This window comes from Klebsiella quasipneumoniae subsp. quasipneumoniae (assembly GCF_020525925.1).
GTDB classification, from domain to species: domain Bacteria; phylum Pseudomonadota; class Gammaproteobacteria; order Enterobacterales; family Enterobacteriaceae; genus Klebsiella; species Klebsiella quasipneumoniae.
In genome coordinates, this window is the sequence record NZ_CP084876.1 from 2264677 (window position 1) to 2374582 (window position 109906).

Below are 109906 nucleotides of genomic sequence, written 5' to 3' on the forward strand. Positions count from 1 at the left end.
ACCAGAGCGCGGTGATGGACAACGGGATCTACCCGGTATGGCTGGTGGATCATGACGGTAACATTCTCTACGCCAGCGCGCATGCCGAACGCTACCTGCGCGCCAACGCCCGCCTCTCCTGGTACAGCGGGGGCGATACGCTGTGCCTTGATACCGACAGCAAAAAACTGAAACGGGCTATCGAGCAGGCCACCCGAACGGCAGAGCCGCCAAGGGCAGGGCTGTGCTATACCGCCGGGCGCCAGCCGAAACCGATCCTGGTGATCCCGGCGGCCCGCCTTGCCGGGGTGGCCTGCGTGATTATTCCCGAGCCGTTTCTCACCGGCAGCGCCGTGATGGAGCTGTTTAACGTCAAGCCTGCCGAGAATGCAGTGGCGGAGCTGCTGGTGCGGGGCATGACGCCGGATGAGTGCGCCTTACATCTGGGCGTATCTATCGCCACCATCAGAACCCACCTCAGCGCCCTGTACCGGAAAACCCACACCCGTAATCAGGCAGAACTATTGCTGATCATCCGCGCGATCCACGGCTGACAGCTTGCTCAGGAATGATGGTCGCGCAGGAAAACGGTCAGCACCTCTTTCGGCGGCACGCCGCCGCATTCGCCAATCATCCAGCCTACCGCGCCGCGGTGATAGGCGCCGTGAAAGAGCATGTGGTTGAGCATCTCCATCGCGGTCATATTGCCGTCGCCGCCGTCGACAAATTTGAAGGCGATACGTTCGTGGAAATCGGCGGGCGTCATGGCGCTGACGTACTGAATGTATTCGTCCGTACAGGCGGTCATGCCCGTTTCCAGCTCATCAACGGTTGGCGTCCCGGGGGTATTCAGCGCGGTGTAACCGTGCGTCTTGCCGCGCAGATTCGCCCGGAAAATCATGTCAACGACATGGATATGGTTCATTAGCCTGAGGGTCAGGTGACGCTTTTCGCCATGTACTGTACCGTCTATCGCGCGGATCGCCTGCAAGGTGGCAAGGTCAATCCAGCGCTTGTATTTCAACAGCGTCATTACGGTGTCTTTGTCCATTGTCGGTCCCGGGTTGGTTGAGCCATTATCTTAGCGATGATGCCTGCGAGTTGTCACTCTCCCGCGCCAGGAACAAAAAAGCCTCGCCGGGGCGAGGCTTTTTAATCAGCAGGTGATTTAGTCAAACACACCGTTAATCACGGCGGTAACGATGGCGGTGCTCAGGGCGACCAGCACCAGGTCATCGCCGACCGCGCGCCATTCATAGCCCGGATAATAGGGCAGGTCGTTAATCATAGAAGCGGGCAGGGTCTTTTTCGCGATACCCGGAGGTAACGGTTTGCCGCGGGCGACATTTTTGGCGATACCCGGAGGCAGCGCCTGATAGCCGACCAGACCGTAGTTCACGGCAAGGGAGCGCGCCCGCGAGAAGCTAATATCGCTGTCGACGTGGTCGGGCTTGCCGTAGTTTTTGCGGTTGCCATGATCGTCATTGGACTGACCTTTATTTTGTCCTTTATTGCCATGGTCGCCGCTGTTACCGCTGTTACCATGATTGCCGCTATTGCCATGGTTACCACTGTTCCCGTGATTACCACCGCCGCCATTGCCATTGCCGTTACCCGGGTTGGCATAGGCCGGAGCCGCCATGACGGCGAGAGAAATAACCGCCGCAAGTGCTGTTTTAATAGTGCGACGCTTAAGCATGATCTTGATTCCTTAATGTGGAGTACACGCATAAAAAATAAGATAAAGCTATGCCCCAGGCAATCTCATATAGTCTTATTTTTTGCCGGGTTTTCACGGGAAGGTCACAAAAGGATAGCGGGGCGCGGACGAGCAGTTCCATTGCTGCGTTTTGACAGACGGGCGACCGCGCCCCGCTAAATGTGTCGCCGGCAGGATCGCTCCCGGGCGTGTCGCAAAAAATGCCCGAAGCCATCGGGCAAAAATGAATAAAAATATTACGCTTCATTCATAACGCGTCTCACAAGACGGAGCGGATAGTAAATCCTGGCGCCGCTGCGCACAATCGGCCGCTTGTTTAGAAATAAATAACCACGCCGACCGCGCTCAGGACGCGATCCAATGGCAGGCGACCCGATGGCCAGGGGCCACCTCGCGCAGCGCCGGCGCTTCTCTGCGGCACCGCTCGCCGACCTGCGGGCAACGGGATGAAAAACGGCAGCCGGCGGGAGGATTGACCGGATCCGGGATCTCGCCTTGCACCAGCTCCTGCGGTTCGCTGTGCGGGTCGAGGGTCGGCACCGCGGCCAGAAGCGCGCGGGTGTAGGGGTGGAGGGGGCGGCTGAACAGCGCATCGCGGCTGGCGCTTTCCACCAGTTGCCCGAGATACATCACCGCCACATCGTCACATAGATGCTCCACCACCCCGAGGTCGTGGGAGATAAACAGAAACGTGACGCCGCGGTCGTCGCGCAGGTCGGAAAACAAATTGATGATCTGCGCCTGAATGGACACATCGAGGGCCGAGATGGGCTCATCGGCGACGATAAAATCCGGGTTGAGGATCAACGCCCGGGCAATACCGATCCGCTGGCGCTGGCCGCCGGAAAACTGATGCGGGAAGCGGGCGTAGTGTTCCGGCGCCAGGCCGCAGATCTTCATCACGTCGATCACCCGGTCATACAGCTCATCGCGGGCGCAAAGCTTGTGCTGCAGCATAGCTTCGCCTATCGCCTCGCCAATGCGCAGCCGCGGGTTCAGCGAGCTGTAGGGATCCTGAAATACCAGCTGCATCCTCGGCCGAATAGCGCGCAGGGCAGGCGCGGTCAGGTCGGCCAGCTCCTGACCGTGAAATTTCACGCTGCCGGCGCTCTTCTCGTACAGGCCAAGCAGGGTTCGGCCGACGGTGGTTTTCCCGCTGCCGGACTCGCCCACCAGGCCAAAAATGGTGCCCGGACGGATGTTAAAGCTGACGCCGTCCACCGCGCGAAGCTCGCCGGTCTGTTGGCCAAACAGGCCGTCGCGCAGCGGAAAATATTTTTTCAATCCATCCACTTCAATAACATAGCGTTCGCTCATGCTGTCGCCTCCGCAAATTCACTGTAAAAGCAGGCGGCCCGCTGGCGCTCGCCGAGCAGCGGTGGAATCGCCTCCCGGCAGCGCGCCGTCGCCCGCTCGCAGCGCCCGGCAAAGGCGCAGCCCGTCGGCAGGGCGGCCAGATCCGGCACCTGCCCGGGAATCGAGTACAGCCGCCGACGCCGCTCGCCCGGCACCGGGCGGGAGGCGATGAGCCCACGCGTATAAGGGTGCTGCGGATGGCGTAATACCTCCGCGGTGGCGCCTTGTTCCACAATCCGTCCGGCATACATCACCACTACCTGTTCGGCCATCTGCGCGATCACCCCCAGGTCGTGGGTAATCAGCATCATCGCCATCTGGCTGGCCCGCGCCCGGTCCCGCAGCAGGCGCAGGATCTGCGCCTGCACGGTCACGTCAAGCGCGGTGGTGGGTTCGTCGGCGATCAGCAGTTTGGGCTGACAGCTCAGCGCCATGGCGATCATCACCCGCTGCAGCATGCCGCCGGAAAGCTGGTGGGGATAGCTGACCATCAGGCTGTCGCCGCGCGCCAGGCCGACCTCGTTGAGCAGCCGGGTAGCCTGCTGCCAGGCGGCTTTCGGCGTGGCGCCGAGGTGGCGGATCGGTGGTTCGCACAGCTGCTCTCCGATGGTCAACACCGGGTTCAGGGCCGACATCGGTTCCTGAAAGATCATTGCCAGCTGGTGGCCGCGCAGGTCGGCCATCTGTCTGGGTTTTAGCCGCAGCAGATCGCGGTCCGCGAAACGGATCTCGCCGCCGTCGATGCGCGCGGTCTGCGGCGGCAGGAGGCCCATCAGCGCCATCGCGGTGACGCTTTTGCCGCAGCCGGACTCGCCCACCACGCCAACGGTTTGCCCGGCCTGAATCGTGAAAGAGACGTCCTGCACCGCGCGCACGCGATGGCGTTCGCCAGCGAAAGAGACGGAGAGATGATTAAAGGAGACTAACGGTATGCTCATTTCAGCCTCGGTTTCATATTGGGATCCATGGCGTCGCGCAGGCCATCGCCCAGCACGTTAATGGCGATCACGGTGATAAAGATGGCGATCCCTGGCGGCATCCACAGCCAGGGACGGCGCTGGAAATCGATCAGGCTATTGGCGGCGTCCATCATATTGCCCCACGACGGCGTCGGCGGCACCACGCCGAGGCCGAGATAGCTCAGCGCGGATTCGCTGAGGATGGCGTTGGCGACAGCCATGGTCGCCATCACCACCAGAATCGGAATGGTATTCGGCAGCAGGTGGCCAAACAGCCGGCGACGCGCCGACAGGCCTAGCACCTGGGTGGCCAGCATAAAATCGCGTTCGCGCAGGGAGAGACATTGTCCGCGCACCAGCCGCGCCAGTCGGGGCCACTCCAGCAGGCTGAGCATCACCACCACCATATAGATGCGCGAGTCCGGAGAAAAATCGAGCTCGGAAAGCATCGCCCCGGCGACGATCAACAGCGGCAATCCGGGGATGGTCATCACCAGGTCGGCCACGCGCATGATCACTCTGTCGGTTAACCCGCCGACATACCCCGAGAGGGCGCCGAGCAGATAGCCCAGGAATACCGACATCACCATGGTCAGCAGGCCGATAATCAGCGAGATGCGCCCGGCCAGCAGCAGGCGGGTGTAAACATCACGGCCGAGGAAATCGGTCCCCAGCCAGTGTTCGGCACCGGGCGGTTGGTTGATGCTCAGGGCGTCGGTGGTATCCTCTTTCCACGGCGACCAGACGGGCCCCAGCGCGCACCACAACGCCATGACCGCCAGCAGGATCAGGCAGAACATGGCCAGCCGGTTACGACGCAGCTGTCGCCACCCCTGGCGCCAGGGAGAGGGGGTAATGTGCGCCAGCGCCGGGATAGCCGCCTGCCGCTGGCGACGACGGGAAGCAAAGTAAGACAGGATCATCATGACCTCACCCGAATACGCGGATCGGCCCAGGCGTACAGCACGTCGGCGAGCAAATTACCGACGATCGTCAGCACCGCCAGAAACAGGGTGAACCCCATCAGCACCGGATAGTCGCGGGCGGCCAGCGAGTCGATATGGATGTGGCCCGCCCCCGGCCAGTTGAATACCTTTTCGGTAATGATCGCCCCGGAGAACAGCCCCGGCAGCTCGAAGCCCAGCAGGGTGATGATCGGCAGCAGGGCGTTGCGCAGCGCATGTTTGAGGATCACCGTGCGCTCCTGCAACCCCTTGGCGCGGGCGGTACGGATAAAATCCATTTTCACCACGTCGAGCATACTGGCGCGCACATAGCGCGTCAGGCTGCCCGCCTGCAGCATCACCAGCGCCAGCACCGGCAGCGCCAGGTGGGCCGCCACCTGCAGCACATACTGCCAGCCGCTCTCGTCGCTGCCGGTATTGGTCATCCCGCCTACCGGCAGCCAGTGGAGATCGACGGCAAACCATTTAATCAACAGCAGGCAGAGGAAAAAGGTGGGGAACGACATGGCGGCAAACACCGCGACGCTCACCAGATGATCAAACCAGGAGCCGGGTCGCAGGGCTGACACCACGCCGACCGCCAGGCCAATGCCCCAGTAAAAGACCAGCGCGACGCTGGCCAGCAGAAAAGAGTTCCAGATGTACTGGTTGAGCAGCTGGCTGACCGGGATCTGATACTGCAGCGAAAAGCCTAAATCGCCGCGCAGCAGCTGTCCCAGCCAGTGGAGATAGCGGGTGAACAGCGGCTGGTCGAGGCCATAGATCGCCTTGAGCTCCGCGGCGCGGGCGGCGGTCAGGGTGATATTGCCATCGATAAAGTCGCCGGGGGTTTTGGCAAACAGCATAAAAATAATGAACGAGGCCAGCAGCAGCATCGGCAGCGTTTGCAGCAGGCGCCTCAGGATGAAATTTTTCATGACGATCTCGCATCAGCCGCCGGTTAACCCGGCGGCCAGGGGATTTACTTGACGATTTTCACATCCGGCAGGCTGCCGGTCAGGCCGTTGTAGATATCCGGTTTAAAGCCGGTGACGCGGGCGCTGCTGGCGGAAAGAATGTTGCGATAGCCGAGCAGGATCACCGGCGGATCGTCGGCCAGCACTTTGTACAGCTGGTGATAGATCGGCTTGCGCTGTTCGATGTCGAGCACCGCGTTGCCGGCGTTAATCAGCTTATCGACCTCCGCGTTGTGGTAGCCGGACGCTTTCGCTTCGCTGCTGTAGAAATCCCATACCCCATCGTGCGGGTCGTTGAGGGTGCTGGTGCTGAACGAAGCCAGATCGTAATTTCCGGCTTTGCGCTGCGCCATCAGGGCGTTGAAATCCACCACCTGCGGCTTAAGCAGCACGCCGATCTGCCGCCAGTTCTCTTTGGCGATGGGGATCAACGCATCGTTGAGCACCTTCTTGCTCACCAGCAGGGTCAGCTCCAGACGCTGGCCCTCTTTGACGCGGATACCGTCGGCGCCAGCTTTCCAGCCGGCCTCATCCAGCAGCTTTTTCGCCTGCGCCGGATCGTAAGGGTAAGGATTGACGCCTTCTGCGTTAAAGGCCCAGGAGATAGGGGCGATCGGCTCGATGGCGACTTTGCCGTACCCCTGATAGACCACGTCGATCAGCTTTTGCCGGTCCAGGCCGTAAATCAGCGCCTGGCGCACCCGCTTATCCTGCAGCGCCGGGCGATGAACGTTGAATTCCACCTGGCTGTAGTCGCTGGAGCCGTAAAGGTTAATGTTGGCGAAGCCGAGCATCTTCAGCTGTTCGATATCGTCAGGACGTGAGGTAAAGGCGTCGTAGTCGGTCTCCCCGGTCTGGAACAGCTGGAAGTTGGTCGACGGATTGGTTACGCGATAGATAAAACGCGGCGTTGGCGGCGTCCCACGGTAAAAGTGGCTATTGGCATGGAAGCGAATTTCCTGACCGGGAATATAGGTATCGTACACGTAAGGGCCGTTGCCCAGCGGCTTGCCGTGCAGTGAGCGCAGATAGTCGAGATTTCCCCGCTGATATCCTTTGCCGTACCAGGCTTTCGACAACACCGGCCCGCCAATTTTGGCCAGCGTGGTGGCGCCTGGCTGGGTGGTGGTCACCTGCAGGGTGAGCGGGTCGATGACCTTCAGACCGCTGACGCGGTCAGCCTTGCCGGCTTTGTATTCTGCGCCGCCGGCGATATTGGCCAGAGTGATGTCGGTATCGCCATCATATTTGGGGTCGAGCAGGACCGTCAGGGTAAAGGCGACATCTTCCGCCGTCAGCGGTGAACCGTCGCTGAAGGTCAGGCCAGGGCGCAATTTGATGGTATAAACTTTACTGTCCGGGCTGACCGTCCAGCTCTCCGCCAGCCCCGGGACCAGCTTGCCCTGGCTGTCCCAGTCGATCAGGCGTGAAAAAATGACGTTAGTGACGTTTTCATCCCAGCCGTTGACGAAAAAGTAGGGGTTGAAGATCCCCTGCGGCTCGGAGATCCCGGCCACTACCGTGTCTTTGCGCAGCTTAGCGCTGGCCGGGATCTGACTGGCGTCGGCGGCCGGGGTGATGCCTTCTTTCAGGAGACCCTCAGCAAAGACGGCAGAAGAAAATGCTACCACGCCGCCGAGCAGGGCCACTTTTAGCGCCAGGGCAAAGCGGGTTTTTCTGGTTTTTAATCCTTGTTGTAATCTGGACAAAAGTGCTACCTCATCAAGTGATTGCGTGGTGATTTACAATTCATGACGAAAGATAAGAGGCGCACTTCGCCCTGTCTAACACTGAAACGCTATGATTTATAACCAATTATCCTTAGCAAAGGTTCGGCAATATAATCCCATTCTCTGGCTATGAAGCAGTGGTTTCCGCTGCCCGATGAGAGTGGGCCAGCATGCTATCCGCGACCCAGCCTTTCCATCGCGAGGTTCTGAACAGGCGTCACACCTGCGCGGTATTCGCCGGATGGGCGAGAACGATGAGAGTGGACCCGTACCGACCGCCGTGTACGGCGTAAGGCACCGTGACGGTCGGTTCCGGGCAGACGTTAACGCTCCTTCGCCGCAGGGGGAAGCAGTGAGGGGGCGGTTGCGGCTAACGGCTGCCAGAGCCGCTCGGGGTCGCGAAACCCCTCTTCGATGAGGGCATAAAAGCGGCTGGCGTGGAGACCGTCGACGAAGGCATGGTTAAATCGCCCGGCCACCGGGATCATGCCGTTCTGCAGCTTCCCCCAGGTGAGCGCCGGAACCGCGGCGCCCACCGCGTATTCCGCATGGGTCATCGAGGTGAAGTGGAGCCACGGCAGACAGCTGGCGCAGATAAAATGTTCGCCATCGACGATGAGCGGCGCAGGCGATGTCTCTCTTGCCGCGACGATCTTTGGCGTTGCCGCGGCGCTGAAGGTGGTGAACTCGGGAGCGTTGTCGCACCATACCTGGCGGAAGCCCTCCTCGACGGTCATCACCGGCGTCATGACCGCCAGACTGTCATATTCAATCACCTCGCCATTGCGCATGCGCTGTCGGAGCTGCGGTACCCCGTTAGCCGCGCGCAGCAGGGCATAGAGCGCGAGCTGAAAAAACGAGACCCGACGGTCCTTCGCACATTCGTACAGGCGCTGCGCCTCTATCGGAACGCAGAGATTAAAGCTGGGGTTGGCAAATTGTCGGTAAAAGGTGAAATGGTCCCGGCGGGGCCAGGCCGCGGTGTCGATGATCCGGTAATGTGCCATGGATGCCTCCTTATGGCTGGCGGTCTGCTGACTATGCGACGATTTCAATCAGGTTGCCATCGGGATCGGCGATCACCGCCTCATAATAGCCGTCGCCGGTGGTGCGCGGCGGTGAAACCAGTATTCCCGCCGCGCCGGCGCGCTGGGCAAGGGCATCGACCTGTTCTGCGCCGCCCACCGAGAGGGCCAGGTGCGCCCAGCCGGTATGGTTATTATCGGCGCTGGCCTGCTGCAGGCCAGGCTTGGTCATCAGCTCGATCACCACCTCGTCGTCGATGGTGACAAAATAGGAGGCAAAGCCGGGATTGGTCTGGCTGAGGTATTTTTCATTGATGCTTGCGGCAAAGAACTCGACCCAGAACCGGGCCTGAGCCTCAAGCCGTTGGGTCCACAGGGCGAAATGGGCAATTTTCATGGTAAACCTCCGGGCAGGAACATTGACAATCACGGCAGGGCAGACGATCATGCTTGCTGTTGCTCGTTTATGATGATTTAAGGAGTTTCTTTGCTCGATTATGCTGCTTTTCCTCAACAGCGACAAGCGCTGATTTGCCAGATCCTGCAGGAAAACGGCAGGGTGGTGTGTGCGGAGCTGGCGGCGCGTCTTCAGGTGTCTGAGCACACCATCCGCCGCGATCTGCATGAGCTTAGCCGCGAAGGCGTCTGTAAAAAAGTCTACGGCGGGGCGGTGTTGAGCCTGCCGGAAGCGGGAGATTACAGTGAACGGAAAGATAAAAACCGAGCAACAAAACTCAGGATCGCGCAGCAGTGCGCCCGGCTGGTGAAACCCGGCGGCATCCTTTTCATTGATACCGGCACCACCAATCTGGCGATGGCCGAGGCGCTGCCCGCCGAGCTGGCGCTGACGGTGGTAACGAACTCTCCGGAGATCGCCGCGGTACTGGTGAAAAAGCCGCTCTACGAGGTGGTGATGCTCGGCGGCCAGGTGCAGCGGGCGAGCGGGGGCTGCGTTGGGGCCGCGGCGGTGGCTCAGGTGCAGGGGATGTTATTCGACCAGGGGTTTATCGGCGGCTGCGCCATGGCGCCAGAGTCGGGCCTGACCGGCTTTGACTATGCCGACTGCGAGTTTAAGAAAGCGGTGATTAAGCAGTGCAGCGAAATTATCATCGGCCTGACCTCGGATAAAATTCCGGCGGTGGCGCGATTCGTGGTGGCCGCGAGCAGCGATATCGATGTGCTGGTGGTGGAGGAGAACATCAGTCGCGAATATCGCGTTGCCTTTCAGCAACACGATATTCGCATCCATACCGTGTAGCCGCTAGCGGGTGAGGGAGGTGGCGATAAGCCGTAGTCCCAGCGCCCCCAGCACCGTCGCGGTGGCGATATCGATTCGCCGCTTCAGCCGCAGGTAGACCCGACGCGGACGATCAGCGGAGAGTACCAGCGCCACCAGCGAATACCAGCTGACGTCGATCAGGAAACTCATCAGCGGCACGATGTAATAGAAGGCGGTGGGGATCTGCGCCGGCAGCACGGCGGTAAAAATCGAGGCAAACACCAGCGCGGTTTTGGGATTGCTCAACTGAGTATACAGCCCGTCGCGGAAAGTCTTCAGCAACGAACGGTTGCCGGCCATGCCGCTGGCGGAAAAATCCATCGGCTGCGCCGAACCGCGGAAAATCTTATAGCCCAACCATAGCAGGTAGAGCCCGCCCGCTACTTTCAAGCCAATAAACAGCTCCGGCACCGCGGTGAGCACCTTCTGCAGGCCCAGCATCGCCATAATAGAAAAAATGGCGGCGCCGGCGCCGGTGCCCAGGGCGGTCACCAGACCGTGCAGACGCGAGCGGGCGACCGCATTGCGCGCGACAAAAATAAAGCTCGGGCCGGGACTGATCACCCCCATGATCAGCACCGCGGCAAGGGCCATCAGGCTGGATAAGAACATAGCAACTCCTGGTATGTCCGCCGCCGGCAGGCGGTCGGCAACGTGGGGACGGTACGAGCAAACAGAGTAACAAACTGGCTCAGGAAAGCACGTGAAAACCCTGTGGAAAAGGCGAGGCTGAACGGGCATCCGCGGCGCGCGTTTTCTGCGCAACTGTTTGAATAACGATTCCCATTCCTGTCAGCGATGGTAAACTGAATAACTGTGATCTTTGTCATACCGTAATAACTACAGAGAAGAGACACTGCTATGCAACATATCATTGAGGGCTTCCTCAACTTCCAGAAAGAGATCTTCCCCCAGCGTAAAGAGCTCTTCCGCAGCCTGGCCTCCAGCCAGAATCCCAAAGCGCTTTTCATCTCCTGCTCTGACAGCCGTCTGGTGCCGGAACTGGTTACCCAGCAGGAGCCGGGACAGCTCTTTGTTATTCGTAATGCCGGGAATATCGTGCCGTCTTTCGGGCCGGAGCCGGGCGGTGTATCTGCGACCATTGAGTATGCCGTGGTTGCGCTGGGCGTGACGGATATCGTAATCTGCGGCCACTCTAACTGCGGGGCGATGAAAGCGATCGCCACCTGCCAGTGCCTGGAGCCGATGCCGGCGGTGTCTCACTGGCTGCGCTACGCTGATGCTGCGAAAGCGGTGGTGGAAAAGAAAACCTGGGCCAGCGAAACCGATAAGGTCAACGGCATGGTGCAGGAAAACGTCATCGCTCAGCTGAACAACATCAAAACCCATCCGTCGGTGGCGGTCGGTCTTCGCGACCAGACCCTGCGCCTGCACGGCTGGTTCTATGACATTGAAAGCGGCGAGATTCAGGCGCTGGATAAAAACACCAAATCCTTTGTTTCGCTGTCAGAAAATCCGGACGTCTTTTTCGAATAAAGCCGTTCCCAGGGCATGGAGGCCCTGTTCATCTCATCTCCTCACCACTACCACTCAACGCAAATTTTGCCGAAATGGGCGCCGCTTTGCAGATAGCGGAAGGCGTCTGGTAAGGCCGCAAAATCAAACACTTTATCGATGACCGGCCGCGACGCCTGCAGGTTCAGCGCGTTGACGTAGTCCTGTTGTTGCCGGCGATGACCCACCACCAGCCCCTGCAGTCGGGCCTGTTTACTCATCAGCAGATGGGTGGGCACATGACCTTCGAAGCCAGTCAGGACGCCGATCAGCGCGATGTGTCCGCCAACACTGACGGCCTCGAACGACTGGCCCAGGGTGCCCGGTCCGCCGAGCTCCAGGATAATATCGGCCCCGCGATGACCGGTGATGTCCTGCACCGTAGCGCCCCAGGCCGGGGTGGTGCGGTAATTGATGAGATGGTCAGCCCCCAGGGCGCGCGCGCGGGCGAGCTTTTCATCGGATGAGGAGGTGACGATGACCTGCGCGCCCATGCTTTTCGCCAGCTGCAGGGCGGTTATCGACACGCCGCCGGTGCCGAGCGTCAGCACCGTATCGCCCGCTTTTAGCCGCCCCTCCACCACCAGCGCGCGCCAGGCGGTGAGGCCGGAGGTGGTGATCGTCGCCGCCTCCCTGAAGCTCCATCCGTCAGGCGCATGGGTAAAATGACTGGCCGGTCTGACTACATACTGGCAGGCGAACCCCTCGGCGCCGTCGCCCGGCGTCTGGCTGAAGTCCTTCACCTGCGGGCCCGGACGGCCATCCAGCCACTGCGGGAAAAAGCCAGCGACCACCCGGTCGCCTGGCTGAAACTCGCTGACCCCGGCGCCAACCGCTTCGACCACCCCCGCGCCGTCAGCCATCAGGATCCGCCGATCGGCAGTGGGAATCACCCCCGTCGCTACCAGCAAATCGTGATAGTTCAGGGAGGTGGCGTGTAGCACTACGCGGATCTCGCCTGCCGCCGGCGCGCCGGGGTCGGCAAGATCGACAAGCTGCAGATTGTCCAGCGAACCGGGTTTGTTGACGATCCAGGCTTTCATCATGGGGCTCTCTTTTCCAGGGGATGCGCTAAGTATTGGCCCGTCATCGGCTGAACGCCACAGCGCGTCGGTCAGGAAATCACTGCCCGGAGAAAGAGGCGAAAAAAAAGCGCCGTTTTTGACGGCGCTTTGTTAATCGCGAAAGAGTGAAGAGATTATTTGCTCAGCTCAGCCGTCATATGAACGCGATTATTAAACTGGGCGCTGGTGATTTTATAGGACGCACCCTGCTCAGCGGCCTGGGCGGCGATTTTGGCTTCTGCACGGTCCAGGGTGGAGGCGGTGGCGCTGACGCTCTGGGCGAAGCTGACGGAAGAGAACAGCGACAGTGCAGCAACAGCAACGAAAGTTTTGATGGATTTCATGGTCGTATTCCTTAATCTGGTGTCTGATATAGGGCTTGTCGCCCTGATGTGATAAAGAATACGCGCAACGCCGGGCGGTTAAAATCAAAACAATTTGCGAAACTCATTCAAATAATATGAATGATTTTCGGCCGGTCGCGATGCAGCACGTCGTTGCCGGGCTGGCCGTAGCCCTGGTCTATAGCAACTCAGATCGGCGCAGAGGCGGCTAAACGTGGCCTCCGCGGTCATAAAATGATGAAAATGGGTATGGCTGACGAGGCGAAAATTACTTTTGATCCGCTCCAGTCCGTTGTAAACCCGCTTGCGATTGACGCCCAGCGTGTCTGCCATCTGATTAATCGACTGGCCGCCGACCACGCCACGGATCATCTGCATCTCCAGGTCATTGAGTGGGGCTCGCAGACGGGAGGAGCGACTCTGACGCTGATGGCGCGGCGCGAAAGGGCGGCTGCGATCTGCCAGACGGAGCAGAAGGCGGCGGATCTCCTGAACGCTTTCCCGCTGGCTGACCCACAGGAGGGTATCCGCGTAAAAGGCACGTCCGCGTTTGACGTTGTTGGCGGAGGTAAATCCGACCACCAGGCCGGGATAGCGCTGGGCTAATTCAGCAGCGGCCTGATAATCGTGATAGTTTTCCAGCGCTAAAATAATCACATCCAGCCCGGCCGGATCGGGCAGATGGCTGAGCGGCAGTGAATGAATAATGTTCAGACCGGGCAAGGTTTCCTGAATATCTCTGAAACACTGGGCGAGGCCGATATTAAAATAAATATTATTGCTGTGAATTAAAATATTCAAAGAATAAACCCTGTTACAAGCGATCTAAACGGCGCGGGAAGGAGATTAGCTGCGAACCAGAAGTTTATTCATATCAGCAGGCGAGGTGTTTATATAATTCATCATGCCCGGCGGTTTGAAGGAATAAATTTCGGCTACACAAGCAGGATTAATATAATACCCTGCGCACTTAACGCGGATAATTAACACGCTTTCGACCCCCGCCTGGTTTAAGCGAGATTTTAAGGTCTGAATGACCTGCCATAATCGCTGCGCGGACGGACGGAGATTATTTTTCTCCCAGACGTTAATCATTAACTCTTCATCACTGACCAGACGTTCTCTGCCATGCGCCAGCAAATATTCCAGTAAACACGCCATGGTGCTGCGCAGCTGAACTTGCGTTCGCGTCCCACGTAACGCGATAATTTCCCGATGATGCAGGCAGTAGAAAATATTATCCGCTAACTTATAGCCAAGTAGTTTATAGCCTGTAGTCATCCATCACTCCCTGACAAATCCCCGTATTGCCGGTGCAGAGTACCCGCCTGCGGCGGTCTGACCAAGTGAATTTTATGAGCTAGAATAATCAAAACAATTAGCCACATTCGCATACATAACTAGAATAAAAATCTGATAAAATCGCTCACTTCTGTTGGATTATGTGGTATAGGAAAAGTCTTAATCAAGCGGTGCGCGAAGTTAAACGGTTGAAAATATAGGTGGTGGAAACAAAAAATTGCATTTACCTTGATCTAGATCAATTTTATGCCTTTCAGGTGGCAATCACCATTTACATAGCAAAACAAAGATTGAAATAACAACGTTTAAGTGATGATAAGCTGATTCTGAACTTATGGAATTACCCAGGGAACTGTTCATTACTTTTCAGGAGCGTTTTATGGTCATTGCAACTCGTAAGCCTCTGTGCAACAAACGCTGGGCCGCCAGCCCGGCCTCTCAGGATCTTCAGTTGACCCAGCTGCGTCACCCCTGGGTCGCCACCACAGCCAGCTGCAAAAGTAAAAAAGGCTGGAAGCGCCGCGGTTAACGGCTAATCCACTTCCCCAGACACCACGCCCCGGTCGCGTTAATGCCACGACCGGGGTTTTGCTGCGATCGGTGTTCTGCGCGAAGGTCACACCGGGCGCAGGCAGTAGCCTGAGGCGGTATTCTCCACGCTGGCGAATCCCGGCAGGCCAAGGTGCATACCGGCGACGAGCCACCGCTCGCTGGCGGCCTGGCGCAGGAGACTTTCCCGTGTACGCCGCGCCTGGTCAGGATCGACGTCAAAGGCCACCGATGCCTCTGGCCGGGCGCTCTGGATCGAGGGAAAGTGGACGATATCCCCCCAGATCAGCAGCGACGTTCCGCCCGCCTCGAGGCGATATCCGGTATGCCCCGGCGTATGGCCGGGCAGGGGACATGGTCGGATCCCGGCGATCCGCTCTGCTTCATCTATAGCACGAATTTGCGTCGCGCAGATCGCCATTACGCGCCGGACGAGCAGCACGTTGCGTTGTCCACGCTCGCTGGCGTTGTCCAGTGTCGACGGCGCCAGCCAGTAAGCGCTTTCCCGCGAGGGCAGGAACACCCTGGCGTTGGGATAAGCCGGTGTACCGGCGGCGGTCAGCAGGCCGCCGATATGGTCCGGGTGCGCGTGGGTGAGGAGGATGGTGTCAATGTCCTCAGGGCGCACGCCGAGCAGCGCCAGATTGGCGATAAGCGCGCCGCCGACGCCGTTGGCCCCGCCGGTGCCGGTATCCACCAGCACAGTGTGCCCGCGTCCGCGGATCAGGTAAGCGCCGATCTCAATGATCTCCGGCGAGATTAACCCGGCCTGGCGCTGCAGACGCGCCGCCTCTTCAGGGGCAATCCCCGCCAGTAACGTCAGCGGCGCCGCCATCTGGCCATCACTGATGGCGCTTATCGTCAGGTCGCCTGCTGTCAGGGAATAAAAGGGAGCTGGTGTCATGTTGACCTCACGCTTGCTCCGCCGGGTGACGCAACCGGGCGGTAATGGGCTGATAGACAAAGACGGCGGCCGTGGCGGCGTGGTGATGCAGGTCGTCACGCGGGACGATGGCGGCATAGCGGGTATGCCGGGTGGCCAGACCGCCGGGCTGCAGGACGACCGGCGCAGCGACGGGCAGGGCTTCCGCGGTATCGCTCAGCAGCAGCACCTCGTCCGGAGCAACCTCCCGCAGCGCGTTAGTTGTGAGATAGAGATGGCGATGCCAGTCGGCGATCGCCGATTGCCAGCGGGCAAAATGACCGCCGCCGTTGCGGCGATAGGCGTCGCTGTCGATGACGGCGGCATCGCGGATATCGTGTAGCGCCAGGTAGCGAGGGCAGCCCTCGCTGAGCGCGCAGAAGCGCTGGGAGGCATGAAAACCGGGCACTGAGACCAGCGCCGGTAATTTTTCCAGATTGTAAAAGGTATTCCACGCCGCTTCGCTTTGCGGGTCGGTGTAGGCGCATTCGACGACATAGAGCATAGTGACCTCGAGAGATAGATGATTGAGCGCATAAGGCGCTTCAGTGAATTTACTTCATCCTATCTGGCGAAAATGGCGCTGAAAAACGATGTTTATTCAAGACTCAGTGATATTCTGTCACTGACTTTCAGTCAGCCCGCACAAGGAGCATTGGCTATGCGTCGTAAAATTCCCAGCAGCGCTGCGCTACTGGCCTTTGAGGCCGCCGCCCGCCACGGCAACTTTGCCCGCGCGGCGGCGGAGCTCGCGTTAACGGAAGGGGCCATCAGCCGGCAGATCGCCCGTCTGGAAGCGCTCCTCGACAGCAAACTATTCGACAGAATCGGGAGCCGGGTACGGCTCAATCCGGCCGGCGCCCGCTATGCCAGACAGGTCCGCGAGATCCTCAGCAGGCTGGAGCGGGAAACCCTCGACGTCAGCGGGATGCCGGCCGATGGCCGCAGTCTGGAGATCGCCGTGCTCCCCACCTTCGCCAGCCGCTGGCTCATCCCCCGCCTCGGGCAGTTCACGGCGCAGCATCCGCATATCGTGGTCAATATCGCCGCTCGCAGCGACCCCTTCATTCTGCCGGGCAGCGGATTTGATGCGGCTATCCATTTTGATCACCCGGCGTGGACCGGAATGGATGTGACGTTTTTGTTTGCGGAGTATCTGCTGCCGGTCTGTCATGCTGCGCTGCTGACGGATAACGATCTCCCGGGGCTGCTGAACCGGCTGCCGCGCATTCATCGGCGGCAAAATCCGGATGCCTGGCTGCACTATGCCCGGGAGTGTGGTCTGGCGCTGGATAACCCGGCGCAGGGGCCGCGCTATGATCTGCATGAGATGGCGATCGCTGCGGTACTCAGCCAGCAGGGCGTGGCCCTGGTGCCGAAGATGTATGTGGAGAGCGAGCTGCGTAACGGGACGCTGGTCGCCCCTTGGCCGGGTTCCACGACGCTGGCCAAGCGCTTCTGCCTGATCAAACCCGGCGGCGGCGAGGGGGAGCCTGCGCTGCAGGCGTTTGAGCGCTGGCTGCAGACGACGATTGCGGCAGGTTAGCTTAAGGCGGGCCCGGGCGTACGCTGCGCCGCCCGCTGGCGGGCATATTTGCCCGGCGATGTCCCGGCATAGCGGGTAAAAGCCACGCTGAACGCGCTGGCCGAGCCATAGCCGAGGCGCTCGGCGATATCCGCCATGCTGATGCCCGGCTCTCCCAGCCACCGCATCGCCAGGGTCATGCGCCAGCTCAACAGATAGCCCATCGGGGTCATTCCGGTCAGGCCGGTAAAGCGTTCAAACAACGTCGAGCGAGACAGCGCGCAGTCGGCGGCCAGGGCGTTGACGGTCCAGCGTCTGGCGGGGGCCTCATGCAGCAGACGGATTGCCTGGGCGATCCGCGGGTCGCTCAGGCCGCGCACCAGGCCTGGGGTGGCGAGTGTTTCGCAGGAGCGGATGGCCTCGATAAACAGCAGCTCAACCATCCGCGCCAGAACGAAAGATTTACCTGCGCGATCCGCCTGGGCTTCCTCTTTCAGCAGTCCGACAAAGGTGGCCAGCCGCGGCTGGTCGCGAACCACCACCAGGGCGGGCAGCAGCGAGGTCAGCAGGCTGGCGTTATCCGAATCGGCAGCGCAGTGGCCAATCAGCGCCAGCATCTCCGCCGGCTGGTCGAGGGCTCCCAGGCGAAAGTATTCCTCCGCCAGTTTCACCGGAGTGGTCTCCAGCGCCGGTGAAGGCGGTGGGGTCAGGCTGGTAAGCGCGAAGCGGTACGCCGCCGGGATCAACATAAAATCTCCGGCGCGCAGGGTCTGCGGCGGATGCTGGTCTATTTCCAGCCGACAGCCTCCTTCCAGCACCACGCCATAGAACGACATGCCCTGGTCCGAGCGAATGACGCGCCATTCTCCCGCCCCCTCAATGGTTTTGGTCAGCACCGCTCTGAGATTTAGCATCGCAATGATTTCCGCCAGCGGGTCGCTCATTTCCGGACTCCTGCTAAAGAATGATGGATTATTGACCCTATATCGTCCGGAGCGGGCTGTCTATGATGAAAAGGAAGAAGCCAATCGGAGACAGAGAGATGCAAACGATTATGATCACCGGCTGTTCATCGGGTTTTGGCCTGGAGACGGCGCGTTATTTTCTTGAACAGGGCTGGAAGGTTATCGCCACGATGCGGGTTCTGCGAGAGGATCTGTTGCCAGCCAGCGACCGTCTGCGGCTGGTGCGCCTTGACGTCACCTCAGCGCAGAGTATCGCCGAGGCGATTGCCGAGGCCGGAGAGATTGATGTTCTGGTCAATAACGCCGGAGTGGGGATGCTCAACGCCCTGGAGGGGGCGTCGCGCGAGGCGATAGCGAACCTGTTTGCCACCAATACTCTTGGGACTATCGCCATGACCCAGGGGGTACTTCCCCGGTTCAGAGCGCGCCGTAGCGGGACGATCGTGAATATCACCTCGGCGGTCACCCTACAGCCGATGCCCCTGCTGGCGGTCTATACCGCGAGTAAGGCGGCGGTGAACGCCTTCACGGCGTCCCTGGCGCTGGAGCTGCGGCCCTTCAATATTCGCGTCGGGGTGATCCTGCCGGGACGCGATCCCCAGACCCGCTTCGGGGAAAACGCGCGTCGAACGATGGGCCACCTCCCGGAGAGCTATGCGGCGCTTGGCCAGCAGATCCTCGACAGCATCCAGGAAAACGCCAGCGTGACGCGGGCTGTCGATGTGGCTCAGGCCGTCTGGCGAATAGTGAACGATCCTGATGCCCCTTCGCGGCTGCCGGCAGGGGAAGATGCCCTGGCGATGGCGCAGGCCAGTCGGAGTCGCGAATAATCGGCTTTAGCTTTGTCGTTGGCAGGGTTCGATAACGTTCAGGCGGGAAGCGCAGAAGGCGTGCGTTTTCCGGTCAAGATGCTGCAGGGTAATGTTGAGAGGGAATGATAAGAAACAAGATTGGTGCGTCTGAATGGACTCGAACCATCGACCCCCACCATGTCAAGGTGGTGCTCTAACCAACTGAGCTACAGACGCATTATGGTGCGTTTAATTGGACTCGAACCAACGACCCCCACCATGTCAAGGTGGTGCTCTAACCAACTGAGCTATAAACGCATAATGGTGCGTTCGATTGGACTCGAACCAACGACCCCCACCATGTCAAGGTGGTGCTCTAACCAACTGAGCTACGAACGCAATGTTGTGGTGACAACGGGGACGCATATTAGCGGCAGGCAGGGGATGTGGCAAGAGGTAAACGTCACTTTTCTTGTACATTGCTTGCGATTGCGGATCTTTTACCCATTCCGGCGATATTTTACTGAACCACAAGGATATTTCTTCGCCAGCAGGCGCCTCGCCTCTCTTTTCTCCGCGGGTCTCAACCTGCGCACAAAGGTTGCCGTTGTGTTAAATTATCGCCCACCAGAAGAGAGGAGTAATAACGAAGATGAAATCGATAGGTATTTTCTGCGGTTCTTCAGCTGGCGAACATCCGCTGTATCTCGACACTGCCCGACGGGTTGGCCACACGCTGGCGCAGAAGGGACTGGCTGTTGTCTATGGCGGCGGCAAAGTTGGCTTGATGGGGGCGGTTGCCGATGCGGCGCTTGAGGCCGGGGGCGTGGTGATTGGCGTGATGCCGCGCGGCCTGGTGGAACGGGAAATTGCCCACCGCGGGTTGACGGAGCTGCATGTGGTTGAGGATATGCACGAACGGAAAACCAAAATGGCGGCGCTGGCCGACGGCTTTATTGCTCTGCCGGGCGGAGCGGGGACGCTGGAAGAAATTTTCGAACAGTGGACCTGGGCGCAGCTGGGCATCCATGAAAAGCCGTGCGCATTTCTGAATATTAAAGGGTATTACGATCCGCTGCAGGCGATGGTCAATAACATGGTGCGGGAAGGGTTTATGCACCCGCGCTACGCGGAGATGCTGCCGTTTGCTGCCTCGGCAGAGGAGATTATCGCCGGTTTTCGCGACTATACGCCGCCGGCGCGTAAATGGGTTCAGCAGCCCGCTATTTAAACATCAAGCGAAGGGTAAACAGCGCGCAGACGATGAGCAGAACCAACAGCAATTCGAAGCGATAACGTTGCAGCATGATGTCCTCCTGAAAAAAAACCGGCGCTATTCAGCGCCGGTTTATCACCTTAACGCTCTGACCGTTATGCCGCCGGTTGTACCGCCGGTTTGGCTGCGTGGTGCGCCGCTTTGTGGTGCTTCTTCGCCGCCTGGGCTTTCTGCGCTACAGCCGGTTTCGCTGCGGCTTTGTGGTGCTTCTTCGCCGCCTGGGCTTTCTGCGCTACAGCCGGTTTCGCTGCGGCTTTATGGTGCTTCTTCGCCGCCTGGGCTTTCTGCGCTACAGCCGGTTTCGCTGCGGCTTTATGGTGTTTCTTCGCTGCCTGGGCTTTCTGTTCGGCTGCCGGTTTCGCCGCCGCTTTATGATGTTTCTTGTGATGAACGGTGGTGTGGCTGGCTGCGGCAGCCGGGGTGGTGGTCGCGGCATCGGCGGCGAAAGCAACAGATGACAGACCCATAGCAGCGGCAACAACCAGAGCTAATACTTTTTTCATGCTGAAATCCTCGAATTGGTTTCCTGAGTAACCCCACTGCGGGGCTGTTGGCCACACTATATGCATCTCCGGGGCGCTCATCAGTGAGTCTTTGGTGTCGGGGAGTAACGGAATGTACAACGCCGGAACAAAACTGAAGAAAGAAAAAGCCCGCCGGGGTGGCGGGCTTTGGCAGGATTAGCGCGCGGCGCGCTGTAAGATAGTGCTGGAGGGCTGGCGCTGCAGAAAACGCATCCGCAGCATCATCATAATGGCGGCGGAGGTCAGGCCGATGATAAATCCGCACCAGAAGCCGGCGGGCCCCATGCGGGGGACAATCACGTCGGTCAGCGCCAGCAGGTAGCCGCTGGGCAAACCCAGCACCCAGTACGCGGTAAAGGTGATAAAAAAGATAGACCGCGTATCTTTATAGCCACGCAGGATACCGCTGCCGATCACCTGAATGGAGTCGGAGATCTGGTAGACCGCCGCCAGCAGCATCAGATGCGAGGCCAGCATCACCACCTCAGGGTTATCGTTATACAGCAGGGCAATCTGCTTACGCATCAGCACGGTAAAGATAGCGGTAAACACCGCCAGACAGACGCCCACGCCCACGCCCGTGCGGGCGGAAACCTGGGCATCGATCGTTGAGCCCTGGCCGAGGCGGAAGCCGACGCGAATGGTGACCGCGGCCGCCAGCGACAGCGGCAGAACGAACATCAGCGAGCTGAAGTTCAGCGCAATCTGGTGGCCGGCGACGTCAATGATCCCGAGCGGAGAGACCAGCAGCGCGACGACGGCAAACAGGGTCACTTCGAAGAACAGCGCCAGGGCGATGGGCAGCCCCAGCTGCACCAACCGCAGCAGAACGGCGAAATCGGGGCCGCTGAAGCCCTCGGCGCAGCGGATATCGCGCATCGAACGCGCCCGGCGCACCCACCACAGCATGCTGGCGAACATCACCCAATAAACGGAGGCCGTCGCCACGCCGCAGCCGACGCCGCCCAGCTCCGGCATGCCAAAATGGCCATAGATAAAGATGTAGTTCACCGGAATGTTGACCAGTAAACCGATAAAGCCCATGACCATCCCGGGCTTGGTTTTCGCCAGCCCTTCACACTGGTTACGGGCGACCTGGAAGAACAGGTAGCCCGGCGCTCCCCACAGCAGCGCGCGAAGATAGCCAACCGCTTTTTCCGCCAGCAGCGGATCGATGTTGTGCATGGAGCTGATGATATACCCGGCATTCCACAGCACAATCATGATCAGCACCGAGACCAGCCCCGCCAGCCAGAAGCCCTGACGCACCTGCGGCGCGATACGCTCCCGCCGCCCGGAGCCATTGAGCTGCGCCACTACCGGGGTCAGCGCCAGCAGCAGCCCGTGGCCGAAGAGAATGGCCGGTAGCCAGATGGAGGTCCCGATGGCCACCGCGGCCATATCGGTGGCGCTGTAGCCGCCCGCCATCACGGTATCGACAAAACCCATCGCCGTCTGCGCCACTTGCGCAAGAATGACGGGTATAGCCAGAGCTAATAACTGACGCGCTTCAATGAAATACTTCTGCACGTGAACACCTTTGTATTGTTGTTTTTTTGAGACTAAAAAAGCCGCCGTAACTGGCAGCAAGGGGATAAAAATGAGGAAATTCCAGTCTATTGTAGCGAGGATTAGCCATTAAGCCAGTGAAAAAAGAGTCGAGGCACGAAGCGCGCTGGCAACCGCTCAGCCCTCCTGTTATTGTTCCCGATAGCGAAAACGGTAATGATACCGTCATGATTTTCAACAGGAGCCAAACATGTTTACTGGTATTGTTCAGGGAACCGCGAAAGTGGTCTCCATTGATGATAAACCCAATTTTCGCACCCACGTGGTGGAGCTGCCGGCGCATATGCTGGAGGGGCTCGAAACCGGGGCATCGGTAGCCAACAACGGCTGCTGCCTGACGGTGACCGACATCAACGGCGCGCGCATCAGCTTCGATCTGATGAAAGAGACGCTGCGGATTACCAACCTCGGCGATATTCAGGTCGGGGATGAAGTCAATGTCGAGCGGGCGGCGAAATTCAGTGATGAAATCGGCGGGCATTTGATGTCCGGCCATATTATGACCACGGCGGAAATCGTGAAGATCCTCACTTCCGAAAATAACCGTCAGATCTGGTTTAAAGTACAGGATCCGACGCTGATGAAATATATCCTTTATAAAGGATTCATCGGTATCGATGGCATCAGCCTGACGGTAGGTGAGGTGACGGCAACCCGATTCTGCGTGCATCTTATTCCGGAGACGCTGCAGCGGACCACGCTGGGGGCGAAGAAGCTGGGCGACCGCGTCAATATCGAGATCGACCCGCAAACCCAGGCGGTTGTCGATACGGTTGAACGCGTGCTGGCGGCGAAAGAGGTCGCGGCTAAGGTCAGTGAAGCCTGACAAAAAATCCCCCGCCGGTGAGCGGGGGAGTGTTTTTTAACGGGCGACGCGCAGTCCGTGTTCAATCCCGCGCGAGAACACCACCTGCCAGAGCTGAATGTCGCGGGCGCGGAAGGCGCCGGCGCAGGCGTTCAGGTAATAACTGAACATGCGTTTGAAACGCTCAGAATAGTTATCGGCAATTTCCGGCCAGCTGGCGAGGAAACGCTCATACCAGGCCATCAGGGTGGTGTCATAATCGGCGCCGAAGTTGTGCCAGTCTTCCATCACAAAGTGCTTCTCGCTGGCATCGGCGATCTGCCGTACCGAGGGCAGGCAGCCGTTGGGGAAGATATATTTATTGATCCACGGGTCAACGTTATGGTCGGTGACTTTGGAACCGATGGTGTGCAGTAAGAAGCGGCCGTTGGGTTTCAAATTACGATCGGCGACCTCAAAGTAGGTGGCGTAATTTTTGGGACCCACGTGTTCGAACATGCCGACGGAGACGATGCGGTCGAAGCTGTCGTGCAGATCGCGATAATCCTGAAGACGAATATCCACGTCAAGGCCATCGCAGCGCGCCTGGGCCATCTTTTGCTGTTCGGCGGAGATGGTCACGCCGACAACGCTCACCTGGTAATTCCGCGCCATATATTCGGCAAGACCGCCCCAGCCGCAGCCGATATCCAGCACTCGCATGCCTGGCTCGAGCTCCAGCTTACGGCAGATGAGATCCAGCTTATCCTGCTGCGCGGCTTCGAGGGTCTGCGCCTCTTTCCAGTACCCGCAGGAATATTGCATGTAGGGATCCAGCATCCGGCTGAAAAGATCGTTGCCGAGGTCATAGTGTTCTTTGCCGACGATCCAGGCGCGTTTTTTACTTTGCAGGTTAAACAGGCGAGCGCCTGCGATGCGGAGTGTGTCTTTGAAATGGTGAGGGAGTTGTTTTTCCAGCCCGGCGCGGAGCACTTTATGGAAGAATATATCCAGACGCTCGCAGTCCCACCAGCCGTCCATATAGCTTTCGCCTAAACCCAGCGACCCCTCCTGCAATACGCGTTTAAAAAAAAGAGGGTTTTTAATCCGCAGGTCTGACGGCGCGGAGCCATTGATTTCAATTCCCGCACGGCCCAACAATTCAGCTGCAATCCGGTACCAGTCATCATTTGGTACACTTACTTCTTCTATACACGATGAACTCATAGCTTCTCCATCACGCCCAAGTGATCAGAACCTTAAAACAGCGTAGACGCTTTTTTGGCTTTGTGAGAAATCTCACGGATAATCCGTGAAGTCGCTATCCGACGTAGAACAGAGGAAGGGAGATAACCCTTGCCGAAAGGCCTTCCATGGTGAAACGGAGGCATCCTGCATCCGTTAATCTGTTAAATATTCTTTATTTATGTGAACCCGGATCCAGTATAGGACGCTAAGTACTGGCTTTCAATAAAAATATCTTAGCGTGCTAACCACTGGTCCGGGCACTGGCGACGGGCGTCAGGCGTGGGAAGAGTGGGCCGCCAGCGCTGGCGTCTGCTGCAGGCGATAACCCACTCCGGCTAACAAAATAGAGACCAGCATCACGCTGGTGGTGGTCAGCAGCGGCGTGGCGATCAGCGCGGAGACTAGCAGGCTGGTCAGGAAGCACAGGCCAAGCTGGAGGGTGTTCTGCAGCGCCGCCGCGCGGCCGGTTGCCTGCGGGAAAGGCTTCAGCGCCTGAGCGACCACGATGGGGTATATCCCGCCGTTGACCACCGCCATCAGGCAGAACGGGATCATCAACGCCACCAGCGAGGCATGCGTTTGCAGACCCACCAGCCAGGTGGCGGCGACGCTGACGGCGAAGACCACCAGCAGCCACGGGAGCATCTGTTGCCCGGACCATTTTTGCAGCAGCGCGCGACAGCCATAGCCGCCCACCAGAAAAGCGATGGTCTGCGGGATATAGCTCAGGCCGATGGCGGTCGGGCCGTAGCCCATCTCATGAAGGATAAACGGCGAACCGGTAAGCCAGGCGAAGAAGCTGGCGGAGCAGGCGGCGTAGATCAGGACGTTGCCGCTGTATTCCCGGGAGCGCAGCAGCGCCAGAAAAGTGATTTTCTTTTCAGCCACAGTGGCCGACTTAGCGGCGGCCTTCAGGCGCAGGGCAGGCAGCATCAGCAGCAGAGTGATGGCAAACAAGGTGGCGAAGATGGCTTGCCACTCGAAGTGCACCAGCAGCCAGCTGCCCAGCAGCGGGGCCAGCGCAGGGGACAGTCCTACCAGCGGCATAATAGTGGCGAAGATGCGGTTGGTGCGCTGGGCGGGATAGTAATCGGTCACCATCGCCTGCCAGGTAACCGCCGCGGCGCAGACGCCAATCGCCTGCAGAAAACGCAGCGCCAGCATAAGCGTGGCGTTCTGCACCCACAGCATCCCCAGGCAGCCGACCGCGAAAATCGCCAGGCCGCTCAGCAGCACCGGTTTGCGCCCGTAGCGGTCTGACAGCGGCCCCCAGAAGAGCTGGCCCAGCGCGAAGCCGGCGAGGAACAGGCTCAGGCTGGCGCTAATGGATGCGGCGGAGGTGTCGAGATCCTGCTGCATGGCGGCAAATGCCGGCAGGTACATATCGGTGGCCAGAAAGCCCAGCACGCTCAGGCCGGCCAGCCAGACTAAAAATCCTTTCCCAGGTTGTGACATAACGTTCTCATTTTTGGAGTACAGGTACGATGCCGCAGAGTGTAGGGAGTGCATTGTGGCTTGTGAAACGCTAATATTTGTCACATGCATTCAAAAATTTTGCAGGCAGAAAATGTGGTCTGAATACTCTCTGGAAGTGGTTGATGCCGTCGCCCGTAACGGCAGCTTTAGCGCGGCGGCGCAGGAGCTCCATCGGGTGCCTTCCGCCGTCAGCTATACCGTGCGTCAGCTCGAAGAGTGGCTGGCCGTCCCGTTGTTTGAGCGCCGTCATCGTGATGTGGAGCTGACCCCCGCCGGGGTCTGGTTTTTACAGGAAGGGCGCTCTGTTATCAAAAAAATGCAGATCACCCGCCAGCAGTGCCAGCAAATTGCCAACGGCTGGCGCGGGCAGTTGTCGATCGCGGTGGACGATATCGTGAAACCCGCGCGGATGCGCCAGATGATCGTGGATTTCTATCGCCATTTTCCCGACGTCGAGCTGATCGTTTTTCAGGAAGTGTTCAATGGCGTATGGGATGCGCTGGCCGACGGCCGCGTGGAGCTGGCGATTGGCGCAACGCGCTCTATTCCGGTTGGGGGCCGCTATGCGTTCCGCGATATGGGGATGCTGAGCTGGGACTGCGTGGTGGCGAGCGATCACCCGCTGGCGAAGATGGCGGGGCCGCTGAGCGACGATGTCCTGCGCAACTGGCCGTCGCTGGTGCGGGAAGATACCTCGCGTTCGTTGCCCAAACGGACAACGTGGCTGCTGGATAACCAGAAGAGGGTGGTGGTCCCCGACTGGGAATCGTCGGCTACCTGTCTGTCGGCAGGGCTCTGCGTCGGCATGGTGCCAAGCCATTTCGCCCGGCCATGGGTGGATCGCGGCGAGTGGACCGCGCTGGCGCTGGAAAATCCGTTTCCGGATGCGGCCTGCTGTCTGACCTGGCAGCAGAATGATGCTTCGCCGGCGTTAAACTGGATGCTGGACTACCTGGGGGACAGCGACACGCTGAATCGGGAGTGGCTGCGGGCGCCGGAGTGATCCGCGCCCGCCAGTGCTTTAGCGACGATAGTCGACAAACGGGCCATCCGCCACCGAGCGGCGTTCGACCAGCCGAGGGTGCACTTCAATAGACTGCGACTCTTCGCGCTTGTTGACGATACGATCCAACAGCATATTGAACGCGGCTTCACCCAGCGAATCTTTCGGCTGATGAATGGTGGTTAACGCCGGGCTGAAATAGCGGGCGTTGCGCACATTATCATAACCGATCAGCGAAATGTCCTGCGGCACGCGCAGCCCCATTTCATCCGCGGCGCAGATAGCGCCCATCGCCATAATGTCGCCGCCGCAGAAGACCGCCGTTGGACGGTGTTGTTGGCTCAGGATCTGCTGCATGGCGCGGTAGCCGGACTCCGGCTCGAAGTCGCCCTGTACAATCCAGTTTTCCGGCACGCTGATATGCGCCTCTTTCATCGCCTGCATGAAGCCGGCCAGTCGCCCCGCGCCGGTGTTGCGCTCCAGCGGGCCCGGGATCACGCCGATTTCGCGGTGACCGCGTTCAATCAGGTAACGTCCGGCGATATACCCGCCCTGGAAGGCGTTATCGATTACCGCATCGGTAAAGTCGGCTTTTGCTTCGCCCCAGTCCATCACCACCATCGGAATATGGCGATACTCTTCCAGCATGCTCAGGACGGAGTCCGGGTATTCGGAACACATCACCAGCAGACCGTCGACGCGTTTTTGCGCCATCATCGACAGATAGGCCCGCTGTTTTTCCGGGTCGTTCCAGGCGTTGCCGAGGATCAGGGTATAGCCCTTCTGGAAGCAGCTCTTTTCAACGGACTCAATGATTTCAGCGAAATAGGCGGCTTCGCTACTGGTCGCCAGCAGGCCAATCGATTTTGTATGATTGACTTTCAGGCTGCGGGCCACGGCGCTCGGCGAGTAGTGCAGCTCTTTAATCGCCGCCCATACCGCATTGCGCGTCTCTTCGGCAACGAAACGGGTTTTGTTAATTACATGTGATACAGTTGTAGTGGAAACGTTTGCGCGCTTCGCTACATCTTTAATAGTTGCCATTACATCTCACTCCATGCCTTGACCTGATCGCCTGATCATCGATACGTAAACGTTTGCCTACACACACCCTGAATACAATTTTCAACATTGCATCACGTCGGGAAAACGACACAGAACGACAGGAAGGGGTCAATGGCCGATACGCTTTTAAATTAGCGTGGGATTTTGTCCGATCTTGGGGCAAAGTGGAAGAGCAAAAATGTGCATCGCCCTAAATCCCGGAAGATTTTTGCGATTTTTTGTGCAAAAATGAGCAAGCTCACTTTTGGTGTGGGGATAACAAGAGGGAAAAATGATGGATACCAATTTAAAGTTTTCGCTGATCACCACGATTATTGCCCTCGGCGTGATCGTCGCATTCAGCCTGACCGCCATACTGCACTAATGTTCCGATGAGGGAGGAGCGCGGCCTCCTCCCCGTATCCCGCCATTATTATCAATTCTGCAAAAATCTTTTGTCATTTCGTTCACTTTTGTTTTTTTGTGATTGATGTCATGCTTTTGACTTCTGATGTTATGCCGTCCTCCCTGACGGTCTGATGGAGTCATTGAATGAAAATCAACTTTCCTTTACTCGCGCTGGCGATCGGCGCCTTTGGCATCGGGACCACCGAGTTCTCCCCGATGGGATTGCTGCCGGTGATTGCCAAGGGCGTGGACGTCTCGATACCGGTAGCGGGAATGCTGATCAGTGCGTATGCCATCGGCGTCATGGTCGGCGCGCCGCTGATGACCCTGCTGCTGTCCCATCGCGCCCGACGCAATGCGCTGATTTTTCTGATGGGGATCTTCACCGTCGGCAACCTGCTGTCATCCATTGCGCCGGATTACACCACGCTGCTGCTGTCGCGCATTATTACCAGCCTCAATCACGGCGCCTTTTTTGGCCTGGGGTCGGTGGTGGCGGCCAGCGTGGTGCCCAAGCACAAGCAGGCCAGCGCGGTGGCCACCATGTTTATGGGCCTCACCATCGCTAATATCGGCGGCGTGCCTGCCGCGACCTGGCTTGGAGAAACCATCGGCTGGCGGATGTCCTTCCTCGCCACCGCGGGGTTAGGCCTGCTGGCGATGGTGAGCCTGTGGTTCTCCCTGCCGAAGGGCAGCGCGGGCGAGCGGCCGGATGTCAAACAAGAGCTTTCGGTCCTGTTACGGCCGCAGGTGCTTTCTGCCTTACTGACCACCGTGCTGGGCGCCGGGGCGATGTTTACGCTGTATACCTACATTTCGCCGGTACTGAATACGCTGACCCATGCTTCATCGCTGTTTATCACCGCGATGCTGGTGCTGATTGGTGTTGGTTTTTCGCTGGGCAACTATCTGGGCGGCAAATTCGCCGACCGGTCGGTCTCCCGCACGCTGAAAGGCTTTCTACTGCTGCTGATGGCGATCATGCTGGCGATACCGCTGCTGGCGCAATCCCAGGCGGGTGCGGCTATCAGTATGATCGTCTGGGGCGCAGCCACCTTTGCGGTAGTGCCGCCGCTGCAGATGCGAGTGATGCGCGTGGCGCATGAGGCGCCGGGTCTCTCTTCTTCGGTGAATATCGGGGCGTTCAACCTGGGCAACGCGCTGGGCGCCGCCGCCGGCGGAGCGGTGATCTCCGGCGGACTGGGATATGCGTTTGTGCCGGTGATGGGCGCGATTATTGCCGGTCTGGCGCTGCTGCTGGTCTGGTTTAGCGGACGAGCGCAGCCGGAGGAGGCCTTTGCCAGCCAGTCATAAACGGTGGGGAAGGGTGTAAAAAAAACCGCAGCAGGGGTCACTCTGCTGCGGTTTGTCGTTTATGCGGCCAGGTTAGCGGCAACAAACTTCCAGTTAACCAGCGCCCAGAAGTGGTCCAGATAGCTTGGACGGGCGTTGCGGTAGTCGATGTAGTAAGCATGTTCCCAGACGTCAACGGTCAGCAGCGGCTTCGCGTCGGTGGTCAGCGGGGTACCCGCGTTGCTGGTGGAGACGATAGCCAGGCTGCCGTCGGCATTTTTAACCAGCCAGGTCCAGCCAGCGCCAAAGTTTTTCGCCGCGGCGTCGGTAAATTTGGCCTTAAACTCTGCGAAGCTGCCGAAGGATTTGGCAATCGCGGCCGCCAGCTCGCCTTCCGGTTCGCCGCCGGCGTTCGGCGCCAGGCAGTTCCAGTAGAAGGTGTGGTTCCAGACCTGCGCCGCGTTGTTGAAAACGCCGCCTTCAGAGGTGCGCACGATCTCTTCGAGCGATTGACCTTCGAACGCGGTGCCTTTGATCAGGTTGTTGAGGTTAGTGACATACGCCTGGTGGTGTTTACCGTAGTGGTATTCCAGGGTTTCTGCGGAAATGTGCGGCGCCAGGGCGTCTTTTGCATATGGTAATGCAGGTAATTCAAACGACATTGCTACTCTCCTTATAACTTTTTTGTTTTATCTCACATTGACAAGATGAGGTTTTCACCTGAATCGCGTTCTGACCGCCCGACGCTGTCGCGTCCCGGGCCTGTTATTGTATTGAGAATGTTAACATTTGCCGCAGGCAGTGAAAAGCCTTACAACGATAAAGGCTATTATCGCCGGCGCAACTGCCGAAGGCTTAACCGTTTTCTGCGGAGCGGCGCGTTAAGACGCCCGCAGATGTTGCAAAAATGTATAAGTAAAAGGAGGCTGGGTCTCCAGCCTCTCGCCGCGATGGTTAATTTCTCATCAGGCCATCTGAAGACCCCCGCAGCGCAAACGACTGAGTGAAAATAATCATTTTAAATCAAATGATTAATGACGATATGCTTTCAGGTAATCGCCGCTATGCCAATAATTCATTGTCTATTTTGATATTTGTATGACAAATATAGCCACCGGCAGCAATTTCCACAGGATGGCTACGATGGCAAAAACAGATGAAGTGGTAAGCCCGAAAATGATCCCGGTCGTGCAGGGGATCGTTGACTGGATCGAAGCACATATTTTTGACACCCTGCCGGTGAGGGCGGTAGCGAAAAAGTCCGGCTACTCGCACTGGTATTTCCAGCGGCAATTCGCCATGGTGACCGGCTGCACGCTGGCGAGCTACGTCAGCCGCCGGAAGATGACCATCGCGACAATCTACTTAACGCAGACCGAGGCCTCCATGCAGAGTATTTCCCAACGTCTGGGGTACGACGGGCAGGCGGCGTTCTGCCGCACCTTTCACCGTCACTTTGGCATGTCGCCCACCCGCTATCGTCGGGAAGCGCCGGTCACAGAGGCGAATATGCAGTTTCCCCTGACGGTGGGGGCGGAGAACGCGCAGGTGAAGAGGGCTGCCGCCGTAGCGGCAGACCGGGATCAGCGAATGGTTTTCGGGGTCATGACGCGACGGGCGCCGACGTAATGACGTACCCAGTAATCTTCGCTCAGGGAGGTGATTTGAATATCGCGCCCCGTGCGCGGGGACTGAATGAATTTCCCGTTGCCTACGTAAACGCCAACGTGGTCGGCAGTGCCGCGTCCGCGGGTGCGGAAGAAGACCAGGTCGCCGCTCTGCAGTTCGTCACGATCGACCGGACGCGCATCGCGCAGGTGGTACATTTCATTGGCGGTACGCGGGATATGAATCTTGACCAGGTCTTTGTAGGCGTAATAGACCAGCCCGCTGCAGTCGAACCCGGTGCGCGGCGAGGTGCCGCCCCAGCGATACGGTTTACCCAGCTGGCCCATCAGTTTGTTCATGGCGGTACTCTGCGCTTTTTGCACCCGGACTTTATGCGCGTCGGCGATCGTCAGATTCGCTTCGCTGGCCTCGGGTTTACAGCGTTTTTTATAGCCCTTACGCACCACGCATTTGCTTTTGACGCTGTTCAGCGCCAGGGTCGGCTCGGCGCTGGCGGCCACCGTTTTTGCGCACTGCTTTTTATACCCTTTACGCAGCACGCATTTTTTCGTGGCGCCGGCGGCCTGACGATGAAGCGCGGTTTGGCTTGCTGCGGTAGAGCGGGTAGGGAGCCGGGTGCTCGAGGATTTTTTACTGGTGGTTTTAGCGGTGGTTTTACTTTTTTGACTGGTTGTTTTTTTCTTGCGCTCTGAGCCGCTTTTCGCGGGCAACGCCTTCGGCGAGGCGGAGGCGTGCGTATGCCCTGAAGCCTGAGCCAGTGGCGTGAATGAGATAGATGTGAACAGTAATGCACAGAGCGATATCGCGATTTTGTTTAGCCGCGCCACTGAGCAATCCCCTGATTAATTACAGACATGTACAAATGCCTGACGATGAATGACAAACCGGAACGATTCTAAAGCATAAAAACCCGGAAAGTTAATATTCTTTTGTATCAAAAATGTCGATTGGTTAACGATTGCAAGAAAACGCGTCAGACATTGACCGCCTCGCACAGAAAATGCGCAACGCGCGCCTGCCCGTGACGGCAAAATGATATTTTTAAGGCAACTTCGCGCAACAGAAGATAAAATATGAATAGTGAAAAAAATGTTATTATCGGTCCTGCCCTCGGGACGCTACAATGACAAGTTACTGCCGTAGAAAGAAGTTTAAGGAAGCACGACAATGAGCTCGACTTTAGAAAAGATCCAACGCCAAATCGCTGAAAACCCGATCCTGCTGTACATGAAAGGTTCGCCGAAGCTGCCAAGCTGCGGTTTCTCCGCTCAGGCCGTTCAGGCGCTGTCCGCCTGTGGCGAACGTTTTGCTTACGTTGATATCCTGCAGAACCCGGATATCCGCGCCGAGCTGCCAAAATATGCCAACTGGCCGACCTTCCCGCAGCTGTGGGTGGACGGTGAACTGGTGGGCGGCTGCGATATCGTCATCGAGATGTACCAGCGCGGTGAACTGCAGCAGCTGATCAAAGAGACAGCGGCGAAATACCACACTGACGAGCCGAAAGCGGAATAATTACCGCGGTCAGTAAAAAAGCGACTTCCTGGAAGTCGCTTTTTTTATCACTCCGGCGTCGCCACCGGCAGCGGCCAGCCGCCCAGACGCTTCCAGCGGTTCACTATCTCGCAAAACAGCTGTGCCGTCTGCTCGGTATCGTAGAGGGCGGAGTGGGCTTGCGCGCCGTCGAACGGCATACCCGCGGCAATACAAGCTTTCGACAATACCGTCTGGCCCAGCGCCAGCCCGCTCAGCGCGGCGGTGTCGAAGGTGACAAACGGATGGAACGGGTTGCGTTTTAGCCCCGCCCGTTCGGCGGCGGTCATGGTGAAGCTGTGGTCAAATGTGGCGTTGTGCGCCACCATGATAGCCCGACTGCAGTCGCTCTCTTTCATCCCTTTGCGTACCATTTTGAAGATGGCATGCAGAGCGTCGTATTCGCTAACGGCGCCGCGCTCTGGATCGTGCGGGTTAATCCCGTTAAAGGCCAGCGCTTCGGGCTGAAGATTGGCGCCCTCGAAAGGTTCAACATGGAAATGCAGCGTTTCATCGGGCATCAGCCAGCCTTGCTCATCCATCTTCAACGTAATGGCGGCGATCTCCAGCAGGGCGTCGGTTTTGGCATTAAATCCTGCGGTTTCAACATCAATCACCACTGGATAAAAACCGCGGAAACGGTCGCACAGACCATTCAGTTGAGCGTTCTCGGACATCAGATTCTCTTAGCTGGAAAAAAGTAGCGCGCATTATGGCAAATTTTGCCACGGCTTGCAGCAGGCAGGGGTGAAAACAACGGGCGCCGCAGCGCCCGGGCGAACGAGGATAATAAAGTCGCTATGGTCGGGGGTTAGTTGCCCAGCCCTTTGCCGGCGTCTTTCTCTTCAATCAGCTCGATTTTGTAACCGTCAGGATCTTCCACGAAGGCGATAACGGTGCTGCCGCCTTTTACCGGCCCGGCTTCGCGGGTAACGTTGCCCCCGTTCTGGCGGATCCGCTCGCAGGCTTCGGCGGCGTTGTCGACGCTCAGCGCGATGTGACCGTAGGCGGTGCCCAGCTCATAGCTGTCCACGCCCCAGTTGTAGGTCAGTTCGATCACCGCGGTATCGCTCTCTTCGCCGTAGCCGACGAAGGCGAGGGAGTATTTGTACTCCGGGTTTTCGCTGGTGCGCAGCAGCTTCATGCCCAAAACATTGGTATAGAAGTCGATAGAACGTTGCAGGTCGCCAACGCGCAGCATGGTGTGGAGTAAGCGCATAATGTCCCCTATGCAGTTTATTTGATAGATCAGAGCCTTGAGTATAGCGGCGATACGTCGCCGCTATCAATGGAGGGATTACAGCGTAGGATAATCGGTGTAGCCTTCCGCGCCGCCGCCGTAGAAGGACTCCGGGCGCTGCGGGTTGAGCGCCGCTTTTTTCTGCAGGCGGGCCACCAGATCCGGGTTGGCGATGTAATCGCGGCCAAAGGCCACGGCATCAATCAGCCCTTTGCTGATCAGGTCGTTGGCTTTTTCAACGGTGTAGGCGCCAGCGCCAATGATCACGCCCGGGAAGCGGTCGCGAACTTTCTGACGGAAGGCTTCGCTGTACGGCTTGCCGCCCGCCCAGTCCGGCTCGGACATGTGCAGATAGGCGATACCGCGTTTCGCCAGCTCGCTAATCAGATACAGCGCGTCTTCTTCTTCGTTCGGGCCATTATCTACATTCTGGAAGCTGCCAATCGGCGACACGCGGATGCCAATCCGGTCGGCGCTCCACTCTTTGCTCACGGCGTCAACCACCTCCAGCACCAGACGGGCGCGGTTTTCCACGCTGCCGCCATACTGGTCGGTACGCTGGTTTGCCGACGGCGAGAGGAACTGGTGCAGCAGATAGCCGTGAGCCGAGTGCAGTTCAACCAGATCGAAACCGGCGTCACGGGCATTGCCCACCGCCTGACGGAAATCATCGACGATCCCCGGGATCTCTTCGGTTTCCAGAGCGCGAGGCATCGAGGTATCGGCGCGGATGGCGTGGCCGTTTTCGTCGCGCAGCGAGGTGCGGGTGCCGGCGCTCAGCGCAGACGGCGCTACCGGGGCGGCGCCGCCGGGCTGCAGGCTGCTATGGGAAATTCGCCCGGTATGCCACAGCTGCACGGCGATATGGCCGTTTTCCGCGTGAACGCCGGCGGTGATTTTCTGCCAGGCGGCAATCTGCTCCGGGCTGTGCAGTCCTGGCGCGCCGGCATAGCCTTTGGCCTGGGCGGAAATCTGCGTCGCTTCGCTGATGATCAGCCCGGAGCTGGCGCGCTGACGGTAATATTCGCCCATCAGCGGGGTAGGGATATCGCCCGGCTCGATGCTGCGCAGACGCGTCAGTGGAGCCATAAATACGCGATTAGGGACGGTGACGGCACCGACTTTCAACGGGGTGAATAATTTTGATTCCGACATAATGACTCCTGAGTAGACCGGTCGTCTAGGAACTGATGAAATAAAAACGCCTGTTAAACAGCAGGCGCCGCAATAATCTGTTTCGCGTGGGCAAGGGCGCTCTCCAGCGGCGTTGCGCTACGCGTTATTTTGGCCTGCAGGTTGGCGCCGAGCCACAGGGAATAGAGCACCTGCGACAGGGTCATGGCCTCGCCGTCAAATGTCAGACTGCCTTCCTGGCGTCCTTTCTCCAGCGCGTCGCCCAGCAGGGCGATGATCTGGCTGGCGCCGTGGTTCATGGCGGTGCGCATGTCTTCCGACAGATCGCAGACCTCTGCCGACAGCTTGACGGTAAGACACCCGCTAATAATTCCCTGCTGGTAAAACTGATTCAGCGTGTGCTGATAGTAGGCCAGCAGCCGATCGCGATAGTTGCCGTCGCCATGGGCGAAATGCTCGACCAGGCGCTGCAGATATCCGGCGAAATGGTTTTCCAGCAAGGCGACGCCGAAGGCTTCTTTAGAGCGAAAGTAATGATAGAAAGAGCCCTTGGGCACTTCCGCCGTCTTCAGGAGTTCGCTCAAGCCCATGCCGGTAAAGCCGCGATGCATGCAAAGCCGCTCGCCGGTGGCCAGAATATGTTCTCGGGTATCACAATCGCTGTGTCTGTTCATGGGGCACACTGTAGTAGACCGATTGGTCTAATGCAAGACCCGGCGCAAAAATGTTAGCTGGCGCAGCACGTAGTGAACAAAATTTGCGTCAGCGCGGGGAAACGTCTTCAATGAAAGGAGATGAGGGGACAGGAGGCGTGTGGTGGCAGAGCAGTTAGAATTTTTCCCGGTGCAGAGCCCGTGCCGGGGAATTTGTCAGACCGATGAGCGCGGCTACTGTCGCGGCTGTTTCCGTAGCCGTGAGGAACGTTTTAACTGGCAAACGATGAGCGATGCGCAGAAACAGGAGGTATTGCGTCTGTGCCGTCAACGCCTGCTGCGCAAAATCCGCGCAAACAGGCCAGAGGCGGCGGAAGAACCGCAGCAACCCTCACTGTTTTAAGCCAAAAATTACGTATACTCAGAGCACTTTTTTATTGAGGAAGCGGTTATGGTTCAGCGTATTGCTATGGCTCCCCAGGGGCCGGAATTTTCGCGTTTTGTGATGGGCTACTGGCGTCTGATGGACTGGAAAATGTCGCCAGGCGAGCTGGTCGGCTTTATCGAACAGCATCTCGATTTAGGTATTACCACCGTCGATCACGCCGATATCTATGGCGATTACCAGTGCGAATCCGCCTTTGGTGAAGCCCTGAAGCTGGCGCCGCATCTGCGTAGCCGAATGGAAATTGTCAGCAAATGCGGCATTGCCACCCGGGCGCGCGCTGAAAACACCATCGGTCACTACATTACCGACCGGGACCACATCGTGCTCAGCGCTGAGCAATCGCTGCGTAATCTGGCGACGGACCATCTCGATCTGCTGCTGATCCACCGGCCGGATCCGCTGATGGACGCGGACGAGGTGGCTGAAGCCTTCCTCGCGCTGCATCACAGCGGCAAAGTGCGTCATTTCGGCGTCTCGAACTTTACCCCTGCCCAGTTCACCCTCCTGCAGTCGCGCCTGCCGTTTACGCTTGCTACCAACCAGGTGGAGATCTCGCCGGTGCATCAGCCGTTGCTGCTCGACGGCACCCTCGATCAGCTGCAGCAGCTGCGTATTCGCCCGATGGCCTGGTCCTGCCTCGGCGGCGGCCGCCTGTTTAATGAAGAGGGCTTTCAGCCGCTGCGCGACGAGCTGGCCCAGGTGGCCCACGAGCTTAACGCCGACAGCATCGAGCAGGTGGTTTATGCCTGGGTGCTGCGCCTGCCATCGCAACCGCTGCCGATTATCGGCTCGGGCAAAATTGAGCGCGTGCGTTCGGCGATCGTGGCTGAAAAACTGAGTATGACCCGCCAGCAGTGGTTCCGTATCCGCAAAGCCGCGCTCGGTTACGACGTGCCATAACCGGCATTTCGCCTCCGGAAACCTGTTCCTGGTTTACACTTAACAGGGAGACAGCCATCCGGAGGTGTTATGCAACGATGTATTCTCGCTATCCTTTCCCTCGCATTTTGCGCTGGCGCGCAGGCCGTCAGTGAAGATGTGCAACTTAATCTCGTGACCAGCCAGGGCGTTGGTCAATCCATCGGCAGTGTAAAAATCACCGAAACCGACCGCGGACTCGAATTTGCTCCCGATCTGCGAGCGTTGCCGCCGGGCAAGCACGGCTTTCATATCCATGCTGAAGGTAGCTGCCAGCCGGCGATGAAAGAGGGCAAAGCCGTAGCCGCCGGAGCGGCGGGCGGACATTACGATCCGCAACATACCGGTAAACATGAAGGGCCGCTGGGCACCGGACATCTTGGCGATTTGCCCCTGCTGGTGGTCAACGACGCGGGCGTGGCTGACCAGCCGATTATCGCTCCGCGTCTGAAAACGCTGGCGGAAGTGAAAGGCAAAGCGCTGATGGTTCATGTCGGCGGCGATAATATGGCCGACAGTCCGCAGCCGCTGGGCGGCGGCGGCGAACGGTTTGCCTGCGGGGTGATTAAGTAATCTTTTCGCCAATCGTTCCGGCGACCGGAGCCTGTTCCAGCTGCGATAGCGCGCAATACAGTCGCCAGATCGCGGCGGCCAGCTCCCGGGCCGCCGGCTGATGATGGCGGTTCAGAACCTCGCAGATCCGCAGCAGCTCCTGCAGCGTGGTGGCCAGCGGCCGCTGCTGCACGCCGCGCTCGCTCATGACATCGCGCAGCAGGTTGATACACAGATCGCGGACCTGGGCGAGCGGATCGGAGCGGGTTTCCCACTCACGAAGCTGCCAGACCACGTGGGAGCAGTTCAGCAAGACCACTCCCCAGCGCAGTAGCCAGCGGCGTGCCAGCGCATCCTGGCTCTGACTGAGCTGGCTGACGTGGTGATATACCAGCGATTCAAATTCGTGCTCGCTGTGCTGGGGGCGGCGGCTGAGCTGATCGACAAAGTGACGCCGTAACGCTCTGATGTGCCGTCGCCCTTTGCGGGCGTCCGAGCCGGGACTGAGCACCGCAAAAGCCAGCCACGCAAAGCCCACGCCGACAATCTTGCTTAAATTGTCATTGAAAAAGGCCGCATAGTCGTACACCGGTGGGTTGGTGACGGAGATAAACGAGCCCATAAAGACGATAAGCTGCCCCCACAGGCCGGCAAATTTTGGCCACTGCAGCTTGAGTAACTGCATGGTGGTCAGCAACGGGAACAGAAACAGCAGGAACTGCCACAGGTCGGTGATCTGCACCATCAGGCCAAATTTCACCACAAAACTGAACACCGACAGCAGGACCAGGGTCTGCATCAGCAGGGTTAGCGAGCGAAACGGCGAGGCCGACACCGAGTAGAGTACGCAGCAGATGGAGGCCAGGGTCAGGGCCGCCGCGCAGCTGGTCCACTGGGTACTGATCCCCCACGCGCCTATCGCCACCAGGGCGCAAAAGGTACGAATGCCGTTGAGCAGGGCTTCCGCCTGGTCCGTGTGGCGGGTCAGCGCGGGTGCGGAAGGAACATTGAACTCGGCGATCGCTGAGGCATTTTCAACCCGGCGGATCCAGCGGCTGCTTTCCAGATAAATGCGACAGAAATAGCGTAACCGCGCCCAGAAGGCGACGTGGCGGTAATCCGCGCCCGGCGGCGGCGCCAGCGGCGCCAGAATGCGGGCGACGTGATAGCTGTCAGCATGGGCGGTGGCGAGCTCCGCAAGCAACGACTCCAGCACCTGGCGGGTATTGGCCGGGGCGTCAGGCCAGTTCAGCAGCATACGCCGCAGGCTGGAAATGACGCTGGTCATTCGGAGCTGTTGGTGCAGCAGGTAGTTCAGCAGGGGATTCTGCCGACGGAAGCGGTAGTGGCTCCAGAAGGCCTGGATGCGCAGCAGGTTCATGGTCAGGATCTGGCCAATTACGCTTTCATGGGCGGTGCGGATAGCATCCGTCGTTTCCGGTACCCACAGCAGACTGGCGTGCTCCAGCAGGCGGGCGTGCATGGTTTTCAGCGCCGTCAGCAGGTTGCTGCCATCGGAGGTGCTGGGCAGAATCATCATCATCAACCCACCGCACAGGATCCCGACGATGACTTCGCAGACGCGCGACTGGGCAATCACCCATAGCTCGTAGCTGTCGCTGATATTAATCACCGGAAAGGCGATGATGGCGCAGGTATAGCCCGCCAGCTGAAAGGCGTAGGCCACGTTGTTGGTGAACAGGGCGCAGGCCCAGGTGCAGAGCGCCAGCCAGCCGGAGATACTGAACAGGAACAGCCAGGGATCGTTGAGCGTATGGCCAGCCAGCAGCAGGGCGGCGCAGGCGCCGAGCAGGCTGCCGGCAATGCGGCCGAAACTTTTACTGATCACCCCGCCGACGGTGGGAAAGCTGACCACCGCCGCGGAGGTCATCGCCCAGTAGGGCTCATCCAGATCCAGCGCATAGGCGATGCTCAGCGCAAGACACATGGCGATGCCGTTACGCAGCGCGTATCGCCACTGCGGTCGGGTGGCTTTAACCCAGGGCAGCGAGCGCCATGACAGGGTCTGCAGATTCATCACTGTCCGCCGATCGAGACGGTGCAGGTGGTGCCGGAGACCAGAGTGACATCGGCCGGCAAGCTATCAAAGGCAATCCGCACCGGGACGCGCTGGGCGAGGCGGACCCAGGGGATATTCGGTTTGATATTGGCCACCAGCCCGGTTCCCTGTTCCACGCTCTGGTCGACAATCGCGCGACCGATGCTGGCGACATGCCCCTGCAGCGTCTGCTGATTGCTGTAGAGAATGATTTGCGCCGGATCGCCGATGCGAATATGGCGCAGTTTGGTCTCTTCAAAGTAGCCCAGCACATAGAACGAATGGCTGTCCACCAGGGCAAAGACCGGATGGCCGGTGGTGGCGTAATCGCCGACCCGGGTGGAGAGGTTAGTCACCCAGCCGTCCACCGGCGCTTTGACTACCGTCTGGCTGAGCTGCCACTGCGCATGCTTTAGCGCCGCCTCAGTGACACCGACTCCCGCTCTGGCGGCCGCCAGGGTGGTGGTGGCGGTATTCAGGGCGGTATTGGCGTTTTCAAGGTCTTCAGCCGAGATGGCATTCTGCGACAGGTTTCTGCGACGGCGGGCCTCGCTGGCGGCTTTGCTTTGCTCCGCCTGCGCTTTCGCCACCTCAGCTTGCGCTTTCGCCAGCTGCGCCTGGGCGTTCAGCACCGCAATGCGGTAGGGGGTGTCGTCGATGGTAAACAAGACTTCACCGGCCTTGACTCGCTGGTTATCGGCCACGTTAAGCTGCAGAATACTGCCGGAGACCTGAGGGGTGATCCCGACCTGCTCGGCGCGCACTTTCCCGTCGCGGGTCCAGGGGGACTGAGTGTAGAAATTCCATAACAACCACGCGGCAACCAGTGCGATGGCCGCCACCAACAGCGTTGACAAATATTTTAATTTTTTCATAGCAGGTAGATCACCAGGCAATCAATAACAGCAGGGCCAGACAGACCGCGAGCGCGAACAGGGAGAGATCCATCAGCAGGGGATGCCAGATGTCGCCCGCATACATCCAGTCACGCAGCTGGCGATGTAAAAACAGCCAGATAAAGAAGCCCAGCAAGACGGCTTTGAACAACGGAGGGAAATAGACGGATGCGCCGAACATCAGGTCCTGCAGCGGCAATCCGGATGAATTAAGACTCAGTTTCACAAGCAAAAATCCTTTGCCATAACAGGGATAACCTCAGGACGTGCTACTCTTTAACAGTGTAAATCATTGTTTTGGTTTTTGTTGAATCAAGTAATTCATTTGTTTTGATTATTCAAATGCTGCACACTATTCTAAAATCAGTATAATAACTTAGCAAGCTAATTATAAGGAGATGAAATTGGAATCGCCACTTGGTTCTGATCTGGCACGTTTAGTTCGCGTCTGGCGCGCGCTAATCGACCATCGCCTGAAACCTCTGGAGTTAACGCAGACCCACTGGGTCACGCTGCATAACATCCACCAGCTGCCGCCTGAGCAGTCGCAGATCCAGCTGGCGAAAGCCATCGGTATTGAACAACCGTCGCTGGTGCGTACGCTCGATCAGCTGGAGGAGAAAGGGCTTATTTCTCGCCAGACCTGCGCAAGCGATCGGCGGGCCAAACGCATCAAGTTGACTGAAAAAGCCGAACCGCTGATCAATGAGATGGAAGAGGTGATAGGCAAGACCCGCGATGAAATCCTCTCGGGGGTCTCGAAGCAGGAAGTGGAGACGTTGCTCCACTTAATTCGTAAACTTGAACAAAATATCCTCGATCTCCAGGCAAAAGATTAATCCTTTTGCGGCCCGGGCTATCCCGGGCCTTTTTTTACCCGCCCTGGCGTCGCCAGATCACCACCCGGTTACGTCCGCTGTTTTTTGCTTCATACATGGCTTCGTCCGCACGCTGGACGCACTCCTCCGCCGTCACACTTCTGTCATGGGTGGTATACACCCCCATGCTGATGGTCATCCGCTCTGGCAGAGCGGTCTGCTCGGCGCTGACCGCCAGACGGATGCGCTCGGCGATCGCCTGCGCCTCGTTCTCTGAGGTGTTGACCAGCAGCAGGGCAAACTCCTCACCGCCGATGCGGGCGGCGACATCATCCTTGCGCGAATGGCTGTCCAGCACCGAGGCGGCAAATTGGATCACCTTGTCGCCGGCGATGTGGCCGTAGTTATCGTTGATGCGTTTGAAATGGTCGAGGTCGCTGATAATCACCGACAGCGGATGCTGGGCCTTCACCTTCGCCAGCTGCTGGTTTAGGGTGTCATAGAAGAAGCTGCGGTTATAGAGGCGGGTCAGCGGGTCGCGGATCGAATTCTGGTAGGAGTTGACATACTTGTGGTTAGACTCCCGATAGAGGATAAAGACGTCGACCAGCAGCACCAGGATCAGGAACAGGGTGCACAGCGTTTCAAAAAAACGCGCCTGATACCAGGCCTGATCGAGTTCCCCAACGGTAGAGAGCAGCCGGAAGAGGGTGAACAAATATGCGCTGCAAAAAAAAGCGCCGCTATACCAGAAAATATTGCGCAGTTTGCTCAAGCAAATTATTAATATTAGCGTGATAAACCAGACTGCTATCAGCAGCCAGCTGATAATACTTTGCCACAGTGGGGTGAAAGTATGATTCAGGTCGTCGATAAAATTGATGCTCAGCTTCGGCGAGTGGCTGGAGTAAAGCCATGATAAAAAAATAATGGTTAATGTAAGAACAATGCATGCCGCGAAAGTCATTACATGAGCTTTCCAGGAATGCATGATGCGCCGGCGGAAGTAATACAAAATAATTGATGACATGAATAAGACAGCCATCATTATATTGCGAAAGAAATAATATATGACGGCGTCGTTTTGTTTCACCACCGGAGAGGGATTGCAGCTGAGCCAGTCCGGATAGCTGCTGAGCGTGCCCAGCATCAGCAACGCCGAACAGGCAAAGGCGAAAGCGACAGGGGTCAGATACAAGCGACGCTTGCTGCTCCAGTATTTCATACCCATAAAACAGGCAATAGTGATATGAAACACCATCAGAAAACTGGTCAGCAGAGGAAATAGTGTAGATGAAGTGCTGTTGAATCTGGTGTGAAAAAAGTCCATCAACCCGGTCATGCCGACCCCGGCCAGTAAACAAATACAAATATAAACGATAAGACGTTTAACGACATGATTCATGTGTTTGGGCATAGACAATATTCCACAGGGAAAAGCAAGGGCAACGATATTGCGTCGACATAAAAAGAGTAATGTGCAGAAGAGTAGTCGGGGATGACTGATAAAATATTGCGCAGGCGCAATGATTAATGCAATTCAAAAATTAAGATGTCTGAATGCTAATGCGAAGCTATTAGGGTGTAATAAATGCAGAGGAAAAATACGATGCGGCATAACTGGCCGCATCGTCAGAGGGATTATCGAGGAGAGACGGTGACCTGGCTGCCGCTGCCGGCAATCGCCACGCGCTGACCCACGGAGAACGGGGTGCTGCCCTGTTTCTGCACCACCATAATGGTATTGCCGTCATCCTTACGGATTTCCAGTTCCACGCCCTGGGTTTTATTCATCGCGCCCTGTACGCCCTGACCGGCAACGCCGCCCGCGACCGCACCTGCCGCTGTGGCCAGAGAGCGTCCGGTACCGCCGCCGATGGTGTTCCCGAGGAACCCACCCAGCACCGCACCGCCAATCGCCCCGATGGCATTGCTGTCGTCGCCGCTCTGGATCTGTACGGCGCGGGTATGCACGATGGTACCGTATGTCACGCTCTGCACCTGTTTGGCTTCAGATGCGGAATAAACATCGCCGGACAGGCCGCTGCTGCTCACGCAGCCTGCGAGCGTGAAACCAATCATCGATACAGCCAAAACACGTAAAATCATTTATGAATCTCCTGTTCACCGAAGGTGTTCAATTGAACGTCCATGCGGTTAATTATATGGCATTTAGTCGTCGGCGGGCATAGCTTCTCTCCGGACTATACAAAAAATAATAATTAATGGTGCTTCAACCTTAACTAAACGCCGGTTCTTTACGATGTTCTCTGAATTGTCGCTCTATTGTTAAAAAGTATTATTACAACATAGCATTAGCGGACACTTTATGGTGGAGTGAAGGACATACAAGGGTCATGGAATGAAGGAACAACGTATGAGATCGGGTCGCTTTATTGGCGTTATGTCTGGTACCAGCCTTGATGGTATCGATGTCGTTTTGGCTGCCATCAATGAAAACATGGTGGCGCAGCAGGCCAGTCTCACCTGGCCCATCCCACACGCGATAAAAGAAGAGATTCTGGCGATTTGCCAGGGCCAGTCATTGACCCTTTCACAGCTAGGTCGTCTGGACACCCGACTGGGGCGGCTGTTTGCCGATGCCGTGCTGGCGCTGATGCGTCAGGAAAAGCTCAAACCCACCGACGTTATTGCCATCGGCTGCCATGGACAGACCGTATGGCATGAACCCCAGGGCGACGCGCCGCATACGATGCAAATTGGCGATAACAACCAGATCGCCGCCCACACCGGCGTCACCGTGGTGGGGGATTTTCGTCGCCGGGATATGGCGCTTGGCGGGCAAGGGGCGCCGCTGGTGCCGGCATTCCATCATGCGCTGCTGGCGCACCCCGTTGAGCGGCGGATGGTGCTCAATATCGGCGGGATCGCTAATGTATCGCTGCTGGTGCCGGGCCAGCCGGTGCGGGGCTATGATACCGGACCGGGAAATATGTTGCTGGACGCCTGGATCTGGCGCCAGCAGGGCAAACCGTACGATAAGGACGCCCAATGGGCCAGCGAAGGTAAAGTGCTCCTGCCGCTGCTGCAGGATATGCTGAGCGATCCATGGTTTGCCCTGCCGGCGCCGAAAAGCACCGGTCGGGAATATTTCAATTACGGCTGGCTGGAGCAGCATCTGGCTCGTTATCCTGGGCTGCGCGGGCAGGATGTGCAGGCAACGCTCGCGGAATTAACCGCCGTGACCATCAGTGAGCAGGTATTGTTAAGCGGCGGCTGCGAGCGTTTGTTAGTGTGCGGCGGCGGCGCGCGTAACCCATTGTTAATGGCGCGCCTGGCGGCCCTGCTGCCGGGAACCGAAGTCTCCACCACCGATGAGGCGGGGATCAGCGGCGATGATATGGAAGCGCTGGCCTTTGCCTGGCTGGCCTGGCGCACGATCGCCGGCCTGCCGGGTAATCTGCCCTCCGTGACCGGCGCCAGCGAAGCCACGGTGCTGGGCGCCATTTTCCCTGCTAACCCGCCGCAGAATCGGAGTTAACTGAAATCTTAAAGACGACGCGACCGGTAAACTGGACAAGTTAAGCGGAGGGCGGAGTGCCCTCCGTGACCGGGAAAGTCGAAGGCAAACGAATGAAAAAAATTCTTATCGCAGTTGTACCTTTTATGCTGGCGGGCTGTAGCTACTACAACCAGTTTGTCGAGCGGATGCAGACGGACACGCTGGAGTATCAATGCGACCAGAAACCGTTGACGGTCCATCGCAATAACCAACGCCAGCAGGTTAGTTTTATCTATGACAATCAGCAGCTGAATCTGTCAGAGGGGCTGTCGGCTTCCGGCGCGCGCTACACCGACGGCGTCTATGTCTTCTGGTCGAAAGGCGATACCGCCACCGTCTATAAGCGCGACCGCATCGTCCTCGATAACTGCCAGCTGCAGACCGCCAAACGTTGAGATTTCTGTCCGGGGGGCGCACAATAACGCCACCTTTTGACTATATCCTTAATGGCCATGTCTGATAACGACGAACTCCAGCAAATCGCGCACTTGCGCCGTGAATACACCCGTGGCGGTTTGCGTCGCCACGATCTTCCTGCTGAACCTCTGCCGCTGTTTGAGCGCTGGCTGCGTCAGGCCTGCGACGCGAAACTCGCCGACCCAACGGCCATGGTGGTTGCCACCGTCGATGAGCGCGGCCAACCCTATCAGCGCATTGTGCTGCTTAAGCATTACGACGAAAAAGGGCTGGTGTTTTATACCAACCTCGGCAGCCGCAAAGCCCATCAGATTGAATATAACCCGCAGGTCAGCCTGCTGTTTCCGTGGCATATGCTGGAGCGCCAGGTGATGGTGATCGGCAAAGCGGAACGCCTGTCGACGCTGGAGGTGGTCAAATATTTCCACAGCCGCCCGCGTGACAGCCAGATCGGCGCCTGGGTCTCGCAACAGTCGAGCCGGATCTCTGCCCGCGGTATCCTGGAGAGCAAATTCCTCGAGCTGAAGCAGAAATTCCAGCAGGGTGAAGTGCCGCTGCCGAGTTTCTGGGGCGGATTCCGCGTCAGCATCGAGCAGATGGAGTTCTGGCAGGGGGGCGAACATCGCCTGCACGATCGCTTTTTATACCAGCGCGATAACGGCGCCTGGAAAATCGACCGCCTGGCACCGTAATTGCCGAAATTAGTTATCGAAGCGCTGGCGCTGAAAGGGCCGGCGCTTTATTCTATGTACTTTTCGCATCTGGCGAAAAGTCGTGTACCGGCAGAGGTGCAGTCGTTTATACATGGAGAATTTGATGGCAAGCAGTAACTTGATTAAACAATTGCAAGAGCGGGGGCTGGTAGCCCAGGTGACGGACGAGGAAGCGTTAGCAGAGCGACTGGCGCAAGGCCCGATCGCGCTCTATTGCGGCTTCGATCCTACCGCTGACAGCTTGCATTTGGGGCATCTTGTTCCATTGTTATGCCTGAAACGCTTCCAGCAGGCAGGTCATAAACCTGTGGCGCTGGTGGGCGGCGCTACCGGTCTGATTGGCGACCCAAGCTTTAAAGCCGCTGAGCGTAAGCTTAATACCGAGGATACCGTGCAGGAGTGGGTGGATAAAATCCGCAAACAGGTAGCCCCGTTCCTTGATTTTGACTGCGGCGACAACTCGGCGATCGCGGCGAACAACTATGACTGGTTTGGCAGCATGAACGTGCTGACCTTCCTGCGCGATATTGGTAAACACTTCTCTGTTAACCAGATGATCAACAAAGAAGCGGTGAAGCAGCGCCTGAATCGTGACGATCAGGGCATCTCCTTTACCGAGTTTTCTTACAATCTGCTGCAGGGTTACGACTTCGCCTGCCTGAACAAGCTGCACGGCGTGGCGCTGCAGATTGGCGGCTCCGACCAGTGGGGCAACATTACCTCCGGTATCGATCTGACGCGTCGTCTGCACCAGAACCAGGTGTTTGGCCTCACCGTGCCGCTGATTACCAAAGCGGACGGTACCAAGTTCGGCAAAACCGAGGGCGGCGCCGTGTGGCTGGATCCGAAAAAGACCAGTCCGTATAAATTCTACCAGTTCTGGATCAACACCGCGGATGCTGATGTCTATCGCTTCCTCAAGTTCTTCACCTTTATGGACATCGCAGAGATCAATGCCCTGGAAGAAGAAGATAAAAACAGCGGTAAAGCGCCGCGCGCCCAGTACGTGCTGGCAGAGCAGGTGACGCGTCTGGTGCACGGCGAAGAGGGCCTGGAAGCGGCGAAACGCATTACCGAGAGCCTGTTCAACGGCAACCTGAGCGACCTGAGCGAAGCTGACTTCGAACAGCTGGCTCAGGACGGCGTGCCGATGATTGAGATGGAAAAGGGCGCCGATCTGCTGCAGGCGCTGGTGGATTCCGAACTGCAGCCGTCCCGCGGCCAGGCGCGTAAAACCGTCGCCTCTAACGCAGTGACCATCAACGGTGAAAAACAGGCCGATCCGGAATATGTTTTTGCCGACAGCGATCGCCTGTTCGGCCGCTACACCTTGCTGCGCCGCGGTAAGAAGAATTACTGCCTGGTCTGCTGGAAATAAAAAAATACTACCAGGGCGTGGGAAACCACGCCCTTTTTCTTTTTAGGGTTGTGGTAAGAAAATGAAGAACATCCTCGCCATTCAGTCTCACGTTGTGTTTGGCCACGCCGGCAACAGTGCCGCCGAGTTCCCGATGCGCCGCCTGGGCGCCAATGTCTGGCCCCTCAATACCGTACAGTTCTCTAACCACACGCAGTACGGCAAATGGACCGGCTGTGTGATGCCGCCTTCGCACCTGACGGAGATCGTCCAGGGCATCGCCGCTATCGATAAGCTGCAGACCTGCGATGCGGTACTGAGCGGCTATCTCGGCTCTGCTGAACAGGGCGAGCATATCCTGGGCATCGTGCGTCAGGTAAAAGCGGCCAATCCGGCGGCGAAGTATTTTTGTGACCCGGTGATGGGCCATCCGGAGAAGGGCTGCATCGTCGCCCCGGGCGTGGCGGAGTTCCACGTGCGCTATGCGCTGCCGGCCAGCGATATCATTGCGCCTAATCTGGTGGAGCTGGAGATCCTCTGCGGTCATCCGGTCGCCAGCGTGAGCGAGGCGGTGGCCGCCGCGCGGGAGCTGATTGCCCAGGGGCCGGAGGTGGTGCTGGTTAAGCATCTTTCCCGCGCCGGCATGAGCATGGACCGTTTTGAGATGCTGCTGGTGACCGCAGATGAAGCCTGGCATATCAGCCGGCCGCTGGTGGATTTTGGCCTGCATCAGCCGGTGGGCGTTGGCGATGTGACCAGCGGTCTGCTGCTGGTGAAACTGCTGCAGGGCGCCAGCCTGCGCGACGCGCTTGAGCACGTCACCGCCGCAGTGTACGAGATCATGTTGACCACCAAAAACATGCAGGAGTATGAACTGCAGGTGGTGGCGGCGCAGGATCGTATTGCTGTGCCGGAGCACTGCTTCAGCGCCACCCGACTGTAACTTTCCGACTCTGCCCGGCAGAGCGCCGGGCAGTCTCTGGTCTTACTTTAAGCCTTCCGCTGCCAGTGCGTCAGCCACTGCCGGACGCGCTGCCACCTGCGCCATCCAGCTGCCGATATGACTACAGGCGGCCATATCCAGTTTAATCGCATAGCCCCAGCGCAGCACCGTGAACAGATAACCATCGGCGATAGTGAAGCGATGGCCGGTGAGCCACTGTTTATCCGCCAGCGAGGCATCCACGTACTGCAGTTTTTTCTCGAGCAACGCGCGCGCAACGGGCTTATAGTCCTCCGGGGTGTCCGGGCGGAACAGCGGCGTAAAGCCTTTGTGCAGTTCGGTAGCGACGTAGTTCAGCCATTCCAGGGTCTGGTAACGGGCAACGGAGCCCACGGGCGCCAGAAGATGGCGGTCCGGCACCTGATCGGCGATGTACTGCATAATAGCCACGCCCTCAGTAAGCAGGATGTCATCATCCAGCAGCAGCGCCGGCACCTGACCTTTCGGGTTGATTAGCAGATAATCTTCCCCGTTTTCCAGCTGTTTCCTTGCCAGATCCACGCTCTGCAAAGTGAAATCCAGGCCGCTTTCGCGCAGGGCGATATGTGAGGCGAGGGAACAGGCGCCGGGTTTGTAGAACAGTTTCATGCGTTACTCCTCGTGGCTGCAGTTTTCTGTATGTTAGTCCCGCCAGGGGTAAAAAAAAAGCCGCTAACCTAACGTTAGCGGCTTAAAAATAATTGGTTTTCCCTGCGGCGTCAGGCTGCCGCGGTTTCGCGTGCTTTTACGTCCGCGCTGTCGTCCTGAGTCATTCGGTTCAGCTTCGGCGCGGTCAGCAGCATCAGGGCGGCGATGACCGCGGTGACGATACCGATCTGCAGGAACACGTGGCCATATACTTCCAGCGACACCAGCGGATCGGTGACGTTTTCCGGTACTGCCATCAGGTTGGCGATTTTCCCGGCGATGATTGCCGCACCGGCGGTGGTGAGGAACCAGCTGCCCATAATGAAGCCCATCAGACGCTGGGGAACCAGCTGAGCGACCATCGCCAGGCCGAGGCCGGAAATCATCAGCTCACCGATAGACTGCAGCGCGTAGCTCAGAATCAGCCAGTTAACCGAGACGATACCGGCGTCGCTGGCGAACTTCGCCCCTAAAGGCAGGACGAGGAACGCGCCGGAGCACAGCACCATACCGATAGCGAACTTGTGCGGCATCGGCAGGCGGTCGCCCATCTTGTTATAGATGGCGGCCAGAATAGGGCTACCAATCATGATCCAGAACGGGTTCAGCGCCTGGTACTGTTCCGGCTCGAAGGCGAGGCCGAGGATCGAGTGCTCCACGTTGCGGATAGCAAAGAAGTTCAGAGAGGTCGGCATCTGGCTGTACAGTACGAAGAAGACGATCGCTTCTACCATCAGCAGGAAGGCGACGATCATTTTGCGACGCGCGGCGCCTTTCAGGCCCATCGCCTCTTTGGCGAAAATCACCACGATACCCAGCGCGATGACGCCCAGCGCCATGCGTGCGATACCCTGGTTGTGCAGCAGCCAGGTAGCGATAGCGACCAGCACCACCACGCCAGCGATGGTCGCCAGCAGTTTACCCATATGCACCGGGGCAAAGTCCGGTTTCGAACCGTACTGTTTCACCCATTTCTGGCAGAAGGCGAAGTTAATGATGGTGATCACCATCCCCACCACGCTCAGGGCGAAGGCGACGCTCCAGCCGAAACGCGCGGCCAGCCACGGAGTTGCCAGCATCGAGAAGAACGAACCGATGTTGATGGACATGTAGTACATGGTAAATGCACCGTCCAGACGCGGATCGTTTTTGTCATAGCAGGTAGAAAGCAGGGAAGACGGGTTGGCTTTAAACAGGCCGTTACCGACGGCGATAGTCGCCATACCCATATAGACGATAGCGGCGTCATGACCGGACCAGGCGACCAGCGCATAGCCGATGGCCAGCACGATAGCGCCCAGCATAATGACGCGTTTGGTACCCAGCACTTTATCGCCCAGCCAGCCGCCAATGGCGACCAGGCCATAAACCAGCGCGCTAAAGGAGGAGAACAGAGTAATGGAATCCGCTTCCGACATACCCAGCTGTTTTACCAGGTAAACGGCCATGATCCCTTGCAGGCCGTAGTAACCAAAACGCTCCCACAACTCGATCGAGAAAATGAGATAGAACGCGCGTGGTTGTTTGAAAGCGTTCAGACTCACGCTTTCTGCTGGTTTATTGTTTGCAGTAGACACATATACCTCTTTTTTTACATCCCATATTTACTGGGGGGTGTTCGGGGCGCAATCTCGTTGGACCGCCGCCTTTATAGTTATTCTTGGAGGGAAAACGGCAGGTAATGTTCACTATCCTGGCGCATCAGGCAAGGCCTTTGTAATAATCTGTTACACATAATCAGGGCGGTATAATGCTCCGGTCATATGAATGTTATCCAGAGTTAAATTTCACCGTTACGTTATCGCTGCTATTTTTATCTTTTTGATTCGCCCATTTTTCCCGTAAAGGCGATATATTCTACTGATTGCGCACTAAAGTAGTGATATGGTCCATTATCCTAAAAATTCATGGCTTATTATCCTGGCAATCCTTGAACAGCCGTTGTATTGCCTGACTTTTATTTCCATTTTAATAACATTCTTTCAACATCGAGTTGCGAGCATGATCTGGATCACAAATGTATAGAAATTTTGCGCCGCTAAAAAATGAATGAGCTGGTTGTTTGTTATATAACCGGATAATAGCCCATGAAAATGCGGTTTATGTGGTGTTAGCGGCGGGTTAAATAGCTAAATGCGGACCATAACCTAAAGTTAGGCTATGGTCGTGAGTAAGACGATCAGGCGTAAACTTTGTCTTTGAATTCGCAAAGGTCTTCAATCAGGCAGGAGCCACAGCGCGGCTTGCGAGCGATACAGGTGTAACGGCCGTGCAGAATAAGCCAGTGATGGCAGTCGACCTTAAACTCGGCGGGAACCACCTTCAGCAGCTTCTCTTCCACCTGTTCGACGTTTTTCCCTGGGGCAAATTGCGTGCGGTTGCAAACGCGGAAGATATGGGTGTCTACGGCGATCGTCGGCCAGCCAAAGGCGGTATTTAGCACCACGTTGGCGGTTTTGCGGCCCACGCCGGGCAACGCCTCCAGGGCCGCTCTGTCCTCCGGTACCTCGCCGTTGTGCTGCTCCAGCAGGATCCGGCAGGTTTTGATGACGTTTTCCGCTTTGCTGTTAAACAGGCCGATGGTTTTGATATAGGATTTCACGCCCTCCACCCCCAGCGCCAGCATCGCCGCAGGCGTATTGGCCACCGGGTAGAGTTTGGCTGTCGCTTTATTGACGCTCACGTCGGTCGCTTGCGCCGAGAGCAGGACGGCAATCAGCAGCTCAAACGGCGAGCTGAAGTGCAGCTCGGTGGTGGGGTGGGGATCGTTGTCCCGCAGCCTGGTAAGGATCGCCAGGCGTTTGGCTTTGTTCATATTACGCTTTCCCTGTCGCGTCAGACGGTGCGACAGAGTCGGCCCGGGCCGCCTGCGCCTTCCGCTGCTTGCTACGTTCATCGATAAGGTATTTTACCGCCAGCATCATGCCGAGGCCAATAAAGGCGCCGGGAGGCAGCATAGCCAGCAGGAAAGGAGTGTCTGTATGGAAAACCTCGATGCGCAGGACCTTTGCCCAACTGCCAAGCAGGCTGTCGGCGCCGTCAAACAGCGTGCCATTGCCGAGGATTTCGCGCAGGGAGCCCAGCACGAACATCGCGCAGGTGGCCCCCATACCGATAGAGAAGCCGTCCAGTGCCGACAGCGCCGGTCCTTTTTTGGCGGCAAAGGCTTCGGCGCGGCCCACCACGATGCAGTTGGTGACGATAAGCGGGATAAAAATCCCCAGCGACTGATACAGACCGAACGCATAGGCATTGATCAGCATCTGCACCACGCTCACCACCGAGGCGATAATCATCACGTAGATCGGGATCCGGATCTCCGCCGGGGTCCAGCGGCGCAGGCTGGAGATGGTCAGGTTGGTCAGGGTCAACACCAGGGTCGTCGCCAGACCCAGCCCAAGGGCGTTGGTGGCGGTCGAGGTGACCGCCAGCAGGGGACACATCCCTAACAGCTGAACCAGAGCGGAGTTGTTTTTCCACAGACCCTGGACGATGACGTCTTTAACTTCGCTCATGGTTACTCTCCACAGGCGCTGAATTCAGGAAGTTGCGCAGGCAGCGTTTGTGCATACAGGCCTGCGCGCTTAACGGCATTGACCACCGCCCGGGGGGTGATGGTGGCGCCGGTGAACTGGTCAAAATCGCCGCCGTCTTTTTTGACCGCCCAGTGGCTGTCGCCCTGGCCGTGGATAACTTTCCCGGTAAAATGGGTGATCCAGTCCGACAGGCGCAGCTCGATTTTATCCCCCAGACCCGGGGTTTCATGATGCTCGGTCACGCGGGTGCCGAGGACCGTGCCGCTAAAATCGGCGGCCACCAGCAGCTGGATCGCTCCGGAATAGCCATCCGGCGCGGTGGCTTCCATGACAGCGCCGATCGGCTGGTCGTTATTTTTGGCAATCCACACTTTATGCTGGCCTTTGCCCAGCGCCGGGGCGCTGACCAGATAGCAGCTCTTGAGCAGATCGTTATTATAGCGGTCGGCAGGTAAAACCTGGTCGAATAACGCTTTCTGCTGCTGGGCCGCCTGCTGGTCGATGGTGCTTTTGGTCAACTCATTGATCGCCGCCGTTAGCCCGGTGGAGCCGGCGGCAAACAGCGCCAGCGTGACGCCGTGTTTTCGCATGGTTTTTAACATCTTCGCTCTCTCAACGGTGGCCATACGCGCGCGGACGGGTGTAGTAATCGATCAGCGGCACGGTAATATTCGCCAGCAGAACGGCAAACGCCACGCCGTCCGGGTAACCGCCGAAGCTACGAATAAGCCACACCAACAGGCCGGCGAGGGCGCCAAAGATCAGACGGCCGCGGTTGGTTGTCGAAGCCGTCACCGGGTCAGTCAGAATAAAGAAGGCGCCAAGCATGGTGGCTCCGGAGAGCAAATGCATCTGCGGCGAGGCCAGACTCTGCGGCGAGAAGATCCAGCCGAGGGTCGCGCACAGGCCAAGGCTGACGAGGAAGCTGACCGGGATATGCCAGCGGATCGCTTTCTGCCACAGCAGAAATAGTCCGCCCGCCAGCCAGGCGATATTCACCCACTGCCAGCCCAGGCCCGCCAGAACGCCGCCGTAAACCGGCAACTGCAGTACCTGCTGGACGCTATGTCCGGCATGCAGGGAGGTTTTGAAGGTATCCAGCGGGGTTGCCTGGCTGATGCCGTCGATACCCAGCCGCAGGCTGGCCATGTCGCCTCCGGCGGCGGTATGACCGGTAAAGATCATCTGCAGCGTATCGCTGAACGCCGGGATATGGGCGGCAATCTCGTATGAAGGCAGCCAGGAGGTCATCTGCACCGGGAAGGAAATCAGCAGCACGACGTAGCCGATCATCGCCGGGTTGAAGGGGTTATGGCCGAGTCCACCGTACAACTGCTTGGCGATCACAATGGCAAAGGAGGTGCCGAGCACCACCATCCACCAGGGGGCCAGCGGCGGAATACTCACCGCCAGCAGCAGGCCAGTGAGCAGGGCGGAGTTATCCCTCAGGGTGGACGCAACAGGCTGTTTGCGCAGTTTGAGAATAGCGGCTTCCATTGCCCAGGCCGTCAGAGCGGCGAGGACAATCTGCAGGACGGTGCCCCAGCCGAAAAACCATGTCTGGACCACAATGCCAGGCACGGCGGCGAGCAGCACCAGCAGCATAATGCGCGAAGTCTGCCGCTGGTTATGGGTATAGGGGGAGCTTGCGATTCTGAAAACCATTTATTCCTCGTTAACTGCCTGCTGTGTTGCTTTGCGCGCCTGAACGCGGGCGATCGCCGCGGCGACGGCCGCTTTGCGTGGGTCGTCATTGGCTGCGGTTGACGCGATTTCCGCCTGGGCGGCCTGCTGTTCGGCTTTGCGCGCTTTGGCGCGGGCGATGGCGGCTTCCACCGCGGCTTTACGCGGGTCGACCGGCTCGGCCGCCGTGGCTTCAGCCGGCGCGGCCTGCTGTTCGGCTTTACGCGCTTTGGCGCGGGCGATGGCGGCTTCCACCGCGGCTTTACGCGGGTCGACCGGCTCGGCCGCCGGGGCTTCCGTCGGCGCCGCCTGCTGTTCAGCTTTGCGCGCTTTAGCGCGGGCGATAGCGGCTTCCACCGCGGCTTTACGCGGGTCGGCCGGCTCGGCCGCCGGGGCTTCCGCCGGCGCGGCCTGCTGTTCGGCTTTGCGCGCTTTGGCGCGGGCGATAGCGGCTTCCACCGCGGCTTTACGCGGGTCGACCGGCTCGGCCGCCGGGGCTTCCGCCGGCGCGGCCTGCTGTTCGGCTTTGCGCGCTTTGGCGCGGGCGATAGCGGCTTCCACCGCGGCTTTACGCGGGTCGACCGGCTCGGCCGCCGGGGCTTCCGCCGGCGCGGCCTGCTGTTCGGCTTTGCGCGCTTTGGCGCGGGCGATAGCGGCTTCCACGGCCGCTTTGCGTGGATCGGCAGCGTCGGCCGCCGAGGCTTCCGCCGGCGCGGCCTGCTGCTGCGCTTTACGCGCCCGGGCTTCGGCCTTCCGCGCTTCGCGGGCGGCGATCGCCTCGCTGTTGTCTGGTCTGGCGCCGGCCTGAATCACGATAGGCTGCGCGGCGTCGCGCTGTTTATCACGTACCCGGGCCAGGGCGGCGTTAATCGCATCCTGATCTTTGGCGGCAGGCTGGACGGCGGCTTTTTTATGCCGCTCGGCGCGGGCCGCTTTCTCACGCTCCAGGCGCGCCTGTCGGGCCTCGAATCGCGCTTTGGCTTCCGCAGCGCGCTGCTCTTCCTGGCGAATCGCCGCGATCTCGGCTTTCTCCTGACGGAAGTACTGCACCAGCGGAATATTGCTTGGGCATACCCACGCGCACGCGCCGCATTCGATGCAGTCCGCCAGATTGTGGGCGGTGGCTTTATCGTGCTGCTGGCCTTTGCTGAACCAGTAAAGCTGCTGCGGCAGCAGATCGGCCGGGCAGGCGTCAGCGCAGGCGCTGCAGCGAATGCAGCCTTTCTCTTCCTGCGGCTCGCCCATCTCGCTGGCGGAGGGCGCCAACAGACAGTTGGTGATCTTCACCACCGGGACGTCGAGCCCCGGCAGGGTAAAGCCCATCAGCGGCCCGCCCATGATCACCATCGGCTCGGCGCTGGCGCAGAAGCCGGCGTCGTTAAGCAGATGGCGCACCGGCGTGCCAAGGCGCGCCCAGACGTTGCCCGGCCGGGTTACCGCCTCGCCGGTGAGGGTGACTACGCGCTCGGTTAACGGCTCGCCGTCAATCACTGCGCGTTTCACCGCATAGGCTGTACCGACGTTCTGCATCAGCACGCCAATGTCCGAAGAGCGACCACCGTGGGGTACCTGTTTGCCGGTGAGAATTTGGGTGAGCTGCTTGGCGCCGCCGGAGGGGTATTTGGTGGGGATCACGCGCAGCGAAATGCCATGGGCGTCGCAAAGCACCGCCCGCAGCATCGATATGGCCTGCGGTTTATTGTCTTCAATGCCGATCAGCACCTCATCAGGCTGCAGAATATGGGCAAGGATGCGGATCCCTTCGACAATCTGCGCCGCGCAGTCCTGCATCAGACGGTCGTCCGCCGTGATATAGGGTTCGCACTCGGCGGCGTTAATGATCAGCGTTTTAATTTTATCGCCGCCGCCGCGCAGTTTACTGCCGGTGGGGAAGCCGGCGCCGCCGAGGCCGGCAACGCCAAACTGGTGGATGCGCTCAATCAGCGCTTCACGGGTGCGGGTCTGATAGTCGCTCCAGCCGTCGCGTTCGATCCAGCGGTCTTCGCCGTCGGCGTCAATGATCACGCTCATCTCCGCCAGCGCGGACGGATGGGCAGTGGTGTGCGGGGCGATAGCGGCAACGGTGCCGGAGGTGGGAGCGTGAACCGGCAGCATTCTTCCCCAACCGCGGGTCAGCGGCTGGCCGCGCAGCACCCGGTCGCCGACCTTGACGCACAGTTCGCCTTCGGCGCCGATGTGCTGCTTTAGCGGGATCACAAAGCGCTGCGGCAGGGAAACCTGGCGCAGCGGGGTGCCGTTAGACTGGGTTTTCATCTCCGGCGGGTGAATACCGCCGTTAAAATCCCAGACTTTGTCTTTTCGGAAAGCGGAAAATAGCTTAAACATGTTGTTCCATAGGAATATTTCGCACCGGGATCGTATGCAGATCCCATTTCCAGGTCTCCGGGGTCGTCGCCACCGGAACGAGAGAAATGCACTGGGTCGGGCAGGGGGCAACACACAGGTTGCAGCCGGTGCACAGGTCGCTCATCACGGTATGCATGGCGCGGGTCGCCCCGACAATGGCATCCACCGGACACGCCTGAATACATTTGGTGCAGCCGATGCAGTTCGGCTCGTCAATCACGGCGAGCATGCGGGCCGGCTCGGCTGCCTGCTCGTCGCCGTCGACGGGCTGCGGGTCGACGTTGAGCAGGGCGGCGATTTTTAACATCACCGCTTCGCCACCCGGCGCGCAGCGGTTAATTTTCTCACCCTGCACGCCCACCGCTTCCGCATAGGGGCGGCAGCCAGGGTAGCCGCACTGCCCACACTGGCTCTGCGGCAACAGTTCATCAATTTTTTCCACCACCGGGTCGTCCTGCACCGCGAAACGGCGCGACGCGTACCCCAGTATTAAGCCGAAAATCAGCCCTAACAGGCTGATGGCGATCACGGCTATCCAGACTGCGCTCATTACAACTTCACCAAACCACTAAAGCCCATAAAGGCCAGAGACATTAAACCGGCGGTAATCAGCGCGATGGCATTACCGCGGAACGGCGCGGGGACATCGGCCACCATCAGACGCTCGCGGATCGCCGCGAACAGCACCATCACCAGCGAAAAGCCGACGGCGGCGGCAAAACCGTACAGCGCCGACTGCAGGAAATTGTGGCCCAGATTGATGTTCAGCAGCGCCACCCCAAGCACCGCGCAGTTGGTGGTGATCAGTGGCAAAAAGATCCCCAGCAGGCGATAAAGCGCCGGGCTGGTTTTACGCACCACCATCTCAGTGAACTGAACCACCACGGCGATAACCAGAATAAAGGCCAGGGTACGTAAATAAACCAGATTTAGCGGGATAAGGATCCAGGTATCAATCAGCCAGGCGCAAATAGAGGCCAGGGTCATCACGAAGGTGGTCGCGAGCCCCATTCCCATTGCGGTTTCCAGCTTTTTGGAAACACCCATAAACGGGCACAGGCCAAGGAACTTCACTAAAACGAAGTTATTGACAAGGACAGTACCGATAAAGAGCAGTAAATAATCAGCCATCATGCGACCTGAAACGAAAAAAAGCCGCTTATTATCGAATAAAACGATACCGGCGACAACAGGTTAAGTGTGGGGTTTTTACGGATTAACAAAGGTCCGTTTGACCCGCTGTGAACGGCGAAAATAGGGCGCCAACAGCGCGGCGGCCAGCAGTGGAAACAGTAGCTGACGCAGAGCAAGGGCATCCGAAACGGGGGAGAAGGCAAACGCCTTTATCGCCAGCAACAGCGTAATGAGCAGCCAGATAATATAGTGTTTCGGCACCAGCGAGCGCCGCTTGAAAAAGGCGATGGTCAGCCAGAGCGTATAAAACCACATGGCGATGGCAAACAGCAGCGAGGCGACCCACAGCGCCATGTGTCCGGTGCTCATGGCGCGCAGCAGGGCCCAGGTCTGCGGCGACATGAGGGCATTGGCAAAAAATAGCAGCGATAACGAGGCGCTCAACAGCGCCAACAGCAACCAGGCCAGCGGTGCCAACAGCCAGCCGCCGATGCGCTCCGCAGATTGAGACGTCATGTTTCTCCCCTATTCAACGCCAGTATATAAAAGCAGGCCGGGAAGTATAAGCAACTGGCGTGAAGGATGACAGTCTTACTGCACGAATCGCCAAACGGATTTAGGCACCTGGCCCACATCGAACAATTTACCACCGGAAACCAGCTCTGCCCGGCGATGGTCGGCGGCGCGATACATATTAACGATCTCTTCGGTGTCAGTCAGGGAGTAGTTAAGGTGATCAAATAGTTTTTCAAGACTTTCCAGCGAACTGATTTTGCGGAATTTTAATAAATAGTCCAGAACGGTCATTTTCGTATCCATTTTATAATCGGAATAATTACGTTGAATATTATCAGCATTCACTAAACCTACTCTCAACCAACGGCGCCTTCTGCCGGGGCCGCGTGGAATGATTCAGGTTATAAAAACCCATGACAAGGAGCAAAGCCAACCTTGAAGAGCAGGGAGATGTTTAAGAATATTCTAAATCAGACCGGGCGCCGAATGGCGCCCGCAGGAGAAGATTAACGCTGTTCGCCGCGGCTGGCAATAACAGATTTGTACCAATAAAAACTCTTCTTTCGTTTGCGTGCCAGATTTTGCTGGTGGTCCACATAGACAAAGCCATATTGCTTTTGATAACCGTTGAGCCAGCTCAGTAAATCGATAAACGACCAGGGATAATAGCCGCGGACGTCCGCTCCCTGCGCCAGCGCCTTTTCCAGGGCGCCAATATGGCTGCTCAGATAGTCGATTCGCGGATCGTCGACCACCTCACCGGCAATAATCGGGTCTTTCGCCCCAAGGCCATTCTCGGTGATATAGATCGGGATATCGCCATAGCGCGCCTTGATCATCATAATGCCGTCGGTCAGCCCCTGCGGCCAGATCTCCCAGCCCCATTCGGTATAGGTGCTTTGCGGATTACGCACGAAATAGAATAACCCCTCCACGCCAGGCTCGCCGCCGGTGGGGATTTCGGGCGGCTGGGCGGATACCGTTTCCCGACGATAGTAATTCAGACCGATAAAGTCACAGCGGTTGTCTCGCAGCAGCGCGTCGTCCCCTGGAGCAAAGCGCGGTACGCCCCACAGCGCTTGAGTCTGCGCCAGCAGGGCAGCAGGATAGGCGCCTTTTAGCACCGGATCGTACAGCCAGTGGGTATGGATGGCGTCAGCCAGGTCGGTAGCCTGCCGGTCTGCCTCGCTGTCGGTGAGTGGGGTATGCGGCTGCAGCACATTGACGAAACCAATCTCGCCCGCCACGGCCATCTCGCGAAAAGCCTTCACCGCCAGCGCATGGGCGATAAATACGTGATGACAGGCCTGGATGGCGCGCGCCGGATCGCGAACGGCCGGGGGATGCAGGCCGTTAATGTAGCCGTGGCCGATGAAGACAATGGTCTCGTTAAAGGTCGCCCACAGCTTCACCCGCGAACCAAAGCGCGCGTAGCACAGGCGGGCATACTCGGCGAAGGCCTCAGCGGTGCTGCGTGCTTCCCAGCCGCCCTCATCCTGCAGGGCCTGCGGCAGGTCCCAGTGATAGAGGGTGATCATCGGCTCAATATTATGCGACAGCAGTTCATCGATCAGATCGCTATAAAACTGCACGCCTGCTTCATTAACCTCGCCGCGCCCGGTGGGCAGCAGGCGGGGCCAGGAGATGGAAAAGCGATAGCTCTGCAGACCCATCTCGGCCATCAACGCCACGTCTTCGCGAAAACGGTGATAGTGATCGACGGCGATATCGCCGGTGGTCCCTTCAAAGGTGGTTCCCGGCAGGTGAGAGTATATATCCCAGATTGACGGTCCTTTACCGTCAGCGTCGTGCCCACCTTCGACCTGATACGCTGCGGTAGCGGCACCCCATAAAAAATGTTGCGGAAAAGCGGCCATGAAAAAGCTCCCAGTCTGATGATAGAGGGAGTGTAATCAAAGCAAGGATAAGCGTGCAACCGGTTTCTGAAACCGGTTGCACAGTTGCGAAGCAGGTCACTGTTTCACGGCGGCGCTACTTTGTCTGCACCACATCCGCTGGCGGTGGCGACTGATAATTATCAATATGGTGCGCGATAACCAAAAGCAGTGCGGAAATCCCAAAAACAATCCAGCCAATAAGTTCTACAATACGGGTAAAAACAGTCGTCATAACACTTCAATATCCTTTGAACACAGTGGGAAATGTTACTCCAAGGTCAGCAGATCACAAGGGGTATCTGTCTGATTTTTCACGCATGCGGTAAAACCGTAAGTGGAAAAATAATAAGTTTGAGTCGCGGTTTGTAAGAATATTCTCATTAACCAGATATTGACATCAGCTGAATAAGCGAGGCGGTAACATGAGTGATGCGATCCGGGTGGGGCTGGTGGGCTATGGCTACGCCAGCAAAACGTTTCATGCGCCGTTAATCAGCGGCACGTCGGGCCTGGCGCTGACGACGGTCTCCAGCAGCGACGCTGCCAAAGTTCATGCCGACTGGCCTGGCGTGAAGGTGGTCAGTGCGGCGAGTGAATTGCTGAACGACCCGGAGATCGATCTGGTGGTCATCGCCACGCCGAACGACACGCACTTCCCACTGGCGAAAGCGGCGCTGGAGGCCGGGAAGCACGTGGTGGTGGATAAACCCTTTACCGTGACACTGTCACAGGCTCGCGAGCTGGAGAGCCTGGCGAAGCACTGTGGTCGGGTGCTGTCGGTATTTCACAACCGGCGCTGGGACAGTGATTTCTTAACGGTCAGAACGTTGATCAACGAAGGCCAGCTGGGAGAGGTGTGTTACTTCGAATCACATTTCGACCGTTTCCGGCCGCAGGTGCGCCAGCGCTGGCGGGAGCAGGCGGGCCCCGGGAGCGGAATTTGGTATGATCTTGGACCGCATCTGCTCGACCAGGCGGTGGCGCTGTTTGGTCTGCCGGTGAGCATCACGGTCGATCTCGCTCAGCTTCGGCCCGGCGCGCAATCCACCGACTATTTTCACGCGGTGCTGGCCTATCCCCAGCGGCGGGTGGTGCTGCACGGCACATTGCTCGCCGCCGCGGAGAGCGCGCGCTTTATCGTCCACGGCTCGCGGGCCAGCTATATCAAGTACGGTCTCGACCCGCAGGAGGAGCGGTTGAAAAATGGCGAGCGTTTGCCGCAGGAGGACTGGGGGTATGATATGCGTGACGGTACCCTCACTCGCGCTGAAGGCGACGAACGCAGCGAGGAGACGTGGCTGACGCTGCCGGGCAATTATCCCGCTTACTATGCCGCTATCCGCGATGCGCTCAACGGGGTGGGAGAAAACCCGGTCCCGGCCAGCGAGGCGATTCAGATCATGACCCTGATTGAGCTCGGTATCGAGTCGGCCCGGCACCGCGCCACGCTCAGCCTGGTGTGAAAAATAGCCCGGCAGCGCGGCTGCCGGGCCGGTAATCAGCCTTTGGCCACCCGCTGAATGAGCGCGGCTTTTTCCTGTTCGCTGAGAAACGCCTGAGTCAAACCGTTGATCTGCGCCTGGCGGATCTGCTCCCGGCTCAGCCCCGCCGCCGGCGCCGCCACGGTGTATTCGTGGATAATGTCGACCCCCTGGACCGCCGGATCGTCAGTGTTGAGGCTCGCCAGCACGCCGTGCTCAAGGAACTGCTTCAGCGGATGCTGGGCCAGAGAGGGCACGGTGCTGGTTTGCACGTTCGAGGTGAGGCAGGATTCAATCCCGATGCGGTGCTCGGCCAGATAGTCCATCAGGGCGGGATCCTGTACCGCTTTTACCCCATGGCCGATGCGCTCGGCGCCCAGTTCACGGATGGCCTGCCAGATACTTTCCGGGCCGGCCGCTTCGCCAGCGTGGACGGTGATATGCCACCCGGCATCGCGAGCCTGGTTAAAATGACTGAGGAACAGCGCCCCCGGGAAGCCCAGCTCATCGCCAGCGAGGTCGAGGGCGGTGATGCCATCGCGGTGGGCGAGCAGGGCCGTCAGCTCTTCCTGGCAGGCCGCTTCGCCAAAGGTGCGGCTCAAAATGCCGATCAGGCGGGCATCGACCTGGAAATCGCGGCACCCCTCACGTACCCCGGCGATCACTGCCTCTACCACGCCGTCGACCGGCAGCTGGTGGGTCATCGCCATATAGCGGGGGGAGAAGCGCAGCTCCACGTAGTGCAGGCCATTGCGCGCCGCGTCTTCGACGTTCTCATACGCCACGCGACGGCAGGCTTCCAGCGAGGCCAGGACTTTCACCCCCCAGTCGAGCTTGGCGAGAAAACTGACCAGATCGGGCTCCAGGCTGGTGACCTGGACGTGGGGACGCAGCGTGTCAAGGGTGGTAGCGGGAAGGGTGATGTTAAACTCGCGGCCAAGATCGAGGATGGTTTGGGCCCGGATGTTACCGTCAAGGTGGCGGTGAATGTCGGTTAATGGCAATGAGGAATCAATCATGGTCGCACTCTTTTTTTAGTTAAAGTGCACGTCATTATACAACAGATACCTAACGCTTTAAAACGATTGAAAAAAGGCAAAAGAAACAAACGCCTGCGCCAGGCCCGGCCGGCGCAGCAGAATGCGGCGCATAATCATTTATATTTTATTTGAATGTATTCATGTTACATATTAAATTCTGCTTACTTTATCGACGATGAGGCAGGGATGCGGATGTGGAAAGCGTAATCCATAATAATATTGAGGGTTTTCTGCTGTTGTTATTAAGCATGTGGCCCATTCTGTTGGTGGTATTCGTTGGCGTCGCCATCTCCTTCTATACCATGCTGTTACGCAAAACGGCGCTGGCCTGCCTGCTGTTCGCCGTCGCCATCGGCGCCGCAGGCTGGAGCTTTGCCTGACGCCAGGCCTCAGGGTTTATCCAGCAGGCTCATACTGGAGGTGGCGGCGCCATCATTCAGATTGGACGGCGAATGCCAGTCGCGGCCCGCCAGGGCGCTGTCTCCCTGACCGCTGCTGGCGACGCTGTCCTGCTGCGTCGACAGCGTTGACCCTTCAAGCGCTTCCTCTGCCCCCGACTGGTCGGGCAGAGAACTGCTGTATCCGCCATTGTTCGAATACGTATCCATACCGTTGACTTCATTCGGCACCGTGTCGGTGGTGGTCCCGTCATCGTTTATGCAAAATGAGCCGCCGATGCCGTTAGGCTGACAGTCCGCGGCGAAAGTCGGGCTGGCCAACGCGGTCAGCAGCAATAGCGGTAAGCTGATTTTCTTCATTTTTATCTCCATACGCAGCGTGGCCGACAGATGTTCTCAACTATAGAGGGGAGAGCGCGGCGGCAGGTAACAAAACTGTTTAATTTTGTAATAGCTGATGGTATCCGGCGCCCGTTCGCGTGGCTCGGGCGCAGCGGCTCGGCCGAATGCGGTAATCAGTTGTTAATTCAACGTAAAGGTTAATGAAAATTTAAGGGAAGGCCGCTATGTTGGCAGCATCACACTTTCCATTAAGGATATTCCATGCGCGATAAATATTCCGGCCTGCAGATTGGCATCCACTGGCTGGTCTTTTTGCTGGTGGTGGTGGCCTATGCGGCGATGGAGCTGCGCGGATTTTTCCCCCGCAGCGATCGGCCGCTGATTAATATGATTCATGTTTCCTGCGGGATCGCCATTTGCGTGCTGATGGCGGCGCGTCTGCTGGTGCGGCTGAAAACGCCGACGCCGCCGATCGTGCCGAAGCCGTCGCCAATGATGACCGGTTTTGCCCATCTCGGCCATCTGGTTATCTATCTGCTGTTTATTGCCCTGCCGCTGATCGGCATGGTGATGATGTACTGGCGCGGGAATCCCTGGTACGCCTTTGGCCTGACGATGCCGTATGCCCCGCAGAGCGATTTTGAGCGGGTGGACACCCTGAAAGCGATCCATGAATGGTTAGCGAATGCCGGTTACTTTGTGATTGGCCTGCATGCCTTCGCCGCGCTGCTCCATCATTACTGGTGGAAAGATAATACCCTGCTGCGAATGATGCCCCGTAAGCGCTGAATCATTCGCTTCAACATTCAGACCCCGTCCCGCGACGGGGTTTTTTTTGCCTTTGCGGCTAATAAGATATAGTATACCCCCCTATATGATACGGAGGCGTTATCGTGCCACATTCACCTGAAGATAAAAAACGGGCCCTCAGCCGCGTACGCCGCATCCGCGGCCAGGTTGAAGCCCTTGAACGCGCGCTGGAGTCCGGCGAACCCTGTATGACTATCCTGCAGCAGATCGCCTCGATTCGCGGGGCGGCAAACGGTCTGATGGGCGAAATGGTGGAGATCCACCTGCAGGATGAGCTGGTCAGCGGCGACACCACCCCGGACCAGCGGGCCGCGAGAATGGCAGAGGTCGGTCATCTGCTACGATCTTATTTAAAATAACATCACGACGAGGAAGAGACAGTTATGAAATCACGCGCAGCAGTGGCCTTTGGCCCCGGTCAGCCGTTAAAAATCGTAGAGATTGACGTCGCGCCGCCGAAAAAAGGCGAAGTTCTGGTGAAAATCACCCATACCGGCGTGTGCCATACCGATGCCTTCACCCTTTCCGGCGACGATCCGGAAGGCGTCTTCCCGGCGGTGCTGGGCCATGAAGGCGGCGGCGTGGTCGTGGAAGTGGGCGAGGGCGTCACCAGTCTTAAGCCGGGCGATCATGTCATCCCGCTGTATACCGCCGAATGCGGCGAGTGCAAGTTCTGTAAGTCGGGTAAAACCAATCTCTGTCAGGCGGTGCGCGCCACCCAGGGCAAAGGGCTGATGCCGGACGGCACCACCCGTTTCTCGTATAACGGCGAACCGATTTATCACTACATGGGCACCAGCACCTTCAGCGAATACACGGTCTGCGCTGAGATCTCGCTGGCGAAAGTCAATCCGCAGGCGCCGCTGGATAAAGTGTGTCTGCTGGGCTGCGGCGTGACCACCGGCATCGGCGCGGTGCATAACACGGCGAAGGTTAAGCCCGGGGATACCGTCGCGGTCTTTGGCCTGGGCGGCATCGGCCTGGCGGTGATCCAGGGCGCCGTGCAGGCGCAAGCCGGGCGGATTCTGGCGGTCGATACTAACCCGGATAAGTTCACTCTCGCGAAAGAGATGGGGGCTACCGACTTTATCAACCCCAACGACTACGATAAGCCCATTCAGGATGTGATCGTTGAGCTGACCGACGGCGGGGTGGATTTCAGCTTCGAGTGCATCGGTAATGTCAATGTGATGCGCGCGGCGCTGGAATGTTGCCATAAAGGCTGGGGCGAGAGCGTCATTATCGGCGTGGCCGGCGCCGGGCAGGAGATCAAGACCCGTCCGTTCCAGCTGGTGACTGGCCGGGTGTGGCGCGGCTCCGCCTTTGGCGGCGTGAAAGGCCGTAGCCAGCTGCCGGGAATGGTGGAAGACGCGATGGCGGGTAAAATTCGCCTCGACCCGTTTATTACTCATCGCCTGCCGCTGGCGCAAATTAACGAGGCCTTTGACCTGATGCATGAAGGCAAATCGATTCGCACCGTGATCCACTTTGGCGACCAGTAATCGCTAACGCGCAAGGCGTTTCGTCAGCCGAAAAAAAGGGCCCGAATGGGCCCTTTTGCTTAGGTCAATCAATGATGGTCAGGAAGCGCGTAGGCGATAATGTAATCCCCGCGATCCGGAGACTGACGGGCGCCGCCCGCATTGATAATGATGTACTGCTTACCGGTTTTCGGCGACACGTAGGTCATCGGGCCGGACTGACTGCCAACCGGCAGACGGGATTTCCAGATCTCCTTGCCGTTAGCGGTATCAAAGGCGCGCAGGTAGAAATCCTGGGTGCCGGCGAAGAACAGCAGCCCGGACTGCGTCGCCAGCGACGCGCCAAGGGTCGGCATACCGATCGGAATCGGCATATGCATGCGGATCCCCAGCGGCCCGGTATCCTCTACGGTGCCTACCGGCACCTGCCACACCAGTTTCCCGGTTTTCAGATCCACAGCGGACATGGTGCCGAAAGGCGGTTTCTGGCACGGAATGCCCAGCGGCGACAGGAAACGTTCGCGCATGGCGCCAAACGGCGTGCCTTCCATCGGCACGATGCCCATCTCAATGCCGCTGGCGTCTTTCGCTACCTTCTCGCGCGGCACCATATAGTTGGGGAGACCGAGACGCATATCGTTAACGAACATCAGGCTGTTATTGGGATCCACCGAGACGCTGCCCCAGTTCATGCCGCCGAGCGAGCCCGGGAATTGCAGGGAGCGGTCTTCCCCCGGCGGGGTAAAGACTCCCTGGTGGCGCATCTCTTTGAACTGGATACGGCACAGCAGCAGGTCGATCGGCGTCGCGCCCCACATATCGGACTCGGTCAGCGTCTGGTTGCCGATCATCGGCATTCCCACCGAGTAAGGCTGCGTCGGCGAGTAGCGCTCGCCTTTGACGTTGCCCACCGGCACCGGTCGCTCTTCCACTTTCGCCACCGGCTCGCCGGTTTCGCGATTGAGCATAAAGATCATGCCCTGCTTGCTGGTCTGCACCAGCACCGGGGTGGTGCCGCCCTTGCCGTCAGGCAGATCGTACAGCAGCGGCTGAGACGGCAGGTCAAAGTCCCACAGGTCGTGGTGGGTGGTCTGGAAGTGCCAGCGTACCTGGCCGGTCGCGGCATCCACAGCGACGATGGAGGAGCTGTATTTGTCGTCCAGCGCGGTTCGTTCGCCGCCGAAGAAGTCTGGCGTAGCGTTGCCGGTCGGCAGATAGATCAGGTTCAGCTTCGCGTCGTAAGACATCGCCGACCAGACGTTCGGCGTGCCGCGCGTATAGGTCTGGCCCTCCGGCGGTACGCCGGTCAGCGCCGGATTACCCGGATCCCACGCCCAGGCCAGTTTACCGGTATGGACGTCAAACGCGCGGACCACCCCCGGCGGTTCGCCGGTAGAGTAGTTATCCGCGACGCGGCCGCCCACCACCACCACATTGCCCGCGACCAGCGGGGTGGAGGTCTGTTGATAGTAGCCCGCTTTGACTTCGCCCATTCCGACGCTGAGGTCGACAATACCGCGATCGCCGAAGCTCTCGCACAGTTTGCCGGTGTCGGCATCAATGGCGATCAGGCGGGCATCGATCGTCGGCAGGAAAAGACGACGGGAGCAGGCGGCAGGCTGGGCGCCTGACGCTGGCGTCGTCTGCGCCTGGCTATCTTCGTAATAGCCTAAGCCGCGGCAGCGCTGCCAGTTAGGCGAAGAGGACTTGGAGTCATAGCGCCATTTCTCTTTGCCGCTGTCGACATCCAGCGCCAGCACTTTGCTGTATGGGGTACAGACGTAGAGGGTATCGCCAATCTGCAGCGGGGTATTCTGATCTTCCGCGCCGGAGCCATTGCTCTGCGGAATATCCCCAGTATGCGCCACCCAGGCTACCTGCAGCTGGTTGACGTTGTGCTTGTTGATTTGATCGAGAGCGGCGAAGCGGTCGCCGTGGGTGGTGTTGCCCCAGTGCGCCCAGTTTTTCTGCTCTTCGCCCGGCGCGACGGGTTTCACCGGTACCGCTTCCGTGGCGCTGACCAGCGGTTCGGATTTAAACATCCAGCCAAAGCTTCCCGCCAGCGCCACGGCGAGCACGGCGGCGATGGCAAAAGCCGGGCCTTTTTTCGCCGGCGGGCTGGCGAGGAAAGGCCAGACCAGGGCGGCGAGAAAGGCCAGCACGCCAAGGGCGAACAGGCGCGAGAAGAGCGGCCAGAAGTTCCAGCCAGCGTCGCCAATCGCCCAGATCACTGAGGCGATAAACGCCACGGCGTACAGCAAAATCCCGCCGCGGCGGCGACGGAAAATTAGCACTGCCGCGATAACCATCACCACGCCCATCAGCGCAAAGTACAGCGTGCCGCCGACGAGAGCCAGTTTTGCCCCCAGAATACCGATAGCCAGACCGATGATCAGCATCAGTCCGGCGAGAAGCCACTGCAGGATCCGGGGGAATCCGCGCGGCGCGTTGCCAGTTGTCATGAAATCTCCTTAACCACACCAGCCACCTCATTACGAACCAAATGAAACAAAGTTATTTTGTTTTATTTTTGAATGAAGCGGTTTGCATCTTCATAAAGCCAAATTTATTGCCTGCTTTGATTTCATATGAACCATTTGGTGAAATCGCGATATGATAGATCTGTTAAAGAAATTTGCGCAAATGTTAATAAATAATTTCGCACAAAATGATTATTTTGCTGAATGTATCTCAGTCGGCGTCGGCTCCCCGGCCGCGACGGGCCGGGGGAGCGGCGGATCAGGCAGGCATTGATTTACGAATAGCGCTGAGCAGGGTGTGCGTCCCGGGGGTCAGTGTCGCATCGACGCGGGTTAAAATGCCGATGGGCTCCCCGGCGCCCTGGGTGGCAATCGGCAGGGCGGTTAGTACGCCACGGCGAAGATCGTCTTTCACCGCCCCGGAAGGGACGAACCAGACATAGTCAAAATCAACCGTTAGCTGGCGCGACAGGGAAGCGGACAGAGTCTCGATGCAGCCGGCGGGCATTTTACACCCCTGGCTCTGGAGCAGCGCTTCGGCGTTTTGCCGCGGCACGGTGCCCTTTGGCGAGACCACCACCGGCCACTCCATCACCCGACTGAGGGTCACCGTCTCCTGCAGCAGGGGATGTCCCGGACGAACCACCAGCTTAAGGGATTCCAGGAACAGCAGTTCGTAATGCAGGCCGCTCATCAGCTCCGGATCGGACATCCGTCCGATGCCGATGTCGATCTCCCCGGACTTTAACCCGGCGAGCAGCATGGTGTTGTTCATGGTGGCGACCTGCAGCGTGATATCTTTTTGCTGCTTATGGAACTGGCCGATCACCGTCGGCAGGATCCCCAGCGCGGCGGTAGGCAGCGCGCCGATGCGTACAATATCGTTATTCAGGCCCTCTTTACGGTTCAGCGCCTGGCCCGCCGAGTTAAGGGCATCAAGCACCTTCACGGCATGAGTCAGAAACTGTTCCCCGACCAGGGTCAGCTGCGCCCCCAGCCGTCCCCGCTCAAACAGACGGGTACCGGTCAGCTGTTCAAGCTCGTTAAGCGTTTTTGAAAGTGCTGGCTGGCTCAGATTTAAAGTTTCAGCCGCGCGCCCCAACGTTCCCTGTTGAGCGACGGCCACGAAGGTGTGTAGATGGCGCAAGCGAATGCGCTGACTGAAGAGACCATTTTTTTCCATAGTAAGATGATGTTAAAAACACAGCGGTGAAAGAGACAAGCGGCCTTGTTTAAATTTGATAACCAGATAGCAAAATATTTTTAACATTTGAGCTGATTACATTACAAGATCTTTCCCTATGGTTTAACACGCCACCGCCCCGGCTGTGCGGGGCGACGGCGGTGGTCAGCATGGCCGCTAGATATCGAAAAAGACGGTTTCGTTCTCGCCCTGCAGATAAATGTCGAAACGATAGACCACTTCCGCACCGCGAACTTCGCGCTCAGCGATTAAGGTTTTGCGTCTCACCTCCCACTCGATGAGATTCAGCACCGGGTCGCTGGCGTTGGCCTCGTGCTCATCGGCAAAATACATCCGCGTATTGAGGCCAATATTGATTCCCCGGGCCACCACCCACAGATTGACGTGCGGCGCCATCAGACGGCCATCGCGGCCAACCACCGCGCCGGGCTTGATGGTTTCAAAGCGCCAGACGCCGGAGGTGAAGTCAGAGCAGGTGCGCCCCCAGCCGCGAAAGCCCGGGTCGACCGCTTTCTGCTGCTGACGATCGTCAGGATGGTTATAGCGTCCCGCGGCGTTGGCCTGCCAGATCTCCAGCAGCACATCGCGGACCGGGGTTCCGGAGCCGTCGATAACCCGGCCTTCAATGGTGATTCGTTCTCCGACGGTATCGGCGGTGGTGAGAACCGGACCAAAATTTTTCTCAAAAATATGGAAACCCGCGGCGTCCGGCGCCAGACCGATATGAACATAGGGTCCCGCGGTCTGCGAGGCGGTTTCAGGCAGATACTCTTTCATCGGGCGGCCCCCTGAGTGCGATTTTCAAACAGCGTGGCGCGATGGCCGCGCAGAACAAGGTCGAAGCGGTAGGCCAGACAATCCAGCGGCACGGCGGCGTGCATGTCCAGCTCGGCGATCAGGGTGCGCACGGCGTCGTCATTATTAATGGTTCTGACGATCGGGCACTGCTTGATTAGCGGGTCGCCTTCGAAATACATCTGGGTGATCAGGCGCTGGGCCCAGGCGTCGCCCGAGAGCGAGAAATGAATATGCGCCGGACGCCAGTCGCTGGCCTGGTTGCGCCAGGGGTAGGGGCCGGGCTTGATGGTGCGAAAACAGTAATAGCCGTTCTCGTCGGTCAGCACCCGGCCGCAGCCGCCGAAGTTCGGGTCAATCGGCGCCAGATACTGATCTTTTTTATGTCGATAGCGGCCGCCGGCATTGGCCTGCCAGACTTCCACCAGGGTGTTTTTCATCGGTCGGCCGAAGCCATCCCGCACATAGCCGTGCACAATGATCCGCTCGCCAATCGGCAGGCCTTCTTTGGCATAGTTAAGGATAAGGTCATTATCCAGCGGACCCAGGTCGTCGCGGCTAAACACCGGGCCGGTGATCTCCGACAGCGAGTTCTGCAGGGAGATCAGGGCGTTTTTCGGGGAGCGCAGGACGCTGGTTTTATAGCCCGGGGCGTAAGCGGGCGGGTGACTACTGTAATCGCGATGGATAACCTCGCGCGGGGACCATTTATCGTTCATCGGGTACTCCGTATAGAGGGTAGAGGGGCATGTTGTTGTAATGTCGCCAGAAACAGTGTGTGTAAATGCATTGTTAATTTAAAGTGAAATTACCGGGTGTTTTTCATAACCATCGGTTATGTTCTGCGCTATGCCCGTGACCGGAAGCAGGTTATCGCCATCACAGTTTGTAAATTCTTCCCCCCGCCGGGAGGCAGCTTTCCTACACTCCAGGAAGTATTCACTGGAGGTAACACATCATGGCGAACACCATCACGGCTGATGAGATTCGGGAGCACTTTTCGCAGGCCATGTCGGCCATGTACCAGCAGGAAGTTCCGCAGTACGGGACACTGCTGGAGCTGGTGGCTGACGTCAACCTGGCGGTACTGGAAAATAATCCGAAGCTGCATGAACAACTGGCCAACGCCGACGAGCTGGCGCGCCTGAACGTTGAGCGCCACGGGGCGATCCGCGTGGGCACAGCGGAGGAACTGGCGACGCTGCGTCGCATGTTTGCCATTATGGGGATGTTTCCCGTCAGCTATTACGATCTCTCGCAGGCCGGCGTGCCGGTTCACTCCACGGCGTTTCGTCCTGTCGACGATGCCGCGCTGGCGCGCAATCCGTTTCGGGTATTTACCTCGCTGCTGCGTCTGGAGCTGATCGAAAACCGCGCTCTGCGAGAGCGGGCCGAGGCGATCCTCGCCCGGCGCAACATATTCACTCCCCGCTGCCTGGCGCTGATCGCCCGGCACGAGGCCGAAGGGGCCTTCACCCCAGCGGAAGCCCGCGAGTTTGTGCAGGAGGCGCTGGAGACCTTCCGCTGGCACCGGCATGCCACCGTCGATGAGGAGACCTACCACGCGCTGCATCGCGAGCATCGCCTGATTGCCGATGTGGTCTGCTTCCCGGGATGCCATATCAACCACCTCACGCCGCGGACGCTGGATATTGACCGCGCGCAGGCCCTGATGCCGGAGTGCGGTATTGAGCCAAAGGCCCTGATCGAAGGTCCGCCGCGCCGGGAGGTACCGATCCTCCTGCGGCAGACCAGCTTCAAGGCGCTTGAGGAGCCGGTGATGTTCGCCGGCGAACACCGCGGCACCCACAGCGCCCGCTTTGGCGAAATTGAGCAGCGCGGCGTGGCGCTGACGCCGAAAGGGCGCGCGCTGTACGACCGGCTGCTGCAGGCGGCAGGGACCGGCAAAGACAATCTCAGCCACCAGCTGCATCTGCAGGAGGTGTTCCGCGAATTTCCCGACAGCGAATTTCTGCTGCGTCAGCAGGGGCTGGCCTGGTTTCGCTACCGCCTGACGCCGGCTGGCGAGGCCCATCGCCAGGCGTTTCGCCCGGGCGACGATCCCCAGCCGCTGATCGAGCGCGGATGGGTGGTGGCCCAGCCCATCGTCTATGAGGATTTTTTACCGGTCAGCGCGGCGGGCATTTTTCAGTCCAATCTGGGTAACGAAACCCAGGCGCGCAGCCACGGGAATGCCAGCCGCGAAGCCTTTGAGGCGGCGCTGGGCTGCCCGGTGCAGGATGAGTTTGAACTGTACCGGCAGGCGGAGGAGCGCAGCAAACGACGTTGCGGTCTGCTGTAAAATCAGTACCCTGCTGGCATCAGCCTTACAGGGAGCAGGTTATGCAACATCCGTCGAAACCGTTGGCGAAAACCCGGCAGGGCACGCTGGCCGGGAGCGCAGAGCAGGGGATCCATATCTGGCGCGGCATTCCGTACGCCGCGCCGCCCGTGGGGCCGCTGCGCTGGCGCGCGCCGCAGCCTCCCGCCCGCTGGCATGGCGTGCGTCAGGCCGACGCCTTTTCCGCCGCCAGCTGGCAGGACATTGACTACTGCCGCGAACTTGGCGGCGGGGATCCCGGCCGCTTCAGCGAAGACTGTCTCTATCTCAACGTCTGGGCCCCCGCCAGCGCAGCGCAGCCGCTGCCGGTGATGGTCTGGCTGCACGGCGGCGGGTTTACCATCGGCGCCGGCAGCCTGCCGCCTTACGATGGCCTGGCGCTGGCCAGCCGCGACGTGGTGGTGGTGACGGTCAACTACCGACTGGGCCATCTTGGCTTTTTCGCCCATCCGGCACTGGAGGAAGAGGCGGGCGAGCGTCTGTATAACTTCGCGCTGCTCGACCAGATCGCCGCCCTGCAGTGGGTCCAGGAGAATATTCACGCCTTCGGCGGCGACGCCGCCAACGTCACGCTGTTTGGCGAATCCGCCGGGGCGCGTAGCGTGCTGTCGCTGATGGCCTCGCCGAAAGCGAAAGGGTTGTTCCATAAAGCGATAATTCAGAGCGGATATACCTTACCCGATCTGCCGCGAGAAAAGGCGCTGGAGAAAGGCCGCCTGCTGGCGGAACGCTTCGCCTTGCCGCAGGCCAGCGCCGAACAACTGCGGGCGATCCCGGCGGAGGCCTTCTGGTCGCTAACCGCCCCGCTGAATATCGGGCCAGCGCCCATCGCCGGCGATGTGGTGCTTCCGCAGCCGATGCTGGAGACCTTTTTTGCCGGGCGCCAGCATCCGATGCCGGTGATGATCGGCTCCAATAGCGATGAAGCCAGCGTGATGGCGGTGTTTGGCGTCGATATCGCCGGGCAGATCCAGAAACTGCGCCGCGAGCGCCGTCTGGGGCTGGGACTGATCAAACTCCTCTATCCCGGCGTGAAGGGGGATGAAGCGCTGGGGCGGGAAGTCTGTCGGGATATGGCGTTTACCACCCTCGGCTATGTGGTGATGCAGGCCCAGCAGCGCGTGGGCCAGCCATGCTGGCGGTACTGGTTCGATTATGTGGCGGAAGCGGAGCATGATGTCTATCCGCACGGCGCCTGGCACGGCAACGAGGTGCCCTACGTGTTTGATAACCTGCGGCTCACCGACCCGGTGCGGCAATATGCCAGTAAAGCGGATCTGGCCTTCGCCGCTCAGGTCGCTGACTACTGGGCCCAGTTTGCCCGCGTCGCCAGCGGCGAGCAGGTGCTTGCCGGCGCGGTGCGTTGGCCGGCGTGCGTGCGCGGACGGGATCGTCTGCTGCGCATTGGCCTGCATAAGCGTGCCGGATTTAAAGTGGAGAATCGCTTTATGCGCGCCCGGCTGGCGCTGTTTCGCCGGGTGATGAAGCATCACGTGACCCTCGAATAAAGGGGATGGGTCGCGGCTCAGCGCGGCCCTGCTGCAGGCCGCGGGCGGCTAAGAAACGCCCCGGCGACGATACAGTATGAGTGCTGTCCGCTTTGTTTGCAGGCGGGCCCTGGGCTGGATATTGCGCTCTCCCTCCGCCGGTGATGAAAAAACAGCCTGTTCTGGTAGACAGGGCTTTTTTACCGTTTTTCTGCGGGCAACAATTGGATTATTAATCGTTTTTGTCTAGAGTGGGCGGAAATTATCACGCAGCGTGATGACGCGTTGCGAATCAATTCACCCGTGCAGAAGGACGCTTTCTCAGGCATGAACCGCAGACGTTTTCTTAAATCTTCCATGGCTGTTGCCGCCGTATGCGGAACGTCAGGAGTCGCTTCCTTATTCAGTCAGGCCGCGTTTGCTGAAGACGCGGGCATTGCCGACGGGCAGACACGCCGTTTTGATTATGCCGTGCTGCAGGCGATGGCTCACGATCTGGCGCGCCAGCCGTGGGGCGGCGCCCCGCGCGATCTGCCGCCGACGCTGGCCAATCTCACCCCGCAGGCTTATAACAGCATCCAGTATGACGCCAACCACTCGCTGTGGAACAATATTGAAGAACGCAAACTGGATATCCAGTTTTTCCACGTCGGGATGGGGTTCCGTCGCCGCGTGCGCATGTTCTCTTTAGACGCCGCCACCCAGCAGGCGCGCGAGATCCACTTCCGTCCGGAGCTGTTCAAGTACAATGACGCCGGGGTGGATACCCGCCAGCTGGAAGGCCAGTCCGATCTCGGCTTCGCCGGGTTCCGGGTATTTAAAGCGCCTGAGCTGGCGCGCCGGGATATCGTGGCGTTTCTCGGCGCCAGCTATTTCCGCGCGGTAGACAGCACCTACCAGTACGGCCTCTCGGCCCGTGGGCTGGCGGTAGATACCTTTACCGATACCCCGGAAGAGTTCCCCGATTTCACCTCTTTCTGGTTCGAAACGGTCAAAGGAGACGCCACGGTATTCACCGTTTACGCTCTGCTGGACAGCCCGAGCATCACAGGCGCCTACAAGTTCACCATCCACTGCCAGGATACCCAGGTCATTATGGACGTGGAGAACCATCTCTACGCCCGCAAGGATATCAAACAGCTGGGTATCGCGCCGATGACCAGCATGTTCAGCTGCGGCAACAACGAGCGTCGGATGTGTGATACCATCCACCCGCAGATCCACGACTCCGATCGGCTGTCGATGTGGCTGGGCAACGGCGAATGGGTCTGCCGGCCGTTGAACAACCCGCAGAAGCTGCAGTTCAACGCCTTCCAGGACAAGAACCCGCGCGGATTTGGTCTGCTGCAGCTGGACCGCGATTTCTCCCACTACCAGGACGTGATGGGCTGGTATAACAAGCGTCCCAGCCTGTGGGTGGAGCCGCGTAACCAGTGGGGCAAAGGGGCGGTCAGCCTGATGGAGATCCCGACCACCGGTGAAACGCTGGATAACATCGTCTGCTTCTGGCAGCCGGAAAAGGCGGTGAAGGCGGGCGACGAACTGGACTTCCGCTACCGTCTCTACTGGAGCGCGCAGCCGCCGGTGAGCACCCCGCTGGCGCGTGTGCTCGCCACCCGCACCGGGATGGGGGGCTTCCCGGAGGGATGGGCGCCGGGGGAACACTACCCGGACAAGTGGGCGCGTCGTTTTGCCATCGACTTTGTCGGCGGCGATCTGAAAGCGGCCGCGCCGCGCGGTATTGAACCGGTGATCACCCTCTCCAGCGGCGAAGCGAAGCAGATTGAGATCCTCTACGTCGAGCCGTTCGATGGCTACCGGATCCTCTTCGACTGGTATCCGACCTCCGACTCGACCGACCCGGTGGAGATGCGTCTGTTCCTGCGCTGTCAGGGAGAAGCCATCAGCGAAACCTGGCTCTATCAGTACTTCCCGCCGGCGCCGGATAAACGTAACTACGTTGACGACCGGATCATGAAATAACCCCGTGACAGCCGTGGCCCCCAGGCACCCCCTGCGGGCCCGCAGAGAGCCCCATGACCACAGACATTCCAGCAGTACCTGAGTCGATCCCGGTGACCGAGGGACTGACGCTTACCGCCATTGATGAGCGTTACGTCAGCGACCTGCACCAGCTGGTGGTGAAAAACCAGCGCTGGCTACAGCAGTCGCTCAGCTGGGCCGGAGAGGTGCGCAGCGAAGAGGAGACCCGCCGCCATGTGCAGAGTAACGTGATGCTGCACCAGCGGGATTACGCCAAAATGTTTTTGCTGTATCTCGATAAGCGGCCGATTGGCGTTCTGTCGTTCAACCAGATCGAGCCGCAGAATAAGACGGCCTATATTGGCTATTGGATCGATGAAGATTGCCAGGGGCAGGGGTATCTGTCCCGTTCCCTGCAGGCCTTTATCCACTATTATGCCCGCAGCGGGCTGGTGCGCCGGTTTGTAATCAAATGTCGGGTGGCGAATACCCGCAGCAACCAGGTGGCGTTGCGTAACGGGTTTGTTCTGGAAGGCTGTCTCCGCCAGGCCGAGTATCTGAACGGCAGCTATGACGATCAGAATATCTACGCCCGCATTATTGACCGCGACGAGGCGCTACAGGGCGCCTAACAGCGGCGTTCGGGTGATCTGCTGCTGGCCGTCGAGGGTCTTCGGGCCGCGCAGGTGAATGGCTTCTCCTTCCCGCGCGGCAATCTGCACCTCGTCCCCAAGCGTAACCTGGTGCTCAACGATCACATCGCCGACGATGACAGCCCGACCCTGGATCAGCACGTCGTCGTCAAGCAGAATCGGTCCACCGCGCAGCTGCGCCTCGCCGCCCACCATCGCCCGGTGCTTTAGCAGACAGTTACCTTCAATCACCGCATTCTCCGCAACCTGGGAACTGTAGCGCACAGTGGGAATAGCATCTTCGCCGCGACCCGCGATCAGACGGGCATGCCCGTAAATCCGCGCGTTATCGCACACCCAAACGTCATTCTCCTCGTTTCCCTCAAGCCTGGCGTGGTCAAAGACTTCCGCCCGATGTTCGACAAAAGCGTGCTCAACGTAGGCCTCGCCATAGATCTGCGCCTGATGGAGAATGCGCGACGCGCTGACGGTGGCTCGCTGATAAATCTGCAGCACTTTGTCGCGGTCGGCGGTCAGCCCGCGGGCGGCAATCACCTGACAGTGGGGCAGAAGACGCGCCTCGTCGGCGAGGCGACAGTCACCGCGCACCGTACTCAGGCTAATCGTGACGTTGTCACCAATCTGCGCGTGATGGCTGATCTGCGAGGCGTGAATGGATGCCCGTCCGCTGATGATAGCCCCATGGCTGACCTCGCAGGGGCCATGGAGTCGGGCATCGTCGAGGATGCGCGCCCCGGCGAAGACCACGCTGTTGGCATCGTAGATCCAGCACTCTCCCTGCTGGCTGAGAGCGCTTTCCTCCTCCACCCAGCCGCCTTCGCTGCCCGCTTTGACGTCAGCGAAATCGATAAGCGCCACGATCTGGCGCAGGGTGACGCACTGTTTGCCATCCTCTGCCTGGTAACAATACTGCCGGGTCTGTTCGCTGAGACGGTATTTACGCATTCCCGATCCTCATTACTTATGGTTAACATAAACATAGCAAAGATCGCCGTAGCGCGTGGGATAAGGTTCCTTTAGAATGCAACTTCAAATTAAATTGATATCATCAATAAAATGAACAAAACGCATACGTCGCGGCAGGTGCTAAATCTGCCGGCGGGTTACTTTGGCATGGTGCTCGGCACCATCGGGATGGGCTTTGCCTGGCGTTACGCCAGCACCCTCTGGCCGGTCAGCCGCAGCATTGGTGATGGGCTGGTGACGCTGGCGATGGCGATGTGGGTCCTGCTCAGCATGGCGTTTATCAGCCGGGCGATCCGCTTTCCGGCGAGTGTGCTGCAGGAGATGCGACATCCCGTCAGCAGCAGCTTCGTCAGCCTGTTTCCCGCCACTACCTTGCTGGTATCGATTGGTCTGGTACCCTGGTGCCGGCCGCTGGCCATCGGGCTGTTTGTGCCGGGCGTGGCGCTGCAGCTCGCCTATGCCGCCTGGCAAAGCGGCGGCCTGTGGCGGGGAAACCATCCTCGCGAGGCCACTACGCCGGGGCTGTATCTGCCCACGGTGGCGAATAATTTTATCAGCGCGATGGCCTGCGGCGCGCTGGGGTTTACCGACGCCGGACTGGTGTTCCTTGGCGCCGGAGTCTTCTCCTGGCTGAGCCTTGAGCCGGCTATCCTCCATCGTCTGCGCAGCGCAGGCGAACTGCCGACCGCGCTGCGCACCTCGTTGGGGATCCAGCTGGCGCCTGCGCTGGTGGCCTGCAGCGCCTGGCTCAGCGTCAACGGCGGGGAGGCTGATACCTTGGCTAAGCTGCTGTTTGGCTACGGTCTGCTGCAGCTGTTGTTTATGCTGCGTCTGATGCCCTGGTATCTTCGCCAGCCGTTCAATGCTTCTTTCTGGAGCTTCTCGTTCGGTATTTCCGCACTGGCCACTACCGGCCTGCATCTGGGCCAGGCGAAGGCGGATGGCTTTTTTCATCATCTGGCGCTGCCGCTCTTTATTTTTAGCAATCTGGTCATCGGCCTGCTGCTGCTGCGCACAGGGCTGCTGCTGGTCAGCGGGAAACTGTTGCTACAGGTTGACCGGGAAACACTCCTGAATAAGAAGGAAGGATCATGACAACGCGTGACGCGGACTATTTTAGTGAAAAATATGGACTGACCCGCACCCACTCCGAGGTGCTGCATGCCGCGACGATGGTGCCGCCGGGGCGGGCGCTGGATCTGGGCTGCGGCAACGGACGTAACAGCCTTTATCTGGCGGCGAACGGCTTCACGGTGACGGCGTGGGATAAAAATGCGATGAGCATCAATAATCTGGAGACTATTCGCGCCGCCGAAGGGCTGGATAATCTGCAGACCGCGGTGAAAGACCTCAACAGCCTGACCTTTGACGGCGAGTATGATCTGATCCTCTCCACCGTGGTGATGATGTTTCTTGAGGCCGGCGCTATCCCGGGACTCATCGCCAATATGCAGCGTTGCACCGCCGCCGGGGGCTATAACCTGATTGTCGCGGCGATGGACACCGAGGACTATCCCTGCACCGTCGGCTTCCCGTTTGCTTTTAAACCCGATGAACTTCGGGAGTACTACCGGGGCTGGGAATTACTGAAATACAATGAGGACGTCGGTGAGCTGCATCGGACCGACGCCAGCGGCAACCGGATCAAACTGCGCTTCGCCACGCTGCTGGCGCGCAAGCCCGCATAATCCTCAGCGGCGCGTGATATGGCTGAGATTGACCGCGCCGCCTTGCGCTAATACCCATCGGATAAAGCAGCGCGAAAAGCCTCGCTGAAAAGAGGGTTAAAGGCGACCTGTTCATCTATTAAGTAATTATTTAATAACGTAATGTTGATCCCATCAATATTTGTATATCTTCCTTGACGAAGCCCTCATTTTGTCACAAAACTACTGGGTCTTATCTGCTATAACGTCTGCCGAAAAAACTGCATTTACAGGGATCTCTTTATGCGTACTCGCGTGTTATTTAAAGTCGCCGCTCTGGCGGGGATGTTAGCGTTGACGGGCTGTGCGTCCAAACTGGCGCAGCCGAATCAGTATTCGGGCTTTTTAAAAGATTATTCCAACCTGAAAGAAGCCACCACGGCCTCCGGCAAGTCGGAGCTGCGCTGGATCGACCCAAACTACAATCCGGCTAACTACGATAATGTCGTCTACCATCCGGTAACGTACTATCCGGTACCGAAGCCGACGACCCAGGTCGGTGAAAAGGCGTTGCAGGATATTCTTAATTACACCAACAAACAGCTCAAACAGGCCATTTCCGAGCGTAAACCGCTGGCTACCACCGCCGGCAAGCGTAGCCTTATTTTCCGCGGGGCGATCACCGGGGTGGACTCCAGCAAAGAAGGGCTGCAGTTCTATGAAGTGGTTCCGGTCGCGATGATTGTTGCCGGTACTCAGGCCGCCACCGGCCATCGTACGATGGACACCGACCTCTATTTTGAAGCCGAACTGATTGACGCCAGCACCAACAAGCCGGTGATCAAAGTGGTTCGTAAAGGGGAAGGAAAAACCCTGGCCAATGAAAACACGCCGCTGACCATCGAAACCATGAAGCAGGTGATCGATGATATGGCGGTCGACGCCGTCAAATTCGACCCTTCCCAGCGGTAATCTCGCCAGCGCCGTCTGCCGACGGCGCTGTTTTATCTTCCGCCGTTTCAGGCCAGCTTTCGGCGCAGCAGCAGCTGTTCCGGTTTGGCAAACATCACCAGATTACCCAACAGGATCAGCGCCAGTCCGATAACGGCGTTGCTGTGCCATACATAGCCTTCATAAATGGTGGAGATGGACAGGGCGACCAGCGGAAACAGCAGCGTACTGTAGGCGGCTTTGCTGGCGCCGATGCGTCCCACAAGGGTGAAATAGGCGCCGAAGGCGACAACTGAGCCGAACAGCGCCAGGTAAAGCAGGGCGCCAAGATAGCTGACGGTCCACTCCGGCATAAAATTATCCCCGCGGAGGAGTGCGATGGCGCCCATCACCAGCGTGCCGTACAGCATCGCCCAGCTGTTGGTGGTCAGCGTCTCCAGCCCCCGCCGCTGGTGACGAATACTGAACATATTGCCCAGCGAAAAGCCGTAAGTGCCCAGCGCGCTCAGACCGATCCCCCACAGTAGCGAAGCGTTCAGCCCGTTGGCCAGCAGGTCATCCCAGAACAGGGTGACGATACCGGCCAGACCGAGCGCGGCGGCAGCCCAGAAGCGTCCCGGCGGCTGCTGACGGAAGAAAAGAAAGCTGTTGATGGCGTTAAACAGCACCGCCATGGAAAAGATCACCGATTCCAGACCGGTGTTGATCCAGGCGGCGGCGGTATAAAAGCACCAGAAATTGAAGCAGAAGACGCAGCAGCCCTGCAGCAGGCAGCAGAGATGGTCCTTCGCGCCCAGCGGCCGCAGACGTCGCGTGACGAGCAGAATCGCCAGCATCGTGACGCTGGCCACGGCGAACCGCCAGAAAATCGATACCGGCGCCGCCACCGGCCCCTGCTGTAAAAAAATCGCAATCCACGTCGTTCCCCAGATAACGACAACGAGTGCATAAAGTAATGCGTTCACCCTGATTCTCCTCTGCCTGTTGAAGGGAGGAGTATGCCGCCTGCCGCAACCTGCGGCTTTCACCCGCTTGTTGTCGGCTTGCAAATTCTTGCGCTTATTTGTCTTTCGCCGGCGGTGAGGACTGGAAACCGCGTCGCAGTCTCCCTAGACTAGAGTTTTTCCAGACAGGACAGATGCGTGAAGGCGATGGGTTACGGGACGTTTGAAACATTACGGCGACAGAACGCGGTGCTGAAGGGCACCGTGGAGCTGAATTCCGGTATTCAACTGGCCGCCTGGTATAACAACTGCGATACCGTAACGGTACGCAGCGATCATCATACCTTAAGCCTGTACGTCGCCGATGGTTATGAAAGCTATCAAAAGACGCCGCACGGCTGGAAGAATGGCGGCGGCCCGGATCGCTTTTGCCTGATGCCGAAAGGCGATGAAAGCGTCTGGGATATCCGCGGCGATCTGTCGTTTGTCCATCTCTATTGTACCGATGCGCATCTGCGCCGTGTCGGGGAGGAGGTGTGGGATCGCAGCCCGGCGAACTTCACCCTGCAGGAGAAAACCTTTGCCAGCGATGACAAAATCACCACCGTGTATCGTCAGTTTTTGCTGGCTAATGACTGGCGACAGCCGGCGAACCAGCTGACCCTTAGCGCCGCCAGCAGTTTATTGCTCACCCATCTGATCCAGCACTATGCCACCGTGCAGTGGCGTTTGCCCTCGGTCACCGGGGGACTGGCGCCGGGGGTGAAGCGTCACGTGCTGGCCTGGATCGACGCTCACCTCGATCAGCCATTGACCCTGGCCGACCTGGCGCAGCAGGCGGGACTGAGTGAATTTCATTTTGCCCGTATGTTCCGCCAGTCGCTGAATATGGCTCCGCATCAATATGTGATGCAGCAGCGAATGGCGAAGGCGCAAAACCTGATCTGCCACAGCGCGCTGCCGCTCACCGAGATCGCTCTGGCCTGCGGTTTCAGCTCCGCCAGCCATTTCAGCCATCGGGTCAAAGCCGCCACCGGCCTGACGCCGACCCAGCTACGGGCGGCGCAGCGCGGATAGCACGCCGTAGCTCACTCCGCCGAGCACCACGCCCCAGAATGCCGAGCCAATTCCCGCCAGCGTCACGCCGCTGGCGGTGATCAGAAAGGTCAGCACCGCCGCGTCGCGCTCACTGGCCTGATGTACCGCCTGAAACAGACTACCGCCGATGGTGCCGAGCAACGCCAGGCCGGCCAGCATCTGGATCCACGCTGTCGGCAGGGCCGACATCAGCGCGGTGATCGATCCCCCGAACAGACCGGCCAGCAGATAAAAACCGCCTGCGGCCATGGCCGCCAGCCAACGCTTCTGCGGATCCGGGTGCGCTTCCGGGCTCTGACAGATGGCGGCGGTGATCGCCGCAATACAGATCGAGTAGACCCCAAACGGCGCCAGCAGCAGCGCCAGCCCCCCGCAGACAACGATCAGCGCGGAGACCGGTACGGCATAGCCTGATGCCTGAAGGGTAGCGAACCCGGGCGCGTTCTGTGAGGCCATGGTCACGAGGAAGAACGGCAGGCCGACGCTGAGCAGCAGCGCCGGGGTAAACTGCGGGGCGATCCATTCCGGCGCCACAAACGCCAGCGGCACAGCGGCGCTGGCCACCTCCCCGGAGGCCGCGGCAATCAGCGCCCCGGCAACCAGCGCGGCGACCACGGCGAAGCGGGGCCACAGCGCCTTACACAGAAGCCAGGCGGCGAGCATGCCGCCGCACAGCAGCAGATGATCCTGGAAGCCGGCGAAGGCCTGCAAACCGAAACGCAGCAGAATGCCGGCCAGCATCGCGGCGGCCAGCGAATGGGGAATGATTTTCATCAGCCGGGCAAACAGGCCGGTAACGCCGCAGAGGACGATCAGCGCATTGGCGAAGATAAATACCCCCACCGCCTCAGGGAGGGTCACCCCCTGCAGGCCGCTGACCAGCAGGGCGGCGCCCGGCGTTGACCAGGCGGTGAGCACCGGCACTTTTCGCCAGCCGCTCAGCGCGAGGGTGCTGACGCCCATGGCGAGGCCCAGGGCCGTCATCCAGCCGGCGATCTGCCCGGGCGTGGCGCCGGCGGCAGCGGCAGCCTGCCAGATGATGGCGGCAGAGCTGGCGTAGCCCACCAGCACGGCGACGAAGCCGGCGAACAGGCTGGGAAGCGGAACGGTAAACGAGCGCATAGTTTTCTCTTGTGCGTTATAACGTCCGATTACTCTATCATTGTGCGTTTTAGCGCACAAGGTTCCTGCGTGGTGAGGGCTGCGCACCGCGGCTCTTGTCGCAAACGGCCCGCGATGCCGCTAATCGCCCTGTTGAATCAGGCAAATGGAGGTATACTCTGGGCTGAAAAATCAGGAGGTAGGATGAATATTGCGCAACACCTGGCGGCCACCCTCAAAAATCTGCGTCAGCAGCGCGGCTGGAGCCTGTCGCGTCTGGCGGAAGAGACCGGGGTGTCGAAAGCCATGCTCGGGCAGATTGAGCGGAATGAATCGAGTCCGACGGTCGCGACGCTGTGGAAGATTGCCACCGGGCTGAACGTGCCGTTTTCGGCGTTTATCGTTCCGGATGACGGCGCGGCGCCCTCCGCGTTTGACCCGCAGCAGCAGGCGATGGTGGTGACCCCGGTCTTCCCGTGGGACCCGGAGTTGCGCTTTGATCATTTCTCGATAACCCTTGCTCCCGGGGCGCTGAGCGAATCGACGCCGCATGAGCAAGGGGTGATTGAGCATGTTGTCGTGATTAGCGGTACCCTGGATCTCTGCTTACAGGGGGAGTGGCACTCGCTGCAGGCGGGTGAGGGTCGGCGCTTCGCCGGCGATGCGGCGCATGCCTACCGGAACAGCGGCGCCCAGGCGGCTCATTTCCATTCGCTTATCCACTATCCAAAAGAAAAAACCGCGGGCGAACCCGCGGCCAGACAAGATGACTGATGATAACCACTCACAACGTGACGAGGAAAATCCGGAATACGTGATGACAGTACTCTGTACGGTGATTTGAGGGAAATATCTTTTCCTTCAATACTTTGCTGAAAACTGAAAATTCGTCGTCCCGCGACGGCGGAAAAGGTTTTCGTCTGCGCCCGGTTCTGACTACAATAGCCGCCATTTCGACCCCCTTATACTGGATAACAACACGCGTATGCGCCTGCACAGTCATCGTCTTGAACTTCTTAGTCCTGCCCGCGACGCCGGTATCGCTCGCGAAGCGATCCTTCACGGCGCCGACGCCGTTTATATCGGTGGACCTGGCTTTGGCGCCCGCCACAACGCCAGCAACAGCCTGAGCGACATCGCCGGTCTGGTGCCTTTCGCCCATCGCTTCGGCGCCAAGGTCTTTGTGACGCTGAACACCATTCTGCATGACGATGAGCTGGAGCCGGCGCAGCGGCTGATTACCGACCTTTACGACGCGGGCGTCGATGCGCTGATTGTCCAGGATATGGGGATCATGGAGCTGGACCTGCCGCCGATCGAGCTGCACGCCAGCACCCAGTGCGACATCCGCAGCGTGGAGAAAGCAAAGTTTCTCTCAGACGCCGGTTTCAGCCAGATCGTGCTGGCGCGCGAGCTGAACCTCAGTCAAATCAAGGCCATCTACGATAATACTGACGCCACCATCGAATTCTTTATCCATGGCGCGCTGTGCGTGGCCTATTCCGGCCAGTGCTACATTTCCCACGCCCAGACCGGACGCAGCGCCAACCGCGGCGACTGCTCGCAGGCCTGCCGCCTGCCGTATACCCTGAAGGACGATCAGGGGCGAGTGGTGGCCTATGAAAAACATCTCCTGTCGATGAAAGACAACGACCAGACCGCCAACCTGGCGGCGCTGATCGATGCCGGGGTGCGCTCCTTCAAAATCGAAGGCCGTTACAAAGACATGAGCTACGTGAAAAACATCACCGCTCACTACCGCCAGATGCTGGACGCCATCATTGAAGACCGCGGCGATCTCGCGCGCGCCTCGGCAGGGCGCACCGAGCATTTCTTTATCCCGTCCACCGATAAAACCTTCCACCGCGGCAGCACCGATTACTTCGTTAATGCCCGTAAAGGCGATATCGGCGCCTTTGATTCGCCAAAATTTATCGGACTGCCGGTGGGCGAAGTGCTGAAGGTGGGTAAAGACCATCTCGACGTCGAGGTCAGCGAACCGTTAACCAACGGCGATGGCCTTAACGTGATGATTAAGCGTGAAGTGGTGGGCTTCCGCGCCAATACCGTGGAAAAAACCGGCGAAAATCGCTATCGGGTGTGGCCGAACGAGATGCCTGCGGATCTGCACAAAGTGCGCCCGCATCAGGCGCTCAACCGCAACCTCGATCACAACTGGCAGCAGGCGCTGCTGAAGACCTCCAGCGAACGCCGCATCGCCGTAGACGTCACCCTAAGCGGCTGGCAGGAGCAGCTGGTTCTCACCATGACCTGTGAAGATGGCGTCAGCGTGACCCACACCCTTGACGGGGAGTTCGCCGAAGCTAACCAGGCGGAGAAAGCGCTGGCCAAACTCCGTGACGGTGTCACAAAACTGGGGCAAACCATTTACTATGCGCGCGAGGTGCAGGTTAATCTGCCGCCGCTGTTTGTGCCCAACAGCCTGCTCAACCAGCTGCGGCGTGAAACGGCCGAAATGCTGGATGACGCGCGGCTCAACGCCTGGCAGCGCGGCACCCGTAAGCCGGTCTCTGTGCCGCCGCCGGTCTACCCGGAGACCCATCTCTCCTTCCTCGCCAACGTCTATAACCACAAGGCGCGGGCGTTCTACCAGCGCTATGGCGTGCAGCTGATTGACGCCGCCTATGAAGCCCACGAAGAGAAGGGCGATGTGCCGGTGATGATCACTAAACATTGCCTGCGCTTTGCCTTCAATCTCTGTCCGAAACAGGCGAAAGGCTCCATCAAGAGCTGGAAAGCCACGCCGATGCAGCTGATCCATGGCGATGAAGTGCTGACCCTGAAGTTTGACTGCCGTCCGTGCGAAATGCACGTGGTCGGCAAGATCAAAAACCATATCCTCAAAATGCCGCACCCGGGTAGCATCGTGGCCTCCGTCAGCCCGGACGAGCTGATGAAGACCCTGCCGAAGCGCAAAGGGGCCTGATCCGCGGCGACGCTACTGGCTGTGTGATGCCCGCGGTTTGCGGGCGTCCTGCCAGCGGTGGTGCTCGCGCAGGTCGGCGGCGTTCTCTTCGCACCGGCTGCGAAGCTCATCGCTATCCGCCTCGTGCAGCAGCTGCTGCTCGAGGCTCTGTACCGGAAAGTAATCGTGCCCCTGACGGTGGGCCAGCAGATGCCCGGAAAAAAGCGCGCACAGCAACAGCAGGGCGCTCATGCTTCTCCTCAACATACCTTTTCTCTGTGAATCAATGGCGTGGGCTTACTATGCCAGGCGCTGTGCAGGTTTTTTTCCCGGTTTATCAAAGAAGGGCAAGGGTTTGTCAATGTCTGCTGAAAGAGGGTGAAAAAAGCCTGGCGCAGAAGGCCAGGCGTGAGGGATTACGCTTTTGGCGGCAGTGGTTTCCCGCTGTGCTCACCGCCTTTTGGCGGCTGCTTACCACCATGCTGCGGTTGTTTGCCGTCTCGTTGCGGCTGCTTGCCATCATGCCGCGGCTGCTTGCCGTTGTGTTGCGCTTGCTTACCGTCGTGCTGGCCGTTTTTCGCCGCCGATTTACCCTGATGCTGTGCGCTTTTTTCTGGCGGCGGCGGGTTGTCGGCAGCGAAAGCCCATGACGATATTCCCAGCGTCATCGCGGCAGACAGTAAAGCTAACTTCTTCATAGCAATATCCTTTCTTCTGATGTGTCCGCGTATTTCAGCAGGTAAAAGTGAAGACAAGATGGAGAGCTCCGGATCCGGATGACTCTGCATCCTGGTTCAAACTTTAAGACCCGCGGCGGTCATCAGCAGGCGAAACAGCAGGCTGATGGCGGCCAGCGTCAGCACGCTGCCTCCCCACAGCGCGATCAGCCACAGCAGACGTGTGGACCAGACGGTTTTCATCAATGATAACCCTCCCCTGGCTGGACTTTGCCGCGGAACACGTAATAGCTCCAGCAGGTATAGCCAAGAATAACCGGAATAATCAGCAGCGCGCCCACCAGCATAAAGCCCTGGCTTTGCGGCGGGGCGGCGGCCTGCCACAAGGTAATCGATGGCGGAATAATATGCGGCCAGATGCTGATCCCCAGGCCGCTAAAGCCGAGAAACACCAGGCCCAGCGTTAGGGTGAAAGGCGAGACATGGCGTTCGTGCAGAGGCAGTGTGCGCCACAGCCAGGCGCTAATCAGGAGCACCAGCAGCGGCACCGGCAGCAGGAAATAGAGATTCGGCAGGCTGAACCAGCGGGCGGCGATCGCCGGGTGCGCCAGCGGCGTCCACAGGCTGATGACGGCAAACACCGCCAGCAGGGCAACCAGCAACTGTCGCGACGCGCTGCGCATCCGCTGCTGCAGCGCGCCTTCGCTCTTCATCACCAGCCAGGTAGCGCCGAGCAGCGCATAGGCCACGCACAGCCCGAGTCCGCAAAACAGGCTGAACGGGGTCAGCCAGTCAAACATGCCGCCGCTGAAGGCGCGACCGCTGACGGTAAAACCGTCGATCACCGCTCCGACCACCACGCCCTGGCTGAAGGTCGCCAGCAGGGAACCGCCAAAGAAGGCGCGGTCCCAGAATGGCCGGTGCGACGGCGTGGCCTGGAAACGAAATTCAAAGGCCACGCCGCGAAAGATCAGGCCGATCAGCATCAGGGTCAGGGGGATCGACAGGGCGTCGATTATCACCGCGTAGGCGAGGGGAAAGGCGCCAAACAGACCGGCGCCGCCCAGCACCAGCCAGGTCTCATTGCCATCCCATACCGGGGCGACGCTGTTCACCATCACGTCGCGCTCTGTGCTGCCCCGGACCGTGCCGAACAGCATGCCAATGCCCAGATCAAAGCCGTCCATGACGATGTACATCAGCGTGGCAAAGACGATAATCACGAACCAGATCACCGATAATTCGATACCCATTAGCGAGACTCCTTCTGCAGATAACCTTCAGTAGCGGCGGACAGCGGGCGGGCTGGCGTACCGGTTGTCGCGGGTTGCACCTCCTGCGGCCCCTTGCGGATCAGGCGCAGCATGTAGCTGTAGCCGACCCCGAAGACGGCGCTGTAAACCACAATAAAGGTCAACAAACTGACCGACATATGCAGATCGCCGTGGGCGGAAACCGCCTCGGCGGTGCGCTGAACGCCATACACCACCCATGGCTGGCGGCCCACTTCGGTGGTCACCCAGCCGGCGAGAATCGCAATCAGTCCTGAGGGGCCCATCCACAGGGCAAAGCGCAGAAACGGCCGCGAGTGGTACAGCCGGTCGCCGCGGCGCAGCCACAGGGCCAGCGCCCCGAGCAGCAGCATCAGCATGCCGAGACCAGCCATCAGGCGAAATGACCAGAACACCACGGTGGAGTTTGGGCGATCCTCAGGGGCGAACTCCTTCAGCGCCGGCACCTGTTTATCCAGGCTGTGGGTGAGGATCAGACTGCCCAGCGCCGGGATCTCAAGCCCGTAGCGGGTGCGCTCCTGTTCCATATCTGGCCAGCCAAACAATAGTAACGGCGTCGGCTCGCCGGGCGGGTTTTCCCAGTGGCCCTCAATGGCGGCGATTTTTGCCGGCTGGTGTTTCAGGGTGTTCAGGCCATGCATATCGCCGATCAGCGCCTGGACCGGCGCAACCAGCAGCGTCATCCATAGCGCCATGGAGAACATCTTGCGGATCGCTGGCGACTGATTGCCGCGCAGCAGATGCCAGGCCGCCGAGGCGCCGACGAACAGCGCGCTGCTGAGAAATGCCGCCACCGTCATGTGCAGCAAGCGGTAGGGGAACGACGGGTTAAAGATCACCGCCAGCCAGTCGACGGGCACCACCTGGCCATCGACGATCTCAAACCCCTGCGGGGTTTGCATCCAGCTGTTGGAAGCGAGGATCCAGAAGGTCGAGATGATAGTCCCCAGCGCCACCATGCAGGTGGCGAAAAAGTGCAGCCCCGGCCCCACGCGGTTCCAGCCGAAGAGCATGACCCCGAGAAAACCGGCTTCCAGAAAGAACGCCGTCAGGACTTCATAGGTCAGCAGGGGGCCGGTGATGCTGCCCGCGAACTGCGAAAAACCGCTCCAGTTAGTGCCGAACTGATAGGCCATCACCAGCCCGGACACCACTCCCATACCGAAGTTGACGGCGAAGATCTTCGACCAGAAATGGTACAGCGAGCGCCAGGTGGGATTTTTGCTTTTCAGCCACAGGCCTTCGAGAACCGCCAGGTAGCTTGCCAGGCCAATGGTGATGGCGGGAAAGATAATATGAAACGAGACCGTAAAGGCGAATTGAATTCGCGCCAGATGGAATGCATCAAGACCGAACATGCAGGACTCCACAACAAAATTGATTCAGCGCAATTTTAGGCAGGGTGGCGGCAAGGGGGCAGAGGCAGTCGGTTCATTTTTTATCATAACAGTTGGCGGCTGTTATGATCTTTTTGCCGGTCTCCGGGGACCGCCAACATAGAGATCCCTCGGGGGAACAGCGTCATTTTTAACGCTGAAAGCAAAGCCAGATTGTTGGCCAGGAAAATATTAATAATCTATTTCACTGTATTATCGTAGTCTTACGGATCAGCTTAGACCTGTAGCTGAGCGGGAAAGCGCGGTCGTTTAATTTTTGTGAGCAATATCCTCTAATTACGACAGATATAGCATTTTATTATCTGTTCTTTATTAATGAATTTAACGTCTGCACACGTTTGTTAGTATGAGAATCAGTAAAAAGGATGAGTCAGTTAATTATGAATTAAATAATTTTAAATTGTCGTGTTTAGCCGTGCTTTGTATTTTATTCTCAGGATATCAATAAAAGGGAATGGTCATGTCAGAAAAAGGATTACATAGCTTATGTATTACCATCGGTATCATGTTCATTTTTTGGTTATGCATCATATCGTTTTTTTGGACAATTTTCTCGTGAACCTTTCCTGCGGGCGTTCTGTGTGACCGGGTTACGCTGTTTTACATAACAGTTACTTAAAAGTGTTAATTTATAACAACTGATATATGATAAAGGGAGGTTGCAGCAAGGAAAGGGTGACAATGAAAAAGTATCAACAGCTGGCGCAGCAGCTGACCGACCAGATCGCGCTTGGCGTCTGGTTGCCGGGCGATCGGCTCCCCTCGCTGCGCGAGCAGGTGGTCAGCAGCGGCATGAGCTTTATGACCGTCAGCCATGCCTATCAGCTACTGGAAAGCCAGGGGCGCATCGTCGCCCGACCGCAGTCGGGATATTACGTCGCCCCCCAGCCGGTGAAGCTTCGTCAGCCGGCGCCGCCTGCTCAGGTGACCCGCGATGAAGCGGTCGATATCAATACTTACATCTTTGAGGTGCTCCAGGCCAGCCGCCAGGCGTCAATGCTGCCCTTTGCCTCGGCCTTCCCGGACCCGCGTCTCTTCCCACTCCAGCAGCTTAACCGTTCGCTGGCGCAGGTGAGTAAAACCGCCACCGCCATGAGCGTGATTGAGAACCTACCGCCGGGCAACGCGGAGCTACGGCACGCCATTGCCCGGCGTTATGCCCTGCAGGGGATGAACGTCTCGCCCGACGAGATCGTCATTACCGCCGGAGCGCTGGAGGCGCTAAACCTCAGCCTGCAGGCGGTGACCGAGCCCGGCGACTGGGTGGTGGTGGAAAATCCCTGTTTCTACGGAGCCCTGCAGGCGCTGGAGAGGCTGCGTCTGAAGGCGCTGTCGGTGGCCACCGACGTCAAAGAGGGCATTGACCTGACGGCGCTGGAGGCGGCCCTGCAAAACTATCCGGTCAAGGCCTGCTGGCTGATGACCAACGGCCAGAACCCGCTCGGCTTCACCCTCAGCGCCGAAAAAAAAGCAGCGCTGGTGGCGTTGCTGGCGCGCTATGACGTGATGCTGATTGAAGATGATGTTTACAGCGAGCTCTACTTTGGCCGCGAGAAGCCGTTGCCGGCGAAGTTCTGGGATCAACAGGATATGACGCTGCACTGCAGTTCGTTTTCAAAATGTCTGGTGCCCGGCTTTCGCATCGGCTGGGTGGCGGCCGGGAAACAGGCGCGGCGGATCCAGCAGCTGCAGCTGATGAGTACGCTCTCCACCAGCTCGCCGATGCAGTTAGCCCTGATGGATTACCTGTCGACCAAACGCTATGACGCCCATCTGCGCCGTCTCCGTCGCCAGCTGGCGGAACGTAAACAGCAGGCCTGGCAGGCGCTGCTGCGCCATCTGCCGCCGGAGGTCACTATCCATCACAGCGACAGCGGCTATTTTCTGTGGATCGAACTACCGGAAGGGGCCGACGCCAGCGTGCTGAGCGCCAGGGCGCTGGCGTCGCACATCAGCATCGCCCCGGGAAAAATGTTCTCCACCTCTGCCAGCTGGACCTCGTTTTTCCGCTTTAATACCGCCTGGGGCTGGGGAGAACGCGAAGAGCAGGGGGTGAAGCGCCTGGGCGAGCTAATTCGTGAGCAGCTTTCCTGATCGCTTTGACTATTTTTCGCCGCGATAAACAATCGCTAAAAATAAACGAAGATGGATTTTTATCGAGGCCGGTCATTATTTTACCGGCGCTCACCATAGGAAATACGCATACCCCTCCTTTTTCTCTAACTCGTTGTCTATAATCCATAAAGTCAGTCTTGTGTTGGCGATTTTTGCGTAATGCGTCCCGGGTCACAACCTGAATAAATTCCCCCGAGGGCGTTAATCCGCTGACTACCCTTATTTCAGGAGATATTTTTACGGCACGGCTGCCGCTAATTCCCTTGTGACAGGAGTAACACCTGATGAGCAAAAAATTGGCCCGTTGCAGCCTTTATGTGCTGGGGATGGCCTGCCTGACCGTCCAGGCGGCTGAGCCACTCACCTCGCTGGATAAACCGGAAGGGCGGCTGGATATTATTGCCTGGCCGGGGTATATCGAACGCGGTCAGACCGACAAGCAGTACGACTGGGTCAGCCAGTTTGAAAAGGAGACCGGCTGTCAGGTTAATGTGAAAACTGCCGCCACCTCTGACGAAATGGTTAGCCTGATGGCCAAGGGTGGCTACGATCTGGTGACTGCCTCGGGCGATGCTTCGCTGCGTCTGATCATGGGCAAACGCGTTCAACCTATTAACACAGCGCTGATTGCCGGGTGGCACACTCTCGACCCGCGCATTGCGCAAGGGGCATGGTTTAACGTCGGGGGCAAAGTTTACGGCACGCCGTATCAGTGGGGACCGAATCTGCTGATGTACAACACCCGCGTATTCCCGACGCCGCCGGACAGCTGGAGCGTGGTCTTCGTGAAGCAGGATCTTCCGGATGGCAAAACCAATCAGGGGCGGGTGCAGGCCTATGATGGCCCGATCTATATCGCCGACGCTGCGCTGTTTGTCAAAGCCACCCAACCGCAGCTGGGGATCGAAGATCCCTATCAACTGACCGAAACCCAGTACAACGCGGTGCTGAAGGTGCTGCGTGACCAGCAACCGCTGATCCACCGCTACTGGCATGACGCCACCGTGCAGATGAACGACTTCAAAAACGAAGGGGTGGCCGCCTCCAGCTCGTGGCCCTATCAGGCCAACGGCCTGAAGGCGGAAGGCCAGCCTGTCGCTACCGTATTTCCGAAGGAGGGGGTGACCGGCTGGGCGGATACCACCATGCTGCACAGCGAGGCGAAGCACCCGGTCTGCGCTTATAAATGGATGAACTGGTCGCTCACGCCGAAGGTGCAGGGCGATGTAGCGGCCTGGTTCGGCTCGCTGCCGGTGGTGCCTGAGGGCTGTAAAGCCAGCGCGCTGCTCGGAGAGAAGGGCTGTGAGACCAACGGCTACGACCAGTTTGCCCGCATCCACTTCTGGAAAACGCCGGTTGCCGAGGGGGGGAAATACGTTCCCTACAGCCGCTGGACGCAGGACTACATTGCGATAATGGGCGGCCGCTAAGGATCGGAGGCAAACAATGACGTACGCGGTCGAGTTTCAGAATGTATCGCGCCTGTATGGCGATGTGCGGGCGGTGGACGGGGTCAGCATTGGTATCCGCGACGGCGAGTTTTTCTCCATGCTGGGACCTTCGGGCTCGGGGAAAACCACCTGCCTGCGGCTGATTGCCGGTTTTGAGCAGCTCTCCGGCGGCACCATCCGGATCTTCGGTCAGCCGGCCAGCGAGCTGCCGCCCTGGCAGCGGGACGTCAATACCGTGTTCCAGGACTATGCGCTTTTTCCCCATATGTCGATCCTCGACAATGTCGCTTACGGCCTGATGGTCAAAGGCGTGGCGAAGAAAGCGCGCCATGCCCGCGCCCAGGAGGCGCTGGAGAAGGTGGCCCTCGGTTTTGCGCACCATCGCAAGCCCTCCCAGCTCTCTGGCGGTCAGCGGCAGCGGGTCGCCATCGCCCGGGCGCTGGTGAACCAGCCGCGGGTGCTGCTGCTCGACGAGCCGCTGGGCGCCCTGGATTTAAAGCTGCGCGAGCAGATGCAGGTGGAGCTGAAAAAGCTGCAGCAGTCGCTGGGGATCACCTTCATCTTCGTCACCCACGACCAGAGCGAAGCGCTGTCTATGTCCGATCGCGTGGCGGTGTTTAACAACGGGCGCATTGAGCAGGTGGATGCCCCGCAGGATCTTTATCTGCATCCGAAGACCGCCTTTGTCGCCGGTTTTGTCGGCACCGCCAACGTCTTTGAGGCCGAGGCGGCCCGGCGGCTATGCGGCCTGGCGGGCTGCTGGTCGCTGCGCCCGGAACATGTTCGCCTGCAGGGCGGCGGCGAAGTGCAGGTGCAGGGTGTGGTGCAGGCGGTACAGTATCAGGGGGCGGCAACGCGGATCGAGCTCCGGCTGGCGGATGGCGACAAGCTGCTGGTCAGCCAGGCCAATATCGACGGCGCGGCGGCGGCGAGCGTTCCGCGAACCGGGCAAACGGTGCAGGCGTCATGGTCGCGTGCGGCGATGACCCCGCTGGAAAGCGGAGGCTGAGATGACCATGGCGATTGTTCCTGCGCAGGCCGGACGCGTATCGGGGATCTTCTGGCGCCGGCCGGCGCTGGGCCTGTTTTTGCTGCTGCTTGGGCCGTTGATGTGGTTTGGCATCGTCTATCTGGGATCGCTGCTGACCCTGCTGTGGCAGAGTATCTATACTTTTGATGACTTCACCATGTCGGTGACCAGCGACTTCACGCTGGCCAATCTGCTGGCGCTGTTCAACCCTGCCAACTACGACATTATCGTTCGCACCCTGGTCATGGCGCTGTGCGTGACGCTGGCCAGTGCTCTGCTGGCGCTGCCGATGGCCTGGTATATGGCGCGCTACACCAGCGGCAAAATGAAGGCCTTCTTTTATATCGCGGTCATGTTGCCGATGTGGGCCAGCTATATCGTCAAAGCCTACGCGTGGGTGCTGCTGTTGGCCAAAGATGGCGTGGCGCAGTGGTTTCTCGGCCATCTCGGGCTGGAAGGGGCGCTGAACGCTCTGCTGACCGTCCCGGCGGTGGGCGGCAACACCTTATCCACCTCCGGACTCGGACGCTTCCTGGTCTTCGTCTACATCTGGCTGCCTTTTATGATCCTGCCGGTGCAGGCGGCGCTGGAGCGTATCCCGGGCTCTTTGCTGCAGGCCTCGGCCGATCTTGGCGCCGCCCCGCGGCAGACCTTCCGCTACGTGGTCCTGCCGCTGGCTATTCCCGGGATTGCCGCCGGGTCTATCTTCACCTTTTCGCTGACGCTGGGCGATTTTATCGTGCCGCAGCTGGTCGGCCCGCCGGGGTACTTTATCGGCAATATGGTTTACTCGCAGCAGGGGGCGATCGGCAATATGCCGATGGCGGCGGCGTTTACCCTCGTGCCGATCGTGCTGATTGCCCTTTATCTGGCGTTCGTGAAACGTCTGGGAGCCTTCGATGCACTCTGAACGCGCACCCTGGTATCTGAAACTGGCGACATGGGGCGGGGTGGTCTTTCTCCACTTTCCGCTGCTGATCATCGCCATCTATGCTTTTAATACGGAAGATGCCGCCTTCAGTTTTCCGCCGCAGGGGCTGACGCTGCGCTGGTTCAGCGAGGCGGCAGGGCGCAGCGATATTCTGGAGGCAGTGACGTTGTCACTTAAAATTGCCGCCCTGTCGACGGCCATCGCCTTAGTGCTTGGCACGCTTGCTGCAGGAGCCCTGTGGCGGAGCACCTTTTTTGGTAAGAACGCGGTGTCGCTACTGCTGCTGCTGCCCATCGCCCTGCCGGGGATTATTACCGGCCTGGCGCTCCTGACCGCCTTTAAAGCGGTAGGCCTTGAACCTGGTCTGCTGACCATCGTGGTGGGGCACGCGACCTTCTGCGTGGTGGTGGTGTTTAACAACGTCATCGCCCGCTTCCGCCGGACCTCCTGGAGCCTGGTGGAGGCCTCGATGGATTTGGGGGCGACCGGCTGGCAGACCTTTCGCTACGTGGTGCTGCCCAATCTGGGATCGGCGCTGCTGGCGGGCGGGATGCTGGCATTCGCCCTGTCATTTGATGAAATCATCGTCACGACTTTTACCGCGGGGCATGAGCGAACTTTGCCGCTGTGGTTACTGAATCAGCTGGGGCGGCCGCGAGATGTGCCCGTCACCAACGTTGTCGCGCTGTTGGTGATGCTGGTAACAACGATACCAATCTTAGGGGCCTGGTGGCTCACCCGCGACGGCGATAACGTCGCCGGAAACGGGAAATAAAACCATGAAACAGGATAATGCTATGCAACACAACCTATTGATAAACGGTAAGTTAGTGGCAGGTGAAGGCGAGAAGGTGCCGGTATACAACCCTGCGACCGGCGATGTGATCCTGGATATTGCCGAAGCGACAGCGGCCCAGGTGGATGCCGCCGTTGAGGCGGCGGATCGGGCGTTCGACGCCTGGAGCCAGACGACGCCGAAAACGCGCGCGGAATGTCTGCTGAAGCTGGCGGATGCCATCGCGGCGCAGGCGGAGACCCTGGCGCAGCTGGAGTCGCTGAACTGCGGCAAGCCGCTGCACTGCGTGCTTAACGATGAGATGCCGGCCATTGCGGACGTTTTCCGCTTCTTCGCCGGCGCCGCCCGCTGCCTGCCGGGAATGGCGGCCGGAGAGTATCTGGAAGGGCATACCTCGATGATCCGTCGCGACCCGGTGGGCGTGGTGGCCTCCATCGCGCCGTGGAACTATCCCCTGATGATGGCGGCCTGGAAGCTGGGCCCGGCGCTGGCGGCAGGCAACTGCGTGGTGATAAAACCCTCCGAGATCACCCCGCTGACGGCGCTGAAGCTGGCTGAGCTGGCAAAAGATATTTTCCCGGAAGGGGTGGTCAACGTACTGTTCGGCCGCGGCAAAACGGTGGGCGATCCGCTGACCGCCCACGCGAAAGTGCGAATGGTTTCCCTGACCGGGTCGATTGCCACCGGCGCGCATATCATCGGCCATACCGCCTCGTCGATTAAACGTACCCATATGGAGCTGGGCGGTAAGGCGCCGGTCATCGTCTTTGACGACGCGGATATCGATGCGGTGGTGGATGGCGTTCGGACCTTCGGGTTTTACAACGCCGGCCAGGACTGTACGGCCGCCTGCCGGATCTACGCCCAACAGGGTATTTATGAGCAGCTGGTGGAGAAGCTCGGGGCGGCGGTGGCCAGCCTGAAAATGGGGGCGCCGGAGGATGCCGCCACCGAGCTGGGACCGCTGAGCTCGCTGGCCCATCTTGAGCGCGTCAGCGCCGCGGTGGAAGCCGCCAAGGCGCTACCGCATATTAAAGTGGTGACCGGCGGCAATCGGGCGGACGGCGCGGGCTATTATTTCCAGCCGACGCTGCTCGCCGGCGCCCGGCAGGAAGACGCCATCGTGCAGCGCGAAGTGTTTGGCCCGGTGGTCAGCGTGACGCCTTTCAGCGATGAAGCGCAGGCCCTGAGCTGGGCAAATGACTCCCAGTATGGTCTGGCCTCTTCGGTGTGGACGAAAGATGTTGGCCGCGCCCACCGGCTCAGCGCCAGGCTGCAGTATGGCTGCACCTGGGTCAATACCCACTTTATGCTGGTGAGTGAAATGCCGCATGGCGGCCAGAAGCTGTCGGGCTATGGGAAAGACATGTCGATGTATGGCCTTGAGGATTACACCGTGGTCCGCCATGTGATGGTTAAACATGGCTAACGGATTGACCCATAAGCGGCAACGAATGATTACGCAATGGGTGTGTTAGTTCGCTAATAGTCACGATGGCAAAAATGGTTAAAACTCGCGGCGGGGAATGTGAGATTATTCTGATACCCCTTCAAGAGCTAAGCCATCGTGAGTGCCGGAGATAAGCGCCGGATGGGGTTCGCCAGTCACCCTGGGCGCGTCGCGCCCGGCGGGTGAGGCGGCAACGTCGCGGTTTGCGACCCAATACCGGCCCCTGCCTGATGGCAGGGGCTTTTTTTATGTCCGCACTAAGCCAGGAAGAGGAGTATGCCAGCGATGCTGGCGCAGGAAGGAAATCGCGTTAACCGTGTTCAGCGCTTGGTTTTTTTGCTCGGCAAGCTGGCGCTGCGACGGTCCCGTATATAGGAAATAAGATTATACACCGCCGCGACCAGCAGGATCAGCGCGATGACCAGGGTGATGATTCCGGACATATCCACCTCGAAATATAAAAGCGCACAGCGCTAAAAACATTACCAATAGTTATGAATGTAAGTATTCTCTGAAGAGAAGGCAAATGATATTTGTTGTCATTTAGCGCTATTTGGGGCCCTCGCCAGCGAGGCCTGACATGAAAAGGTTAAGTTACAACGGCTTGTAGCCGCCTTTTATCTTATTAAGATCCAGCGCCTGCGCGGTATATCGCATTTTCGGCCAACGCGCTATAATCTTTTGGTTTGCGATTGGTGAAATATTATCTTTATCAGACGAATCAGATTGCGCTGAACAGAAACTATTTCACGACGATAAATAAGGCTTTTATATTTGCGGTTAACGGGTAATATTTATTCGCAATATTTAATAACCGGCGAGTCAATCCGCCATGCGCGCCAGCGCGGTGGCGCATGCTCCCGGGTTTGACTTTCCGCCGCCGCTCATGCGATCATTTCACGCATATTCGGTTTTAACGTTGATGTCGCTGTGAAAATTTTTGCTTTTATTCTGCTGGCTGTCGGCACCGTGGCGCTGAGCTATGGTAACGCGCCGGCAAAACGTATTCAGGGCTGTGAGAGCGCGGGAGTGGGGCAGGCCGTTTGCGCCGCCGCCGAATGGGATAGTGAGAAAGTGAATGTTTTGCCTCATTATAACCCCGCACTTAACAAGGCTATTATCGCAGGCCACTCAGCCCGTATCGTTTATGACCCTAATATAGGCGCGAGCCTCCGCACGTAAAAAAGCAGCCCAGAGGGCTGCTTTTTTAGGTTTCGTTGCTGAGTAAAATGATTAAAACCAGCCAAATCTCACCGACAGCAGGCTGATAAGCGCGAACGCGGCGCAGACATTAATCATAACGACGGTCTTGCTGGAGACATCCATAACGCCACCTTAATGAGTAAGTCCCTAAAGGTATAGTACGGCGGGCGCGGTTGCGCTATCGGATTAAGACGAATCGGGCTTTGTTCTGAATATTCAGCCCGATTCTGAATTTGTTATACAGGTATCTCTGAATCACGACGTCATGGCAGATAATTATCCCACCATGGAACGCTCCTCAGGGAAGGAAAACGAAGAATGACGTTATATCAAAAAATGTTGGTGTTTTACGCCATTATGGGCGTGATCTGCGCCGTAATTAGCTGGTTTTTAACCAAAGAGAGCCGGGTGATCCGCCTGCTGGCGGCCCTGTTGATCGGCGCCACCTGGCCGTTCAGCTTCCCGATGGCGCTACTCGTCTCGCTGTTTTAACGCTCCGGCGGCGGACGACAGAAAAGGGTGGCGGCATGGATAAGGTTACTGTATAAAAACACAGTAACCTTATCATGGAGGCAAACAGGTGAACGGTTTCTTTTCGTCCGTCGCAGGCGCCACATTGCGTTGGCTCGATCTTCCGGGAGAGGGGCTTCCGCTGGTGTTTATCCACGGCCTCGGCTGCGCGTCATCTTACGACTACCCCCGCGTCGCCAGCGCCCCCGCGCTCAACGGGCGGCGCAAAATACTTATCGATCTACCGGGCTTCGGCTATAGCGATAAACCGCACGACTTTAGTTACAACATACATAGCCAGGCGCAAGCGGTGGAGCAAGTCCTCGACCACCTGCGCCTGCAGCGCTTCGCGCTGTACGGGCATAGCATGGGGGGAAGCATCGCCATCGAAGCGGCAGGCTTGCTGGCGGGGCGGGTGACCACGCTGCTGGTTTCTGAACCCAACCTGGTCGCCGGAGGCGGCGAGTACAGCCGGCGCATAGCGGCGCAGTCAGAGGCGGCCTTTATCGCCGAAGGTTACGCCAGGATGCTGGCGGAAGAGCGCTCGCCCTGGGCCGGCTGTTTGCAAAACAGCGCCCCCTGGGCCGTCTGGCGAGCCGCCAGCAGCCTGATACACGGCAGCGACACCCCCTGGTTTACCCAGCTCTGCCAGCTGCGCTGTCAGAAGATGCTGATCGTCGGCGAGCAGTCGCTCCCTTATGCGGATATCGAACGGGTAGAGGCGCAAGGGATCCCGGTCGGGATTGTGCCCCACGCGGGGCACTCGATGGCGTGGGAAAACCCGGAAGGGCTGGCGCAGCTTATCGCCAGCCACGGCTAAGGGGGGGACGGCGTCAGAATGGCAGTTCGCGAGGCTGGGTCTGGAGCGTTATCCAGCGCAGCTCGGTAAATTCCGCAATCCCGGCCCGGCCGCCGAACCGGCCATAGCCGGAGGCTTTGCAGCCGCCAAACGGCATTTGCGCTTCATCATGAACGGTTGGGCCATTGATATGGCAAATGCCGGTTTGCAGACGTTGCGCCAGGTTCCACGCTCTGGCGCTGTCGCGGCTGTAGACCGCAGCGGAAAGGCCATAGTCGCTGTCGTTGGCTACCGCCAGCGCCTCTTCGTCGTTATTAACGCGAATAATCGCTTTTACCGGGCCGAAGGACTCTTCGTTCCACAGCCGCATCTCGCGGGTGACGCCGTCCAGCAAGGTAGGCGACATGTGGGTATCGCAGGCTTTGCCGCCGGTCAGCAGGCGGGCGCCTTTGGCTAAGGCATCGTCGATTAACGCGTTGCAGCGGGTGACGGTGTTCATGTCGACCACCGGGCCGGTCAGGCTGGCGGGGAGAGAAGCGGCGCGCCTGGTCAGCAGAGGGATAAAGCGCTCCGCCACGGCGTTGTCGACAATAATGCGCTCGGTGGACATGCAGATCTGTCCGGCGTTGGCGAAGGCGCCAAAAATGGCGCCCGCCGCCGCCTGCTCAATGTCGGCATCGTCGAGGACCAGCAGCGGCGCTTTGCCACCGAGCTCCAGCACCGCCGGTTTCAGATACTGCCCGCAGGTGCGGGCGATAATCCGCCCCACCGGCGTGGAGCCGGTAAAGTTGACGCGCCGCACCGCCGGATGGGCGATCAGCGACTCTACCAGCGCCGGCGCGTCTTGAGGCGCGCAGGTAAGATAGTTCACCACGCCCGGCGGGAAGCCCGCCGCGTCGAGGGCGTCGATAATCAATCCTTGTGTAGCCGGAGAGAGCTCAGCGCCCTTGAGGATCACCGTGTTGCCGCAGGCCAGCGGCGTCCCCAGCGCCCGGGTGGCAAGGATCAGCGGCGCGTTCCACGGCGCCATGCCCAGCACCACGCCGGCACCCTGGCGGACCCCCATCGCCAGATTGCCCGGCACGTTGGATGGAATGATCTGCCCTTCGATCTGGGTGGTCAGCGCCGCCGCTTCGCGCAGGATATCGGCCGCCAGATGGACGTTAAATCCCGCCCAGTGGGCGGTGGCGCCGGTCTCCGCCGCCATGGCTGCGATAAATTTAGCTTCCCGCAGCAGCATATGTTCCGCCGCGTCGAGCAGTAAGCGTCGCCGTTCCGCCGGGGATGTATCGCGCCACTGCGGGAAGGCGCTGGCCGCGGCCTCGACGCAGCGTTTACCGTCGGCGAGGCTGGCGGCAGCGGCAACCGAGGCGATGTCGTCGTGGGCAGGGTGGCGCCGGGTAAAGGTCCGACGGTCTTCGGCATCGTGCCACTGGCCGGCAATGTACAGATTGCAGGTGATTGTCATGGAGGTAACCTCTTATTCTGCGGTTCCTCCAGTGTACCGGTCGCGGCTGGCGGCGAGCGTGAGCGGGGCGGTTATCGCACATTTTTTTGCCGGAATTGTGCGTAGCTCACAACATCCCAACCGTACCTGGCGCAAAAAGCAGCGCGACGCCGTTTAAACCAGCAAATTCAGCGCGATTGGCATAAGGTGATAGCCATTGATTATTTGCCGGGGGCCAGGGGCTGTGCTGTTATTACGGTTCTTATAATCAATAATCAGGACTTATAACCATGTCTACAGGGAAATCCACGCTGGCGCTGCTGCTGAGCGCGCTGCTGCCGGCCAGCGCCGCATGGGCCGCGGGCAATGACACGCTGGTCTATTGCTCAGAGGCCTCCCCGGAGTCCTTCAACCCGCAGATCGCCAGCTCCGGCCCGTCGTTCGTCGCCAGCTCGCAGGTGCTGTATAACCGCCTGGTCACCTTTGATCCGGTGAAGAACACGCCGATCCCGTCGCTGGCCACCGAGTGGCACGTCTCTGAAGATGGCAAAACCTGGACCTTCACGCTGCGTCAGGGAGTGAAGTTCAACAGCAATAAATTCTTCAAACCGACCCGCGATTTTAACGCCGACGACGTCCTGTTTTCGGTACTGCGCCAGATGGATCCTCAGCATCCTTATCACAAGGTGTCCCAGGGGAACTATGAGTACTTCCACGACGTGGGCCTCGATAAGCTGATTAAGTCGGTGAAAAAGGTCGATGACTATCACGTCCAGTTTGAGCTCAATCAGCCGAACGCGGCGTTTCTTGCCGACTGGGGAATGGACTTCGCCTCTATTCTGTCGGCGGAATATGGCGAGGCGATGCTGAAGAAAGGAACGCCAGAAAACGTCGATAACTGGCCTGTCGGCACCGGACCCTATGCTCTGCAGCAGTATAAAGTGGATTCGCAAATCCGCTATATCGCCAATCCCCACTACTGGGAAGGCGAGGTGCCGACGAAGCACCTGATCTTCTCCATCACGCCGAACGTCGAGACCCGGCTGGCTAAACTGCAGACTAACGAGTGCCAGATTATTCCAGCGCCTTCGCCGGTACAGTTCCCGGTGATCAAGGGCAACAACGATCTGACACTGCACGCCGTCGAGGCGCTGAACGTCGGCTATCTGGCGTTCAACACCGAGAAAAAACCGTTTGATAATGTGCTGGTGCGCCAGGCGTTAAACTACGCCACCGACAAACAGGCCATCGTCAGGGCGGTGTTCCTCGATTCCGGTACGGTGGCGAAGTCGCCGATCCCGTCCACCATGCTCGGGTATAAAAAAGACCTCCCGGACTACGACTACGATCCGCAGAAAGCGAAGGCGCTGCTCAAACAGGCGGGTCTGGAGCAAGGGGCGGAAGTGACCCTGTGGTCGATGCCGGTTCAGCGGCCCTACAACCCGAACTCAAAACGCATTGCTGAAATGATCCAAAACGACTGGGCGAAAGTCGGGGTGAAAGCGAAGATCGTCAGCTATGAGTGGGGCGAATACCTGGCCGGCATGCGTAAAGGCGAACACGACAGCGCGCTGTACGGCTGGATGTCGGACAATGGCGACCCGGACAACTTTGCCGGCACGCTGCTCAGCTGTGATAATATCCAGACCGGCTCTAATGCCGCCCGCTGGTGCGATAAGTCGTATGACGCGCTGGTGAAGAAAGCCCTGCTGGTGAGCGATCCGCAGGCGCGCGCCAAACTCTACGAACAGGCGCAAGAGATCTTTTACCAGCAGGCGCCGTGGATCACCCTGGCGACCGGCAAGACCTTCTATGCCACCCGCAGCAACGTCAGCGGCTACACTGTGAGCATGATGGGGAGCGATTTTTCCAAAGCGAAGCTGAATTAAGTGAAAGGAGAACAGAATGGCACATCTGGATGAGGTCATCGTTAAAGTCGATGACATCCTTGCCGAGGGCGTTATCGCGCATATGAATGAGCTGCTGATCGCCCTGAGCGATGACGCGCAGCTCAGTCGTGAGGAACGCTATACTCAGCAGCAGCGCCTGCGCACCGCCATCGCTCACCATGGGCGACAGCATCAGGAAGAGCAGGACGCGCGCCGCGAGCAGTTGACCAAAGGCGGCGCGATCCTCTGAACAGTCGCTCAGAACTGGCGTCTGGCCACCAGCCAGGCGCCCACCACCAGCATCACCGCGCCGCATAATGGCCCGATCAGCGCCCGCAGCGGTACGCCGTGGGCGCGAATTAAATCCATGATCAACCCGCCGACCAGCTGGCTGGCCACCAGTACCGCGATGGTGGTGGCTGCGCCCACGGTCTGATAGCCGCTGATGCTGGCGAAGACGAAAAAGGATCCCAGCATGCCGGGGATCAGCGTCCACCACTTCACGTTCAGGGCCAGCTCATGAAAGCCGGCGACACCCTGGCGCAGCAGCAACAAGGTCACGAAAATAACGATACCTACCAGCGAATTGAGCAGCATGGCGATGAGGATCGTCGACACCGACTGGGTGATGCGCACCATCAGGGTGTTCTGCACCACCAGGCCTACGCCGGCGGCCACCAGAAAGGCGAGGGTAAGCGACCCATTCATGCCTGGCCGTCCGGGTCCTGGCGCGCATCAAGCTGCAGCTGCATAAAGGTCAGATCCAGCCAGCGACCAAATTTGGTTCCCACCTGCGGCATCTGCCCGGTGGTGATAAAGCCCAGCGTTTCATGCAGGTGCAGCGAGGCGTGGTTCTGCGACTCGATCCCGGCGACCATCACATGTTTATTCAGCCGACGCGCTTCGGCGATCAAGGCGACCAGAAGTTTGCGGCCCAGGCCTTTCCCCTGGTGCTCGGGGTGAACGTACACCGAATGCTCCACGGTGTGGCGAAAGCCGTCAAACGCGCGCCAGTCGCCAAAGGAGGAATAGCCGGTGATGACGCCGTTTTCCTCGCTCACCAGCACCGGAAAGCCTGCCAGCTGGCGGGCTTCAAACCATGCGATGCGGTTGTCGGTATCCACGGTTTTGTCATTCCAGATAGCGGCGGTATGCACGACGGCGTGGTTATAGATATCGGCGATCGCCGCGCAATCGTCTTTAATGGCAGGGCGGATGGACATAGCAAACCTCAGTTTTTCGTACACTATAGTAGTACGATATTATTACAATAATGAACGCCACGCTGTCATCCGTTTTCAGCAAATTTTTTCCTGATGGGCCAGGGGTTACGCGGCACGACGGGCGGTTGTGTAATGCCTGCGCGCACACTATAGTGTTACGTTATGAATACTATAGAAGACAACCTCAATCAGCGTATCAGCGCGCGCATCCGCATCGAGCGCGAATCCCGTGGCTGGTCGCTGAACGACCTGGCCGAACGGGCGGGCGCCTCGCGGGCGATGATCCATAAAATCGAGCGCGGCGAAAGCAGCCCGACGGCGTCGATGCTGGGCCGCCTTTCCGGCGCCTTCGGCATCAGTATGTCGACCCTGATCGCCAGGGCGGAAATGCAGGAAGGCAAGCTGCTGCGTTTTGCCAGCCAGCCGGTATGGCACGACCCGCAAAGCCACTATCTCCGCCGCCACGTTTCGCCGCGCAGCGATCTGCCCATTGACCTGGTGCAGATCGAGCTGCCGCCCGGCAGCGATGTGCCGATGCCGGCTTCGTCCTATGCGCTGGCACGCCAGCTGATCTGGCTGCAGCGGGGCGAGCTGGTGTTCCTGGAAGGGAATACCCGCCACGAGATGCAGACCGGGGACTGTCTGGAGCTCGGCCCACCGAACGACTGCCGCTTTATCAATGAATCCGCAGAGACCTGCGTCTATCTGGTGGTGCGCCTTAATCAATCGCCATCCGGCTCTTAATGATAAAGCGCATTGCGCATAAAGCAGCTAGCCTCAGTACTGTCTGCTAACAAGAGGAGTTTGCTATGTCAGAACAACCGCAACGCCATCGCCGCTGGGTACTGGCTTCCCGTCCCCATGGTGAACCGACGGCAGAGCATTTCCGCCTGGAAGAGCGCGAGGTGCCCACCCCGGGGCCGGGTCAGGTTCTGCTGCGTACCGTTTATTTATCGCTGGATCCCTATATGCGCGGGCGGATGAGCGACGCGCCGTCCTATTCACCGCCGGTGGCCATCGGCGCGGTGATGGTGGGCGGGACCGTGAGTCGCGTCGTGACCTCGCAGCATGATGATTTTCAACCCGGCGACTGGGTGCTGGGCTACAGCGGCTGGCAGGATTATGAGCTTTCCGACGGCAGCGGGCTGGTGAAGCTGGGGGACAACCCGCAGCACCCGTCCTGGTCGCTGGGGGTGCTGGGGATGCCGGGCTTCACCGCCTACATGGGATTACTGGACATTGGCCAGCCGAAGCCGGGTGACACGCTGGTGGTCGCTGCGGCCACCGGGCCGGTGGGCGCTACGGTCGGACAGATCGGCAAAATTAAGGGCTGCCGTACCGTCGGCGTCGCCGGCGGCGCGGAGAAATGTCGCTATGCGGTTGACACCTTAGGCTTTGATGTCTGCCTTGACCATCGCGCGGCGGACTTTGCCGAACAGCTGGCCCAGGCCTGCCCGCAGGGCATTGACGTCTACTACGAAAACGTCGGCGGCAAGGTTTTTGACGCGGTGCTGCCGCTGCTCAACACCGCGGCGCGGGTTCCGGTCTGCGGGCTGGTGAGCGGCTATAACGCCACCGGTCTGCCGGACGGGCCTGACCGTCTGCCGCTGCTGATGGCGACCATCCTCAAGAAACGCATTCGGATGCAGGGCTTTATTATCGGCCAGGATTATGGGCATCGGATCGCGGAATTCCAGCAGCAGATGGGGCGCTGGGTGCAGGAGGGTAAAATTAAATATCGCGAACAGCTGATCGACGGTCTGGAGCAGGCGCCGCAGGCGCTGATCGGCCTGTTGAAAGGTGAAAACTTTGGTAAGGTGGTGATCCGCGTGTCGGCGGATGACTAATACGCCGGGTATAGCCTGAACGCGCCTCTCTCCCGGCCGGGAAGAGAGGCGCTGCATGAATATCAGGCGTAAAAGGCTAACCGCTGGGCGAGCAGATCGACAAAGGCTTCGCGGTCCACATCCAGCATCAGGGTGGTATTGGGCGGATTGCCGGTCAGATGGTAGTAATCGACCACCGTCATCCCCTGGGTATATTTGCCTTCCGTTTCCACGCCGACCCAGCGCTCGATAGTGGTAAAGAGCTCCGGCTTGAGGAGCCAGGCGATGGTGCAGGGGTCGTGGAGCGGCGCGCCGTCGAAGCCCCACTTTTCGTCCTTGTGGTAGGCCATAAAGAAGTCGAGCAGTTCGGCGACGATGGTTGATACCGGATTGCCAATCTGGCGGAATCGCTCAATATCCGCAGGAAGGATCTGCGCCCGGTGGGTGACATCCAGGCCTGCCATCACCACCGGGATCCCCGACTGAAAGACCATCTCCGCCGCCTGGGGATCGACGTAGATATTAAACTCCGCCGCCGGCTGCCAGTTGCCCAGCCCTATGGCGCCCCCCATGATCACGATGCGGGCGATCTTCGCGTGCAGCTCAGGATGGCTGGCGAGCAGCAACGCCACGTTCGTCTGTGGCCCGGTGGCCACCAGCGTCACCGGCTCCTGACTTTCGCGCAGCACCCTGGCCATCAGCTCGACGGCGGTGCAGTTTTGCGGCGCAAAGGCCGGCTCCGGCAGGTTCGGGCCATCCAGTCCGCTTTCCCCGTGCACGTTATCGGCGATGATCAGATCGCGCATTAACGGCTTCCACGCGCCGCCGGCGACCGGAATATCCGCGCGGTTCAGCAGGGTCAGCATACGCAGCACGTTGCGCAGAGTCTTCTCCGGGGTCTGGTTGCCTGCGGAGGCGGTGACGGCTTTCACCTCCAGCTCCGGCGAGGCGAGGGCGAGGACCAGGGCGATCGCGTCATCATGTCCCGGATCGCAATCAATCATTATCGGCAGTGCCATAGCAGCTCCTTGTTGGCGTTGTTCTGTGACCAGACTAACGCTGCGGCGCGAGGCAGACGAGAAAGTGTGCAGAATAGTGTGATGGCTAGCACGGTTGCAGGGGCAATCGCGCGGTGAGTCGCGGCGGTCCTGCATCATCATGCCTCGCCTTGCGATGGCGCAAGCTAGCGTCCGGCGCGGCGCGATAGAATAAAAATCGCTAATCCTTACGGATATTAATGGTTTGCTTTTCGGCGAGCGGATTCTTATCCTTAAGAAAACTCAAGAGGTTATGACGATGAAAGATGTAGTAGATAAATGCAGCACCAAAGGCTGCGCCATTGATGTCGGGACAATTATTGATAACGAGGACTGCGTCTACCGGGCTGAGAAGTTATTCCCGAGCCGCGAGGAAGCGGAGTCAACCGTAGCCGCCGTTCGCGAGCGTGCCGCCGCAGCGGCGCCGGCCAGTGAACCACCGCAGGTTGACTACACGCTCGCCGCCGCCGGCGACGAGGTGAAACTCGATCTGTCCATCGCCTTCTCCTGCCAGGCGGAAAAGATCATTTTCGAATTGTCCCTGAGAAACCTGCTTTAATCAGCGTCCCGGACGCCAGCGCCTGAGGGTAACGCCTTCGCCCGCCGGTCCGCGGGCGAAGCCGGGCGTTACTCGAAGCGCCAGGCGAGGTTCAGCCCGATACCGTAGTTGCGTCCCGGCGCGGGCTCGTAGTAGCGTCCGTTGGACTCGTTAACGATGACGGACCCGACGTATTCGCGGTCGAACAGGTTGTCGACCCGGCCGAACAGATCCATATCCATCCTGCCATAGCTCCACTTATAGCCGGTCGTCAGGCCGACCACCGTCCAGGAAGGGGCTTTGGCGGTGTTTTCGTCATTCGCCATGATGTCGCTCATGTAGCGAATATCGCTCCCGGCGTACCAGCCCTGCTCCGGCTGATAGCCGAAGGAGGCGTAACCCATATTGCGCGCGATCCCCGGAATACGGTTGCCGTTGCAGCTGGCGTCGCCGCAGACGTTGGTGCGATAGGTCGCGTCAAGCCAGGTCCAGGCCGCCTTCAGGCGCCAGCTCTCGCCAAACTGCTGATCCAGTCCCAGCTCCATCCCCTGACGACGGGTCTTGCCGGCGTTTTTATAGCTGGTGCGCCCGCCGCTGCTGCTGTCGACCACGATCTCATTATCGGTATCGGTCTGGAACAGGGCGGCGGTGAGCAACCCATTGCCAATCCGCGTCTTGCTGCCGATCTCCACCGTGTCGTTGGTGGAGGGCTTCAGCCCGAAGTTGAGACCGCTCTGGTTATCGGCGCGGTATGACAGCTCGTTAATGGTCGGCGTCTCGAAGCCGCGGCCAGCGGAGAGGTAGACGTTCCAGGCGTCGGTCAGGGCATACTTCAGCGAGCCTGCGGGCAGCCATTTGTGATAGCTGGCATCGCCGCTGTCGTCGCCATTGCCTGGGGTGATGTAGTAATCATTCGAGTCGAACCATACCGAGCTGTAGCGCACCCCGGCATCGAGCGAAAGTTTGTCGGTGAGCTGCCACTGGGTTTGCAGGTAAGGGTCGACGTTCCACATCAGGTTACGTTCGTTACGGCGTAGCGCGCCCTGTTCGCCATACTGCGGCGCGCCGTTGACCATCACAAAGTTTTCATAGCCCTTGCGGCGCTCGCTCATGTTCTCGTAGTCAAGACCGGCGGTCAGGGTGACCGGCACCAGCAGCTCGCCGCGATGGGTCAGCCGGGTATCGATCCCCTGGTAGTGGCGGGTGAGGTCGATCACCCCGCCGGCATGGCTCGGCTTCAGCTGCGGCGCGCGCGGGATCGACTGGTACTGGGTGGTTTCGCGTTCCCCGGCGTACATCATGACGCTGAGATCGTCCTGGGCGCTCAGCTGGCGCTCGTAGCGCAGGCCAGCCTGGGTCTGCCGGGTATCCTTGCGGGTATTATACTGGTCGCCGCGCGGCGACTGGCGCGGGTTATCGCGCCATTCATCGGCGGTTAAGCCGCCGGCGTCATTGGCTTTGATATCAACGCTGTTCAGCAGCAGCGTCAGCTTACTGACGTCGTTGATGCGCACCCCCAGCCGGGCGTTGGCCAGATTTTTGCGCGCGCCGCTGTGATCGCGATAGCCATGGGTGGTGAAGCGGTTAGTCGACACCGTGTAATCCACATCGCCTGCGTGGCTGCCGTCGCCAACGGCGCCGGTGGCTTTCATCCCGTAGTGCCAGGTGCCGAAGCTGCCATAGTAACTGCTGGCTTCCACGGTGGGCGGCTGGGTGCCGGTCTGGCTGGTGACGTTGATCACCCCGCCGGACGAGTTACCGTAGAGGGCAGAGAAGGGGCCGCGCAGCACCTCGAGGGTGTCGACGCTACCGATATCGATATTGGAGGTCTGCCCCTGGCCGTCGGGCATGGTCGCCGGGATGCCGTCCACATAGATGCGCAGCCCGCGCACGCCGTAGGTAGAGCGGGAGCCAAAGCCGCGAATCGACAGCTGCAGATCCTG

Annotated in this window: 120 protein-coding genes and 3 tRNA genes (1 of these 123 cut by a window edge); 51 read left to right on the top strand and 72 right to left on the bottom strand. The window is 59.0% G+C overall.

Annotated elements, in window-relative coordinates; translation table 11 throughout:
• Positions 1-395: 395 nt before the first annotated feature.
• Positions 396-533 carry a helix-turn-helix domain-containing protein gene (locus LGM20_RS10960; RefSeq protein ID WP_229583961.1) on the top strand — a complete coding sequence of 46 codons (138 nt, stop codon included), beginning with the start codon at positions 396-398 and terminating at the stop codon, positions 531-533.
• 8 nt (positions 534-541) lie between these two features.
• On the opposite strand, the gene LGM20_RS10965 is transcribed toward LGM20_RS10960, so the two are convergent.
• The 9 genes from LGM20_RS10965 to LGM20_RS11005 form a co-directional block, all read right to left on the bottom strand.
• Complete coding sequence (locus LGM20_RS10965) at positions 542-1030, bottom strand: DinB family protein (protein ID WP_044523603.1); 489 nt, start codon at positions 1028-1030, stop codon at positions 542-544.
• 117 nt (positions 1031-1147) lie between these two features.
• Positions 1148-1678 (bottom strand): anti-virulence regulator CigR family protein, encoded by a 531-nt coding sequence (locus LGM20_RS10970; protein WP_044523602.1) that lies wholly within the window; start codon positions 1676-1678, stop codon positions 1148-1150.
• A gap of 366 nt (positions 1679-2044) precedes the next feature.
• Positions 2045-3016, bottom strand: a complete 972-nt coding sequence (locus LGM20_RS10975; protein WP_044523600.1) for an ABC transporter ATP-binding protein — start codon at positions 3014-3016, stop codon at positions 2045-2047.
• Positions 3013-3993, bottom strand: a complete 981-nt coding sequence (locus LGM20_RS10980) for an ABC transporter ATP-binding protein (protein ID WP_044523599.1) — start codon at positions 3991-3993, stop codon at positions 3013-3015. The genes LGM20_RS10975 and LGM20_RS10980 overlap by 4 nt, the downstream gene beginning before the upstream one ends.
• On the bottom strand, positions 3990-4940 hold the full coding sequence (gene opp4C, locus LGM20_RS10985; RefSeq protein WP_115660732.1) for an oligopeptide ABC transporter permease: 951 nt from the start codon (positions 4938-4940) through the stop codon (positions 3990-3992). The genes LGM20_RS10980 and opp4C overlap by 4 nt, the downstream gene beginning before the upstream one ends.
• Entirely contained in the window at positions 4937-5896 is a 960-nt protein-coding gene (locus tag LGM20_RS10990) for an ABC transporter permease (protein WP_008804589.1), read from the bottom strand. The genes opp4C and LGM20_RS10990 overlap by 4 nt, the downstream gene beginning before the upstream one ends.
• 44 nt (positions 5897-5940) lie before the next feature.
• Entirely contained in the window at positions 5941-7644 is a 1704-nt protein-coding gene (locus LGM20_RS10995) for an ABC transporter substrate-binding protein (protein ID WP_044523596.1), read from the bottom strand.
• Between the two features lie 344 nt (positions 7645-7988).
• Positions 7989-8672, bottom strand: a complete 684-nt coding sequence (locus LGM20_RS11000) for a CatA-like O-acetyltransferase, family 1 (protein ID WP_044523595.1) — start codon at positions 8670-8672, stop codon at positions 7989-7991.
• A gap of 31 nt (positions 8673-8703) precedes the next feature.
• The gene (locus tag LGM20_RS11005) at positions 8704-9087 is read right to left on the bottom strand and encodes a VOC family protein (protein WP_032453134.1); all 384 of its coding nucleotides are present in this window, start codon (positions 9085-9087) and stop codon (positions 8704-8706) included.
• A 90-nt stretch (positions 9088-9177) separates the two neighbouring features.
• On the opposite strand from LGM20_RS11005, the gene LGM20_RS11010 reads away from it, so the two are divergent.
• Complete coding sequence (locus LGM20_RS11010; RefSeq protein ID WP_032453133.1) at positions 9178-9948, top strand: DeoR/GlpR family DNA-binding transcription regulator; 771 nt, start codon at positions 9178-9180, stop codon at positions 9946-9948.
• A gap of 3 nt (positions 9949-9951) precedes the next feature.
• On the opposite strand, the gene LGM20_RS11015 is transcribed toward LGM20_RS11010, so the two are convergent.
• Positions 9952-10581: a LysE family translocator gene (locus tag LGM20_RS11015; RefSeq protein WP_044523593.1), complete on the bottom strand. Its 630-nt coding sequence runs from the start codon at positions 10579-10581 to the stop codon at positions 9952-9954.
• A gap of 249 nt (positions 10582-10830) precedes the next feature.
• On the opposite strand from LGM20_RS11015, the gene LGM20_RS11020 reads away from it, so the two are divergent.
• Entirely contained in the window at positions 10831-11466 is a 636-nt protein-coding gene (locus tag LGM20_RS11020) for a carbonic anhydrase (protein WP_023289965.1), read from the top strand.
• Positions 11467-11513: 47 nt separating this feature from the next.
• Here the strand turns inward: LGM20_RS11020 and LGM20_RS11025 are convergent, their stop codons facing one another.
• The 4 genes from LGM20_RS11025 to LGM20_RS11040 form a co-directional block, all read right to left on the bottom strand.
• A complete protein-coding gene (locus tag LGM20_RS11025; RefSeq protein ID WP_199912730.1) occupies positions 11514-12530 on the bottom strand; it encodes a zinc-dependent alcohol dehydrogenase family protein in 1017 nt (338 codons plus the stop codon).
• Positions 12531-12682: 152 nt separating this feature from the next.
• Positions 12683-12892 (bottom strand): YdgH/BhsA/McbA-like domain containing protein, encoded by a 210-nt coding sequence (locus LGM20_RS11030; protein WP_004202908.1) that lies wholly within the window; start codon positions 12890-12892, stop codon positions 12683-12685.
• A gap of 84 nt (positions 12893-12976) precedes the next feature.
• Positions 12977-13693: a hypothetical protein gene (locus LGM20_RS11035; protein ID WP_044523591.1), complete on the bottom strand. Its 717-nt coding sequence runs from the start codon at positions 13691-13693 to the stop codon at positions 12977-12979.
• Between the two features lie 45 nt (positions 13694-13738).
• Entirely contained in the window at positions 13739-14173 is a 435-nt protein-coding gene (locus LGM20_RS11040; protein ID WP_023289962.1) for a winged helix-turn-helix domain-containing protein, read from the bottom strand.
• Between the two features lie 400 nt (positions 14174-14573).
• Between LGM20_RS11040 and LGM20_RS11045 the strand changes: the two genes are divergently transcribed.
• Complete coding sequence (locus tag LGM20_RS11045; RefSeq protein ID WP_023289961.1) at positions 14574-14723, top strand: hypothetical protein; 150 nt, start codon at positions 14574-14576, stop codon at positions 14721-14723.
• Positions 14724-14810: 87 nt separating this feature from the next.
• Here LGM20_RS11045 and LGM20_RS11050 read toward each other — a convergent pair whose 3' ends face one another.
• Positions 14811-15647: an MBL fold metallo-hydrolase gene (locus LGM20_RS11050; RefSeq protein ID WP_044523586.1), complete on the bottom strand. Its 837-nt coding sequence runs from the start codon at positions 15645-15647 to the stop codon at positions 14811-14813.
• A gap of 7 nt (positions 15648-15654) precedes the next feature.
• Entirely contained in the window at positions 15655-16170 is a 516-nt protein-coding gene (locus LGM20_RS11055; protein WP_023289959.1) for a hypothetical protein, read from the bottom strand.
• Positions 16171-16326: 156 nt separating this feature from the next.
• Here LGM20_RS11055 and LGM20_RS11060 point away from each other — a divergent pair, with 156 nt between their 5' ends.
• Positions 16327-17211, top strand: a complete 885-nt coding sequence (locus tag LGM20_RS11060) for a LysR substrate-binding domain-containing protein (protein ID WP_044523585.1) — start codon at positions 16327-16329, stop codon at positions 17209-17211.
• Here LGM20_RS11060 and LGM20_RS11065 read toward each other — a convergent pair.
• A complete protein-coding gene (locus LGM20_RS11065) occupies positions 17208-18134 on the bottom strand; it encodes an AraC family transcriptional regulator (protein ID WP_044523584.1) in 927 nt (308 codons plus the stop codon). The genes LGM20_RS11060 and LGM20_RS11065 overlap by 4 nt on opposite strands.
• Before the next feature lie 98 nt (positions 18135-18232).
• On the opposite strand from LGM20_RS11065, the gene LGM20_RS11070 reads away from it, so the two are divergent.
• Entirely contained in the window at positions 18233-18985 is a 753-nt protein-coding gene (locus LGM20_RS11070; protein ID WP_044523583.1) for an SDR family oxidoreductase, read from the top strand.
• Between the two features lie 121 nt (positions 18986-19106).
• On the opposite strand, the gene LGM20_RS11075 is transcribed toward LGM20_RS11070, so the two are convergent.
• The 3 genes from LGM20_RS11075 to LGM20_RS11085 all read right to left on the bottom strand — a co-directional run bounded on the left by LGM20_RS11075 (position 19107) and on the right by LGM20_RS11085 (position 19345).
• Positions 19107-19183: transfer RNA gene (locus LGM20_RS11075), tRNA-Val, on the bottom strand.
• A 4-nt stretch (positions 19184-19187) separates the two neighbouring features.
• A tRNA-Val gene (locus LGM20_RS11080) sits at positions 19188-19264 on the bottom strand.
• Positions 19265-19268: 4 nt separating this feature from the next.
• Positions 19269-19345: transfer RNA gene (locus tag LGM20_RS11085), tRNA-Val, on the bottom strand.
• 253 nt (positions 19346-19598) lie between these two features.
• Here LGM20_RS11085 and LGM20_RS11090 point away from each other — a divergent pair.
• Entirely contained in the window at positions 19599-20177 is a 579-nt protein-coding gene (locus LGM20_RS11090) for an LOG family protein (protein WP_044523581.1), read from the top strand.
• On the opposite strand, the gene ydgU is transcribed toward LGM20_RS11090, so the two are convergent.
• From ydgU to mdtK, 3 genes are all read right to left on the bottom strand, one after another.
• Positions 20170-20253: a small membrane protein YdgU gene (ydgU, locus tag LGM20_RS26695; RefSeq protein WP_099441282.1), complete on the bottom strand. Its 84-nt coding sequence runs from the start codon at positions 20251-20253 to the stop codon at positions 20170-20172. The genes LGM20_RS11090 and ydgU overlap by 8 nt on opposite strands.
• Positions 20254-20317: 64 nt before the next feature.
• Positions 20318-20725 (bottom strand): acid resistance repetitive basic protein Asr, encoded by a 408-nt coding sequence (asr, locus tag LGM20_RS11095; protein ID WP_044523578.1) that lies wholly within the window; start codon positions 20723-20725, stop codon positions 20318-20320.
• Between the two features lie 177 nt (positions 20726-20902).
• The gene (mdtK, locus tag LGM20_RS11100) at positions 20903-22276 is read right to left on the bottom strand and encodes an MdtK family multidrug efflux MATE transporter (protein WP_023289948.1); all 1374 of its coding nucleotides are present in this window, start codon (positions 22274-22276) and stop codon (positions 20903-20905) included.
• 229 nt (positions 22277-22505) lie between these two features.
• Between mdtK and LGM20_RS11105 the strand changes: the two genes are divergently transcribed.
• Positions 22506-23141, top strand: coding sequence for a riboflavin synthase (locus LGM20_RS11105; RefSeq protein ID WP_023289947.1), 636 nt, complete (start codon positions 22506-22508; stop codon positions 23139-23141).
• 36 nt (positions 23142-23177) lie between these two features.
• On the opposite strand, the gene cfa is transcribed toward LGM20_RS11105, so the two are convergent.
• Positions 23178-24326 (bottom strand): cyclopropane fatty acyl phospholipid synthase, encoded by a 1149-nt coding sequence (gene cfa / locus LGM20_RS11110; protein ID WP_023289946.1) that lies wholly within the window; start codon positions 24324-24326, stop codon positions 23178-23180.
• 294 nt (positions 24327-24620) lie between these two features.
• Complete coding sequence (punC, locus tag LGM20_RS11115) at positions 24621-25802, bottom strand: purine nucleoside transporter PunC (protein ID WP_032453123.1); 1182 nt, start codon at positions 25800-25802, stop codon at positions 24621-24623.
• Positions 25803-25914: 112 nt separating this feature from the next.
• Between punC and punR the strand changes: the two genes are divergently transcribed.
• Positions 25915-26826 carry a DNA-binding transcriptional activator PunR gene (gene punR, locus LGM20_RS11120; RefSeq protein ID WP_004202889.1) on the top strand — a complete coding sequence of 304 codons (912 nt, stop codon included), beginning with the start codon at positions 25915-25917 and terminating at the stop codon, positions 26824-26826.
• A gap of 18 nt (positions 26827-26844) precedes the next feature.
• Here punR and purR read toward each other — a convergent pair whose 3' ends face one another.
• The gene (purR, locus tag LGM20_RS11125; protein WP_004202888.1) at positions 26845-27870 is read right to left on the bottom strand and encodes an HTH-type transcriptional repressor PurR; all 1026 of its coding nucleotides are present in this window, start codon (positions 27868-27870) and stop codon (positions 26845-26847) included.
• Positions 27871-28162: 292 nt separating this feature from the next.
• Between purR and cydH the strand changes: the two genes are divergently transcribed.
• Together cydH and LGM20_RS11135 are read left to right on the top strand one after the other, a co-directional pair.
• A complete protein-coding gene (gene cydH, locus LGM20_RS11130) occupies positions 28163-28255 on the top strand; it encodes a cytochrome bd-I oxidase subunit CydH (protein WP_002907776.1) in 93 nt (30 codons plus the stop codon).
• A 167-nt stretch (positions 28256-28422) separates the two neighbouring features.
• Positions 28423-29592 (top strand): MFS transporter, encoded by a 1170-nt coding sequence (locus LGM20_RS11135; protein ID WP_032453121.1) that lies wholly within the window; start codon positions 28423-28425, stop codon positions 29590-29592.
• A gap of 59 nt (positions 29593-29651) precedes the next feature.
• Here the strand turns inward: LGM20_RS11135 and sodB are convergent, their stop codons facing one another.
• On the bottom strand, positions 29652-30233 hold the full coding sequence (sodB, locus tag LGM20_RS11140) for a superoxide dismutase [Fe] (RefSeq protein ID WP_023289943.1): 582 nt from the start codon (positions 30231-30233) through the stop codon (positions 29652-29654).
• Positions 30234-30714: 481 nt separating this feature from the next.
• Between sodB and LGM20_RS11145 the strand changes: the two genes are divergently transcribed.
• Positions 30715-31200: a helix-turn-helix domain-containing protein gene (locus LGM20_RS11145; protein WP_044523576.1), complete on the top strand. Its 486-nt coding sequence runs from the start codon at positions 30715-30717 to the stop codon at positions 31198-31200.
• Here LGM20_RS11145 and LGM20_RS11150 read toward each other — a convergent pair.
• On the bottom strand, positions 31155-32027 hold the full coding sequence (locus LGM20_RS11150) for a C40 family peptidase (protein WP_044523574.1): 873 nt from the start codon (positions 32025-32027) through the stop codon (positions 31155-31157). The genes LGM20_RS11145 and LGM20_RS11150 overlap by 46 nt on opposite strands.
• 340 nt (positions 32028-32367) lie before the next feature.
• On the opposite strand from LGM20_RS11150, the gene LGM20_RS11155 reads away from it, so the two are divergent.
• Complete coding sequence (locus LGM20_RS11155; protein WP_002907768.1) at positions 32368-32715, top strand: Grx4 family monothiol glutaredoxin; 348 nt, start codon at positions 32368-32370, stop codon at positions 32713-32715.
• A gap of 47 nt (positions 32716-32762) precedes the next feature.
• Here LGM20_RS11155 and rnt read toward each other — a convergent pair whose 3' ends face one another.
• The 4 genes from rnt to LGM20_RS11175 all read right to left on the bottom strand — a co-directional run bounded on the left by rnt (position 32763) and on the right by LGM20_RS11175 (position 35781).
• The gene (gene rnt, locus LGM20_RS11160) at positions 32763-33410 is read right to left on the bottom strand and encodes a ribonuclease T (RefSeq protein ID WP_004202881.1); all 648 of its coding nucleotides are present in this window, start codon (positions 33408-33410) and stop codon (positions 32763-32765) included.
• Between the two features lie 134 nt (positions 33411-33544).
• A complete protein-coding gene (gene gloA / locus LGM20_RS11165) occupies positions 33545-33952 on the bottom strand; it encodes a lactoylglutathione lyase (protein WP_032453119.1) in 408 nt (135 codons plus the stop codon).
• 78 nt (positions 33953-34030) lie between these two features.
• Entirely contained in the window at positions 34031-35128 is a 1098-nt protein-coding gene (nemA, locus tag LGM20_RS11170) for an alkene reductase (protein WP_044523573.1), read from the bottom strand.
• Between the two features lie 53 nt (positions 35129-35181).
• Positions 35182-35781, bottom strand: a complete 600-nt coding sequence (locus tag LGM20_RS11175) for a TetR/AcrR family transcriptional regulator (protein ID WP_032428869.1) — start codon at positions 35779-35781, stop codon at positions 35182-35184.
• 139 nt (positions 35782-35920) lie between these two features.
• Here LGM20_RS11175 and LGM20_RS11180 point away from each other — a divergent pair, with 139 nt between their 5' ends.
• From LGM20_RS11180 to sodC, 3 genes are all read left to right on the top strand, one after another.
• Positions 35921-36163, top strand: coding sequence for a DUF1289 domain-containing protein (locus LGM20_RS11180; protein WP_017901094.1), 243 nt, complete (start codon positions 35921-35923; stop codon positions 36161-36163).
• 48 nt (positions 36164-36211) lie between these two features.
• Positions 36212-37108: an aldo/keto reductase gene (locus LGM20_RS11185; RefSeq protein ID WP_023318436.1), complete on the top strand. Its 897-nt coding sequence runs from the start codon at positions 36212-36214 to the stop codon at positions 37106-37108.
• A gap of 69 nt (positions 37109-37177) precedes the next feature.
• Positions 37178-37699: a superoxide dismutase [Cu-Zn] SodC gene (gene sodC / locus LGM20_RS11190; protein WP_023289937.1), complete on the top strand. Its 522-nt coding sequence runs from the start codon at positions 37178-37180 to the stop codon at positions 37697-37699.
• Here the strand turns inward: sodC and LGM20_RS11195 are convergent.
• Genes LGM20_RS11195 through LGM20_RS11205 form a run of 3 tightly spaced genes read right to left on the bottom strand, consistent with a single transcriptional unit; the run spans position 37692 to position 40859 of the window.
• Positions 37692-39716: an FUSC family protein gene (locus LGM20_RS11195; protein ID WP_044523567.1), complete on the bottom strand. Its 2025-nt coding sequence runs from the start codon at positions 39714-39716 to the stop codon at positions 37692-37694. The two genes, sodC and LGM20_RS11195, sit on opposite strands and share 8 nt — an antisense overlap.
• Complete coding sequence (locus LGM20_RS11200) at positions 39716-40612, bottom strand: efflux RND transporter periplasmic adaptor subunit (protein WP_023289935.1); 897 nt, start codon at positions 40610-40612, stop codon at positions 39716-39718. Before LGM20_RS11200 ends, LGM20_RS11195 begins: the two co-directional genes overlap by 1 nt.
• 10 nt (positions 40613-40622) lie before the next feature.
• The gene (locus LGM20_RS11205) at positions 40623-40859 is read right to left on the bottom strand and encodes a DUF1656 domain-containing protein (RefSeq protein ID WP_032453115.1); all 237 of its coding nucleotides are present in this window, start codon (positions 40857-40859) and stop codon (positions 40623-40625) included.
• 172 nt (positions 40860-41031) lie between these two features.
• Between LGM20_RS11205 and slyA the strand changes: the two genes are divergently transcribed.
• Positions 41032-41472 carry a transcriptional regulator SlyA gene (gene slyA, locus LGM20_RS11210; RefSeq protein WP_004143833.1) on the top strand — a complete coding sequence of 147 codons (441 nt, stop codon included), beginning with the start codon at positions 41032-41034 and terminating at the stop codon, positions 41470-41472.
• Between the two features lie 34 nt (positions 41473-41506).
• On the opposite strand, the gene LGM20_RS11215 is transcribed toward slyA, so the two are convergent.
• Entirely contained in the window at positions 41507-42868 is a 1362-nt protein-coding gene (locus tag LGM20_RS11215; protein ID WP_044523563.1) for a sensor domain-containing diguanylate cyclase, read from the bottom strand.
• Between the two features lie 224 nt (positions 42869-43092).
• Positions 43093-43560, bottom strand: coding sequence for an outer membrane lipoprotein SlyB (gene slyB / locus LGM20_RS11220; protein WP_002907749.1), 468 nt, complete (start codon positions 43558-43560; stop codon positions 43093-43095).
• A gap of 268 nt (positions 43561-43828) precedes the next feature.
• On the opposite strand from slyB, the gene anmK reads away from it, so the two are divergent.
• The 5 genes from anmK (at position 43829) to pdxY (ending at position 48404) form a co-directional block, all read left to right on the top strand.
• Positions 43829-44953, top strand: coding sequence for an anhydro-N-acetylmuramic acid kinase (gene anmK, locus LGM20_RS11225; protein ID WP_023289931.1), 1125 nt, complete (start codon positions 43829-43831; stop codon positions 44951-44953).
• 92 nt (positions 44954-45045) lie between these two features.
• The gene (gene mliC, locus LGM20_RS11230) at positions 45046-45369 is read left to right on the top strand and encodes a C-type lysozyme inhibitor (protein WP_032428867.1); all 324 of its coding nucleotides are present in this window, start codon (positions 45046-45048) and stop codon (positions 45367-45369) included.
• Between the two features lie 57 nt (positions 45370-45426).
• Positions 45427-46083 carry a pyridoxamine 5'-phosphate oxidase gene (gene pdxH, locus LGM20_RS11235; protein ID WP_044523674.1) on the top strand — a complete coding sequence of 219 codons (657 nt, stop codon included), beginning with the start codon at positions 45427-45429 and terminating at the stop codon, positions 46081-46083.
• Between the two features lie 124 nt (positions 46084-46207).
• Positions 46208-47482 (top strand): tyrosine--tRNA ligase, encoded by a 1275-nt coding sequence (tyrS, locus tag LGM20_RS11240; RefSeq protein ID WP_004175868.1) that lies wholly within the window; start codon positions 46208-46210, stop codon positions 47480-47482.
• A 61-nt stretch (positions 47483-47543) separates the two neighbouring features.
• Positions 47544-48404 carry a pyridoxal kinase PdxY gene (pdxY, locus tag LGM20_RS11245; RefSeq protein WP_044523561.1) on the top strand — a complete coding sequence of 287 codons (861 nt, stop codon included), beginning with the start codon at positions 47544-47546 and terminating at the stop codon, positions 48402-48404.
• A 42-nt stretch (positions 48405-48446) separates the two neighbouring features.
• Here the strand turns inward: pdxY and gstA are convergent, their stop codons facing one another.
• From gstA to blr, 13 genes are all read right to left on the bottom strand, one after another.
• Positions 48447-49052 (bottom strand): glutathione transferase GstA, encoded by a 606-nt coding sequence (gene gstA / locus LGM20_RS11250; protein WP_032453112.1) that lies wholly within the window; start codon positions 49050-49052, stop codon positions 48447-48449.
• A gap of 110 nt (positions 49053-49162) precedes the next feature.
• Entirely contained in the window at positions 49163-50668 is a 1506-nt protein-coding gene (dtpA, locus tag LGM20_RS11255; protein ID WP_023289927.1) for a dipeptide/tripeptide permease DtpA, read from the bottom strand.
• Positions 50669-51270: 602 nt separating this feature from the next.
• Positions 51271-51906: an endonuclease III gene (gene nth / locus LGM20_RS11260; protein WP_023289926.1), complete on the bottom strand. Its 636-nt coding sequence runs from the start codon at positions 51904-51906 to the stop codon at positions 51271-51273.
• Between the two features lies 1 nt (position 51907).
• Positions 51908-52606 (bottom strand): electron transport complex subunit E, encoded by a 699-nt coding sequence (locus tag LGM20_RS11265; protein ID WP_023289925.1) that lies wholly within the window; start codon positions 52604-52606, stop codon positions 51908-51910.
• 2 nt (positions 52607-52608) lie between these two features.
• Positions 52609-53229 carry an electron transport complex subunit RsxG gene (gene rsxG, locus LGM20_RS11270; protein ID WP_032453110.1) on the bottom strand — a complete coding sequence of 207 codons (621 nt, stop codon included), beginning with the start codon at positions 53227-53229 and terminating at the stop codon, positions 52609-52611.
• Positions 53230-53239: 10 nt separating this feature from the next.
• Positions 53240-54292, bottom strand: a complete 1053-nt coding sequence (gene rsxD / locus LGM20_RS11275; RefSeq protein ID WP_044523560.1) for an electron transport complex subunit RsxD — start codon at positions 54290-54292, stop codon at positions 53240-53242.
• Entirely contained in the window at positions 54293-56656 is a 2364-nt protein-coding gene (gene rsxC, locus LGM20_RS11280) for an electron transport complex subunit RsxC (RefSeq protein ID WP_224222691.1), read from the bottom strand.
• Positions 56649-57227 (bottom strand): electron transport complex subunit RsxB, encoded by a 579-nt coding sequence (rsxB, locus tag LGM20_RS11285; protein ID WP_044523538.1) that lies wholly within the window; start codon positions 57225-57227, stop codon positions 56649-56651. The genes rsxC and rsxB overlap by 8 nt, the downstream gene beginning before the upstream one ends.
• Complete coding sequence (gene rsxA / locus LGM20_RS11290; protein WP_044523537.1) at positions 57227-57808, bottom strand: electron transport complex subunit RsxA; 582 nt, start codon at positions 57806-57808, stop codon at positions 57227-57229. The genes rsxB and rsxA overlap by 1 nt, the downstream gene beginning before the upstream one ends.
• 78 nt (positions 57809-57886) lie before the next feature.
• Positions 57887-58327, bottom strand: a complete 441-nt coding sequence (locus tag LGM20_RS11295) for a DUF2569 domain-containing protein (RefSeq protein WP_023289920.1) — start codon at positions 58325-58327, stop codon at positions 57887-57889.
• A gap of 75 nt (positions 58328-58402) precedes the next feature.
• Positions 58403-58618, bottom strand: coding sequence for a transcription modulator YdgT (gene ydgT / locus LGM20_RS11300; protein WP_004202843.1), 216 nt, complete (start codon positions 58616-58618; stop codon positions 58403-58405).
• Positions 58619-58833: 215 nt separating this feature from the next.
• On the bottom strand, positions 58834-60204 hold the full coding sequence (locus LGM20_RS11305; protein ID WP_044523536.1) for a GH1 family beta-glucosidase: 1371 nt from the start codon (positions 60202-60204) through the stop codon (positions 58834-58836).
• Positions 60205-60319: 115 nt separating this feature from the next.
• Positions 60320-60457: a division septum protein Blr gene (blr, locus tag LGM20_RS11310; protein ID WP_012541534.1), complete on the bottom strand. Its 138-nt coding sequence runs from the start codon at positions 60455-60457 to the stop codon at positions 60320-60322.
• Between the two features lie 190 nt (positions 60458-60647).
• Between blr and LGM20_RS11315 the strand changes: the two genes are divergently transcribed.
• Positions 60648-61688, top strand: coding sequence for an oxidoreductase (locus LGM20_RS11315; RefSeq protein WP_044523534.1), 1041 nt, complete (start codon positions 60648-60650; stop codon positions 61686-61688).
• A 35-nt stretch (positions 61689-61723) separates the two neighbouring features.
• Here LGM20_RS11315 and add read toward each other — a convergent pair whose 3' ends face one another.
• Positions 61724-62725 (bottom strand): adenosine deaminase, encoded by a 1002-nt coding sequence (gene add, locus LGM20_RS11320; RefSeq protein ID WP_044523533.1) that lies wholly within the window; start codon positions 62723-62725, stop codon positions 61724-61726.
• A gap of 215 nt (positions 62726-62940) precedes the next feature.
• Here add and LGM20_RS11325 point away from each other — a divergent pair, with 215 nt between their 5' ends.
• Positions 62941-63126, top strand: a complete 186-nt coding sequence (locus tag LGM20_RS11325) for a hypothetical protein (protein ID WP_004202827.1) — start codon at positions 62941-62943, stop codon at positions 63124-63126.
• Between the two features lie 9 nt (positions 63127-63135).
• Here LGM20_RS11325 and LGM20_RS11330 read toward each other — a convergent pair whose 3' ends face one another.
• Positions 63136-63504 carry a hypothetical protein gene (locus LGM20_RS11330; RefSeq protein WP_004202826.1) on the bottom strand — a complete coding sequence of 123 codons (369 nt, stop codon included), beginning with the start codon at positions 63502-63504 and terminating at the stop codon, positions 63136-63138.
• Positions 63505-63747: 243 nt separating this feature from the next.
• On the opposite strand from LGM20_RS11330, the gene cybB reads away from it, so the two are divergent.
• The 3 genes from cybB (at position 63748) to LGM20_RS11345 (ending at position 65798) form a co-directional block, all read left to right on the top strand.
• Positions 63748-64275: a cytochrome b561 gene (gene cybB, locus LGM20_RS11335; RefSeq protein WP_023289917.1), complete on the top strand. Its 528-nt coding sequence runs from the start codon at positions 63748-63750 to the stop codon at positions 64273-64275.
• A 104-nt stretch (positions 64276-64379) separates the two neighbouring features.
• Positions 64380-64655, top strand: a complete 276-nt coding sequence (locus LGM20_RS11340) for a metal/formaldehyde-sensitive transcriptional repressor (RefSeq protein WP_004202822.1) — start codon at positions 64380-64382, stop codon at positions 64653-64655.
• A 24-nt stretch (positions 64656-64679) separates the two neighbouring features.
• Complete coding sequence (locus LGM20_RS11345) at positions 64680-65798, top strand: S-(hydroxymethyl)glutathione dehydrogenase/class III alcohol dehydrogenase (protein WP_023289916.1); 1119 nt, start codon at positions 64680-64682, stop codon at positions 65796-65798.
• Positions 65799-65866: 68 nt separating this feature from the next.
• Here LGM20_RS11345 and LGM20_RS11350 read toward each other — a convergent pair whose 3' ends face one another.
• The 4 genes from LGM20_RS11350 to pcaH form a co-directional block, all read right to left on the bottom strand.
• Positions 65867-68239: a membrane-bound PQQ-dependent dehydrogenase, glucose/quinate/shikimate family gene (locus tag LGM20_RS11350; RefSeq protein ID WP_044523532.1), complete on the bottom strand. Its 2373-nt coding sequence runs from the start codon at positions 68237-68239 to the stop codon at positions 65867-65869.
• Positions 68240-68516: 277 nt separating this feature from the next.
• On the bottom strand, positions 68517-69440 hold the full coding sequence (locus LGM20_RS11355) for a LysR substrate-binding domain-containing protein (RefSeq protein WP_023289914.1): 924 nt from the start codon (positions 69438-69440) through the stop codon (positions 68517-68519).
• 177 nt (positions 69441-69617) lie between these two features.
• Entirely contained in the window at positions 69618-70238 is a 621-nt protein-coding gene (gene pcaG, locus LGM20_RS11360) for a protocatechuate 3,4-dioxygenase subunit alpha (RefSeq protein WP_023289913.1), read from the bottom strand.
• A complete protein-coding gene (gene pcaH / locus LGM20_RS11365) occupies positions 70235-70975 on the bottom strand; it encodes a protocatechuate 3,4-dioxygenase subunit beta (RefSeq protein ID WP_004202816.1) in 741 nt (246 codons plus the stop codon). Before pcaH ends, pcaG begins: the two co-directional genes overlap by 4 nt.
• Before the next feature lie 239 nt (positions 70976-71214).
• On the opposite strand from pcaH, the gene hglS reads away from it, so the two are divergent.
• The 4 genes from hglS (at position 71215) to rimL (ending at position 76699) form a co-directional block, all read left to right on the top strand.
• Complete coding sequence (gene hglS / locus LGM20_RS11370) at positions 71215-72558, top strand: 2-oxoadipate dioxygenase/decarboxylase HglS (protein ID WP_032453101.1); 1344 nt, start codon at positions 71215-71217, stop codon at positions 72556-72558.
• Positions 72559-72599: 41 nt separating this feature from the next.
• Entirely contained in the window at positions 72600-74105 is a 1506-nt protein-coding gene (locus LGM20_RS11375) for a carboxylesterase/lipase family protein (protein WP_044523531.1), read from the top strand.
• Positions 74106-74411: 306 nt separating this feature from the next.
• Positions 74412-76067 (top strand): glucan biosynthesis protein D, encoded by a 1656-nt coding sequence (locus tag LGM20_RS11380; protein ID WP_032453098.1) that lies wholly within the window; start codon positions 74412-74414, stop codon positions 76065-76067.
• A gap of 53 nt (positions 76068-76120) precedes the next feature.
• On the top strand, positions 76121-76699 hold the full coding sequence (rimL, locus tag LGM20_RS11385; protein ID WP_044523529.1) for a 50S ribosomal protein L7/L12-serine acetyltransferase: 579 nt from the start codon (positions 76121-76123) through the stop codon (positions 76697-76699).
• Here rimL and ydcK read toward each other — a convergent pair.
• On the bottom strand, positions 76685-77665 hold the full coding sequence (gene ydcK / locus LGM20_RS11390) for a YdcK family protein (protein ID WP_023289907.1): 981 nt from the start codon (positions 77663-77665) through the stop codon (positions 76685-76687). The genes rimL and ydcK overlap by 15 nt on opposite strands.
• Before the next feature lie 111 nt (positions 77666-77776).
• Here ydcK and tehA point away from each other — a divergent pair, with 111 nt between their 5' ends.
• The 3 genes from tehA to LGM20_RS11405 all read left to right on the top strand — a co-directional run bounded on the left by tehA (position 77777) and on the right by LGM20_RS11405 (position 80304).
• Positions 77777-78781 (top strand): dicarboxylate transporter/tellurite-resistance protein TehA, encoded by a 1005-nt coding sequence (gene tehA, locus LGM20_RS11395; RefSeq protein ID WP_044523528.1) that lies wholly within the window; start codon positions 77777-77779, stop codon positions 78779-78781.
• Positions 78778-79374, top strand: coding sequence for a tellurite resistance methyltransferase TehB (gene tehB / locus LGM20_RS11400; protein WP_044523527.1), 597 nt, complete (start codon positions 78778-78780; stop codon positions 79372-79374). Before tehA ends, tehB begins: the two co-directional genes overlap by 4 nt.
• A gap of 261 nt (positions 79375-79635) precedes the next feature.
• Positions 79636-80304: a DUF3313 domain-containing protein gene (locus LGM20_RS11405; RefSeq protein WP_004202796.1), complete on the top strand. Its 669-nt coding sequence runs from the start codon at positions 79636-79638 to the stop codon at positions 80302-80304.
• Positions 80305-80351: 47 nt separating this feature from the next.
• On the opposite strand, the gene LGM20_RS11410 is transcribed toward LGM20_RS11405, so the two are convergent.
• On the bottom strand, positions 80352-81248 hold the full coding sequence (locus LGM20_RS11410; RefSeq protein WP_044523526.1) for a DMT family transporter: 897 nt from the start codon (positions 81246-81248) through the stop codon (positions 80352-80354).
• Between the two features lie 186 nt (positions 81249-81434).
• Here LGM20_RS11410 and LGM20_RS11415 point away from each other — a divergent pair, with 186 nt between their 5' ends.
• Complete coding sequence (locus LGM20_RS11415; protein ID WP_044523552.1) at positions 81435-82304, top strand: helix-turn-helix domain-containing protein; 870 nt, start codon at positions 81435-81437, stop codon at positions 82302-82304.
• Here the strand turns inward: LGM20_RS11415 and LGM20_RS11420 are convergent.
• Positions 82281-83447, bottom strand: coding sequence for a benzoate/H(+) symporter BenE family transporter (locus tag LGM20_RS11420; RefSeq protein ID WP_044523523.1), 1167 nt, complete (start codon positions 83445-83447; stop codon positions 82281-82283). The genes LGM20_RS11415 and LGM20_RS11420 overlap by 24 nt on opposite strands.
• 183 nt (positions 83448-83630) lie before the next feature.
• Here LGM20_RS11420 and LGM20_RS11425 point away from each other — a divergent pair, with 183 nt between their 5' ends.
• A complete protein-coding gene (locus LGM20_RS11425; protein WP_023289901.1) occupies positions 83631-84200 on the top strand; it encodes a helix-turn-helix domain-containing protein in 570 nt (189 codons plus the stop codon).
• Between the two features lie 10 nt (positions 84201-84210).
• Here LGM20_RS11425 and LGM20_RS11430 read toward each other — a convergent pair whose 3' ends face one another.
• Positions 84211-84378 (bottom strand): hypothetical protein, encoded by a 168-nt coding sequence (locus LGM20_RS11430; protein ID WP_032429169.1) that lies wholly within the window; start codon positions 84376-84378, stop codon positions 84211-84213.
• Between the two features lie 33 nt (positions 84379-84411).
• Between LGM20_RS11430 and LGM20_RS11435 the strand changes: the two genes are divergently transcribed.
• Complete coding sequence (locus LGM20_RS11435; protein ID WP_044523518.1) at positions 84412-86373, top strand: peptidase U32 family protein; 1962 nt, start codon at positions 84412-84414, stop codon at positions 86371-86373.
• Positions 86374-86385: 12 nt separating this feature from the next.
• Here LGM20_RS11435 and LGM20_RS11440 read toward each other — a convergent pair whose 3' ends face one another.
• The 5 genes from LGM20_RS11440 to LGM20_RS11460 all read right to left on the bottom strand — a co-directional run bounded on the left by LGM20_RS11440 (position 86386) and on the right by LGM20_RS11460 (position 89679).
• The gene (locus tag LGM20_RS11440; protein WP_032428865.1) at positions 86386-86619 is read right to left on the bottom strand and encodes a DUF2554 family protein; all 234 of its coding nucleotides are present in this window, start codon (positions 86617-86619) and stop codon (positions 86386-86388) included.
• 149 nt (positions 86620-86768) lie between these two features.
• Positions 86769-87050 carry a hypothetical protein gene (locus tag LGM20_RS11445; protein WP_044523516.1) on the bottom strand — a complete coding sequence of 94 codons (282 nt, stop codon included), beginning with the start codon at positions 87048-87050 and terminating at the stop codon, positions 86769-86771.
• Between the two features lie 96 nt (positions 87051-87146).
• Complete coding sequence (locus LGM20_RS11450; RefSeq protein WP_044523515.1) at positions 87147-87272, bottom strand: DUF2474 domain-containing protein; 126 nt, start codon at positions 87270-87272, stop codon at positions 87147-87149.
• Positions 87272-88282 (bottom strand): cytochrome d ubiquinol oxidase subunit II, encoded by a 1011-nt coding sequence (cydB, locus tag LGM20_RS11455; protein WP_044523513.1) that lies wholly within the window; start codon positions 88280-88282, stop codon positions 87272-87274. The genes LGM20_RS11450 and cydB overlap by 1 nt, the downstream gene beginning before the upstream one ends.
• On the bottom strand, positions 88282-89679 hold the full coding sequence (locus tag LGM20_RS11460) for a cytochrome ubiquinol oxidase subunit I (protein WP_004202782.1): 1398 nt from the start codon (positions 89677-89679) through the stop codon (positions 88282-88284). Before LGM20_RS11460 ends, cydB begins: the two co-directional genes overlap by 1 nt.
• A 720-nt stretch (positions 89680-90399) precedes the next feature.
• Between LGM20_RS11460 and LGM20_RS11465 the strand changes: the two genes are divergently transcribed.
• The 6 genes from LGM20_RS11465 to patD all read left to right on the top strand — a co-directional run bounded on the left by LGM20_RS11465 (position 90400) and on the right by patD (position 97470).
• Positions 90400-91812, top strand: coding sequence for an aminotransferase-like domain-containing protein (locus LGM20_RS11465; RefSeq protein ID WP_044523512.1), 1413 nt, complete (start codon positions 90400-90402; stop codon positions 91810-91812).
• Positions 91813-92117: 305 nt separating this feature from the next.
• Positions 92118-93263 (top strand): putative ABC transporter substrate-binding protein YdcS, encoded by a 1146-nt coding sequence (gene ydcS, locus LGM20_RS11470; protein WP_023289895.1) that lies wholly within the window; start codon positions 92118-92120, stop codon positions 93261-93263.
• A 16-nt stretch (positions 93264-93279) separates the two neighbouring features.
• A complete protein-coding gene (locus tag LGM20_RS11475; RefSeq protein WP_004202778.1) occupies positions 93280-94293 on the top strand; it encodes an ABC transporter ATP-binding protein in 1014 nt (337 codons plus the stop codon).
• A gap of 1 nt (position 94294) precedes the next feature.
• Positions 94295-95224 (top strand): ABC transporter permease, encoded by a 930-nt coding sequence (locus LGM20_RS11480; protein WP_044523510.1) that lies wholly within the window; start codon positions 94295-94297, stop codon positions 95222-95224.
• On the top strand, positions 95214-96020 hold the full coding sequence (locus tag LGM20_RS11485) for an ABC transporter permease (protein ID WP_017900483.1): 807 nt from the start codon (positions 95214-95216) through the stop codon (positions 96018-96020). The genes LGM20_RS11480 and LGM20_RS11485 overlap by 11 nt, the downstream gene beginning before the upstream one ends.
• Positions 96021-96042: 22 nt before the next feature.
• Positions 96043-97470 (top strand): aminobutyraldehyde dehydrogenase, encoded by a 1428-nt coding sequence (patD, locus tag LGM20_RS11490; RefSeq protein WP_044523509.1) that lies wholly within the window; start codon positions 96043-96045, stop codon positions 97468-97470.
• A 341-nt stretch (positions 97471-97811) separates the two neighbouring features.
• On the opposite strand, the gene LGM20_RS11495 is transcribed toward patD, so the two are convergent.
• Entirely contained in the window at positions 97812-97934 is a 123-nt protein-coding gene (locus tag LGM20_RS11495) for a small membrane protein (RefSeq protein ID WP_004175940.1), read from the bottom strand.
• Positions 97935-98421: 487 nt separating this feature from the next.
• Here LGM20_RS11495 and LGM20_RS11500 point away from each other — a divergent pair, with 487 nt between their 5' ends.
• Positions 98422-98673, top strand: coding sequence for a hypothetical protein (locus LGM20_RS11500; protein ID WP_044523506.1), 252 nt, complete (start codon positions 98422-98424; stop codon positions 98671-98673).
• A 51-nt stretch (positions 98674-98724) separates the two neighbouring features.
• Here LGM20_RS11500 and yncL read toward each other — a convergent pair whose 3' ends face one another.
• On the bottom strand, positions 98725-98817 hold the full coding sequence (gene yncL / locus LGM20_RS11505) for a stress response membrane protein YncL (RefSeq protein ID WP_002906891.1): 93 nt from the start codon (positions 98815-98817) through the stop codon (positions 98725-98727).
• Between the two features lie 195 nt (positions 98818-99012).
• On the opposite strand from yncL, the gene LGM20_RS11510 reads away from it, so the two are divergent.
• Positions 99013-99186: a GhoT/OrtT family toxin gene (locus tag LGM20_RS11510; RefSeq protein WP_008804686.1), complete on the top strand. Its 174-nt coding sequence runs from the start codon at positions 99013-99015 to the stop codon at positions 99184-99186.
• An 88-nt stretch (positions 99187-99274) separates the two neighbouring features.
• On the top strand, positions 99275-100024 hold the full coding sequence (locus LGM20_RS11515) for an alpha/beta fold hydrolase (protein WP_044523504.1): 750 nt from the start codon (positions 99275-99277) through the stop codon (positions 100022-100024).
• A gap of 13 nt (positions 100025-100037) precedes the next feature.
• Here the strand turns inward: LGM20_RS11515 and LGM20_RS11520 are convergent, their stop codons facing one another.
• Positions 100038-101471, bottom strand: coding sequence for an aldehyde dehydrogenase (locus LGM20_RS11520; RefSeq protein ID WP_044523502.1), 1434 nt, complete (start codon positions 101469-101471; stop codon positions 100038-100040).
• A gap of 269 nt (positions 101472-101740) precedes the next feature.
• Between LGM20_RS11520 and LGM20_RS11530 the strand changes: the two genes are divergently transcribed.
• Both LGM20_RS11530 and LGM20_RS11535 read left to right on the top strand, forming a co-directional pair.
• A complete protein-coding gene (locus LGM20_RS11530) occupies positions 101741-103339 on the top strand; it encodes an ABC transporter substrate-binding protein (protein ID WP_044523500.1) in 1599 nt (532 codons plus the stop codon).
• Positions 103340-103355: 16 nt separating this feature from the next.
• The gene (locus tag LGM20_RS11535) at positions 103356-103589 is read left to right on the top strand and encodes a YdcY family protein (protein WP_023289889.1); all 234 of its coding nucleotides are present in this window, start codon (positions 103356-103358) and stop codon (positions 103587-103589) included.
• A gap of 8 nt (positions 103590-103597) precedes the next feature.
• Here the strand turns inward: LGM20_RS11535 and LGM20_RS11540 are convergent, their stop codons facing one another.
• Together LGM20_RS11540 and LGM20_RS11545 are read right to left on the bottom strand one after the other, a co-directional pair.
• Positions 103598-104047 (bottom strand): DMT family transporter, encoded by a 450-nt coding sequence (locus LGM20_RS11540; RefSeq protein ID WP_023289888.1) that lies wholly within the window; start codon positions 104045-104047, stop codon positions 103598-103600.
• Positions 104044-104562: a GNAT family N-acetyltransferase gene (locus LGM20_RS11545; protein WP_044523499.1), complete on the bottom strand. Its 519-nt coding sequence runs from the start codon at positions 104560-104562 to the stop codon at positions 104044-104046. The genes LGM20_RS11540 and LGM20_RS11545 overlap by 4 nt, the downstream gene beginning before the upstream one ends.
• Positions 104563-104724: 162 nt before the next feature.
• On the opposite strand from LGM20_RS11545, the gene LGM20_RS11550 reads away from it, so the two are divergent.
• Together LGM20_RS11550 and LGM20_RS11555 are read left to right on the top strand one after the other, a co-directional pair.
• On the top strand, positions 104725-105306 hold the full coding sequence (locus tag LGM20_RS11550; protein WP_023289886.1) for a helix-turn-helix domain-containing protein: 582 nt from the start codon (positions 104725-104727) through the stop codon (positions 105304-105306).
• Between the two features lie 65 nt (positions 105307-105371).
• A complete protein-coding gene (locus LGM20_RS11555; RefSeq protein WP_044523497.1) occupies positions 105372-106409 on the top strand; it encodes an NADP-dependent oxidoreductase in 1038 nt (345 codons plus the stop codon).
• Positions 106410-106471: 62 nt separating this feature from the next.
• Here the strand turns inward: LGM20_RS11555 and rihA are convergent, their stop codons facing one another.
• On the bottom strand, positions 106472-107407 hold the full coding sequence (gene rihA / locus LGM20_RS11560; RefSeq protein ID WP_044523496.1) for a pyrimidine-specific ribonucleoside hydrolase RihA: 936 nt from the start codon (positions 107405-107407) through the stop codon (positions 106472-106474).
• Positions 107408-107684: 277 nt separating this feature from the next.
• Between rihA and LGM20_RS11565 the strand changes: the two genes are divergently transcribed.
• Entirely contained in the window at positions 107685-107984 is a 300-nt protein-coding gene (locus LGM20_RS11565; protein WP_020481014.1) for a DUF406 domain-containing protein, read from the top strand.
• A 68-nt stretch (positions 107985-108052) separates the two neighbouring features.
• Here the strand turns inward: LGM20_RS11565 and pqqU are convergent, their stop codons facing one another.
• On the bottom strand, positions 108053-109906 hold the 3' portion of the coding sequence (gene pqqU, locus LGM20_RS11570; RefSeq protein WP_044523495.1) for a TonB-dependent receptor PqqU. The gene runs 252 nt beyond the window's last position; 1854 of the gene's 2106 nt are visible here — the last part of the coding sequence; the start codon falls outside the window, past its right edge; the stop codon is at positions 108053-108055.

Bases quoted from the DNA above. Each gene is read 5' to 3' on its own strand.
- LGM20_RS10960 (WP_229583961.1), top strand. From the start codon at position 396: ATGACGCCGGATGAGTGCGCCTTACATCTGGGCGTATCTATCGCCACC.
- LGM20_RS10965 (WP_044523603.1), bottom strand. From the start codon at position 1,030: ATGGACAAAGACACCGTAATGACGCTGTTGAAATACAAGCGCTGGATT.
- LGM20_RS10970 (WP_044523602.1), bottom strand. From the start codon at position 1,678: ATGCTTAAGCGTCGCACTATTAAAACAGCACTTGCGGCGGTTATTTCT.
- LGM20_RS10975 (WP_044523600.1), bottom strand. From the start codon at position 3,016: ATGAGCGAACGCTATGTTATTGAAGTGGATGGATTGAAAAAATATTTT.
- LGM20_RS10980 (WP_044523599.1), bottom strand. From the start codon at position 3,993: ATGAGCATACCGTTAGTCTCCTTTAATCATCTCTCCGTCTCTTTCGCT.
- opp4C (WP_115660732.1), bottom strand. From the start codon at position 4,940: ATGATGATCCTGTCTTACTTTGCTTCCCGTCGTCGCCAGCGGCAGGCG.
- LGM20_RS10990 (WP_008804589.1), bottom strand. From the start codon at position 5,896: ATGAAAAATTTCATCCTGAGGCGCCTGCTGCAAACGCTGCCGATGCTG.
- LGM20_RS11000 (WP_044523595.1), bottom strand. From the start codon at position 8,672: ATGGCACATTACCGGATCATCGACACCGCGGCCTGGCCCCGCCGGGAC.
- LGM20_RS11005 (WP_032453134.1), bottom strand. From the start codon at position 9,087: ATGAAAATTGCCCATTTCGCCCTGTGGACCCAACGGCTTGAGGCTCAG.
- LGM20_RS11015 (WP_044523593.1), bottom strand. From the start codon at position 10,581: ATGTTCTTATCCAGCCTGATGGCCCTTGCCGCGGTGCTGATCATGGGG.
- LGM20_RS11020 (WP_023289965.1), top strand. From the start codon at position 10,831: ATGCAACATATCATTGAGGGCTTCCTCAACTTCCAGAAAGAGATCTTC.
- LGM20_RS11025 (WP_199912730.1), bottom strand. From the start codon at position 12,530: ATGATGAAAGCCTGGATCGTCAACAAACCCGGTTCGCTGGACAATCTG.
- LGM20_RS11030 (WP_004202908.1), bottom strand. From the start codon at position 12,892: ATGAAATCCATCAAAACTTTCGTTGCTGTTGCTGCACTGTCGCTGTTC.
- LGM20_RS11040 (WP_023289962.1), bottom strand. From the start codon at position 14,173: ATGACTACAGGCTATAAACTACTTGGCTATAAGTTAGCGGATAATATT.
- LGM20_RS11045 (WP_023289961.1), top strand. From the start codon at position 14,574: ATGGTCATTGCAACTCGTAAGCCTCTGTGCAACAAACGCTGGGCCGCC.
- LGM20_RS11050 (WP_044523586.1), bottom strand. From the start codon at position 15,647: ATGACACCAGCTCCCTTTTATTCCCTGACAGCAGGCGACCTGACGATA.
- LGM20_RS11055 (WP_023289959.1), bottom strand. From the start codon at position 16,170: ATGCTCTATGTCGTCGAATGCGCCTACACCGACCCGCAAAGCGAAGCG.
- LGM20_RS11060 (WP_044523585.1), top strand. From the start codon at position 16,327: ATGCGTCGTAAAATTCCCAGCAGCGCTGCGCTACTGGCCTTTGAGGCC.
- LGM20_RS11065 (WP_044523584.1), bottom strand. From the start codon at position 18,134: ATGAGCGACCCGCTGGCGGAAATCATTGCGATGCTAAATCTCAGAGCG.
- LGM20_RS11070 (WP_044523583.1), top strand. From the start codon at position 18,233: ATGCAAACGATTATGATCACCGGCTGTTCATCGGGTTTTGGCCTGGAG.
- LGM20_RS11090 (WP_044523581.1), top strand. From the start codon at position 19,599: ATGAAATCGATAGGTATTTTCTGCGGTTCTTCAGCTGGCGAACATCCG.
- ydgU (WP_099441282.1), bottom strand. From the start codon at position 20,253: ATGCTGCAACGTTATCGCTTCGAATTGCTGTTGGTTCTGCTCATCGTC.
- asr (WP_044523578.1), bottom strand. From the start codon at position 20,725: ATGAAAAAAGTATTAGCTCTGGTTGTTGCCGCTGCTATGGGTCTGTCA.
- LGM20_RS11105 (WP_023289947.1), top strand. From the start codon at position 22,506: ATGTTTACTGGTATTGTTCAGGGAACCGCGAAAGTGGTCTCCATTGAT.
- cfa (WP_023289946.1), bottom strand. From the start codon at position 24,326: ATGAGTTCATCGTGTATAGAAGAAGTAAGTGTACCAAATGATGACTGG.
- punC (WP_032453123.1), bottom strand. From the start codon at position 25,802: ATGTCACAACCTGGGAAAGGATTTTTAGTCTGGCTGGCCGGCCTGAGC.
- punR (WP_004202889.1), top strand. From the start codon at position 25,915: ATGTGGTCTGAATACTCTCTGGAAGTGGTTGATGCCGTCGCCCGTAAC.
- purR (WP_004202888.1), bottom strand. From the start codon at position 27,870: ATGGCAACTATTAAAGATGTAGCGAAGCGCGCAAACGTTTCCACTACA.
- cydH (WP_002907776.1), top strand. From the start codon at position 28,163: ATGATGGATACCAATTTAAAGTTTTCGCTGATCACCACGATTATTGCC.
- LGM20_RS11135 (WP_032453121.1), top strand. From the start codon at position 28,423: ATGAAAATCAACTTTCCTTTACTCGCGCTGGCGATCGGCGCCTTTGGC.
- sodB (WP_023289943.1), bottom strand. From the start codon at position 30,233: ATGTCGTTTGAATTACCTGCATTACCATATGCAAAAGACGCCCTGGCG.
- LGM20_RS11145 (WP_044523576.1), top strand. From the start codon at position 30,715: ATGGCAAAAACAGATGAAGTGGTAAGCCCGAAAATGATCCCGGTCGTG.
- LGM20_RS11155 (WP_002907768.1), top strand. From the start codon at position 32,368: ATGAGCTCGACTTTAGAAAAGATCCAACGCCAAATCGCTGAAAACCCG.
- rnt (WP_004202881.1), bottom strand. From the start codon at position 33,410: ATGTCCGAGAACGCTCAACTGAATGGTCTGTGCGACCGTTTCCGCGGT.
- gloA (WP_032453119.1), bottom strand. From the start codon at position 33,952: ATGCGCTTACTCCACACCATGCTGCGCGTTGGCGACCTGCAACGTTCT.
- nemA (WP_044523573.1), bottom strand. From the start codon at position 35,128: ATGTCGGAATCAAAATTATTCACCCCGTTGAAAGTCGGTGCCGTCACC.
- LGM20_RS11175 (WP_032428869.1), bottom strand. From the start codon at position 35,781: ATGAACAGACACAGCGATTGTGATACCCGAGAACATATTCTGGCCACC.
- LGM20_RS11185 (WP_023318436.1), top strand. From the start codon at position 36,212: ATGGTTCAGCGTATTGCTATGGCTCCCCAGGGGCCGGAATTTTCGCGT.
- sodC (WP_023289937.1), top strand. From the start codon at position 37,178: ATGCAACGATGTATTCTCGCTATCCTTTCCCTCGCATTTTGCGCTGGC.
- LGM20_RS11195 (WP_044523567.1), bottom strand. From the start codon at position 39,716: ATGAATCTGCAGACCCTGTCATGGCGCTCGCTGCCCTGGGTTAAAGCC.
- LGM20_RS11200 (WP_023289935.1), bottom strand. From the start codon at position 40,612: ATGAAAAAATTAAAATATTTGTCAACGCTGTTGGTGGCGGCCATCGCA.
- slyA (WP_004143833.1), top strand. From the start codon at position 41,032: ATGAAATTGGAATCGCCACTTGGTTCTGATCTGGCACGTTTAGTTCGC.
- LGM20_RS11215 (WP_044523563.1), bottom strand. From the start codon at position 42,868: ATGCCCAAACACATGAATCATGTCGTTAAACGTCTTATCGTTTATATT.
- slyB (WP_002907749.1), bottom strand. From the start codon at position 43,560: ATGATTTTACGTGTTTTGGCTGTATCGATGATTGGTTTCACGCTCGCA.
- anmK (WP_023289931.1), top strand. From the start codon at position 43,829: ATGAGATCGGGTCGCTTTATTGGCGTTATGTCTGGTACCAGCCTTGAT.
- mliC (WP_032428867.1), top strand. From the start codon at position 45,046: ATGAAAAAAATTCTTATCGCAGTTGTACCTTTTATGCTGGCGGGCTGT.
- pdxH (WP_044523674.1), top strand. From the start codon at position 45,427: ATGTCTGATAACGACGAACTCCAGCAAATCGCGCACTTGCGCCGTGAA.
- tyrS (WP_004175868.1), top strand. From the start codon at position 46,208: ATGGCAAGCAGTAACTTGATTAAACAATTGCAAGAGCGGGGGCTGGTA.
- pdxY (WP_044523561.1), top strand. From the start codon at position 47,544: ATGAAGAACATCCTCGCCATTCAGTCTCACGTTGTGTTTGGCCACGCC.
- gstA (WP_032453112.1), bottom strand. From the start codon at position 49,052: ATGAAACTGTTCTACAAACCCGGCGCCTGTTCCCTCGCCTCACATATC.
- nth (WP_023289926.1), bottom strand. From the start codon at position 51,906: ATGAACAAAGCCAAACGCCTGGCGATCCTTACCAGGCTGCGGGACAAC.
- LGM20_RS11265 (WP_023289925.1), bottom strand. From the start codon at position 52,606: ATGAGCGAAGTTAAAGACGTCATCGTCCAGGGTCTGTGGAAAAACAAC.
- rsxG (WP_032453110.1), bottom strand. From the start codon at position 53,229: ATGTTAAAAACCATGCGAAAACACGGCGTCACGCTGGCGCTGTTTGCC.
- rsxD (WP_044523560.1), bottom strand. From the start codon at position 54,292: ATGGTTTTCAGAATCGCAAGCTCCCCCTATACCCATAACCAGCGGCAG.
- rsxC (WP_224222691.1), bottom strand. From the start codon at position 56,656: ATGTTTAAGCTATTTTCCGCTTTCCGAAAAGACAAAGTCTGGGATTTT.
- rsxB (WP_044523538.1), bottom strand. From the start codon at position 57,227: ATGAGCGCAGTCTGGATAGCCGTGATCGCCATCAGCCTGTTAGGGCTG.
- rsxA (WP_044523537.1), bottom strand. From the start codon at position 57,808: ATGGCTGATTATTTACTGCTCTTTATCGGTACTGTCCTTGTCAATAAC.
- LGM20_RS11295 (WP_023289920.1), bottom strand. From the start codon at position 58,327: ATGACGTCTCAATCTGCGGAGCGCATCGGCGGCTGGCTGTTGGCACCG.
- ydgT (WP_004202843.1), bottom strand. From the start codon at position 58,618: ATGACCGTTCTGGACTATTTATTAAAATTCCGCAAAATCAGTTCGCTG.
- LGM20_RS11305 (WP_044523536.1), bottom strand. From the start codon at position 60,204: ATGGCCGCTTTTCCGCAACATTTTTTATGGGGTGCCGCTACCGCAGCG.
- blr (WP_012541534.1), bottom strand. From the start codon at position 60,457: ATGACGACTGTTTTTACCCGTATTGTAGAACTTATTGGCTGGATTGTT.
- LGM20_RS11315 (WP_044523534.1), top strand. From the start codon at position 60,648: ATGAGTGATGCGATCCGGGTGGGGCTGGTGGGCTATGGCTACGCCAGC.
- add (WP_044523533.1), bottom strand. From the start codon at position 62,725: ATGATTGATTCCTCATTGCCATTAACCGACATTCACCGCCACCTTGAC.
- LGM20_RS11330 (WP_004202826.1), bottom strand. From the start codon at position 63,504: ATGAAGAAAATCAGCTTACCGCTATTGCTGCTGACCGCGTTGGCCAGC.
- cybB (WP_023289917.1), top strand. From the start codon at position 63,748: ATGCGCGATAAATATTCCGGCCTGCAGATTGGCATCCACTGGCTGGTC.
- LGM20_RS11345 (WP_023289916.1), top strand. From the start codon at position 64,680: ATGAAATCACGCGCAGCAGTGGCCTTTGGCCCCGGTCAGCCGTTAAAA.
- LGM20_RS11350 (WP_044523532.1), bottom strand. From the start codon at position 68,239: ATGACAACTGGCAACGCGCCGCGCGGATTCCCCCGGATCCTGCAGTGG.
- LGM20_RS11355 (WP_023289914.1), bottom strand. From the start codon at position 69,440: ATGGAAAAAAATGGTCTCTTCAGTCAGCGCATTCGCTTGCGCCATCTA.
- pcaG (WP_023289913.1), bottom strand. From the start codon at position 70,238: ATGAAAGAGTATCTGCCTGAAACCGCCTCGCAGACCGCGGGACCCTAT.
- pcaH (WP_004202816.1), bottom strand. From the start codon at position 70,975: ATGAACGATAAATGGTCCCCGCGCGAGGTTATCCATCGCGATTACAGT.
- hglS (WP_032453101.1), top strand. From the start codon at position 71,215: ATGGCGAACACCATCACGGCTGATGAGATTCGGGAGCACTTTTCGCAG.
- LGM20_RS11375 (WP_044523531.1), top strand. From the start codon at position 72,600: ATGCAACATCCGTCGAAACCGTTGGCGAAAACCCGGCAGGGCACGCTG.
- LGM20_RS11380 (WP_032453098.1), top strand. From the start codon at position 74,412: ATGAACCGCAGACGTTTTCTTAAATCTTCCATGGCTGTTGCCGCCGTA.
- rimL (WP_044523529.1), top strand. From the start codon at position 76,121: ATGACCACAGACATTCCAGCAGTACCTGAGTCGATCCCGGTGACCGAG.
- ydcK (WP_023289907.1), bottom strand. From the start codon at position 77,665: ATGCGTAAATACCGTCTCAGCGAACAGACCCGGCAGTATTGTTACCAG.
- tehA (WP_044523528.1), top strand. From the start codon at position 77,777: ATGAACAAAACGCATACGTCGCGGCAGGTGCTAAATCTGCCGGCGGGT.
- tehB (WP_044523527.1), top strand. From the start codon at position 78,778: ATGACAACGCGTGACGCGGACTATTTTAGTGAAAAATATGGACTGACC.
- LGM20_RS11405 (WP_004202796.1), top strand. From the start codon at position 79,636: ATGCGTACTCGCGTGTTATTTAAAGTCGCCGCTCTGGCGGGGATGTTA.
- LGM20_RS11415 (WP_044523552.1), top strand. From the start codon at position 81,435: ATGGGTTACGGGACGTTTGAAACATTACGGCGACAGAACGCGGTGCTG.
- LGM20_RS11420 (WP_044523523.1), bottom strand. From the start codon at position 83,447: ATGCGCTCGTTTACCGTTCCGCTTCCCAGCCTGTTCGCCGGCTTCGTC.
- LGM20_RS11425 (WP_023289901.1), top strand. From the start codon at position 83,631: ATGAATATTGCGCAACACCTGGCGGCCACCCTCAAAAATCTGCGTCAG.
- LGM20_RS11430 (WP_032429169.1), bottom strand. From the start codon at position 84,378: ATGGCGGCTATTGTAGTCAGAACCGGGCGCAGACGAAAACCTTTTCCG.
- LGM20_RS11435 (WP_044523518.1), top strand. From the start codon at position 84,412: ATGCGCCTGCACAGTCATCGTCTTGAACTTCTTAGTCCTGCCCGCGAC.
- LGM20_RS11440 (WP_032428865.1), bottom strand. From the start codon at position 86,619: ATGTTGAGGAGAAGCATGAGCGCCCTGCTGTTGCTGTGCGCGCTTTTT.
- LGM20_RS11445 (WP_044523516.1), bottom strand. From the start codon at position 87,050: ATGAAGAAGTTAGCTTTACTGTCTGCCGCGATGACGCTGGGAATATCG.
- LGM20_RS11450 (WP_044523515.1), bottom strand. From the start codon at position 87,272: ATGAAAACCGTCTGGTCCACACGTCTGCTGTGGCTGATCGCGCTGTGG.
- cydB (WP_044523513.1), bottom strand. From the start codon at position 88,282: ATGGGTATCGAATTATCGGTGATCTGGTTCGTGATTATCGTCTTTGCC.
- LGM20_RS11460 (WP_004202782.1), bottom strand. From the start codon at position 89,679: ATGTTCGGTCTTGATGCATTCCATCTGGCGCGAATTCAATTCGCCTTT.
- LGM20_RS11465 (WP_044523512.1), top strand. From the start codon at position 90,400: ATGAAAAAGTATCAACAGCTGGCGCAGCAGCTGACCGACCAGATCGCG.
- ydcS (WP_023289895.1), top strand. From the start codon at position 92,118: ATGAGCAAAAAATTGGCCCGTTGCAGCCTTTATGTGCTGGGGATGGCC.
- LGM20_RS11475 (WP_004202778.1), top strand. From the start codon at position 93,280: ATGACGTACGCGGTCGAGTTTCAGAATGTATCGCGCCTGTATGGCGAT.
- LGM20_RS11480 (WP_044523510.1), top strand. From the start codon at position 94,295: ATGACCATGGCGATTGTTCCTGCGCAGGCCGGACGCGTATCGGGGATC.
- LGM20_RS11485 (WP_017900483.1), top strand. From the start codon at position 95,214: ATGCACTCTGAACGCGCACCCTGGTATCTGAAACTGGCGACATGGGGC.
- patD (WP_044523509.1), top strand. From the start codon at position 96,043: ATGCAACACAACCTATTGATAAACGGTAAGTTAGTGGCAGGTGAAGGC.
- LGM20_RS11495 (WP_004175940.1), bottom strand. From the start codon at position 97,934: ATGTCCGGAATCATCACCCTGGTCATCGCGCTGATCCTGCTGGTCGCG.
- yncL (WP_002906891.1), bottom strand. From the start codon at position 98,817: ATGGATGTCTCCAGCAAGACCGTCGTTATGATTAATGTCTGCGCCGCG.
- LGM20_RS11510 (WP_008804686.1), top strand. From the start codon at position 99,013: ATGACGTTATATCAAAAAATGTTGGTGTTTTACGCCATTATGGGCGTG.
- LGM20_RS11520 (WP_044523502.1), bottom strand. From the start codon at position 101,471: ATGACAATCACCTGCAATCTGTACATTGCCGGCCAGTGGCACGATGCC.
- LGM20_RS11530 (WP_044523500.1), top strand. From the start codon at position 101,741: ATGTCTACAGGGAAATCCACGCTGGCGCTGCTGCTGAGCGCGCTGCTG.
- LGM20_RS11535 (WP_023289889.1), top strand. From the start codon at position 103,356: ATGGCACATCTGGATGAGGTCATCGTTAAAGTCGATGACATCCTTGCC.
- LGM20_RS11540 (WP_023289888.1), bottom strand. From the start codon at position 104,047: ATGAATGGGTCGCTTACCCTCGCCTTTCTGGTGGCCGCCGGCGTAGGC.
- LGM20_RS11545 (WP_044523499.1), bottom strand. From the start codon at position 104,562: ATGTCCATCCGCCCTGCCATTAAAGACGATTGCGCGGCGATCGCCGAT.
- LGM20_RS11550 (WP_023289886.1), top strand. From the start codon at position 104,725: ATGAATACTATAGAAGACAACCTCAATCAGCGTATCAGCGCGCGCATC.
- LGM20_RS11555 (WP_044523497.1), top strand. From the start codon at position 105,372: ATGTCAGAACAACCGCAACGCCATCGCCGCTGGGTACTGGCTTCCCGT.
- rihA (WP_044523496.1), bottom strand. From the start codon at position 107,407: ATGGCACTGCCGATAATGATTGATTGCGATCCGGGACATGATGACGCG.
- LGM20_RS11565 (WP_020481014.1), top strand. From the start codon at position 107,685: ATGAAAGATGTAGTAGATAAATGCAGCACCAAAGGCTGCGCCATTGAT.